A 112,364-nucleotide genomic window follows, 5' to 3' on the forward strand; every position below is an offset into this window, starting at 1 on the left:
CATGCTCTACCTGTCCCTGGCTGTGATCTGCAGTGTGCTGGTTTCGGTGTTGTTGAAGGTGGCCGGACGCCGCCAGCTGGATGTCGCGCAGATGGTCACCTGGAACTACCTGGTGGCGGCAACGCTCACGGCCGTGGTGCTGCAACCACCGTTGGACGCGCTGCGCGCGCCGCATGCGCCGTGGCTGTCGCTGCTGGCGCTGGCGGTGGTGCTGCCGTCGATCTTCCTGGTGCTGGGCCGCGCGGTGGCGGTGGCCGGCATCGTCCGCAGTGATGTGGCGCAGCGGCTGTCGCTGCTGCTGTCGCTGGCCGCGGCATTCCTGTTCTTCGGCCAGACCGCTACGCCGTGGAAGCTGGCCGGCCTGGCGCTGGGCCTGGTCGCCATGGTGGCGATCAGCCTGCGCCCGCGCGGCCCGGCACTGGCGCCCTCGCCCGGCGGCTGGGGCTGGCTGCTGGGCGTATGGGGCGGGTTTGCCGTGGTCGACGTGCTGTTGAAGCAGGTGGCGCTGTCCGGTACGCCATCGATGGCGGCGGTGCTGGCCAGCTTCAGCGTGGCCTTCGTGCTGATGCTGGCGCTGCAGCTGTGGCGGCATTTCAGTGGCCGCAGCCGGCTGGCCTGGCGCAACCTCGGCGCGGGTGCACTGCTGGGCCTGCTCAATGGCGGCAACATTCTTTTCTATGTGCACGCGCACCAGGCGATGCCGGACAGCCCGGCCACCGTGTTTGCCGGCATGAACATCGGCGTGGTGGTGCTGGGTGCGCTGGTGGGTGTATTCGCCTTCGGCGAGGCCACCACGAGGTGGAACCGCGCCGGCCTGGCGCTGGCGGTGCTGGCGATCGGGTTGATCGCCTGGGGGTGAGGTATCGGTGGTGCCGGGCCATCCCCGGCAAATCGTTTCCGCAACTCCGGAGAGGTGTCACTTTCTTTGCGCGCACCACGTTGCAGGAGCAGCGTGGAACGGCGTAGCCGGCCCGTAGGGTGGCGCACATGGATGTGCGCCATCAAGAAAGTAACCAAAGAAACGCTCCGCCAATCGCCAGCCGGTGCTGTGCACCGGTACCCTGCGCTTCTCGGTGAACCAGGGGGCGGCGCCGAACTCGCTGCGCTCAGACATCGGCGCCTCTTCTCCCCTGATTCACCTGCGATGCTCGGCTCGCTTGAAGGCGGACTGGTAGATCAAAAGCAACGGCAGCATGCGTGCCGATCAAGGTCCCTACCAGAGCAGCTCCCCGGCGAACCTTAGTTGTCGAAGCCCAGCAGCAGCGGGTCGTGGTCGGAGCTGCGCCACGGGCCCTGCACGTTGCGGCCCTGGTAGCCGCTGGCGTCCTGCTCGTCGGCATTGCTGTGCCATTCGGCGGCACCGCGCAGGCGCTTGGCCATGCCCGGGCTCAGCAGCGCGTGGTCAAGACGGCCGCTGTAGCCGTTGTAGACGTAGCTGTAGGGGTGCTCGACCTTGGCCACCTTGAACGCGTCCTGCCAGCCCAGGTCATGCAGGGTGCGGATGGGATCTTCCATCGCGTAGGCATTGAAGTCGCCCAGCAGCACGATGTCCTTCACCTTCAGGCGCGCGGCTTCGCCATTCACCCACTGGTTGAGCTGGCGCGCCGATTCCACACGGGTGGCGTTCCAGCAGCCCTGGCCATCGTTCTGGTCGGCATCGGCACCGCTGGCATCGCGGCAGCCCTTCGACTTGAAGTGGTTGGCCACCACCATGAACGGCGCGCCCTTGCCCTGGAAGGCCTGCGCCAGCGGCGCGCGGCTGTGTTCGGCAAACGGGCCGTCGGTCCGGGTCAGCGGCTTGCCCAGCGGCTTGAACGACCCACGCTTGTAGATGATGCCGACCCGGATCGGATTGGTGCCCGGGCCTTCGCCCGAATCCACCGCCACCCATTCGTCGTTCGGGTCGGTGCGCGGCAGTGCATTGAGCGCGGCCAGAAGTTCGGCGATGGCCGAATGCGGACCGTAGCCGTCGTTTTCCAGTTCCATCAGCGCGGCGATGTCGGTATCCAGGGCGCTGATGGTGGCCACCAGCTTGGCCACCTGCGCCTTGTGCTCGTCCAGCGTGCGCGCGCCACGCAGGGTCGGGAAGCCACCGCCCTGGCCATCACCATTGAAGAAGTTCTCCAGGTTGAACGCGGCGATCTGCAGGCTGCCCGGCACCTTCGGCACCGGCGGGCGCTGCAGTTCCGGCAGCTGCAACGCGCCGTCCACCTGCAGGCGGGCACGGCCCTGTGCGTCCACGCGCACGGTGCCTTCCACGTTGCGCAGCTGCATGCCGGTGCGCAGCACCGGATTGCCCGGCAGATAAGCCACGCTGCCGGGGTCGCGGGCATCGCTGCCGTCGTCCAGCAGCAGGCGGCGGCGCTGGTTGTCGGCCATCACCTGCTCACTGCCCGCGGTGCCCGGCGCGGCCACTTCGGTCGGCTGCCAGAGGCGGCCGTCGAAGGCCACCGTCAGCTCGCCGAAGCGTTCCAGGCCGTCGGTACCGGCCAGGGTCAGCGGCGCGGCGATGCGCACGCGCTGGCCATCCAGCGCGCGCCAGTCCGAGGGCGCGGCGGTCAGCATCACGGTGGCGCTGCCGCGCGCGGCCGGCGTTACCGGGGCCGGTGCGGCCTGCGGCTGGGCCTGGGCGAAGGCGCTGGCCGGCAACAGCAGGGACAGGGCAAGGGCAAGGGAGCGGCGGCGCATCGACGGGCGATTCCAGGGAAGAGGGGGCACAGACTAACCCCGAAATGCGAAACCCCGCTTGCGCAGCGGGGTTTTGGCCGTGGTGGGCAAAACCGGGGTAGTGCCGGCCGCTGGCCGGCAACCTCATGATCTTCCTACGATGCGTGGTTGCCGGCCAGCGGCCGGCACTACCGTCTACTTCAGGTTGCCCAGCATCCAGTCCACGGTGGCGTGGATCTGCTCCTCGGTCAGTGCCGGGTTGCCGCCCTTGGGCGGCATGATGCCGCCGTCGGGGCCGGTGTAGCCCTCGATGGCGTGCTTGTAGAGGGTGTCCTTGCCCTGTGCCAGGCGCTTGTCCCAGTGCGCGTGATCCAGCGTCGGGGCCTGGCCGACACCGGTGGTGTGGCAGGCCGTGCACAGGTTGTCGAAGATCACCTTGCCGTCCTTGGTGCCGCCGTAGGCCACCTGCGAGGCGGCCTTGGCCAGTGCGGCGGCCTTGGCCGCGGCCTGCGCAGCGGCGCCGGTACTGCCGGCATAGACCGCGCCGGTGGGCGAGATGCGCTGTTCGGTGCGCTTGGCTGCCGTGGGCGACACCTCGGGCGGAATCCGGGTGTGGATGTAGGCGGCAAGGAGGATCAGGCCGAGGGTGATGGCCATCAACAGCGCGATCACCATGGAGAAGCGTTTCAGGAACTCCAGATCGTAATTCCGCACTCTTCGTTACCCCTGGCTGATAGTCGTTGGACCACGGCTGAGCGACTGCGTGATGGGCCGAGTATAGAACGCGCTCCGCGTGCGACAACAGGCGTCACTGCTGGTGCGACGCAACATGCGGGGGCCGGGGTCAGATCGCTTTTGCCATGCAAATGGGATCTGACCCCGGCAACAGCAGCCGGCCAGCGGCCGGCTCTACCGGCTTGCGGGGGCGCCGATCGCGCGCAGGCAGAAGCTGCAGATCGCGTCCACCAGTGCGTCCTCGTCGCGATGCGCTTCGCGGCTGGGCGCGGTCGGGCCGACCATCGCTTCGGTGAATGCACCGACCAGGCAGGCGGCGGCCACATGTGCGTCCTGCGCCGGCAGCTCACCGGCCGCCACGCCTTCTTCCACCAGCCGCAGGAACACATCGCCGAACGCGCGCCGGCCGCGCATGCGCTCGGCTTCCACATCCGGGTCGACCGGTTCGACGATGAAGGCATGCGCCAGCCCCGGCCCGGCCAGGGCGCGACGGACGAAGGCAGTGATCGCCAGCCGCAACCGCTCGCTGGCGGCCTCCGGTCCCTGCGCGATGCGCTCCATGATCGCCACCTCATGGGCCACCGCGGCGTTGAGCACTTCCACGAACAGCTCGGCCTTGGACGGGAAATGGCGGTAGATCAGCCCGGTGGATACCCCCGCCTGGGTCGCCACGGCGGTCACCGGGGCGTTGCGCCAGCCGCCGGTGGCGACCAGCGCGCGGGTCGCCAGCAGGATCCGTTCACGGGCGCCCGCCAGGCGTTCTTCCATCAATGCAGAGCGTTTGTAGGCCATGTTCTGATTCTAGTTTCAATTTTTGAATTCGTATTCACTTCTTACCCGAACCCCGCTACGCTGGGGCCATCGCCCGTGTGGGTGGCGGTCCTGTACACCGCCATCCACTCCCCCGCCGGGTGCGTCCATTTCCCGCCATCCCGCCGTGGAGCCACCACAATGCACGTGCCATCCCTGAACTTCGATCTTGGCGAAGACATCGACCTGCTGCGCCAGAGCGTGGCCCATTTTGCCGCCGCCGAGATCGCCCCGCTCGCCGCCGAGGCCGATGCGACCAACCAGTTCCCGCTGGCACTGTGGCCGAAGCTGGGCGAACAGGGCCTGCTCGGCCTGACCGTGGAAGAAGCATACGGCGGCACCGGCATGGGTTACCTGGCCCACGTGGTGGCGATGGAAGAGATCTCGCGCGCCTCCGGCGGCATCGCCCTGTCCTACGGTGCGCACTCCAACCTGTGCGTGAACCAGCTGCGCAAGAACGGCAGCGAGGAACAGAAGCAGCGCTTCCTCCCGGACCTGTGCAGCGGCGCCAAGGTGGGTGCGCTGGCGATGAGCGAACCGGGCGCCGGTTCGGACGTGGTGTCGATGAAGCTGCGCGCGGACAAGCGCGGCGACCGCTACGTGCTCAACGGCAACAAGATGTGGATCACCAACGGCCCGGACGCCGATGTGCTGGTGGTCTACGCCAAGACCGACATGGAGGCCGGCGCCAAGGGCATCACCGCCTTCCTGGTCGAGAAGGGCATGAAGGGTTTTTCCACCGCACAGAAGCTGGACAAGCTGGGCATGCGCTCCTCGCCCACCTGTGAACTGGTGTTCCAGGACTGCGAGATTCCCGAAGAGAACGTGCTCGGTGCGGTGGGCGGCGGCGTGCGCGTGCTGATGTCCGGCCTGGACTACGAGCGCGTGGTGCTGTCCGGTGGCCCGCTGGGCCTGATGGCCGCGGCAATGGACGTGGTGATGCCCTATGTGCACGAGCGCCACCAGTTCGGCGAACCGATCGGCAGCTTCCAGCTGATCCAGGCCAAGATAGCCGACATGTACGTGGGCCTGGGCGCCTGCCGCGCCTATGTCTATGCCGTGGCGCGCGCCTGCGACCAGGGCCGTACCACCCGCCAGGATGCGGCCGGTGCGATCCTGTACGCCGCCGAGAAGGCGACCTGGCTGACCGGCCAAGCGATCCAGATCCTCGGTGGCAACGGCTACATCAACGAGTACCCGACCGGCCGCTTGTGGCGCGACGCCAAGCTGTATGAAATCGGCGCCGGCACCTCGGAGATCCGCCGCATGCTGATCGGCCGCGAACTGTTCCAGCGCACCCTGTAAGGCCACCGCGATGACCGTACTGAACAGCCAGCTGCAACCGGGCAGCGATTCGTTTGAAGGCAACCGCGCAGCGATGCAGGCGGTGGTCGACGACCTGCACGCCACCCTGGCCCGCACCGCCCTGGGCGGCAGCGAGGCGGCGCGCGCCAAGCACACCGCACGCGGCAAGCTGTTGGTGCGTGACCGCATCGACGCCTTGCTCGACCCGGGCAGCGCCTTCCTGGAAATCGCGCCGCTGGCCGCCCATGGCATGTACGACGATGCCGTGCCTGCGGCGGGCGTGGTGGCCGGCATCGGCCGGGTGAGCGGCGTGGAGTGCGTGATCGTGGCCAACGACGCCACGGTCAAGGGCGGCACCTATTACCCGATGACGGTGAAGAAGCACCTGCGCGCGCAGGAGATCGCCGAGCAGAACCACCTGCCGTGCATCTACCTGGTCGACTCCGGTGGCGCCTTCCTGCCGCTGCAGGACGAGGTCTTCCCCGACCGCGACCATTTCGGCCGCATCTTCTACAACCAGGCCAACCTGTCGGCGCAGGGCATTCCGCAGATCGCCTGCGTGATGGGCAGCTGCACCGCCGGTGGTGCCTACGTGCCCGCGATGAGCGATGAAACGGTGATCGTGCGCGAACAGGGCACGATCTTCCTCGGCGGCCCGCCGCTGGTGAAGGCGGCCACCGGTGAAGTGGTGACGGCCGAGGAACTGGGCGGCGCCGATGTGCACACGCGCATTTCCGGCGTGGCCGACCACATGGCCGACAACGACCTGCAGGCGCTGGCCCGGGTGCGCGCGATCATCGCGCAGTTGAACTGGCGCAAGCCGGAACCGGCGATGGCGGTGCAGGCGCCCGAAGAGCCGCTGCTGCCGGCGCATGAACTGTATGGCGTGATCCCCGCCGACACGCGCAAGCCCTACGACGTGCGCGAAGTGATCGCGCGGCTGGTCGATGGCTCGCGTTTTGATGAGTTCAAGCCGCGCTACGGCGCAACGCTGGTCACCGGCTTCGCGCATCTGAACGGTTACCCGATCGGCATCATCGCCAACAACGGCATCCTGTTTTCCGAGTCGGCGCTGAAGGGCGCGCACTTCATCGAACTGTGCACCCAGCGCAATATCCCGCTGGTGTTCCTGCAGAACATCACCGGCTTCATGGTCGGCCGCAAGTACGAACAGGGCGGCATCGCCAAGGACGGGGCCAAGCTGGTGATGGCGGTGGCCTGCGCCAAGGTGCCCAAGTTCACCGTAGTGATCGGCGGCTCGTTCGGTGCCGGCAACTACGGCATGTGCGGCCGCGCCTATTCGCCGAACTTCCTGTGGATGTGGCCCAACGCGCGCATCGGCGTGATGGGTGGCGAACAGGCGGCCAGCGTGCTGGCCACGGTCAAGCGCGATGGCATCGAAGCCAAGGGTGGGCAATGGCCGGCCGTGGAGGAAGATGCGTTCAAGGCGCCGATCCGCGAGCAGTTCGAACACCAGGGCCATCCCTACTACGCCAGTGCCCGCCTGTGGGACGACGGCGTGATCGATCCGGCCGACACCCGCCGGGTGCTGGCGCTGGCGCTGTCGGCCAGCCTCAACGCCGCCCCGCAGCAGACGCGCTTCGGCGTGTTCCGCATGTAACCCATGCCATGACCGAGCACGCTCCCATGAAGCCCGTTGCCATGTTCACCAAGATCCTGATCGCCAACCGCGGCGAAATCGCCTGCCGCGTGATCGCCACCTGCCGTCGCCTCGGCATCGCCACCGTGGCGGTGTATTCCGATGCCGACCGCAACGCGCGCCACGTGCGGCTGGCCGACGAAGCCATCCACATCGGCCCGGCCGCCGCACGCGAGAGCTACCTGCGCGGCGATGCCCTGCTCGACGCCGCACGCGCGACCGGCGCACAGGCCATTCACCCCGGCTACGGTTTCCTGTCCGAAAACGCGGACTTCGCCGATGCCTGTGCCGTCGCCGGCATCACCTTCATCGGCCCGCCGGCCAGCGCCATCCGCGCGATGGGCGACAAGAGCGCCGCCAAGGCACTGATGGCCCAGGCTGGCGTACCACTGACCCCGGGCTACCACGGCGACCAGCAGGCGCCGGACTTCCTGCGTGCACAGGCCGATGCCATCGGCTACCCGGTGCTGATCAAGGCCAGCGCCGGTGGCGGTGGCAAGGGCATGCGCAAGGTCGAGCGCAGCGAGGACTTCGTCGATGCACTGGCCAGCTGCCAGCGCGAGGCGGCCTCGGCGTTCGGCAACGATCACGTACTGGTGGAGAAGTACGTCGAGCGCCCGCGCCACATCGAGATCCAGGTGTTCGGCGATTCCCACGGTGATGCGGTGTACCTGTTCGAGCGCGACTGCTCGGTGCAGCGCCGCCACCAGAAGGTGCTGGAAGAGGCCCCCGCACCGGGCATGAGCGCCGAGCGTCGTGCGGCGATGGGCAAGGCCGCCGTCGATGCCGCGCGCGCGGTGGGCTATGAGGGTGCGGGCACGGTGGAGTTCATCGCCGGCCCGGAGGGCGATTTCTACTTCATGGAAATGAACACCCGGCTGCAGGTCGAGCACCCGGTGACCGAGTACATCACCGGTACCGACCTGGTGGAATGGCAGCTGCGCGTGGCCGCCGGACAGCCGCTGCCGCTGCGCCAGGAACAGTTGGCGATTCACGGTCATGCAATCGAGGCGCGTCTGTACGCCGAAGATGCCGACCGCGGCTTCCTGCCCTCCACCGGCACCCTGCGCCGTCTGCGCCTGCCGACGCCGTCGGCCAACGTGCGCGTGGATACCGGCGTGGAGGAAGGCGACAGCATCACCCCGTACTACGATCCGATGATCGCCAAGCTGATCGTCTGGGACGTGGACCGCGATGCCGCGCTGCGCCGCATGAGCCAGGCCCTGGCCGACTGCCAGGTGGTGGGCGTGACCACCAATGCCGGCTTCCTGCGCCGGCTGGTGAACACCGATTCGTTCACCCACGCCAAGCTGGATACCGCGCTGATCGAACGCGAGCAGGCGGCGCTGAGCGTGCTGGGCGACAGCGACGACGCACTCTGGCTGCTGGCGGCGGTGGCGGCGGTGGCCAGCACCGCGGTCGCCAGCACCGACGCACGCGATCCGCATTCGCCGTGGCAGGCACAGGACGGCTGGCGCCTGGGTGCCCGTGCGCCACGCGTGCTGCCAGTGCAGCAGGGCGAGCGCCGGCACAGCCTGAAGGTGTGGGCGCAGGCTGACGGCTGGCGCGTGCAGTGCGATGACGCCGCGCCGGTACTGGCCATCGGCACGGCCGACGCGCACGCACTGACCGTGCAGCTGGGCGGGCGCCGCTGGACACTGCAGCTGCTGCGCGACGGTGACCAGCTGTACCTGTTCGGTGCCGATGGCCAGCATCGTTTCACCCTGCACGATCCGGTGGGTGAATCGGACCATGCCGTGGCCGACGCTGGCAGCCTGCTGGCACCGATGCCCGGCAGGATCGTGGCCACGCTGGTCGCGGCCGGCACCGAGGTCAAGCGCGGTACGCCGCTGGTGGTGCTGGAGGCGATGAAGATGGAGCACACCCTGCAGGCACCGGCCGACGGCACGGTGAAGGGCTACCGCGCCAAGGCCGGCGACCAGGTCGGTGATGGTGCGGTGCTGGTGGACTTCGAGGCCGCCTGAGGGTGGCGTGGCCGGGCCCTGTGGCCCGGCGACAGCGCAGGCCGCTGACCGTCAGCCCGGCAGCGGCCACACGTGGCCACCCGGATCCAGTTCCGCAGTGGTCTTTTCGGCCTTGCGCCAGCCCAGCCCGCAGATGGCCAGTGCGCCTTCGGCCATCGGCCGCAGCCCGAACGCGCGCCCGGCCTCGGCTTCGTTGATGGCGGCGGTGACGAAGGCGCCCAGACCCTGTGCGGTCGCGGCCGCATACAGCGCCTGCGAGACATGCCCGGCATCGAGCGTGACCGCGCGATAGGCCTTGGCGTGGTTGCGGTACTTCCAGTAGTTGCGTTCGAACCGGCACACCAGCACCAGCAGCACCGGCGCATCGGCGAACCAGTGCTGGCCGGCCAGCAGCCGCAGGCCCAATGCTGCCGGATCGTCCACCGGGCCGGGCAGCCGCCCCAGCTCATGCGCCAGCGCGTGGTAGTGGTACAGGCCCGGCGCCAGCCCCTCCACGTTGCGCACCAGCAGATAGGCTTCCAGCGGATGCAGGCTGCCGGCCGAGGGCACGTTCTTCTTCAGGAAGCGCACCCCCGGATCGGTTTCCACCTGTGCCTGGGCCATCAGCACCTGTTGCAGCACCCGCGCCAGCAACGGCAGCGGCAACGCGCGGGCACGATCGAAGTTGCGGCAGGTGGCCCGTGCCTGCAACAGCGGCTGCAGCGGGTCATCCTGACAATGCGGCAGCGGCACCGCGTCGGGCAACCGCGGCGGCGCTTCCGGCGGCGGGTTGCCGAAGCTGCGCACCAGATCGCGGGCTGTCACCAGCTGGTGCTGCTCCATGTCCTGCACGCTGTCCACGCCATCCCAGCACGACTGCTGGTAATGCAGCGCCGACAGCGGCCACCAGTGGCTGTCGCGCAGCTGCTGCTCGGCCGCGAACACCTCGGCGTGGGCCGGGTCATCGCTGACCAGCAGCCCCTGCTGCAGCAGCGCCAGCACGCGGCTGCGTGCCTCCGGCGCCTGCGGCAACGACTGCCAGCGTTCGGCACTGCAGGCCAGCAACCAGGCACAACTGGCCGCATCGATCACCTGCACGGTCGGCAGATGCGCGGCGTGTACCTGCAGCACCGGTTGCAGCTGCACGCCCGTACCACCGGCCAGCAGCGCATCCAGGTTGAAGGCGGGGCGTTCCACCGGCTCGACGAACAGCGTCCGGCAACGACGGAATCTCATCGCGATGGCATCCCACGGTTGTGCAGGGCGCCGATCATAGCGTGGCACGCGCGCACGCCCATCAACTTCGCGGCGTTGCCGCCGATATTTCCATTTTCCCAACCTTGCGGTCGTATCCCATGTCTGCTTCGCCCCTCTCCGCCGACGTTGTCCGGCAGCTGCTGGACCGGCTGTCCAGCGATGATGCCTTCCGTGCCGAATTTGCCAGGGATCCGGGCCAGGCGCTGCTCGCACTCGGCGCCGATGAGGAAACCGTGCGCGCCTGCCATACACCGCTGGCCTCGTTGGGCGGCAAGGCGGAGTTCGCCAAGGCCGCTGCACGCATGCACCAGCTGCTGGACGTGCGCGCCGCGTTCACCGTGCCGTTCCTGTTCGAAGATGGCCTGCCGGGCCTGGATCAGTAAACCGGCCTCAGGGCGCGGCTGACGCGCCCTTGCCCGCCAGCGGGGCGGGCCGGATCGCCGTCAACCGCTGCACGTCCATCGCGTTCAGTGGAAGCAGCGCGTAGTCGCCAACATCCTCGGCAAATGCCAGGCCTACGTGGCGTTGCAGCCACTGTGCGTGGCGCAGGGCGGCGGCGTGGTCGCCGCTGGCCGTGGCCAGGTCCATCTGCAGCACCCGCCACTGGAACAGGCTCGCAGCAGGTTGCTGGGCCAGCAGCGACTGGGCCTGCGCCAGCCGGCCCTGGTCGAGCGCGATGCGCGCCTGCAACAGGTTCCACAGCTCGCGCAGGCGCGGGTCTGCATCGCGTTCGGGCAGCGCCTGCAACGCCTCCCGTCGCTGCGCCACCACCGCGCCCTGACCGGCGCGCACGGCGTGGTAGGCCGCGGCAAGCGCGATGAATGCGTTGCGTCGTGCCGGCGCCGGCTGCGAACGATCAACCGCCTGCAATGTCCGGTCGAGCACCTGCTGGTAGGCCTGCGACGCGGCGGGCACCGGCTGCTGGCCACGCCAGGCCAGCGCCTGCAGCGCCAGGATGTCGCACAGGCCGGAGCCGGTCGTGCACTGCGCGGCCGCCTGCTGCATGTCATTGGCCGCTTCGCTGCGGTGATCCTGCATGCCCAGCACCGCCGCACGCAGCATGCGCGCTCCCAGCCCGGAGGACCGCATTGCCGCAAAGCCGGCATTGGCCGCATCGAAATCACCCGACAGGGCCAGCAGCAGCGGTTCCATCGCATCCCCGTTCCAACCCGGATGCAGACGTGCGCCACGCAGGGCGGCTTCGGCGGCGGCCATCTCGCCACGCGCCAGCTGCACCCGCGCCACGAACACCAGCACCAGTGCACGGCGCGAATGCTGCCGGGCCAGCAACGGCTGCGCCGCGGCCAGGGCGCCGTCGTAGTCACCCTGGGTGTAGAGGATCTTGGCGTAGTTCATCCAACCGGCCGGATCATCCGGGTACAGCTCGGTCAGCATCCGCCAGCGGTCGGCGATGCGTGCCGGCGGAGCTCCCTGGAAATCGGCGGCCCACGCGTCCAGGTAGAGCTGGTCACGCGCGGTCAGGTGCGCACGCTGGCTGACCGCTTTCTGGTACAGCGCGGCGGCCTGCTCCAGGTTGCCCTTGGCGTGCTGGATGTTCATCTGCCCGACATAGGCAAAGGCGAACCCGGGGTCGAGCCGGGTGGCCTGTTCGAAGAACATCAGCGCGTCGTCATAGCGCGCTGCCGCCGTGGCGTCCACGCCCTTGGCATAGGCATGCAGCGCATCGAGGTTGGCGGTGGCCACGGTCGGCAGCGGCCGCTGGTCGCGGCCGACATCGCGCAGGGCCTCGCCCAGGTCCGTGCGCAGCGCCGCGACCACGTGGTCGGTGGAGGCCAGGATCGAATCCAGCCCGCGACCGTCGGCAAAGCGGGTGTAGACGGTCTGCCCGCTGCGCGGATCGACCACTTCGACACTGACCCGCACCTTGCCGTTGAGCTCCAGCACGCTGGGCACCAGCACCGCACGCACGCCATCGCGCAGCGCCACTTCGATGGCCAGGCTGCGGTCCAGACGTGCCTGCGGCGGCCGCTGCATCAGCTGCAGGGTGTCGCGCACCTTCAGTTCGCTGAGGATGTTGACGAACCGAGACTGCCCCAGGCTGATGTACAGCGCCTGCTCCAGGCTGCTGTCCAGCTGCGGGTACGCGGTGGCGTTGTGCACGGCCGAGACGATCACCCAGTCACGCTCGGCAAAGGCGATGGCCGGTGCCGGCCGCAGCAGCGTCCACAGCAGCACGCCCAGCGCCAACGCCAGCGCAGCCTCGGTCACCAGGGCGGCCGGGCGCCGCCACAGCGGCAGATCACGCCAGGCCTTTTCGCCCGAACGCGGTCTGCGCAGCGGCGCACTGCCCCGCAGGCCGATCTCGAAGACTTCCTGGCGCTCGCTGATACCCTTGAACCGCCAGCAGCCATGGTCCTTCCAGCGCAGCTCATCGGCCGCCCACGGCAGTTCGCCGCTGGCCCGGCGCGCCATCTTTTCCGCGCTGGCCGACAGCAGGACCTGCCCCGGCCACGCCAGCTGCATCAGCCGCGCGGCCATCGGCTTGGCCAGACCCTCCACTTCCACCGGCTTGGCGCCGTGGGCCATGGCCTCGGCACTGTTGTTCCACAGCAGCACATCGCCCACGTGCAGCCCGGCGCGCGCGCGCAGCACGATGCCGCGTTCGCGGCCCAGCGCATCCACCGCGCTCTGGTAGGACAGCGCGAAGCCGACCCCATCGATGGTGCGCTCGAACAGCATGAACAGGCCGTCGGAGCGATCGATCAGCTGGCCGTTCCAGCGCTGCTGCAGGCCAAGCACCAGCCGGTCGTGCTGCTGGAACAGCTCAGCGGCGCTGATGTCGCCGATGCGCTCGACCAGCTGCAGCGAGTCGCACAGGTCGGTGAACAACAGGGTCCGCACCTGCGGGCTCTGCACCGGAAGGGAATCCTGGATGCCGTCCATTGCCACCTCTGCCGCTCATGATCCGTTGTCGGGGCCATCGCCCCAGCGCAGGCAATTGCCGCCATCGCGCTTGGCCTGGTACAGCGCGCGGTCGGCGCTGGCGTACCACTCGCTCCAATCCGCCTCGGCCACCAGCAGGCTGGCACCGATGCTGACCAGGCTCACGTGGGGCGTGCCATGGCTGCGTTCGAGCAGGCCGTGCACCGCGCTGAGAATGAACTCGGCGGCGTGCTGCACGATCTCGTGGTTGCCACGGCGCAGGATCAGGCAGAACTCATCGCCGCCGAGCCGGCAGGCCAGGTCCTGCTCACCGGCCATCGAACGCAGGATGTTGCCCATGCTCTGCAGCACGCGGTCGCCGGCCTGGTGGCCGTGGCGGTCGTTGATCTGCTTGAAGCGGTCGCAGTCGATCAGCAGCAGCGCCTGCGGCGGGCCATCGACGTGGGCGCGGCACTCCTGCAGGTACAGGGTCAGGCCGCGGCGGTTGTGCAGCCCGGTCAGCTCATCAGTGCGCACCAGCTCGCGGGTGTGGGTGAGCTGGTGGGTGGTGATGTACAGGTTGTCCAGCGCGGTTTCCAGGTCGTGGTTGCGCCGCCGCAGCTGGCTGATCAGGGCCTGTTCGTTGGTCAGAACGCGCATGATCGTGCGGCGCAGGAAGTAGGCCACCAGGCCGGGATCGGATTCGACCAGCCGATGGAAATCGCGCGGGCCCAGCTCCAGCACTTCGCAGTCATCGAGCGCGCGCGCACTGGCGCTGCGCAGGTGATCGCCGACCAGCAGGCCCAGCTCACCGAAGAACTCGTGCTGGCCAAGCGTCTTGATCACCAGGTCCTCGCCGAAGTCCAGTTCGATCTGGCCCTGGAGGATCACATACATGCGCTCGCCACGGTGTCCACGCTGGAACAACCACTGTCCGGCATGAAGCTTGCATGGGCGGGCGAATCTGGCGAACAATGCAACCTCGGCATCGGACAGCAGCGCATGCACGATCTCGGCCATCGCCACGCGGGCGATACCTGTCGTCACATCACTGTTCTCGGCCGCACCCCTGCCGGTCATTCCCTGCACCCGCCGCCAGCGTCCCCTGGTGAGCCGCGGAGCATAGCACCGCTTTAAAGTGTGCGCCCTATCTCATTTTGAGCCTTTGGCCGCACGTTCGTGATGTGAAGATCCGGCGTGGCCCGTTCTGGTCACGCCTGTCCGCGCAAAACCCCTGCTGGATCAAGCCGATGGCGGATTTCACAGGGTTTCGGCCAAGTTGCGATCCCGCGGGTGCGCCGGATTGACGCGGTGCGCCGCGCGCGCCGTTGCCTGGATACAACAACGCCGGCAGGTCCCCCGACCGGCCGGCGTTGTCTGGCCCTTCCCTGGCCACCCTGATCAGACCCGGTAGTGCCGGCCGTTGGCCGGCATTACCCGCTCAGGCGGCGCGTTCGCTGCGCCCGCCGTGGAACTGCTCTTCTTCGGTCGAACCGGTCAATGCGGTGGTCGACGACTGCCCCTGCTGGATCGCCTGGGTGACCGCATCGAAGTAGCCGGTGCCCACTTCGCGCTGGTGCTTGACCGCGGTGAAGCCACGCTCGGCCGCTTCGAACTCGGCTTCCTGCAGTTCCACGAACGCGCTCATCTGGCGGCGCGCATAGCCGTGGGCCAGGTTGAACATGCCGTAGTTCAGCGCGTGGAAACCGGCCAGGGTGATGAACTGGAACTTGTAACCGTAGCTGCCCAGCTCGCGCTGGAACCTGGCGATGGTGGCGTCGTCCAGGTTCTTCTTCCAGTTGAAGCTGGGCGAGCAGTTGTAGGCCAGCAGCTTGCCCGGGAACTTCGCATGGATCGCCTCGGCGAACTTGCGCGCGAATTCCAGGTCCGGCTTGCCGGTCTCGCACCACACCAGGTCGGCGTAGGGCGCATAGGCCAGGCCACGGCTGATCGCCTGGTCCAGGCCATTGCGGGTCTTGTAGAAGCCTTCCACGGTGCGCTCGCCGGTGGCGAAGGGCTTGTCGTTGCCGTCGATGTCGCTGGTCAGCAGATCGGCCGCCTCGGCATCGGTACGCGCCACCAGCAGGGTCGGCACGCCCAGCACGTCGGCAGCCAGGCGCGCGGCGTTGAGCTTCTCGATCGCCTCACGGGTCGGCACCAGCACCTTGCCGCCCATGTGGCCGCACTTCTTCACCGAGGCCAGCTGGTCTTCAAAGTGCACGCCGGCGGCACCGGCCTCGATCATCGCCTTCATCAGTTCGAACGCATTGAGCACGCCGCCGAAACCGGCTTCGGCATCGGCCACGATCGGCTGCAGGAAGTCGATGTCATCCTTGCCTTCAGCGTGATGCAGCTGATCGGCGCGCAGCAGCGTGTTGTTGATGCGCTTGACCACCGCCGGCACCGAATCGGCCGGGTACAGCGACTGGTCCGGGTACATCTGCCCGGCCAGGTTGGCATCGGCCGCCACCTGCCAGCCGGACAGGTAGATCGCCTTCAGCCCGGCCTTGACCTGCTGCATGGCCTGGTTGCCGGTCAGCGCACCCAGCGCGTTGACGAACTCGCGCTCATGCAGCGACGCCCACAGCTTCTCTGCACCCATCCGGGCCAGCGAGTGTTCGATGTGAACGGTGCCGCGCAGGCGTACCACATCGGCGGCGCTGTAGTTGCGCTGGATGCCTTCCCAGCGCGGGTTGGTATCCCAGTCGTGCTGGATCTGTTCGGCAGTGGGCAGCTTGCTCATGTCTTTCTCCAGTTCGGTTCGTGCGTGCAGCGGGGAGGGAAACGGCGGTGGACGCGGGCGGCAGTCAGTCGATGCGCGCGTAGGCCGGCAGGGTCAGGAAATCGGTCAGTTCGTTGCTGCGGCTCAGTTCGCCCAGCAGGGCGATGGCCTCGCCGATGCGGGCGCCACCGGGCAACGCGGCGGTATCACCCAGCCGCGCCGGCAGCTGCGCCAGCGTGGCGTCGAGCAGGGCCAGGTCGATCGCAGTGCCATCGTCGAGCTGCTGGCCCGGCGTGTGCAGCCACTGCCAGAGCTGGCTGCGGCTGATCTCGGCGGTGGCCGCGTCCTCCATCAGGTGATGGATCGGCACGCAGCCGTTGCCGTCCAGCCAGGCGGCCAGGTAGCGCACGCAGACTTCCACATTGCCCTCGAAACCGGCGCGGGTGATGCTGCCTGGCGGTCGTGCGATCAGCTCATCGCGGCCGACGCGCACGTCCTGGCGCAGCACGTTGTGCTGGTTCGCGGTAGGCATGTGCTCGTCGAAGATCGCCATCGCCACCGGAATCAGCGCCGGGTGCGCGACCCAGGTGCCGTCATGGCCGGCGGTGACTTCGCGCAGCTTGTCGGCGCGCACGCGGGCCATCGCCTGTTCGTTGGCGGCCGCATCGTTGTTGATCGGGATCTGCGCGGCCATGCCGCCCATCGCATGCGCACCACGGCGGTGACAGGTCTGGATCAGCAGCTCCGAATAGGCCTTCAGGAACGGCTGGGTCATGGTCACCTGGCCGCGCTCGGGCAGCACGCGGTCGGCGTGGCGGCGGAAGGTCTTCAGGTAGGAGAAGATGTAATCCCAACGCCCGCAGTTCAGGCCGACGATGCGATCACGCAGCGCGTGCAGGATCTCGTCCATCTCGAACACCGCCGGCAGCGTTTCGATCAGCGCCGTCACCTTGATCTGGCCATGCGGCAGGCCGAGCATGCCTTCGATGTGCGACAGCGCGGTCTCCCACAGCGCGGCCTCTTCCATGCTCTGCAGCTTGGGCAGGTAGAAGTACGGGCCACGGTCCTTGGCCTGCAGCGTGCGCGCGTTGTGGAAGGCGAACACGGCCGCATCGAACAGGCCGCCGGCCAGCGGCTGGCCATCGATGGCCACATGCTTCTCGTCCAGGTGCCAGCCACGCGGGCGCACGATCAGCACCGCCTGCTCGTCGTAGGGGCGCAGGCGGTAGTGCTTGCCCGGCTTGCCATTGGCAGCCGGCGCAGTGAATTCCAGATCACCGCGCACCGCCGCCGCCAGCGACTGCTGCCCGGCCAGCAGGTTGCGCCAGGTCGGCGAGGTCGAATCCTCGAAGTCGGCCATGAACACCTTTGCGCCGGAGTTCAGCGCGTTGATGACCATCTTCGGGTCGGTCGGGCCGGTGATCTCGACGCGACGGTCCTGCAGCGCAGCCGGCAGCGGCGCGACGGTCCAGTCGCCGCTGCGGATGGCGGCGGTATCTTCGCGGAAATCCGGCAGGCCGCCCTGGTCGAAGAACGCCTGGCGTTCGCGCCGGGCCTGCAGCCGTGCCTGCCGGCCCGGTTCCACCGCGCGGTGCAGCGACACCAGCAAGGCCAGCAGCGGCGCCGGCAGCACGGTGTCCTGGCCGGCCACGCGGGTCGCCAGGGCGATCCCGGGGGTGGCCTTGCTGGCAGGGGTGGGAACAGCGGAAGCGACGGCGGACATGGGGCGACTCCAGCGGTGGGGGAACGTCTCCACGGTGCCGCCGGGGCCGAGTATTTGGCAAAACAGTTTTTGCAATGCTCTACATAAATTGTGCTAATACTTATGACGCCATGACCACGCGCTCCTCGCCAAGTCCTCGTTTTTCCTACAAATCCGACCGGCTGAAGCCGCTGCGCGCGTTCTGCCAGACGGTGCGTCTGGGCTCGGTCTCACGGGCTGCTGAGGCGCTGTTCGTCAGCCAGCCCGCCATCAGCCTGCAGTTGCAGGCGCTGGAACGGGAGTTGGGCGTGCCGCTGTTCGAACGCAGCGGGCGGCGCCTGGTGCCCAGCCGCGAGGGCCAGCTGCTGTACGAGATGGCGCAGCCGCTGGTGGAGAACCTGGATGGTCTGGAGGCACGCTTCCGCGACAAGGTGCGCGGCCTGGACGCGGGCGAGCTGAACATCGCCGCCAACAGTTCCACCATCCTGTACCTGCTGCCGAAGATCGTCGAACGCTTCCGCCTGCATCACCCGGACGTGCGCCTGACCCTGCACAACGCCATCAGCGCCGACGGCACCGACCTGCTGCGCGAGGACGCCGCCGACCTGGCCATTGGTTCGATGACCGATGTGCCGGCCGATCTCAGCTATGCCCCGGCCTACCGTTTCGAGCAGGTGCTGATCGCCCCGCACGATCATCCGCTGGCCAGCGGGGGGGAGCTGGAGCTGGCTGACATCGCGCGCTATCCGCTGGTGCTGCCACCGAAGCGGCAGATCACCTACCGCCTGGTCGACCAGGTCTTCCAGCGCCACCGCATCGCCTACACCGTGGCGCTGGAAGTGGGTGGCTGGGAAGTGATCAAGCAGTACGTGGCGATGGGCATGGGCATCTCCATCGTGCCGGCGTTGTGCCTGAACGAGGCCGACCGCGAGCGGCTGGCAGCGCGCTCGATGAAGCGCTGGTTCCCCGAGCGCAGCTATGGCGTGATCGTGCGACGCGGCAAGGCGTTGTCGGCGCAGGCGCGGGCGTTCATCGAGCTGATCCAGCCAGAGCTGTTCAGCCCGCGCGATTACGACCAGAGCGGGCATTCGGAGCGGTGAGTGGGTTCGGCAGGGCTACGCCCTGCACCTGCCGAAGCAGAAGCAACAGCAAAAGCCGGTTGTCCGTGAGATGGCGGGGTGGATCCGGTTGCGGGGGACGCCGTGAATCCGTCCATGGAGGCTCGGTCGCGCCATCCATGGCGCTCACGCCCCCGCAACCGGACCCACCCCGCCTTCGACAGATCTCCGTGGCCTGTCGGAACGGCATGGACTGCTGTTGGTAGGTGTCGACCTTGGTCGACACGGTAGATCCACGCCATGCGTGGATGACGTACGAATGATCTGGCCCCATTTGTGGCTGGCGATGCATAGACTGCACCCATGTCCATCGAACTCCGCCACCTGCGCTACTTCCTCGCCGTTGCCGATACGCTGCACTTCGGCCAGGCAGCCGAGCGGCTGGGCATGTCGCAGCCGCCGCTCAGCCAGCAGATCCGCCAGCTGGAAGAACTGATCGGTGCGCGCCTGTTCGTGCGCAGCCATCGCCGCGTGCAGCTGACCGCCGCCGGCGAGCTGCTGCAGGAACGTGCGCGCGCGATCGTGCAGCAGGTGGAAGCGGCGGTGGACGAGGTGCAGCGCGCGCAGCGCGGCGAGCAGGGCGAGCTGCAAATCGGGCTGACCCGGGCCACGCCGCTGTCGCCACAGATTCCACGCTCGATCCTGCATTACCGCCAGCAATACCCACAGGTGCGACTGCAGCTGAGCGAGATGAACACGCTGCAGCAGATCGATGCGCTGCTCGACGGCTCACTGGACGTCGGCATCATCCGCAAGCGTGCGCTGCCCCCGGAACTGGTGGCGCACAGCCTGTTCGTCGATCCGCTGGCGTTGATCGTGCATGCCGACCACCCTGCCCTGCATCGGCTCTCGAAACAGGGCACGCTGTCGCTACGCGACTTCGCGCAGGAGCCGTTCGTGGCCTTCCGCCGCAGTGCCGGCGCCGGCATCCACGACCACATGATCACGCTGTGCACGGCCGCAGGATTCACCCCGCGCATCGTGCAGGAAGCGGGCGAAGCCTCGACCCTGATCAGCCTGGCCGCCGCCGGGCTGGGTGCGGCCATCCTGCCCTCCTCGTGCGATCACATCCGCGTGGAAGGCGCGCGCTTCGTAGCGCTGGCCGATGCCGGTGCGCATTCGGAAGTGCAGCTGGCCTGGCATCGCGAACGGGTGACGCCGTTGATCCGCAATTTCGCCGGATTGTTGCGCGGGGCGTTTGCCGAGGGCTGAGGTACAACCCACCCGGTAGTGGCCAACCTTGGTTGGCCCACGGCCACAGCGCCGACCAAGGTCGGCATCTAGCAGAACAGGATCAGGCCGTGACCGGCTGCGGCGCGCGCTGCTGCAACGCCCAGACGATGCCGCCACCGATCAGGGTCAGCACGGCGGCAAACGCGCACACCCCGCGCCAGTCCCAGGCCGCATAGGCCAAGCCACCCACGCCGCCCAGTACGCTCGACCCCAGGTAATAGGCGAACAGGTACAGCGCCGAGGCTTCCGCACGCATCGCACCGGCGCGCGCGCCCACCCAGCTGCTGGCCACCGAGTGGCCGCCGAAGAATCCGAACGTGACCAGTGCGATGCCCAGGGCCATCGTGCTCAGCCACGGCATCGCCAACAGCACGATGCCGGCGCCGATAAGCGCGAACGAGATCGAAAGGATGCGGCCACGTCCATAGCGCGTGGCCTGCTGGCCCATCCACGCCGAACTGAAGGTGCCCACCAGGTAGACGCTGAAGATCAACCCGACCACGGTCTGGCTGAGGTGGTACGGCGGCGCCAGCAGGTGGTAACCGAGGTAGTTGTAGAGCGTGACGAACACGCCCATCAACACGAACGAGGTGGCGAACAGCCACGGCAGGCCGGGATCGGCAAACAACGTGCGCCAACGCGAAGGCAGGTGGCGCAGGCCACCGCGCCGGGCCTGGAAATGACGCGACGGCGGCAGTTGCAGCCATAGCAGCACGGTGCTGGCAATGGCGATGATCGAGACCACACCGATGCCCCAGCGCCAGCCCCAGTGGTCGGCGATGATGCCGGCCAGCAGGCGCCCGCTCATGCCGCCGATGGCGTTGCCGCCGATGTACAGGCCCATCGCCAGGCCCAGCGCGCGGCTGTCCATTTCCTCGACCAGATAGGTCATCGCCACCGCCGGCACGCCGCTCAGCGCCAGCCCCAGCAGGGTGCGCAGTACCAGCAGCGTGGTCCAGTCATCCACCAGCGCAGTGCACAGCGACAGCACGGCCGAGGCCAGCAAGGCGGCGATCATCAACGGGCGGCGGCCGACCGCGTCGGACAGCAGGCCGGCCAGCAGCATCGCCACCGCGAGCGTGCCGGTGGTCAGCGACAGCGACATCGCGCTGCCGGCGGCGGACACCCCGAAGTGGCGGCTGAACTCGGGCAGCAGCGGCTGCACCGTGTACAGCAGGCCGAAGGTGGAAAAGCCGGCCAGGAACAGCGCCAGCGCAGTGCGGCGAAAGGCCGGCGTGCCCTGCTGGATGCGGGTGTCGGTGCCGGTTTCGAGAATGGAAGGACGGCCTTGAACGGCCGCCGCGGTTTCGCCAGTCATGGGATCGATGGGCCGGTGGGGGCGGCCGGGTGGAGAGGAACGGGGCCCAGACTAGGCCCGTCCATCCAGTCGATCCATAACCTGTTGGATCATGATTGATACATGAAAAGTATCGATTCAGCTTACAAGCGCTGCCACTCGAAACCGTCGCCACGGCGGTAGTACACCGCCACCGCGCGGCCATAGACCTTGTCGGCGTCGACAAACCCGAAGAAGCGGCCATCGAAGCTGTTGCCGCGGTGGTCACCCAGCACCAGCAGCTTGCCGGCCGGCACCACCAGATCGGCGATGTCCGGGCCGCCGCCCATGTCCAGGTCGAGGCGGGCGCGACGCTGGCCGAAGGCTTCCACGTCCTGCAGGTCGGCCATCTGCAACGGCTGGCCATTGATGCTCAGGTGGCCCTCGCGCATCTGCACATGGTCACCGGCCACCGCGGCAATGCGCTTGATCAGGCGGGTGCCGTCGGCCGGCGAGTCGAACACCGCCACTTCGCCGCGTTGCGGGGTGCCGGTGGCCAGCAGTGCCTTGCCGGTGAACGGCAGGCGCAGACCATAGGCGCGCATGTCCACCACCACCCGGTCGCCGGGCTGCAGGGTCGGCTGCATCGAACCGCTCGGCACCACGTAGTGGTTGGCCAGGGTATCGCGCGCGGCGGCGAGCAGGCCGAGCATCACCAGCAGCGGCAGCGCCTCCTTCTTCAGCCAGGCCAGCGCGCGTTCGGAAAAGGGAGGGCGGGCAACAGCATCCATGTCAGGCTCCGGGTGGGTGGTCGCTGCATCAGACCACATCCGGGCCGAAGAGGTTCCCGCGCCGCGATCCTGTGGAGCCGAGCCCACACTCGGCTTGCTCTTTGTGGCGTCGAGGTTGCCCGACTGGGGCGCAGAACAGCCGAGCATGGGCTCGGCTCTACAACAGGGGTTACGCAGGATTTACGCGTGGGGCCGGCTCCGGGCATCGCACCTTTACGGCTGCCGCGCGCATCGTGTGCCCACCGCGCCGCAGGGCGCATTCCGCAAGGTGTTGTATGACCCTCCTGGTGATCCGCCACGCATCTTCGTCGGCGCCGCGCCCGCAATTGCCGGCGCAGCTGGCCGGCCATCGCGTGCTGTGCAGCGACTGCGCCAGCCTGTCCGAAGTACGCCAGTGCCTGTGCCAGCCGCAGGCGCGCTCGGCCGACTGGGTGCTGCTGGACGTCGGCGTGGCCGACGAAGCGCAATGGCAGGCCGAGGGCGGTGCGTTGCAGGCGGCGCTGGAACATCTGCCGGCGCAGTACATCGAGCTGCAGTCGCCCAGCGAGCTTGGCCTGGATGCGCGCCTGCACCTGCAGCATGGCCCGGCCGCGGTGGTGATCGACCAGCGCAGCCAGCAGGCCGGCTATCCGCTGTCGCTGGCCATCGTCGGTCGCCGCCTGGCGCAGGAGGGCTGAGCCATGTCGATTTTCATCATCCGTGGCCCGGAAGCCGCCGGCGCGCTGATCCGCACGGCCATGCCGCTGCCGGCACCGGTACTGAAATCGCTGGTGCATCGTGCGATCGACGCCGGCACCAGCGTGGCGATCCGCGCCTGCGGCTCGGAACAGGAACTGCTGGATGCGCTGCGCGTGGCCGACCACAGCCGCGGCGAAGTGACCCTGCTCGATCCGGGTGCGTGTGCCAACAGCCTGCGCCTGCAGCGCCTGCTGCCCTACCTGCACAACGCCTACGTGGAAGTACATGACGACGGTGCAGTGGCCGAGCCGTGCCTGCCGGCCGGTGTCGGCCAGCGCCTGGGCATTGCGGCCGGGTATGGTGCGCAGAGCTATGTGCTGGCGCTGGATATCGCACTGGACCACCTGGGGTTGGCCGAGCAGGCCAATCGCGTGCACGTGGGGACGTAATGCTGTTTGGAGAGCCGAGCCCATGCTCGGCTGATGTTTCCCGGAAGAGCAGCCGAGCATCGGCTCGGCTCTACAGAAGGAAAAACGGCGGGGTTGCCCCCGCCGTTTTCTGTTTCTTACTTCAGGCCGCGGAACTTCAGCAGCGGTTCCACCGACGGGTCCTTGCCGCGGAAATCGCGGTACAGGGTCGACAGCTCCACGCTGTTGCCGCGCGAGAGGATCTTGTCGCGGAATTCCTGGCCGTTGGCGGCGGTCAGGCCACCGTGTTCGGTGAACCACTGGTAGGCGTCATGGTCAAGCACTTCGGCCCAGAAGTACGCGTAGTAACCGGCCGAGTAACCGCCACCCCAGATGTGGTCGAAGTAGGTGGTGCGGTAGCGCGGCGGCACCTGCGGCAGGTCGACCTTGAACTTCTTCAGCGCGCTGGCTTCAAAGGCGCCGACATCCTGCAGCGGCGCGTCGGCCTTCTGCGTGTGCCAGGCCAGGTCCAGCAGTGCGGCCGACAGGTACTCGGTGGTCGCATAGCCCTGGTTGAAGCTGCGTGCCTTGAGGATCTTGTCGACCAGTTCCTGCGGCATCGCCTCGCCGGTCTTGTAGTGCTTGGCGTAGTTGGCGAACACCTTCGGATCCAGCGCCCAGTGCTCGTTGAACTGCGAGGGGAACTCGACGAAGTCGCGCGAGGTGGCGGTGCCGGCGATCGACGGGTACTTCACGTTGGAGAACATGCCGTGCAGTGCATGGCCGAACTCATGGAACATCGTGGTGACGTCGTCGAAGCTGATCAGCGCGGGCTGGCCGGCGGCCGGCTTGGTGAAGTTGCAGACGTTGTAGACCACCGGCTTGGCACCGGTCAGGCCGTCCTGTTCGACGAACACGTCCATCCAGGCGCCACCGGACTTGCTGTCACGCTTGAAGTAGTCGGTGTAGAACAGCGCCAGCGAGGTGCCGTCCTTGTCGAACACTTCGTACACCTTCATGTCCGGGTTGTAGGTCGGAATGTCGGTGCGCGGCTTGAAGGTGATGCCGTACAGCTGGGTGGCGGCGTAGAAGACGCCGTTCTGCAGCACGTTGTCCAGTTCGAAGTACGGCTTGATCTGCGATTCGTCCAGATCGTACTTGGCCTTGCGCACCTGTTCGGCGTAGAAGTCCCAGTCCGAGGCGGCAACCTGGAAGCCGCCCTTCTGCGCGTCGATCACCTTCTGGATCTCGCCGGCTTCGGTGCGGGCCTTGGCGGTGGCCGCCGGCACGGTGTCGGTCAGCAGCTTCAGCGCGGCGGCCGGGGTCTTGGCCATCTGGTCGCCCAGCTGGTAGTCGGCGAAGGTGTCAAAGCCCAGCAGCTTGGCCTTCTGCGCACGCAGCTGGGCCAGGCGCTGCACGGTCTGCCGGGTGTCGTTGGCATCGCCGCGCTCGGCGCGGGTTTCCGAAGCCTTCAGCACGGCAGCGCGCTGGTCGCGGTCGCTCAGCGAACCGAGCACCGGCTGCTGGGTGGTGTTCTGCAGCGGCAGCAGGAACTTGCCGTCCAGCTTGCGGTCCTTGGCGGCAGCGGCCGCGTTGTTGATCGCGTCTTCGTCCAGGCCGGCCAGCTTGGCCTTGTCATCGACAACCACGGCCGCAGCGGCGGTGGCCGCCACCAGGCGGGTGTGGAACTGGGTGGAGAGGGTGGTCTCTTCCACGTTGAGCTTGCGCAGCGAGGCCTTGTCGGCGTCGGACAGCTGCGCGCCCGCGCGCACCAGGCCATCGTAGTAATGCTCGACCAGGCGCTTCTGCACCGGGTCCAGTTCCAGCGTGTCGCGCTGGTCGTAGATCGACTTCACGCGCGCGAACAGCTTCGGGTCCAGATTGATCTCGTCCTGGTGCGCGGCCAGCTTCGGCGCCACTTCTTCCTGGATCTTCTGGCGCGCATCGTTGGTATCGGCCTGGACCAGGCCGAAGAAGATGCGCGACACGCGGTTCAGGGTCTCGCCGCTGCGCTCCATCGCCACGATGGTGTTGTCGAAGGTGGCCGGCTCGCTGCTGTCGGCGATCTTGCGCACGTCGGCCAGGTGCTGGCGCATGCCTTCTTCGAACGCCGGCAGGTAGTCGCTGTCCTTGATCTTGTCGAACTGCGGCGCCTGGAACGGCAGCGTGCTGGCGCTCAGCAGCGGATTGGTGGACGCTTCGGCCGGCTGCTGGGCCGGGGTCTTCTGTGCATCGGACACGGGGGTGGACTCCTTGCCGGAACAGGCCGCCAGCGCCAGGCTGATGGCGGCGGCCAGGACTACGGTACGCGACATGTGGAACGCTCCTTGGGCAGACGGTACGGGATACCAGCCCTCCACCCTACTCCTGTCGCGCACGCCCGGCATGTGCCGGACGTGGCGTCTAGGCGGCAGCCCGCAGGCGGCTCAGACCGTGCCGCGGGTCTTGCCCATCCACGGCCGGTAGAACTCGCGGATGGCGGCCATGTCGGCGGCATCATCGCCGCTGGGGGTGAACAGCGGGCCGATGCCGATGGTCTTTTCCGGGTAGTGGAAATAGGCGGCCAGGATCGGCACGTCGGCCATCCGGGCGATCTTCAGGAAGCCGGCCTTCCAGTCCTTCACCGCCTTGCGGGTGCCCTCGGGGGTGATGGCGAACCACATCTTCTCGTTGTTGCGCAGCAGGTCCACCGCCTGGCCCACCGTGCCCTGCGGCGAGCTGCGGTCCAGCGGGATCACGCCCAGCTTGTGCAGCAGCGGGCCCAGCGGCCACCAGAACAGCGAGGCCTTGCCGAGCACCTTCACCTTCATGCCCAGCGCGATCTTGGCGGCCATGCCCCACAGGCCGTCCCAGTTGGACGAATGCGGCGCGATGATGAACACCAGCCGGGGAATGTCAGGCAGGGTGCCGGTCACCTTCCAGCCGCCCATGCGCAGGGTGCAGCGCGCCAGCCAGCGCAGGAAGGCGTTGGGTTTGACCTGCGGCATCTGCGGCGGCACGGCCGGCAGCAACGAAGTCGGCTTGTTCAAGCAATCACTCCCAGTCACGTGATGAGCGCCCGCGCTTGATCTGCGCGCGCCCGCGTTTGGCGTCCAGACGACGCAGTTTCGACCCGAGGGTCGGCTTGGTGGCCTTGCGCGGTTTGGGCACGCTCAGCCCGGCCTGGATGAAGGCCGCCAGCCGCTCGCGCGCATCCTCGCGATTGCGATCCTGGGTCCGGAAACGTTGCGCATCGATGACCAGCACGCCTTCGCCGGTCACCCGCCGGTCACGTCGCGCCAGCAGGCGCTCGCGCAACGGGTCGGGCAACGAGGGCGAGTTGGCCACATCGAAACGCAGTTCCACCGCGGTGGACACCTTGTTGACGTTCTGGCCACCGGCGCCACTGGCGCGCACGAACCGCTCGACGATCTCGCCGTCGGGGATTTCAAGCTGCGCGTTGATGGTGACCGGTCCACTGCCCATCCGCGCATTGTAGCGGCAGCCACGCACCGGAGTGCGACATCGCGCACCGTATGCCGCCGATCAGGCACCGAACACGCCGCCTTCGCCTTGGCTGCTGGTATGCTGGCCGTCCCATGTACCGCAGGAAGCTTCGCATGACCCGCTTCGCACCCGCCCTGCCGTCCCTGCTGCGCCGTGCCGCCCTGTTGCTGGCGCTGGCCGTGGCCAGCACCCCGGCCCTGGCCGCGCCGCCGACCGACGGCGACATCAACCGCCTGCTGTCGGCCTCGCGCGCGCAGAGCATGATCGACACCATGCTGCCGCAGATCGAGGCGATGCAGCAGCAGCAGTTCCAGCAGGTGGCCGCTCAGCGCCAGCTCAACGCACAGCAGCAGGAACAGCTCAAGCGGATCCAGGCCCGCACCAGCCAGACCCTGCGCCAGGCCCTGTCGTGGCAGCAGCTGCGGCCGATGTACGTGGACCTGTACAAGAAGACCTTCAGCAAGGAAGACGTGTTGGCGATGGCCGAGTTCTACGAGAGTTCGGCCGGCCAGAGCCTGCTGGACAAGACCCCGGCGCTGATGCAGAACGTGATGGTGGCCATCCAGGCACGCATGCAGCCACTGTTTGCGGACCTGCAGAAGGACCTGGACGCGATCGTCAACGAGCCGGAAAAGAAATGACCTCGGCGGGGTCGGATCCCTTTCCCTGCGGGAAAGGACTCTGACCCCTCGGCCGCGTGGGCGTCAAACGGCGTCCACCTGCCAGCCGAACAGGTCCAGCGCCTTCTGGAACTCACGGTCCAGCGGCGCACGCACATCCACGCTGCCGCCCTCTGGATGGGGAAAACGCAGGCGCTCGGCGTGCAGCAGCATGCGATGCACACCCTGCATGCGGAAGATGCGGTTGTGGCGGCCATCGCCGTGGCTGGTGTCGCCGATCATGTGGTGCGAGAGGTGCTTGAGGTGCCGCCGGATCTGCCGGAAGCGTCCGGTCTGCGGCTGGCAGCGCAGCAGCGCATAACGCGAACTGCTGAATTCGCCGATCGGCACCGACAGCTCGCCGGTGGCCAGGCGCTGGAAGTCGGTGATCGCCGGCTTCTTCACCGGCTTGCCCGGCCCACCGTCCAGATCGTGATCGACCTGCCAGGACAGCTCGGCCGGCCAGCCACGGCACACGGTCAGGTAGTCCTTCAGCACGTCGCCGCCCATCAGCGCCTTGCCCAGCGTGCTGGCGGTGTCTCGGTCGAAGGCCAGCAGCAGGCAGCCACTGGTGGCCCGATCCAGGCGATGCACGAGGAAGATCGGGCGGCCCAGCTGCTCGCGCAGACGGTCGGCCAGGAAGTCGTCTTCGCCACGGGCCAGCTTGCTGTCGTGAACCATCAGCCCGGCCGGCTTGTTGACCACGGCCAGGCGTTCATCCAGGTGCAGCAGCTGCAGGGGCGCGGTTTCGGGGGCGGTTTCGGTATCGGCACTCACCGCGGGATTATACGGGGGGCCGTCCCGGTAGCGTCGAGCTTGCTCGACGGGCACCTTGCGAAAAGCAGTCAAGCAAGCGCGACTCTACGACGGTTCGGGATCAGGCGTTGCGCACGGCCAGCAGTTCGCCGTTGCCCACCGGCACCAGGCTGGTGCTGAAGTCCGCGTCCGCGGCCAGCAGCGCCCGCAGCGGTTCCATCTGTGCTGCATGCGAGGTGGCATTGTCCACCACCAGCAGCCCACCCGGCCGCAGCACACGGCGCAGCTGCGGCCACCAGCCGGCGTACTGTTCGCGGTCCGAATCGAGGAACAGCAGATCGATGCTGGCTTCGGCCGCCTGCGCCAGCCAGCAACCGGCATCGCCGTGGACCAGGGTGATGCGCTGCTCCAGGCCGCTGCGTGCGAATGTGGCACGCGCCATCGCCGCCTTGTCCTCGGCGAACTCCAGCGTGGTCACATGGCCATCGACGGCAGCGGCGGCCTCGGCCAGCCACAACGTGGAATAGCCGTTGGAGGTGCCGATCTCCAGTATCCGCCGTGCGTTGCCGAAGCGCACCAGCACCGACAGGAATTCACCGGTATCGGGCGTGATGTTGAGCATGCGCCGACCGCGCTCGGTCTCACGCGCGTCGTTGTCGGCGCCAAAGCGCGCCAGCTCATCCTTGAGCGCCTGCAGCATGGCGTCTACTTCCACCAGGCGCGCGCCAGCGCCACCGCGCCGATCGCACCGGACAGCCAGCTCCACATCGGCAGGTCGCCCCAGTACCAGCCCGGCGGCTGCAGCACGTACATCAGCGCGGCGATGGCCAGCAGGCCGACCCCGGTGATCGCGCCGACCGCACGCTTCTGCAGCCGCTGCACGCTGGCATCGAGCGCGACCAGATCGCGCGAGCGCATTGCCAGTTCATGTCGGCCCTCCACCTGCTGGGTCAGCCAGGCATGCACCAGGCGCGGCATGTCCGGCGCATGGGTCATGATTTCCGGCAGCCGCTTGCCGATCTCGCGCACCACCCGGCGCGGGCTGTAGCGCTCGCGCAGGATCCTGGCCAGCACCGGCTTGGCCACCGCCCAGATGTCGATCTGCGGGTCCAGCTGGCGGCCGACACCTTCGATGTTCAGCAGGGTTTTCTGCAGCAGGATCAGCTGCGGCTGCAACGTCAGCTGGTAGCGCTGGGCCACGCGGAACAGCTTCATCAGCACTTCGGCCAGCGATATCTGCGACAGCGGGCGGGTGAAGTACGGCTCGCACACCGAACGCACCGCCGCTTCCAGATCATCGATGCGCACGTGGTCGGGCATCCAGCGTGCCTGCACATGCAGCTCGGCGATGCGGCGGTAATCGCGGTTGAAGATGGCCATGAAATTCTCGGCCAGGTAGTACTGATCTTCCTGCGAAAGCTGGCCCATGATGCCGAAGTCCAGCGCGATGAAACGCGGGTTGGCACGGCGCGCTGGATCGGTATCGACCCAGATGTTGCCGGCGTGCGCATCGGCATGGAAGAAGTTGTCGCGGAACACCTGGGTGTAGAACACCCGCACGCCCTTGGCGGCGAGCGCCTTGCGGTCGATGCCGGCCTTGTCCAGCGCGGCGATGTCATCGGACGGAATGCCCCACACGCGCTCCAGGGTCAGCGCGCGCTCGGCGGTGTGGCTCCAGATCACTTCCGGCACGTACAGGTCGTCGGAGTTTTCCCAGAAGCGGCGCAGCACGCTGGCATTGGCGCCTTCGCGCTGCAGGTCCAGCTCGGCGGCCAGGGTGTTTTCCACTTCGGCCACCACTTCGCGCGGGCGGATCTTGTCGGCACGCGGGTGGGTGCGCTCGACCAGGGCGGCCAGCGAATTGAGCAGGGCGATGTCGGCGTCGATCTGCTTCTCGATGCCCGGGCGCAGCACCTTGACCACCACCTGGCGGCCATCGGCCAGGGTGGCGGCATGCACCTGCGCGATCGAGGCCGAGGCCAGCGGTTCGGTGTCGAAGCTGGCGAAGGCCTCGCTGACCGGCAGGCCCAGCGCTTCTTCCACGATGCGGCGCGCGGTATCGCCGTCGAACGGCTTGACCCGGTCCTGCAGCAGGGTCAGTTCGTTGGCTACGTCCGGTGGCACCAGATCGCGACGGGTGGACAGGATCTGGCCGAACTTGACGAAGATCGGGCCCAGGTCCTGCAGCGCCAGACGCAGGCGTGCGCCACGCGACTGCGCGGCGATGTCGGCCGAGGCGCGCGGCACGAACGGCTTGGCCAGGCGCAGCCAGCGCTCGGCCGGGGTGCCCTGCAGCAGATCGTCGAGGCGGTAACGCAGGATCACCCGGCCGATACGGCTGGCCCGCAACAGTGCCTTCATGCGGCACCCCGCAGGCGCTGCACGCGCGCGCCGAGGCGCTCGACATCATCGCGCAGCACATCCACGTCATCGTGGAAGGCCTCCAGTTCGGCGCGCGGCACCACGTCGCGCGATTCCTCGGTGATGAATTCGGCGGCACTGTGGGCCAGATCGATCGCCCCCTGGCGCGCGTGCTGCAGGGCGCTGCGCAGAGTGTTGGCCACCTGTACGCCCAGCACCTCGCCGAACACGCTCACGAACGGCTGCTGCCAGTCCGGATCAAACCCCTTGGCCAGCTGCTGCAGGCGCCGCGCCAGCTCGGCGTCGCCGGCCACGCGTACGCGGCCCTTGCCATGGCTGTCGGCGCGCCGTGCGTTGGCCAGCAGCGGCAGCTGCGCCAGCACGCCGGCCAGGCTGCTTCGCACGGCCAGATCGGCTTCCTGCGCGTCCACTGGGCCCACCCGCAGCTGATCGCCCTCGACGCTGATGCGCATCGCCAGCGAGGGCGCCTCCAGAGTCAGGTCGATATGCCGGCCATCGAGACCGGTCAGCGCAAGACGGGTATCCGGATCCAGCGCCAGCGCGCGGTTCAGGGCGATCTGCAGCGCACGGCCGGCGGCCGGCTTGAGGGACTTGAGCAGGGAAAGAGCCATGTGCGCATTCTACCTGCGTGGGTGAGGGGCTTGGGCCGGACTGCCCCCCGGCACCCGCAGAGGCAACGGCAACAGCCGAATCAACAGCGGGCATTCCGTGGGTTGGCGGGATGGGTCCGGGTGCGGGAGACGCCGTAAACCCGTCCGTGGGGGCTTGGCCGCGGCATCCATGCCGCGGACACTCCCGCAACCGGACCCACCCCGCCTGCGACAGATTCCTGCCGTCTGGGGGTTGGATCCCGTTGCGCAACAGGCTCAGACCCGAATGTTGCTGGGATCCCGTCTTGGTAGATGCCGTCCTTGGTCGGCACTGGATTTCCCCGGGGCCAACCAAGGTTGGCCGCTGCCCGAGCCGGCGGCCCGGTGATTCATCTGTGCCTCACCTGAGTGGCAATGGAAGGTTCATGCTGTACGGCCACGCAACGCACAGGACATCGCATTCCCCATGGCACGGACCCGGGTCGGCATCATCTTCGGGGGCACCTCCTCCGAGCACGAAGTTTCACTGCAGTCGGCGAGGAACATCCTCGACGCGCTCGACCGCGAGCGCTTCGAGCCGGTGCTGATCGGCATCGACAAGCAGGGCCAGTGGCACCTGAGCCAGCCAGACACCTTCCTGCTCAATGCCGAAGATCCGGCACGCATTGCGCTGCGTCCTTCCGGCACCACGCTGGCGCTGCGGCCGGGGGCCGGGCAAGCGCCGCTGCAACCAGTGCAGGCGTCCACCGCGCTCGGCCAGATCGATGTGGTGCTGCCGATCGTGCACGGGCCGCTGGGCGAGGACGGTGCGTTGCAGGGGCTGCTGCGCATGGCCGGCCTGCCCTTCGTCGGGTCATCGGTACTGGGCTCGGCGGCGGCCATGGACAAGGACGTGGCCAAGCGCCTGCTGCGCGATGCCGGCCTGGCGGTGGCGCCCTGGGTATGCCTGCGCCGCCATCAGGCCGCGCAGGTGGACGTGGCGGCACTGATCGCGCAGCTGGGGCTGCCGCTGTTCGTGAAGCCAGCCAACCAGGGCTCGTCGGTAGGCGTGAGCAAGGTGAAGGACGCGCACGACTTTGCTGCCGCACTGGAACTGGCGCTGCGCCATGACCACAAGGTGCTGGTGGAATCGGCCGTGGTCGGCCGAGAGATCGAGTGCGCCGTGCTGGGCAACGCGCAGCCACAGGCCAGCGTGTGCGGTGAAGTGGTGCTGCACGATGAGTTCTATGCCTACGACACCAAGTACATCAACGCCGACGGTGCCGAGGTGGTGGTCCCGGCCGATATCGATGCCGATACCCAGGCGCGCATCCAGCAGATCGCGCTGCAGGCTTACCAGACGCTGGAGTGTGCGGGCATGGCGCGGGTGGATGTCTTCCTCACCGCCGAGGGCAAGATCGTCATCAACGAGATCAATACCCTGCCCGGCTTCACCCGCATCAGCATGTATCCAAAACTGTGGGGCGCCAGTGGACTGGGCTACACCGCGCTGATCACGCGGTTGATCGAGCTGGCACTGGAGCGCCATGCGGCTGACAAGGCGCTGGTGTAACCCGCAAAACCCGCTTCTGTAGAGTCGAGCTTGCTCGACTGCTTTTGGGGTAGTCGAGCATCGCTCGACTCTACAGGCGCGTCAGTCGAGCATGGCTCGACTCTATCCGCGCTTGCGGAACATCGAGATCACAGCAAGGATCAGGAACACAACGAACAGGATCCAGGCGATGTTGCTGGCCGCACCGGCGATGCCGGAGAAACCGAGCACGGCAGCAATGATGGCGATGACAAAGAAAATGACGGCGTAATGCAGCATGGCGCTCCTCGCAGATGTCCGGGCCGTTGGATGGCGTGGGTCCATCCTCCCGGTCTGGCGGTGTGCAACCAGTGACGGCGATCTATGCGGCAGATGAAGCCTTCAGCCTGCGCAGCCCTTCTTCGATGCTGACCTGCGGCACATAGCCGAAATCGCGGCGCGCCGGTTCCATGCTGTACCAGTGCGGCGTGCACAGCTGCTCGGCCAGGAAGCGGGTCAGCGGCGGTTCGCCACGCAGGCGCAGCAGCGGCCACAGCCGCTCGCAGATCGCGCCGATGCGGTAAGCGGTCTTGAAGCTGATCGCCTTGTCCACGGTCGGCGCACCCACGGCCGCCAGCAGCTTGTTGACCAGTTCGCGCATCGGCAGCGGTTCGCCGTTGGAGATGAAGTACGCCTTGCCGGCGCAGGCCGCGCCGGGGGCCAGCGCCTCGAAAGCGAGGAAGTGCGCCAGCGCGGCATTGTCGATGTAGGTGGTATCGACCTTGTTGCTGCCATCGCCGACCAGGCGCAGGCGGCCCTGCCGCGCGCGCTCGGCCAGGCGCGGCACCAACTGCTGGTCACCCGGGCCCCAGATCAGGCGCGGGCGCAACGCCACTGTGGCCAGCGTGGCGTCGTTGGCGGCCAGCACACGCTGTTCGGCAATCGCCTTGGTGGCCGCATACGGCGCCTGGAAATCCTCGCCGTAGGGCACTTCGTCGGCACCCAGCCCTTCCACCGGGTGGGTGGCGCGGTGGGTCACGCTGGGCGTGGAGGTGTACACCAGCTTGCCGATGCCATGCGCGCGACAGGCCGCGATCACGTTGTCGGTGCCGACCACGTTGGCCTGGTGGTAGCTGTCATAGCTGCCCCACGCGCCGGCCTTGGCACCGTTGTGGAATACCGCATCGACGCCGGCCACCGCATGCAGTACCGCCTGTGCATCGGCCAGATCTCCGCGGATCTGGCCTACGCCCAGCGCCTGCAGCGGCGGGTAATGGCTGCGGTTGAACGCCAGCACCTGGTGGCCGCGCTCGACCAGCCCGCGGCACAGCGCCTGGCCCAGGAAACCGCCACCGCCGGTGACCAGGATCTTCATGCGCGCTTCTCCAGTTGGGCGCTGGCCCAGACGGCGAGCTTCTCGCGGCCGATCTTGGCGTTGTGACGGATATCGACGGGGAATGATGGATGCACCAGGAAGTGCTGCAGGCCGGCCTCGGGCAGGCGGGCGGCGGCATGCGCGCGCAGCGCGTCCTGCAGCGCCGGGCTGTCGGACTGGCCACGTTGCAGTTCCACGCACAGCACCGGCCGCTGCGCTCCGGCAGCCCCCACCCCCACCAGCGCGGTGCGCGCCACCCCGGCCACGGTGTTGAACACCGGCTCGACCTGTTCGGTGTACAGCGGCCCCGCGGCGGTTTCCACCCGATGGGTCTTGCGGCCACAGAACCAGAGGCGGCCCTGCGCATCGAAGTAGCCCACATCGCCCATGCGATGGACGATGCGGGTGCTGCCATCGGCCAGGGTTTCGGCAATCTTTGCCGCCGCCGTGGCCTGCGGGCGGTTGAAGTAGCTGTCGGTGGCCGTCGGCCCGGCCACGGTGATCTCACCCACCGCGCCCACGCCCAGCACGCGCGCCTGCGACCAGTCGGCCAGCGGCGCATCGTCGATGGCGATGATGCGCACCTCGTTCGGTGCCACCACGCTGCCTACGCAGGTGCCGGCACCGCCCTCGGTGGCCGCACGCGTGCGTTCCAGTTCGCGGCCTTCGACCACCGCCACCGGCAGGCATTCGGTGGCGCCGTAAGGCGTCCAGAACTGCGCATCGGCCGGCAGCAGGCTGCGGATGGTGGCCACCACGTCCGGCGGCACCGGCGCCCCGGCCGAGGTCACCCGGGTCACGCCCGGCAGCGGCCGGCCGTGCCGGGCCAGCACGCGCATCAGTGCAGGCGAGCCGAACAGCTGGGTCACGCCGAAACGCTGGATGGCATCGTGCAGGCGCGCCGGGTCGGCCTGTGCCGGCCGGGTCGGGTCCATGTCCGGAATCACCGAGGTCAGCCCCAGCGCCGGATCGAACAGCGCGAACGGCGGGAAGGTCGGCAGGTCCACCCCGCCCGCTTCCATGCCGAAGGCACTGCCCAGCAGCTGGATCTGGCCCACGAAGTGGCGATGGCGGTAGACCACGCCCTTGGGCACGCCGGTGGAGCCGCTGGTGAACAGGATCGCGGCCATGTCCTCGCCATCGGTATCGGCCAGCATGGCGCCGCTGCGGGCACCGGCGCGCTCCAGCGCGGCCAGGGTGGTGCCACCCCAGCCCAGTCGGCGCCCGACCGTGACCAGGCGGGTGGCCGAGGGCGCCCAGCGCAGCGCCAGCCGCGCCACATGGGCCAGCGCAATGCCGATGAAGGCCTCCGGCTGCGCCTCGTCCAGGCACTGCTTCAGCGCGCGCCGGTCAATGCCCGGATCGACCAGTACCGGCACCGCCCCCAGCTTGAACAGCGCGAACATCAGCAGGAAGAACTCCGGCGAGGGCCGCACCATCACCACCGTGCGCACGCCACGGCCGATCCCGTAACCGGCCAGGCCGGCGGCCATGGCGTCGCTGCGCGCGTCCAGCTGGCGGTAATCCAGGGTCACATCGTAGGCGGCCATGCCGTTGCCGGCGCCGCGGCGGCCGGGGCAGCGGATGGCGATCTGGTCGGGGCGTTCACGCGCCAGTTCAGGCAGGCGCGCGGCAATGTTGCAGGGTCGGTTCATCCGTTCATTGTCGCCGCTTACGGAATTTCTTGCGCGGCGGCCCGCTTCGTGGAAAATCCGCTGCCTCGTTCCCGATTCCGACTGCCGCCCGAGGCGGCTTGCCCATGCAACATCCCTGCATGACCTGCGGCGCCTGCTGCACCCAATACCGCGTGGCCTTCCACTGGATGGAATCGGACGAGGTCACCCCCGGCGGCGTGCCGCACCAGATGACCGAGGTGCTGGACCCGCACCGCCTGTGCATGCGCGGCACCCATTCCAAACCGGTGCGCTGCGTGGCGCTGGATGCGCAGATCGGCGTGTATTCGCGCTGCACCATCCACCCCAACCGGCCCAGCGTGTGCCGCGAGGTGGACGCCTCATGGGAGTACGGCAAGGCCAGCCCGCAGTGCGACAAGGCGCGCATCGCCTATGGGCTGGATCCGCTGACCCTGGCCGACTGGCGCTGGCGCGACGAGGCGGGCAACGACGACGGTCATCCGGACGACAACGGCAACAGCCCGTCCTCGCCACCGCAGGCGCCGATAGCGGCCTAGTGGTAGTGCCGGCCGCTGGCCGGCAACCTTATGAACCCGGCCGCTGCGCCGACCAACGGTCGGCACGCCCCCTCAGATCGGGTTCTTGTCCAGGAACGCGCGGATTTCCGGCACCAGCACTTCGTGCTTGTCTTCCAGCACGTAATGGCCGGCGTCGTCGAAGGCATGCACCTGGGCCTGCGGCAGCGCGGCCTGGAAGCCCTTCAGGAAATGATGGTCGAAAACGAAGTCGCGCAGGCCCCAGCCGAGGAAGGCCGGGCGGTCGGCGAACGACGGCAGCGCCTTGCCGGCGCGTTCCAGCAGCGACCACGCCTTGTCGGCCGGCGACAGCGGAATATCCTGCATGAAGCGGATGGTACTGATGCGGTTGGCATAGCTGTTGTACGGCGACACGTAGGCGCGACGCACGTCGGCCGGCATCTTCCGCTCCACGCCCAGCCACGAGGCGCCGGAGGAGAACGCGTTGAAGGTGCGGATGATCCACTCACCGATCTTCCAGTGGCGGCCCAGCGCGATCTGCCACGGCATCTTCTTCGCCGCCGGCATCGGGAAGGCGGCCGTGTTGAGCACCACCAGGCGCTTGACCTGCGCGTGGTGCGACAGCGCCCAGCCGAAGCCGATCATGCCGCCCCAGTCGTGCACGGCCAGGGTCACCGGGCCGGTGATACCCAGGTGCTTGAGCAGTGCATCCAGGTCATCCACGCGCGACTGCAGGGTGTATTCGTAGCGGCGGTCGTCGGGCTTGTCCGACAGGCCCATGCCGATATGGTCCGGCACGATGCAGCGGTACCTGTCCGACAGGCCGGCCACCAGCGTGCGCCAGTAATAGCTCCACGACGGGTTGCCGTGCACCATCACCACCACCTCGCCGTCGCGCGGGCCTTCGTCGAGATAGCTCATCGACAGGCCGGGACGAACCTCGAAACGCTGCGGGTGGGCGGGGTAACCGGGAAGATCGCGCATGCGGAGCACCTAAGGAGAGTCGCGGCGCACTGTAGAGCCGAGCCATGCCCGGCTGCTTTCTCGTCCGCTGCTGAAGAGCCGCGCTGCGCGCGTGAGCCGAGCAGGGCTCGGCTCTACAGGAGATCGTGCAGCAGGCTGTTTACCAGACCACTTCAGCCATCGAGCAGTTCAGGCCCGAGCCGATGCCCAGAAGCGCGATGCGATCGCCCTTCTTCAGCTTGCCCAGCTGCTTGAGCTTGCTCAGCACGATCGGCACCGAGGCCGGACCGATGTTGCCGTGCTCGCCGAAGATGGTCATCACCTTCTTCGGGTCGATGCCGAAGTTCTTGATGAACGCGGCGGTGTGCGGCTGGCTGACCTGGTGGATGACGAACTGGTCCAGTTCCTCCACCGCCCAGCCGAGTGCGATCTTGGCGGCAGCGAAGGTCTTCTGTGCCAGCTTGATGCCTTCAATCAGCAGCAGGCGGGTGTCGGTGACCATGCGGTCCAGGTTGCCCAGGCACAGCTGGTTCCACTCGGTGGCCGAGCGGGTCACGCCACCCTTGTAGCGCGGCGCGTCGGGCACCAGCTCCGAGCGCGCCATCACCATGGCCGCGGCACCCGAACCGGTGGTCAGCGCCGCCAGCTCATTGCGGAAATCATCGGCGGACACGTCCGGGGCGGTCATCCGCTCCAGGGTCTTCTCGTACACCAGGTTGGCGGTCTCGCCGTCCACCACCAGCGCATAGTCGATATCACCGCGCTCGATCATGCGCGCGGCGATATCCATGCCGTTGATGAAGGCCAGGCAGGCATTGGCGACGTCGAAGGTCATGCACTCGTCGCTGACGCCGAGGTTGCCGGACACGATCGACGCCGTCGACGGCTCCAGGTAGTCACGGCTGACCGAGGTATTGACCAGCAGGCCAACCTGGGTCGCTTCGATGCCGGCATCTTCCAGCGCCTTGCGGCCGGCCATGGTGGCCGCGTCCGAGGCCAGCACGCCGTTGTCCCACAGGCGGCGCGCGTGCACGCCGGCGATATCGCCAAGCACGTCGGTGCGGATGCCCAGGCGATCCAGCGTCGGCTGCAGGCGTTCGTTGATTTCCTTGGTCGTCAGCGTATGCGGCGCGTCGACGTGTGCCAGGCCGGCGATCGAGACATTCTTGAAGAGCATCGAGGTTAGCGCCAAGGCTCAGGCAAAGGGGGCGCTATTCTATAACCCCCGGGCTTTCACCGCATCTTTACGAATTCAGCCTTGCCCGTATGGTGAAGCGTTCAGCGCGGCGGGCACTGGAACGCGGCAAAGCGCTGGCTGCCGTCGGCAGGGGCGGCAGCGGCCTGCACGGCGTTGGCACCGGCACTGGGGGCCTCGTTGCGGGCCAGGGTTTCCAGCTCTTCCTGAACGCGCAGCGGGTTGCGGTTGTAGAAGCCGACCTTGCTCTTCACCGACACCACCACCTCGCCCTTGGCGATGCAGCCAGCCGGAACCGGCCCTGCCGGCAGCACGCGGGTCGCCTTGCCGGCCGGTTCGATCGGCACCCAGGTACAGGCGGTGACGGTAAGCAGCAGGGAGGAGAGCAGCAGAATGCGCATGGGCAGATCCTGGAAGGGGTTGAGGGGATTCTGCCTGAACAGCCTGAATCGGGGGTAGCCGGGTTGCCGGCCAGCGGCCGGCACTACCGGGGGGGAGGCCTGCCCGCCTTGGCGGGCAGGCACATCCCTTATTTCTTGACCGGGTTGCCTTCGGCATCGATCACGGTCACTTCGCCCAGGTTCAGCGCGCGCACCGCCGCTTCGGTCTGCTTCAGGTCACCCACCACCACCCAGGTCAGCGCCTGCGGCTTGATCTCGGCGGCGGCCTGCTGCACCTGTGCCGGGGTCATCGCCTCGATCTCGGCCTTGCGACGCAGCACATAGTCGTCCGGGCGCTTGAACTGCACGATCGAACCGATGGTCGCCGCCACCGCGCTGGCGGTCTCGTAGGCGCCGGGCAGGCTCAGGGTCTGGATGTTGCGGATGCGGTTGACCTCGTCGGCAGTGGCCGGCTTGCTGCCGTCGGCGAACGCGGCGATCTCCTTGCGCATTTCCGCCATCGCCGGGCCGGTCTTGTCGATCTGCACCGGCGCGCTGGCCATCCACGGGCGCTGGCCCACCGAGCTGGTCGCGCTGCTGCGCGCGCCGTAGGACCAGTGCTTGTCCTCGCGCAGGTTCATGTTCAGGCGCGAGGTGAAGTCACCACCGATCACCCCGTTGGCGATGTCGAAGCGGGTCGAACTGGCGGCGCTGGACGGCGGCACCACCTGGCCGGCGAACAGATTGGCCTGCACCGCACCCGGCTGGTCGATCAGGAACACGCGCGGGCCCTTGGGCAGCGCGACATCGGTGGCCGCCTTCACCTGCGGCGCATCGCCGGCGGCCTTCCAGTCACCCAGCTGCTTGTCCAGCAACGGCACGATCTCGGCCAGGGTGGTGTCACCGACCACGATCAGGGTGCCGTTCTGCGGGCGCAGCCAGTCGTGGTGGAAGTCGACCAGATCCTCGCGGGTCAGGCCGCTGATGGCGGCTTCATCACCGCTGCCGGTGAACGGAATGGCGTACGGATGGCCCTTGCCGTACAGCAGCGGCGGCAGCACGCGCATCGCCACCGCACCCGGGTTGACCTTCTCCTGCTGGATGCCGGCGATCCAGGTGGCGCGCACGCGGTCGATCTCGCCCTGTTCGAAGCGCGGCTCGCGCAGCAGGTCGCGGTACAGCGCCAGCGACGGCGCCAGGTTCTCCTTCAGGGCCGACAGATCCACGCTCATCGAATCCAGCCCGGCCGAGGCATCGAGGCTGGCACCCAGCGCGTCGGCGGCGTCGGCGAAGGCCAGCGACCCCAGCTTGCCGGCGCCTTCGGTCATCAGGCTCATGGTGAAGTTGGCGGTGCCCGGCTTGCGACCCTGGTCGGCGCTGAAGCCACCCGGGAACTGGTAGCTGAACTGCACCACCGGAATCTCATGGCGCTCGGCCAGGATCACCTGGGTGCCGTTCTTCAGCGTGGCGCGCTGCAGCGCCGGGAACTTCAGCTGCGGGAACTCGCGGGTCTGCGGCACGCCCGCCTTGCGGTCGACCTGGTCGGGCAGGGTGCTGTACTTGGGGTCCACCGCCGGCACGGTGAACGGCTTCGGCGCCTGGCTCGGTTCTTCCTTCAGCGCCACGCGCTCACCCGGTGCGATCACCAGGGTGTGGCTGCCCTTGTCCAGCCACTGCGCACCGAGACGAGTGAGATCGGCGGCGGTGGTCTTCTCGATGTTGGCCAGCGAGGTGCGGAAGCAGCCCGGATCACCGGTGAACACCGCGCACTCGGCCAGCGCGTCGGCCTTGCCGCCGAAGCCACCGATGCGTTCGATGCCGCGGATGAAGCCGGCGCGGGCGCCGGTCTTGGCGCGCTCCAGTTCGGCGGCGGTCGGGCCCTGCTTGATCAGCCGGTCCAGTTCCTCATCGATGATCTTCTCGACCTTGGCCGGGTCCTGGCCCTGCTTGACCGTGGCCACGATCAGGAAGTTGGAGCCCAGCTGCGACGACGACAGGCCCGAACCGATGCTGTCCACCAGCTTGTCCTGGTGCTGCAGGCGCTGGCTCAGGCGCGAGGATTTGGCACCGCCCAGCACCTGTGCGAACAGCTGCAGCTGGTCGATGTCAGTCGTGCCGACCTGCGGCACGTTCCAGGCGCGGTAGATGCGTGCCTGCGGCACCTTGTCGGTCATCGTCTCGCGCGTGTCGGCGCTGCGCTTGGCCACGTTCACCGCCGGCTGCGCCATGCTCGGGCCGGCCGGGATGCTGCCGAAGTAGCGGGCGACCTTTTCCTTGGCGGTGGCCAGGTCGATGTCGCCGGCCAGCACCAGCACCGCGTTGTTCGGGCCGTACCAGGTGCGGAACCAGGTCTTCACGTCATCCAGCGACGCGGCGTTGAGATCGTTCATCGAGCCGATCACGCCGTGGTGGTACGGATGGCCCACCGGGTACAGCGCCTTGGTGAGCTGGTCCCAGGCCTGGCCATACGGCTGGTTCTCGCCCTGGCGCTTCTCGTTCTGCACCACGCCACGCTGCTCATCCAGCGCGGCCTGGTCGATCGCACCGACCAGATGGCCCATGCGGTCCGATTCCATCCACAGCGCCATGTCCAGCGCGGTGGTCGGCACGTTCTCGAAGTAGTTGGTGCGGTCGGTGTTGGTGGTGCCGTTCTGGTTGGTGGCACCGACCTGCTTGAACGGTTCGAAGAATTCGCCGCTGTGGTTTTCGCTGCCCTGGAACATCAGGTGCTCGAACAGGTGCGCAAAGCCGGTGCGGCCGGCCGGTTCGTCCTTGCTGCCGACGTGGTACCAGATGTTGACCGCCACGATCGGCGCCTTGCGATCGGTATGCACGATCACGCGCAGACCGTTGGGCAGGGTGAACTGCTCATACGGAATGTCGACCCTGGCCGGTGCCGCCGGCTTGGCGGCCAGCGCGGAGGTGGGCGCAAGCGTGCCCAGGGCGGTGCTGAGGGCGACAGCCAGCAGTGCAGCGCGCGGGCGAACGGCGAAAGACATATCCAGATCCTTGGTCACATAGGTGAACCCCGATCCTAGCCTGCGCGCGCAACGGCAGGAATCGGTCGGCAGTCACTGGGGGTGTTTGCCCCTCTGCGCCATCCGCGCGCCCTGTGCGGCCGGGCAGCGGCGGTCACATGCACCCGCGGGCGGCGTCCGGACAGTGTCCGCCGCCCGTCGAATGGACAGGTGTCCGCCCAGCGGACACTTTCCAGGCCGACAAAACTCCTTGTAAATCAAAGATTAAAAGTTGGCACGGGGATTGCTTGGTAACTCCTGCGCCACGAAGGGCTTCAGACGAAAGCTGACTGAAGACTGAACAAATGCAGGAAATCTAAAATTTTCCTTGCAAGCCCAGAGTCGGTGTACTACCTTACTACAACACCACTGCTCACCAACACTAAACAGGCCCCGTCATGAACGCCAAGACCATTGCCATCGCCATCGCCCTGATCGCCGGCACCGCGGTTGTTTCGTCGGTGCAGGCCTCCGAATCCATCAAGACCCTGGACACCGTGCAGGTCCGCCCGGCCGCCGACCAGCTGGCCCAGCAGGCTTGGGAACGCGCCAGCGGCATCCCGACCCTGGCCACCGTGGAAGTGCGTCCGAGCGCCGACCAGCTGGCCGAGCGCAACGGCTACGTCGCCGCCCCGGTTGCCGCCGCGATGCCGATCACCACCCTGGCCTCGGTGGAAGTGCGCCCCAGCCTGGAACAGCGCGTCGCCCTGGCCGCCGAACTGGAAGCCCAGCGCTATGCCGCCACTCTGGCTGCCGCCGCCACCAACGTCGCCCACTCGGTGATCGTCAACCTGCCGGCCCTGCAGGTGCGCCCGAGCGCCGCCGACCTGCAGGCCCTGGCCACCGAAACCGCCCAGGTCCTGCTGCGCCCGTAAGCGGTGCCGCCCTGCCTCGCGCAGGGCGTGCGCCGTATGGGCTGCGGCCGCCGCAGGTACACTGCGCCGATGAATGCCGCGCCCCAGTTCCACGTGATCCTGTTCCAACCGGAAATCCCGCCCAACACGGGCAATGTGATCCGGCTCTGCGCCAACACCGGCGCGCAGCTGCACCTGGTCGAGCCGCTCGGCTTCGCACTGGAAGACAAGCAGCTCAAGCGCGCCGGGCTGGACTACCACGAGTATTCGCGCCTGCAGGTGCACCCCGACCTGGATACCGCGCTGGCGCGGATCGCCCCGAAGCGGTTGTTCGCCCTGAGCACGCGTGCCAGCGTGCGCTACGACAGCGTGGCGTTCGAAGATGGCGATGCATTCCTGTTCGGCCCGGAAAGCCGTGGCCTGCCGCAGGATGTGCTCGATGCCCTGCCCGATGGCCGTCGCCTGCGCCTGCCGATGCGGCCGGACAACCGCAGCCTCAATCTGTCCAACACCGTGGCCGTGGTGATGTACGAGGCGTGGCGGCAGCATGGGTTTGCCGGCGGCGCGTGAAAGAAGGCAGCCGAGCATGGGCTCGGCTCTACACGTACGCTCCTGTAGAGCCGAGCCCGCGCTCGGCTCCCCCGTATCTCGTCCGGAAACCGGATAGCGTCAGAACGCGCTGATCCCGGTCAGCTCACGCCCGATCACCAGCTGATGCACGGTTTCGGTGCCTTCATAGGTGATCACCGATTCCAGGTTCAGCGCGTGGCGGATCGCCACGTGCTCGGTGGTGATGCCGGCCCCACCCAGCAGATCGCGACACTCGCGGGCGATGTCGATGGCCATGCGGCAGTTGTTCCACTTGGCCAGGCTGACCTGCTGCGGCTGCAGCTGGCCGGCTTCCTTCAGCCGGCCCAGCTGCAACGCCAGCAGCTGCGCGGTGGTGATGCGGCGGGCCATCTCGGCCAGTTTGATCTGCGCACTCTGGGTGGCCGCCAGCGGGCGACCGAACAGCACGCGTTCCTTGGCATAGCCCAGCGCTTCATCCAGGCAGGCAATGGCCGCGCCGATCGGGCCCCAGCTGATGCCGTAACGGGCCTGGGTCAGGCAGCCCAGCGGCCCCTTCAGGCCCTTCACATTCGGCAGGCGATGGCTGTCGGGCACACGCACGTCATCGAAGAACAAGGCGCCGGTCAACGAGGCGCGCAGGCTCATCTTGTGCTTGATTTCCTGCGTGGTGAAACCGGCCATGCCCTTTTCCAGCACGAAGCCCTGGATGCCGTCCTCGGTCTGTGCCCAGACAATGGCCAGGTCGGCCACCGGGCCGCTGGTGATCCACATCTTGCTGCCGCTGATGCGCCAGTCGCTGCCATCGCGCACCGCGCGGGTCTTCATGCTGGCCGGATCGGAACCGCCGTGCGCCTCGGTCAGGCCGAAACAGCCGATCAGCTCGCCGCGTGCCATCGCCGGCAGCCACTGCTGGCGCTGTTCCTCGCTGCCGTAAGCGTAGATCGGGTACATGCACAGCGAGCTCTGCACTGAGACGAAACTGCGCAGGCCGGAGTCGCCGCGCTCCAGCTCCTGGCAGATCAGGCCGTAGCTGACCGCACCCAGGTCGCCGCCACCGTACTGCGCCGGCAGGGTTGCGCCGAGCAGGCCCAGCGCAGCGATCTCCGGCACCAGTTCAGCGGGGAAACGGGCCTGGTCGAAGGCATCGCCGATGATCGGCAGCACGCGTTCGTTGGTGAAGCGGGCCACACTCTCCTGCACCGCGCGCTCTTCCTCGTTGAGCAGGGAACGGACATCGAACAGATCGTACGGATGCAAAGCCATGGCACTCACACGCAGTCAGGATCCGGCCATTGTCGGTCATCCGCACGCTTCGCGTCTGGTAGGTGTGGACCCTTGGTCCAAACGGATGCGGGTCCGCGCGGTGAAACAATGTGCCAACCCAGGTTGGCACCTAACCGGCCACGCGCATTACGCTGCACTGCAGCAATCAGGACGTGAACATCGGCGATCTAGCTGGATCCGGCGCGTCCCGGTACCCTGACACATTCAAACAACCGTTTCGCCCGTGGCCGCACGCGCGATTCCCAGGCACCGCCGGTGGCCCCGATGCCGGCCCTACCCACGAGTCATGCAATCGATGAGCGCTGAAGCCAACGCCCTGCCCCCGCGTGAAGTAATGGAATTTGACGTGGTGATCGTCGGCGCCGGTCCTGCCGGCCTGGCCACCGCGATCCGCCTGCGCCAGCGCGCGATCGAGGCCGGCCGCGAACTGTCGGTGTGCGTGCTGGAAAAGGGTTCCGAGCCGGGCGCGCACGTGCTGTCCGGTGCGGTGATGGACCCGCGCGCGTTGACCGAACTGTTCCCGGACTGGGCCGAGCGTGGCGCACCGCTGAAGCAGAAGGTCACCCGCGACGAATTCCTGTTCCTCAGCGAGACCGGTTCGCGCAGCACGCCCAACGCGCTGCTGCCGGAGTGCTTCCACAACGAAGGCAACTACATCATCAGCCTGGGTGAAGTGACGCGCTGGCTGGCGCAGCAGGCCGAGGCGCTGGAAGTGGCGATCTTCCCGGGCTTTGCCGCCGCCGAAGTGCTGTATGGCGACAACGGTGAAGTGATCGGCGTGGCCACCGGCGACATGGGCATCGAGAAGGACGGCAGCATCGGCCCGGCCTTCGAGCGCGGCATGGCGCTGCAGGCCAAGTACACGATCTTCGCCGAAGGCGCGCGCGGCCACCTCGGCCGCCAGCTGATCGCCCGCTACAAGCTGGACGAAGGCAAGGACCCGCAGGCCTACGGCATCGGCATCAAGGAACTGTGGCAGATCGACCCGGCCAAGCATGAGCCGGGCCTGGTGGTGCACGCCGCTGGCTGGCCGCTGGACAGCGACACCTACGGCGGCGCGTTCCTGTACCACGCCGACGGCGGCAAGGTCGCCATCGGCTACGTGGTCGGCCTGGACTACAGGAACCCGTGGCTGAGCCCGTTCGAGGAATTCCAGCGCTTCAAGACCCATCCGGACATCCGCAAGCACCTGGAAGGCGGTACCCGCATCGGCTACGGCGCGCGCGCGATCACCGCTGGCGGCCTGCTGTCGCTGCCGAAGACGGTGTTCCCCGGTGGCGCACTGGTCGGCTGCGAGGCCGGCTACCTCAACGCCAGCCGCATCAAGGGCAGCCATGCGGCGATCAAGACCGGGATGCTGTGCGCCGACGCCGCGTTTGATGCGCTCGCCGCCGACCGCCAGCACGATGAGCTGGGCGCCTACCCGAAGGCCTTCGAAGCCAGCTGGCTGTTCACCGAACTGCAGCAGGCCAAGAACTTCAAGCAGTGGTTCAAGAAGGGCCAGACCGTGGCTACGCTGATGACCGGCGTGGAGCAGTGGCTGCTGCCCAAGCTGGGTGTGCGCAACCCGCCGTGGACCCTGCACCGCACCCAGCCGGACCATGCCTGCCTGGAGCCGGCGGCCCAGCACACCCGCATCACCTACCCGAAGCCGGACGGTGTGCTGACCTTCGACCGTCTCAGCTCGGTGTTCCTCAGCAGCACCAACCACGACGAGAACCAGCCCAGCCACCTGACCCTGAAGGATCCGAGCATTCCGGTGAAGGTGAACCTGGCCGAGTACGCCGGCCCGGAAGCCCGCTACTGCCCGGCCGGTGTATACGAGTTCGTCGGCGAAGCCGACAACGCGCGCCTGCAGATCAACGCCCAGAACTGCGTGCACTGCAAGACCTGCGACATCAAGGACCCGACCCAGAACATCGTCTGGGTGACCCCGCAGGGCGGCGGCGGCCCGAACTACTCGGGCATGTGACCGTCATGGGCTGCGACCGCGTGTCGCAGCCCAGCCGTTCGGGCAGACCGCTATGCTGCCCGCCCATGCGCGAGCTCCCTGCCCTGATCGTGATGGCCCTGGCCCTGGCCGGGACCGCCTGCCAGCGTCCACCGGCCGTGCCGGCCACGCCGCAGCAGGCGCGCCAGCAGGCCATGCAGCGCGCGTTCGAACTGTGTGCCGGCTGCCATACCGTCCAGCCCGGCGGCATCCATCGCTTCGGCCCCAACCTGCACGGGGTGATCGGCCGTCGCGCCGGCAGCCTGCCCGACTACGGCTATTCGGACGGCATGCGCCGCGCTGACCTCACCTGGACCGCGCAGACCCTGGATGCCTTCCTGCAATCGCCCACCCATGTGGTACCCGGCACCCGCATGTACAACGCCTTTCCCAGCGCCGAACGCCGCGCGCTGGTGATTGCCTATCTGCAGCAGCTGCCCGCTCAGTGAGCCAGGCGTTGCAGCTGTTGCCGCAGCCGTGCCACGAAGGCCTCGACCGCCGCGAACAGCTCCGTCGGATCGGATCCACCGGCGGCGTGCAGGCGTTCGACCAGCACGCCGGCTTCGCTGGCCAGCGCCGCCGCACCCACCGCGCCCAGGCCACCGGCCTGGCGATGCAGGTGCAACGCCGCCGTTGCGGGGTCGCCGCTCTGCACCGCATGCAGCACGGCGCCCAGATCACTTTCGCTGGCCTGCAGCAGGCTGTCGCGCAGCTGCTCGGCCACCGCGCGTGAGCCGAACTGCCGCTCCAGCGCCGCCAGGTCGGGCATCACCGCGCTGTCGTCGGCACACTCCTGCAGCGGCGCAGCGAACGCGTGTGGCTGGGCCCGTCGCTGTCCCTGGGCCTGTGGCAACCAGCGCAGCAACGCCGCGCGCAGCGCTGCCAGCGTCAACGGCTTGGCCAGCACCGCGTCCATGCCCGCCTCACGGCAGCGCCGCGCATCGTCGTCGAGCACGCTGGCGGTCAAGGCCAGCACCGTCAGCCGTGGCTGGCCATTGCGGCCCTCACGTTCGCGCAGCAGCCGGGTGAAGCCGAATCCGTCGAGGACCGGCATCCGGCAATCGGTGATCACCAGATCGAACGACTCGGTCAGCAACCGGTCCAGGGCCTGCTGGCCGTCACCCTCCAGCACGTAGGGTACGCCCAGCTGCTGCAGGCGCCAGGCCATCATTGCCTGGTTGGTAGGGTGGTCCTCGATCACCAGTACCCGTGCCTGGCGCAGCGCGGCCGGCAGCAGCGCGGCCTGGTCCTGCTCGGCCACCAGCGCGGCGGCATCCTCGCTGCCGGCTTCCACCAGCGATACCCGCACTTCAGCGCGCGTGCCTTCACCCAGGGCGCTTTGCAGGGTCAGTTCGCCCTCCATCATCTGCACCAGGCGCTGGCAGATACTCAGGCCCAGGCCGGTACCCCCATGGTCGCGCTGGATATAGACACCGACCTGGGTGAACGGCTCGAACAGGTGCTGCAGCTGCTCCGGTGCAATGCCCATGCCGGTATCGGTCACGCTCAGGCACAGCGGTTGCACGCCTTCGTCCGAGGTCGGCCCCAGCACATCCAGCTGCAGGCGTACTTCGCCCTGCGTGGTGAACTTGATGGCGTTGCTGAGCAGGTTGAACACGATCTGGCGCAACCGCACACCGTCCACTTCGTGCGCCGCCGCCAGCTGCGGATCGATCTGCACCTGCAGCGCCAGGCCACGTGCACTGGCCTGCGCGGAAAGCAACCGGCACACGCTCTCCAGCAGCGGCCGCAGCGGTTGCGGCACCGGCTCCAGGCGCAGCGCTCCGGCTTCCAGCCGTGAGTAGTCGAGAATGTCGTCGAGGATCTGCCGCAGCATCTGCGCAGAATCATCGATCACCCCCAGGATGCGCTGCTGTTCGGCATCCAATGGCGAATGCGCCAGCACCTCCAGCATGCCCAGCACGCCACTCATGGGCGTGCGGATCTCGTGGCTCATGGTGGCCAGGAAGCGCGATTTGGTCTCGGCGGCCTGCTCGGCCTCGGCCTTGGCCGCCGCCAGCGCATCGGCCTGCAGGCGTGCCTCGCTCACGTCCACCCAGTATCCGCTCCAGGTCACCGCGCCTTCCTCTGTGGCATAGGGATGGGCGTGGCTGCGCACCCAGCGCGGTGGATCGTCGTCGCCGCACAGGCGGAACTCGAGCGTCAGCGGCGCGAACTGGCGCGCGGCCTGCTCGATCGCACGCACGATGTCGTCGCGGTCGTCCTCCTCGATACAGGCCAGCAACGCCCGCGCGTCCTGCTCGGCTTGCTGCCGGGAGATGCCGAACAGCGCCTGCAGATCGCCTGCGATGAACGGGAACGACAGAATGCCATCGGCACTTCGGCGCGCCTGGTAGACGACCGCCGGCAGGTTGTCGGTGACCTCGGCCAGGCGTTGTTCCAGCTGGCGCCGCCCGGCCACCTCGCGGCGCAGGCGCCAGTAGCCGATCCCATGCACCAGCAACGCGGTCAGCAGCACCAGCAGCACGGGTATGCCCCAGCTCAACAGTTGGCTCCAGTCGACGCCGCTGCGGTATTCCACGGCCAGCCAGGTGCTGCGCAGTGCCTCCCGGCTGCCGGGGGTCATCTGCAGCAGCAGGCGGTCGAAGGTGGTGGCCAGCGCCGCATGGCGGCGTTCGACCGCCAGCACCAGCTGGTCATTGAACCCTGCGGGCGCGGCCACCTGTAGCCGCCCCGGGAAGCGATCACGCAGCAGGTGGTCCACCAGCGCCAGGTTGCCGATATAGGCGTCGGCCTCGCCATCGAGCAGGCGCTGCAGGGCCTGTTCGGCACTGCGCGCGGCGATGATCCGGGCCTGCGGCGCCTGCTGCAGCACATAGCCGCGCACGCGCTCCGGGTCAGACAGCAGCACCCGCTTGCCCTGCAGATCGGCCAGGCCCAGCACGACCCCGCCATCGCTGCGGGTCACGATCACGTTCGGCACGCTGATGAAGGGTTGGCTGAACACCCACTCCGGCCCCAGGTAGCGCGAGTCCGAAGGGATGCCCATCACCGCCTGCAGCTCGCCACGACGAGCCTTTTCACGCACTTCGTACCAGTCGTGGCTGCTTTCGGTCTTCAGGTTGGCCCCGGCCTGCATCAACCGCCGCAGGTACTCGCCCGCCAGGCCACTGGGCTGGCCATCCTCGCCGGTGAACGACAGCGGCGCCGCGTTCGGCGCGAAGCCGATCTTCAGCGGTTGCTGCAGCACCCGCTTCTCGGCCTGGCTCAATGCCAGCTGGGCCGACGCCGACCACTTCGGCGGCATCAACCAGCGCTGTTCCAGTGCATCGCGCTGGGCCTGGCTGGTCGCGGCCAGGGCCAGATCCAGTGCTTCGGCCAGGGGTTGCTTGCTGTTGGGCACCCCGAAATGCAGCCGCTCGGGGGGCAGATCGCTGGGTCGCAGCAGCACCACGCCGTGCAGGCGCTGGCTGGCGATCAACTCGGTAGCGACAAAAGCATTGCCGATATAGACATCGGCTTTGTCGTCTCTGACCATCTGCAAGGCCGTCAGCGTGTTGATTGCGACAAGCTGGCGGGCACGAGGGAAGCGTGCCCGCACCTGCGGGGCGGTCAGGAAATCCTGCTCGATCACCACCCGCAGCCCGTCCAGGTCCGGCGTCTCGGAGGCACGCAGGTCACCGGGGCGGCCGACCACCGCCAGCGGCGCTTCGCCGTAGGCGGCGGTATAGACCATGCAACGGGTGCGGTCGGCGCTGAGGCCGACATTCATCACCACGTCGATCTCGCCACGGCAGGCCGCATCCAGCACGGAAGGCCAGTCCGGATAGCGTCGGCTTTCAACCTTCACGCCAAGCTGACCGGCGAGCACCGCCAGGTACTCCGGCCCCAGGCCGACCTGCTGGCCCTCGCGCAGGGATTCGAAGGGCGGCCAACCGCTGTCATAATGCCCCACGACGAGGGTCGGATGCGCCGCCAGGTACTGGCGCTGCACCGGGCTCAGTGGCAGCAGACCAGACGCCCCCTGTGCCAACGCACCGGGCACCACCAGCATGGCCAGCAGCAGGAGCAGCCCACGAACAGCCCACCTACCCATCTGCGTCGATCTCCCAGAATCCTGCCAGGATCCGCGAAGGTCGCGGTCCGGCGTGCACGACGGCCATACTAGAGCATGAGCTTGCGCATCATCATCGCAGACGACCACCCGGTGGTCCGTATCGGTACCCGCGCCGTCATCGAGTCGAGCGGGGTCGGCCGCGTGGTCGGCGAGGCTGACAGCGCGCAGGCGCTGATGGCCATGCTGGGCAGCCAACCTTGCGACCTGCTGGTCACCGACTACTCCATGCCGGGCAGCCCGCAGGCCGATGGCTTTGCCATGATCGGAATGATCCGTCGCCGTCATCCGGATCTGCCGGTGCTCATGCTCAGCGTCTCCAGCAATCTGGCGATCCTGCGCATGGTGCTCGACAGCGGCGTACTCGGCCTGGTCGACAAGAGCTCGTCGATGGACGAACTGCCGCAGGCCATCCAGGCCGTCTACCGCGGGCAGACCTACATCAGCCGCAGCCTGCGCGAGCGGGTTGAGACCGCCGGCAGCTGGCGCATGCGCGAAGGCGATGGCAAGCCGCTGTCACCACGCGAGGTGGAAGTGCTGCGGCTGCTGGGCACCGGCATGACCGTCAAGGAAATCTCGTTGCAGCTGCACAAAAGCGTGAGCACCATCAGCCGTCAGAAGGGCGATGCCATGTTGAAGCTGGGGCTGAAGGGGGATGCCGAGTTGTTCGACTACCTGCGCGACGGAAAAATCTGAACACCGGCCATCGGGCGCAGGAACTTTCAGGCCGCCTTCATGGCGCCTGACGCTAGATGAATGCGCACGCCGCTCGGTCGGCCAGGCAATGTTCCGGCAATGTGGGAACGTCAGCGTGGTCTCCACGGCAGCCGGGGCGCCCCGCCCTCCCTGCCCCGCGTGGCATGCACCTCACAGGAGAACCGAACATGCTCAGTACTTCCGCACTCAGCTTCCGTGGTCTGGCGATGGCCCTGGCATTGATTGCCGGCGTGGCCGTGGTCAGCGATGCCAGCGCGATGTCGAGGAAGGACAAGCGCACCCTGGTCGGTGCCGTGGTCGGTGGCGTGGCCGGCAACCTGCTGTCCAATGGCGACCCGGCCGCAACCGTCGGCGGTGCCGTGGCCGGCGGCGCGATCGGCAACCTGACCACTTCTGACCGCCACGACCGGCGTTACTACGACAACCGCTACGACCGCCGCTACGACCGTGGCTATTACCGTAGCGGCTACTACGACCGGGGTGACGACCGTCGCTGGCAGCGCGAGCGCTACTACGACAACCGCTACTATCACGACCGGGGCCGTCACCGCGGCTGGTAAGCACGCCCTGCGCTACGGCGGCTGATCGCCTGACGACGGGCGGGTCCATGACCCGCCCGTTTGCGTTGCCGGCGGGCATCGCGTTGAATGCGCAGCCTTGGATGTGACTTCCCCCATGGGCTGCGGCATGACTTCTTCTTCCCACCGCGTGCAGGGCCTCAACAACGACGAGGTTGCCGCCGACTGGCCACCGATCAACGCCGCTGACATCGCATGGCTGAGCGCCCGTTACCCGCAGCTGGGCGAACGCAGCGTGCCGCGCTGGCACAGCCCACGCCCACTGTCGGCCGCCGCCATCGTTGACGGACCGCTTGGCCCGGTGTTCATCAAGCGCCACCACCACAGCGTGCGCAGCGCGTCCTGCCTGGAAGAAGAGCACCGCTTCATCGCCCATCTCGCCGCCGGTGGCGTGCCGGTGGTGCAGGTGCTGGCCTCGGCCGATGGCCAGACGGCCGTCGAGCACGGTCAATGGACGTATGAACTGCACGCCGTGGGTGTCGGCGAGGACCTGTACCGCGATGCGGTGTCGTGGTCGCTGCTGACCGACGTCGCACAGGCCCGTGAAGCCGGTCGCGCGCTCGCGCAGCTGCACCGCGCTGCGGCCAGCTACTACGCACCCCAGCGCAGCACCCATCTGCTGGTCGCACGTGACGATCTGATCCGCGCCGACGATCCGATCGCAGCGATCAAGGCCGACCTGCCTGCACGCCCGGGGCTGGCCCGCTATCTCGCGCGCATCCCGTGGGAAGCGCAGCTGCGCCGCGATGTATTGCCCTGGCATGCGGGCCTGGCCGAACGCCTGCGCGACGAACCCGCGTTGTGGGCGCACAACGACTGGCATGTCTCCAACCTGCTGTGGCGCGACGGCCAGGTCAGCACCGTGCTGGATTTCGGCCTGGCCTCACCCACCAGCGCACTGTTCGACCTTGCCACCGCCATCGAGCGCAACGCCGTGGCGTGGCTGGAACTGGAACGCGGCAGGGAGGCGGTGCGCATCGATATCGCACTGGCATTGCTCGAGGGCTATCGGCAGGTGCTGCCGCTGTCGGCCATGCGCGTGCAGCTGCTGGCTGACCTGCTGCCGATGGTCCATTTCGACTTCGCACTGTCCGAAGTGGAGTATTTCGAAGGCGTCACCGGCTCCACCGCGAATGCCGACGTGGCCTGGCAGCCCTTCATGCTGGGGCATCCGGCGTGGTTCCACAGCGCGCCTGGGCAGGCACTGCTGGAGGCGCTGCACGCCGCCGCGTGACCCGGTTGACGGACCGCCGGGGACGCATCATTGGGGTCAGAGCCCTTCCCTGCGGAAAGGGATCCGACCCCGGGCGGCGCTCGCAAATCCATACCATTTGTAGTGAAATGGTCATCTGAAGCGGGGGTGCCTGGATCTGCCAGGCTGAGAGAGTCCCTTGGAACCTGATCCGGTTTGCACCGGCGTAGGGAGCTTTGAGCCGCAGCCACACCCCCGTTCCGGGCCGGTGCACCTGCGCGCCGTCGCTTCGTCTCCCTTGTTGTCCGAAGACGAATCGAATGAACCGCTGCCTGCGCCCCACCCTGCTCGCCCTCGCCCTCTGTGCCGCGCTGCCGCTGCATGCCAGCCAGGCCGATGCCTCCCCCGGTGCGGCTGCCACCGGCGCCGAACGCTCGCCGACCGAACTGGCGGCGGTGCGCGTGCAGGCCGGCAAGCCGAAAACCGATACCTCGCGTGTCAACGCCTTCGGGGGCGGCAGCTGGAAAGACACGCCGGCCTCGGTGAACGTGCTCGAACGCGATTACCTCGACCGTCGCCAGGTGCGCACGCTGTCCGAGCTGGCCAGCAACGATGCCTCGCTGGGCGATGCGTATGCGCCGGTGGGCTACTACCAGAACATCGCCATCCGCGGCTTCGCGCTGGACGCGGCCACCGGCTACCGCTTCAACGGCCTGTCCATCGCCGGCGAGCAGCGCCTGGCACTGGAGAACGTGCAGTCGGTGGAGATCCTCAAGGGCGAAGCCGGGCTTGCTGCCGGTGTGATGGCGCCGGGCGGCATCATCAACTACATCGGCAAGCGTCCGGCCGAAGTGCGCACCGCCACGCTCGGCACCGATTCGGAAGGCTCGCGCTACGTCGCCGTCGATGTCGGCCACTGGATCACCCAGCGCTTCGGCCTGCGCCTGAACGCCGCCTGGGATTCCAGCAACTCCTATGTCGAGCACGCCGATGGCCGCCGCAACTTCTACTCGCTGGCCGCCGACTGGCTGATCGGCGAACGCGGCAAGCTGGAAGTGGATGCCAACTACCAGACCAGTTCGCAGCGCTCGGTCTCGGGCTACCAGCTGCTGGGCGCACGCGAACTGCCGCGTGGCGTCGACCGCGAGCACCTGCTGGGCTACCAGCCGTGGCAGCGGCCGGTGGATATCGCCAGCACCAACATCACCGCCCTGCACACCTACGATTTCAATGACGCCTGGCAGTCGCGCGTCTCGGTTGGCCACAGCCGCTCGGTGATCGATGACAACGTCGCCTTCGCCTACGGCTGCTACTACGCCGTGCAATGCGCCGATGGCAGCGTGCCAGGCAACTACTTCGCACCCAACGGCGACTACGACATCTACGACTACCGCAGCCCGGACGACACCCGACGCAACCAGCAGGCGCGCGCCGAACTGCGCGGCCGCTTCGACACCGGCAGTGTCGGCCACCAGCTGACTATTGGCGCCGACTACTTCCGCCGCACCGTGGACAAGCGCCCCAGCGTCAACGAGTACGTCGGTACCAGCAACATCCACGAAGCGCCGGTGCCGGTGTTTGAACCGTCGCCGAAGATGCCGGGCCCCTCCGCACGGCGCCTGGACAGCCGCCAGACCGCCTTCTTCGCGCTGGACCGGATGAGCCTCGGCGATGACTGGCAGTGGCTGGCCGGCGGCCGCTTCGTGCGCCTGGACGAGCGTGCGTATGACAAGCGCGGAAACCCGCAGCGCCACAGCCGCCTGTCGCGCTTCCTGCCGCAGACCGCGCTGGTGTGGAAGGCCACTGACCAGCTCAACGCCTACGCCAGCTACGTGCGCGGCATTTCGCTGGGCCAGGAAGCGCCGTTCTGGACCAGCAACGCCGATACCTTCCTGCCGTCGGTGCAGTCGCGGCAGCTGGAAGTGGGCGTGAAGTACGTGCCGGTCGAAGCACTGACCCTGGGGGCGGCGCTGTTCCGCATTTCGCAGCCCTACCAGTACGCCCAGCCCGACAACAGCGACGTCGGCTACACCTTCGTCGAGCAAGGCACCCAGACCCACACCGGCCTGGAGCTGACCGCCAATGGCCAGCTGACCGACGCACTGCAGATCGTGGCCAGTGCCAGCGTGCTGCAGGCGCGTGCACGCGATACCGACACACCGGCCTATGAAGGCCATCAGCTGGTGAATGTGCCGAAGGTGCGCGCCAGCGTGCATGTGGCCTACGCGCTGCCGTTCGCGCAGGGCCTGGATGTCACCGGCGGCTGGCGCTACGCCGGTGCCAACGTCGCGCGTGCCGATGGCGGCGTGCGCGCACCGGACTATTCGGTGTTCGATGCCGGCCTGCGCTTCCAGCATCACCTGCACGAACGCGCGGTGACCTGGAACCTGTCAGTGGACAACGTGTTCAACCGCTTCTACTGGCGCGATACCGGCAGCAGCGGCGGTGACTACTACCTGTTCCCCGGCGCACCGCGGCAGGCGCGCCTGTCGGTGACCTTCGCGCTGTGAGCGGCGCCGCGCTCGAGTGGACCGCCGCGCTGTGCAGCGTGCTGGGCGTCTGGCTGATGGCCCGGCGCCGGCTGTCGGCGTGGCCGGTCGGCCTGCTGTCGGTGACGCTGTACGGGCTGGTGTTCGCCGAAGCCAAGCTGTACTCGGACACGCTGTTGCAGGTGATTTTCGGCGGCTTCCTGGTCTATGGCTGGATCAACTGGCGCCAGCATGCGGCCGACGAAGGCAGCATCCGCATCGTGCCACTGGCGCGCGGCAAACTGCTGCGCGACCTGGCCATCGGCGTGAGTGGCGGCCTGGCGCTGGGGGCGGTCATGCACAGCTTCACCGACGCCGCGCTGCCCTGGCTGGACGCCCTGCTGACCGGGCTGAGCCTGGTCGGGCAGTGGTGGCAGGCGCGCCGGCACGCCGCCTGCTGGTGGGTGTGGATCGCGGTGGACGTGGTGTATGTGGGTGCCTATCTGTTCAAGTCACTGCACGTGACCGCCGCGCTGTACGTGTTCTTCCTTGGCCTGGCCGTGTTCGGCCTGCGCGCGTGGCAGGCGGCGGCACGCGCACCGCAGGCAGCAACCCGGTAGATCCACGCCGTGCGTGGATGGGGTTTACCGGTAGTTGCCAACCTTGGTTGGCGTGCGTGCCGACCAAGGTCGGCATCTACCCAGCACATCCACGCGTGGCGTGGATCTACCGGGTAAGCACCAAGCCCAGGCGCAGCGGCTGGCGCATGTCCGCCGGTGGCGCCGGCAACGGGCTGGCCTGCAGCGTCGCGCGCAGATCGGCATCCACCTGGGCATCACCCAGGCTGTCGAATGCCAGCTTCGAAATGCGCCCATCGGCGGTGATCCACAGGCTTACCGGCAGCGGTGCCGGCATGTCCGGGTGCGCCTGCAGCCACGCCAGCACACGCTGCGCCTGCGGGTCCTGTTCCTGCTGCAGGCGCTGCTGCAGCTGCCCACCTACGGCAGCGGCATAGGCCATCCAGTGCGCAGGTGCCTCCTGCGCGGACACGCTGCCGCTGCCCAGTGCCAGCGCACCGAACAAAGCAGCCAGCGGCCGCCACCAGCGGCGTGCGCCGTTCCTGTGTCCTGCTGCAGCCATCGCCGGCCTCCTCCACTCGCATCCAGCGCGTCATGGTCGGCGCGGTAGATGACAGGCAGATGGCGGCAAGCTCGACGCTACGGCGACAAACAGGGCGATCACTCGCCCAGGTCGGCCAGCACCTTGCGCGCCGGCGCGAAGAAGGTTCCGCCGGTCACGGCAGTGGAGAAGTCGAGGATGCGGTCGTGCAGCGGTGCCGGATGGCCGATGAACATCCGCTCCAGCATCGTCTCGATCACCCACAGGCGGCGCGTATAGCCGATGAAGTAGGTGCCGTACTCACCGCGGCCCGGATTGGCGAACGGCATGTTGTCGCGCAGGATCTCGTGCTCGCCGTCGGCGTCTTCGATGGTGCACAGCGTCTTGTGCGACTTCTGCGCATCGGCCGGCGCGTCGTCCAGCTCGATGTTGTCGTGCTTGGTGCGGCCGATGATCGCTTCCTGTGCCTCGGTCTTCTGTGCGCGCCAGGCATCGAGGTTGTGCAGGTACTTCTGCACCACCACGTAGCTGCCGCCGGCATGGTCCGGATCCTCATCGCCGACGATCGTCGCCTCCGGCAGCGACAGCCCTTCCGGATTGGCGGTGCCATCGACGAAGTCGAGCAGGTCACGGCCATCGAAGTAGCGGAAACCGGCCACGTCATCCACCGCCTCCACCGCATCGCCGAAGGCCATCAGCAGGTTGCGCTCGAACGCCACGACCAGGTCCATGGTGCGCGCCCGGATGTGGTACAGCAGGTCGCCCGGGGTGGACACCGCGGTGTGGGTGGCGCCCTTGATCTCCCGGAACGGGTGCAGTTCGCGCGGCGGCGTGGTGCCCACCAGCGGCTGCCACACGCGATGACCAATGGCCACGTTGCAGGTGAAGGTGCGCTCGATCTCGCGGATGGCGGTGTTCTTGATCAGGTCATCGGTGCTGGCCAGCACCTCGCGCGCCTTCGCGATCGAGGCATCGTCATCCTTCACCTTCAGCACCAGGAACGCGGCCGAGTGGGTCAGCGGCGCAGTGATCTGCTGCGGCTCGTTGTCGAGCGTGTGGTTGAGGGCGGTGATCGGTGCGGGCTGGGAGTTCACGGCAGTTCCTGCTGGCTTGAGGCGGGCGCATCGCGTGGCGATGTGCGGGCGATCATAGCCGAACCACCTGCGCGCGGCCGGAGCGGTTCTCGTTCCGCTGCCAGCAGCGCCGCACTACGCCCGGGTCAACTGGAACTGCTGCGGGCCTGTCCAGGCGATGCGCAGGTACGCGCCTTCCAGCAGGTCGCGTTCGCGCAGCCAGGCGAACACCTCGGCCGGGCACCACTCGCGTCCCGCCGAGAAGGCCACACCCAGATCACGCAACGCGACGAACATGCGGGCCTTGGCAGCATCGTCTGCGACACAGGCATGCAGGATCGGCGGCACGCCCTGAAAACCAAGCGCACCCAGCGCCGGCTGCGCGGTGGCATCCACGAGCACCACCTGCACGGTGTTGCCATCGGCCTGCTGCACGTAAGCGCAAAGGGAGGTCTGCATGCGGAATCCGCTGTCCGGTGGGCTCACGGTATGCCCGCGCATGACCGATGCCTCAGGGGTCCCGGAGAAAGTGAAGCCCGGCGCAAGGCCGGGCTTCGGTTGGCGTATGGGAGAGAGAGAGAGTCACACGCCAGCACAACACGCACTAACGACAGGCGTTTGTTACCAGGTGAAGCGCGGGCCCACGAACCACTCGCGGTCGCCGGCCTTGGCCAGCTTCACTTCGCCACTCAGGCCCCAGTTCTGGTTGAACTTGGCGGTGGCGCCGACACGGCCGTAGAACTCGCCGTCCGGGTTGATGCCGTGCTTCTTGCTGAAATCTTCGTAGCCGGCCAGCACATAGCCTTCCACGTACGGGTTGAACGCGGTGCGCACGCCCACTTCAGTGGAGTAGCCGTTGAAGTCCAAGCCACGCTTTTCGTCGTACTTCTGGTACGCAACACGGGCCACCAGGTCGGTGTTGGGTGCGATGCCGTAGTTGTAGCCGACACCCAGGCGCCACTGGTCGACGTCATTCTTGAACTTGTCGGTCTCCTGGGCGCTGTAGTCGCCGAAGACGTGGAAGTTCGGGTGCACCGCCACCGAACCCTTCACCTTCCAGCCGTCGGCGTCGCCGCCCTTGGCATCGGTGTTCACGTAGCCGCCTTCAACGTAGTTGTACGACAGGCCGTCGGTTGCCGATGCAGCGAACGGCAGAGCAGCCAGAAGACCCAGGGCGAGCAGCGAATTCTTGTTCATCGGGACACACCTTTAATTATTTTGGTTTCGCCGACCGCCTCCCGGGAGGGGGAGAGAGAGGAGGCGGTCGACAGGTGTGAATTATCCGTTAGGGGGTCTAATCGACCCTGAATATTGAACTGACTGGTATATAAATAAGGCTGGCGTTCAGGGAACTCTGTGCGGCGTAGTAGCCATGCCCCCATAGTTCGTGTCGATTGCACAAACTATGGGAGCAATCACCTACACAGACTATGGGGACAAATGCGAGCCTGGATCAGGGTCCGCGAACACTGGTCCCCGGCTCGCCACACTGGGCGAGGCTGACTAGCGACGTCTAACAGTCCCGTACCCAGCGTACGAGATCGCCGATCGGATGGGTCGAGTGCCCTGACCTTCTGGGCCTCAAGGTGAGGCAAAGACCGGTTCTAAAAGGGGCTACCTTGGCGTCCGCGAGATCCAGATCTACGCGTACCTCTTGATCGCTCGAATGCCCTTCCTCTTCTTCTTGTTATCGTCGTAGAACTGGCTGAGGACCCCCATGTCCTTCAGGACGCCAAGGACCGGTCGAACAAACGGATCGTCGGGAAGTAGTGGCCTACCGGCGCCGCTCGCTGCAAGCTCACTGTAGACACCTTGCAGGCTATGGAGAATTGGTAGCAGCCTCTCAAGCTCAATCGTGGCCAGGTGCGGCCCCAGAAGTTCGAAGACCACCGCCGGAGAGACTCTCGGTACGCGCGCATATCGTTCGATGGCATTCAGAGGAATGCTCAAACCAGCCTCGATTGCCCCCTTCAGCAGTTGCTGAATTCCCGCATCGTTTGCAGAGGGTGCATAGGCCTCGATCTGCTCTACAACCTTACTCTTCAGCTTTTTGCGAACCTGAGCGCTTTGCAGAAAATCAGCCAGATCGTTCCCGATGACCTTGGGCGACATGAACTCCCCAAAGCCTCGCGAACGTTGGATGTAATGTGCTCGGGTTGCCCAGTCCATACCCTCCAAGGCGAGGTAGGCCTCCTTTGTGTCTTCGATCAGCTTCGCCCTCAGGGCAAGCCCGAACAGCCCACCACTCTCAACCACGAGATCGCTTACCGGCAGTGGTGCCTCCAGGCCCAGCATGGTCGCCAGTTCCACGCGCCGCTCCGCAGTAAGGACGTCATTCGCGGCCAGTATCACCTTGGCAACTCTCTGCCTGTCCTCAAGTTCCACCTCCTCAACCCCAGCAATTGATGAGGTCTTCAGCAGAGTGACGGCCAAGGACGCGTCGATAGCCTCAAACTCATCCAAGTATGCAATCAGGTTGAACAGCGATACCTTGAATCTCATGTTCTGCGCCAGTAGCGGCCAAAGGTGCGAGGTCACATCACCGAGATCTTCAATGATGCAGTCAGGAGAAGCACGTGAGATGAGGACACCGATTGTCTCTAGGTCCGCGTCTGCGGACTCTGCCACTTGCGACAAGATCTGCAGATAGTTGGAGCTGACATCGATGCTGAAGTCCGAAGGCGAGATTGCATCGAGGTACTGACGCAGATGGCCGATCATGTGATCGTAGGCAAAATCGCTCATTGAACGAATGGCGTCTAGGGCAACAGACCCACCATCCATGATGGAGGCCATGTTCTCACGCGTGATCTCATAGAGGCCCCGAGTAAGCAGGTTGCTCCGCAGCGCTGGCGCCAGGCTGCCTAGATGAGATGCGCTGAGTTCGCAGCGCAGGAAAATAGAGCCTATTCCCTTCGCGGAGCGGTCATCCAGCTCCTCGCTAGCAAGCGAAGGGATAGCCGCATAGTTCGCCCTAAAGTAAGCGATGAACGCAGCATCAAGTGAGTATCTAAACCTACCGCTCATGCTCTCCAGTGCTACGCCAATAAGCTGCAACCGGGCGCTTTCCTCGACGTCAACCTCACTGGAGAGGTAGATCAGAATCCCATCATAGATGGGAGTTAGAAGCCTGATAACTGCATCCTTCTTGGAACTTCCAGCCAGTATCGCCTGGAGATAGCGCCGTTGGTCGCCCCCCATCTTCGTGAGCGAAGCTATCTGAAGTGAGAGGATGTCTGTGTGCCCCGGGTTGCGTTCTCCGGCGTTCAGCAGACGCTCCAAGACGCTGACGTTGTAGAGGCCCGCCTCTCCAAAGTCCGCCACGGCGCACTCACCGATAACCTCATCTGCCTCATCTGGCTCGAGATGGAAGTGCTCATCCATCGTGTTGCGCTGTACATGATGAATAAGGAAGTTCATCGCTGCGGCGCCAACACGATCGCCAGGAAAGACGGAGGTGTAAAGGTTGAAGTTTCGATTGATATACCCGGCGCGGACAAGATGATAGGCCAAGCCAGTCTTCAACACTTTCTGTGCCAGGGCATCCAATGACATCGAGTGATCCGAATGCGGGGCAACCCAATCCTCTCGACTAAGGAGCTGGGACATGTCCGCCGCACGGAGTTCGACTAGATCTGAATGGATCTGAGTACGCCGCGCGACCTCAGCATCAGCGTCCAGTTGACTCCATTGCTCTGGTTTCCAGCGATCACCGAGCAATCGCACAATGTCACTCTTCTTCAGCGACAGTATCTGAGTGCGGTTGTAGTGATCGGTTCTGACGCTAAACGTGATGACACTCTCCATAGAGGCGTCCTGAAAACTCTGCCAGAAGTCAACGCCCTTGTACGCCGCAATTGAGTACGAGACTCCCGAGAGCTCGAATGGCCCCTCGGTGACGTGATGGGAGGCAGCGCGCATCAGCATCTGACCGATGCCTAGCAATGCCTCACCCAGTTCTTCGCTTCGCGCCTGCAGCCCGTTTGCCAATGACTCCCGTCGGTGAGTGGCTGATAGCTCCTTTTCCAAGCGATCAATGTTGAAGGCCACGATCTTGCGACCATGGTTGTAGAGAAGGTCAAGCTTGCTCTCGCCAAGACGAATGGCTTCGAAATCGCTTAGATGTGTGCTCTTGTACAACATCAGAGCGAACAGCTCAGTCTCCGATAGCTTCAGGCGGCTAGCCGGCCTCAGGATCTGATGCCGGAAGACCAGAAACTCGTTGCGCACATTCTTTAGTAGACGCATTTCGGGTACGTGCCTGCTGGCAAGGTCAATCAACCTCGGTTCAATGCTGTGCTCGATCTCCTTCAGCAAACGCGTCGTGAGATCTCGCGCATTCTGATGCGTGATGAAGGGGACAACCGGAATCACTAGGTCAAAGAACTTAGTCCGGTTGGCTCGAACTGTCTCGGCGAGTGCGGTGTCATCAGCTGCCAGTAGATCACTCTCAAGGCGCCGACCCTGCTGCTGCAGGCCAAGTTGATCGAAGATACTGTCCTTGATCGCATAGATGAACTTGATCTCACTTTCGATCTGTGGCGAAACGTTCAGAAGAGTGTTAAGAGATCTGAGCGTTTCAAATATGTGCGCATCATTGAATCTGTCGATATCCTCGAACACAACAATGTTCCGCTTGGACACCTCAAAGAAATAGACGATTTCATCCAGGTACTGGTCGAAGTACGATACCGACCGATCATCCAACGTGACCGTCGCCGCCCCCGCAGAGAGCTCCTTGATCCGAAGCCGGCCGTGGAAAAGCTTCCTCAGAGTCAGCGCTGTACCCATGAAGATCGGGGCCAGCACCAAGTAGATGCCATTGCCCATTACCGTCCCGAAAGGAAGAACCTTAGCGATCTGATCCGCCCAGCCGATTAGTAGGAATGCTACAACCGCGATCAGTGCAAAGATCAATGCGATCAGCAGCTCTCGGGACCAGTTGAAGCGCTCGATACGCTGGAAGCGGGAGCCCGGCGTGTTTCTTGGCTCTTCACGGTAGAGGAGCTGCTTGACGATCTCCTGCTGGATCCGATTGGTCGGCGTTATCGCCTGTGGGGGTAGCGTCCCTTGATCTGCAACAGTCTCGAACGGAGCTAACGTTGAGAGAGAGAGTTCGAGCACTTTCCCCTCATTGCGACGCACTAGCTCTTTAAGAATGCTACTTTTGCCAACACCATAAGTCCCTGATAGGGCGATGTTACGGATCTGGGGGGCGGCCAGGGCATCCGTGAGCGCGTCTACGTAGGGCGTGTGATCCGACTTTGAGAACTCTGGCGTCAGCGGCGTTAGCTTGGGCATTCCATCGCTGCTTGACGTGCCATCCGTTACTTCCTCGTCGTGAGAAGCAGTGCCGAACGGGGGGCTGGCGGCAGCGCTTGATCGAGTGGTATCGAAGTGGGATTGCTTCATGGACATCCTGTCGGAGCAGATGTGTATGGGTGAGGTATCGCTTGGCGATAGGGCTGCAGCGCCATCACGTCAGCCAATGCATGCTACCAACATGGGGGCGCCTTTTCAGGCGCGCTGGGACGGCTTCATTGAGTCCCTGATCATGACGGCAAACGAGCTAAATCATTGAACTCCAAGCGCCCCTCGGCGGGCGGCTTGCCGTCCCCAGTTGGATTCCAGAAGGCGCAGAGCGTGCTCAAGGATCCAGGAGAGCTTCAAATCGTTGGCTTCGATCCGGCTAACGCCGGAATTCGCCCGTCCCTCATCTCTCACCTCTGCGGTACCACGGTGGACTGAAGGTCAGTCGTGGATAGACAATGCTTGTGGGGCGCAAGAGGCCAGCTTCTGGCCGGACGCTGGCCTCCCAGCCTTAGTACCAGTGTCAGCAGGTTTGCACGCCGCTCTCAACCTGAGCGAACGCACGCAGCGACCCTTCTAAGTGCTGCGTACCGGGCTGACTCGTTTGGCATGAGGCTGTGCGTTAAGTTGCCGGGACCGCGTGCTTGGATCGCATACTTCAAACAGCTCGTTATGCCACGCCATTGCCGTCAGATCCATGCCCTTAGGTGGCGGGAGCCCGCCTATGTGGAGTTCGTTATCCCAGATGATTCCTATCTCCCTCGCGGGACCTTTTCGGTATATGGCTGCCAACTGAGGTGCGCCGCCGGTTTGTGGATCTTTCCCGCTTCTCAGCGCGTCGCAAAATGATGAGAAAACACTGCGGCTAGTTCGACCTGATACATACTGCCGCACCCATTTCCCAAGCTCGCCAAGCGCTACGCCCTTCCCAGATCCATATGCGCAGACAATACCTGAATGCGCATTTGGTATCGGATGGTTACGGATGCTCCACAGTCCCTTTTCGTACTCATATGCAGTAACGGAAAACTGCAGCTCCATGCCTTCGCCAAACCGGCGAGCAAGAACAAATGTTGTGCCCTCTAGCGATCCGAGCGGAAAGTCGTCAGACAGCTCGTACAGGCGATCTTCAAGATGAGCGTCATTGAGCGCGTCATCACCTAACCCGACTAATAGGTTCTGCCCGAAGATAACGTCGCCCGCGAACGCCAGGATTGCTGCATCGCCCGATCGAACCGAAAGCTTTCTCCCGCTGTCCCATTTGGCTATTGACGACCAGGAAAATCGACTGTCGGTTGCAACATAGAGTGACGATGGAGCCCTTGAATCAAGGCCACACCAGCATATCAGGGTGGTCACGTAGCCTACCTGTGTCAATTAAGATAGAGTTGTCAGGCAACTCCCCGGCCCTCCACCATCTTAGCAATGTTCGTCTGAGGGGGGCAGCTCGAGGAGCAGCCTCTGGGCACATCGACAGATGTGCCCAGAGGAAGGCGGGGTTCGCCAGTATATTGCGAATTCGGCCTGCACTGCCGGCCGCATAGTTCCCGATGGCGTGGATCCTTGCGCCCCGCCTGACGCTCGCTGCTCTGCGCTCTTAGCTCAACGTCTGCTCCTGGCCGGAAGCGGACGCCTTGCCCGGCGGCTTCCGGAAGGCATCTGTCTTAGGGAAGCGCTGTCTCCAGCAGTCCACCGGAGAGATAGATGCTCGACACTGCCTCGGAATCTCTGGACGCCACGGCTGACTTCGCGCTCTATGCGTTCTCGCTCTTGGCGGAGAAAAGCTCTGTAGCCCAAGCTATGAATGCTTGGACGATGGGCGATCCATAACGGTGGTGCGGGTACAGGATCGAAACCGGCACCGAGGGCGGACGCCACCGCTTGAGCACCTCAACCAGGCTGCCATCCTGCAACTGCTTCTCGACCAGTACGCTTTGCAACTGTGCCAGGCCGTATCCCTTCATGCACAGCTTGATGTACAGCTCGGTCTCATTGACGGCAACCGAGCCCTCCACAGGTACCAATTGTCTCTTCCCATCAACTGAGAAAAGCAGGCTGCCACCGCCCCTCGAACCAGAGGAAAAATGGTGGACTGCGCGGTGCCCGGCGAGGTCTTCAAGTGATCGCGGGACGCCATACACCTCCAGATAGCTTGGCGCGGCGCAGGTGATCCAGCGGAAGTTCCCCAGCGGCCGGGCTACGAGGCTGGAGTCTTCCAGCGGCCCGGTCCGGATCACGCAGTCCACACCCTCCTGGACGAGGTCGACCGGCCGGTCGCCCACGCCGATCATCAGATGGACCCCGGGATACTGGCGGCGAAAGCTGTCCAGGTTTGGGAGGAGTATCGAGTGCGCGAGGCCGCCTGGCATATCTATCCTCAACCGCCCCCGCAGGTCCTGTGGCGACGACCTCAGGCCGGTTTCCGCCTGTTCGATCTGGTTGAGGATCTCGCGGCACTGCAGGTAGTAGCGCTCGCCTTCCGAAGTGGGGCTGACGCTGCGCGTGGTCCGATTGAGCAGGCGGACGCGCAGGTGCTTCTCCAAGCCCTTGATCAAGCCCGTGACGGTGGAGGGGGGGATGGAGAGGGCCTCGGCGGCACGCACAAAGCTCTTCGCTTCCACCACCCGCACGTACGCCTGCATCGCCAGAATCCGGTCCATTTCGCTTCCACCCTACGCTTGACGGTTAGCTCTATTCCAATTATGCGCGTTTTACGAATAATAAAAACGAAGAGCATGGCTTTTTCGCAGGGTCAGCGGGGCATAGAGTTCACCCCAGTCCTGAAATCGAGCTTGCCCAATGAGCACCCTCCCGCGAGACATTCTTCAGCAACCGACAACCGAAGCGGCCGAAAGGACGCTCATCCGCGGCGCAACCATCATCAGCATGGACCAGGCTGTGGGCAACCTCGTGAAGGGCGACATCCTTGTCACGGGGCGCACCATCACTGCCGTTGGCGAGAACCTGAGCGCCGAGGACGCGCTCGTCATTGATGCCAAGGACACGATCGCCATCCCGGGCATGGTGGACTCTCACCGTCACGCCTGGGAGGGTCAGCTGCGTCGGATCAACTCAAACGCCGAGACGCTGGAGCACTACTCCAACGCCACGCATTTCTCGTTCGCCAAGCATTACCGGCCGCAGGACATGTATGTCGGCACCTTGCTGTCGGCGCTAGGCGCAATTGATGCAGGCATCACTACGGTCATCGACAACTCCCACAACAGCCGCACAGCCGCGCACTCCGATGCGTCGGTTGAAGCCCTGCTTGATGCCGGTATCCGTGCGCTGCACGCATCAGGCGCTCCCGTGTCCGGCACTTGGGACCGCGCGCACTGGCCGGGAAACCTTGCCCGCTTGCAGGAAAAGTACTTCAAGGACCCGGCCAACGACCTGGTCACACTGGCGACCATGGCCAACATCGAGCCGGAGCTCTGGGCCGAAGCGCGCCGCCTGGGCATCCCGATCGTCACTGAGTTCTTCGGTGAACAGATGGGCGCCCAGCTGCCTCAGTTGCATGCGCAAGGGCTGCTGGGTCCGGATAACATCTTCAACCACTGCACCTGCCTGAAGGACGAGGGTTGGGAGATCCTTCGCGATGCCGGTGTGCACATCAATGTCTGCCCGCGCTCCGACGCCCACTATGGCATCGAAGATGGCATGTTCGCCTGGGATGCGGCGATCCGGCACGGCCTGCGCCCCGGCTTCAGCGTCGACAACGAGACGTCCTACAGCGGCGACATGTTCATGGAAATGCGCGTGGCCTATTACCTGGAGCGCGTGCTGCGCGTCAATGCACGCCCCCCACGTAGCGCCGGCACCCCGCAGGATCCGCTCAATTCCCACCGCCTGCTTGAGGCCGCCACGCTTGATGGCGCGGCCTGCGCAGGGCTGCAGGACAGGATTGGCAGCCTGACGCCGGGCAAGCAGGCCGACATCGTGCTGTTCCGCACCGGCGACATCAACCTGTATCCGTCCAACAATGCATTCGGAACGGTCGTGCATGCAGCGGAGCGCAGCAACATCGACACAGTGATGGTCGGCGGCCGGGTGCTGAAGCGGGGCGGCGAAATGTGCGGTCTGGACATGGACAAGTTGCGCGCTGCGGTGGACGAATCCTGCGCGCACCTGTTCTCGGCAGCCGGCTACACGCCGGACGTGTTCGGCACTTCCTTCCCGGTTCTATCCAATCACTGAGAGTGAACATGAACAGCTTCGGTGCCTGGGCCTTTCCGTTGGCAATGGTTGCGGGAATGGCCGTCACATTGCAGACCACGTTCAATGGTCAGTTGGCAAAGGGCCTGGGCGGTGATCCTGTTGCAGCCGCCATCTTCTCCTTCATGGTCGGGTTGTTGTCGCTCACCCTCGTCGGTCTTGTCCGGGGCAACACCCTCGGTCTGCTTGCAGGCATCCCGGCGCAGCCGGCCTGGGTGTTGCTGGGGGGCGTGATGGGCGCATTCGCTTTGCTCAGCAACGTCATCCTGGTGCCGCGTATCGGCATGGCCGCCTTGGTGGGGCTGGTCATCGCCGGGCAGCTGCTGTCTTCATTGGCTATCGACCACTTCGCATTGATGGGCTCTGCCCATCGTCCCGTCTCCCTCATCAAGCTTGCAGGCGCGCTGGTCATGTTGGCCGGACTTGCAATCTCGCTGTTTGGAGATCGCTGGTCGCGGCTGTTGGTCTGAGGTATCTACCGCACGCGGATCCACCAATGGCTGGCATGGCTATCAGCACTCACTCGTGGCAGCTGCGCGTAATCAGGTGCTCTGTGATCATCGCGTCGTGGACCTTGGCGGGCTGCGCGCCTCAGGTGACCGTGCAGGAGTATGGCGCGCCTGAGTACACCCGCATGCAGGACGCTGAGCGAACTGCGGTGACGAGGGGCCTGTCGCTGGTTGCAGATGCCGTTCCGAAACGGTAGTGGCGTTGAATGCGTATCCGCCGCGCAACGCTGGAAAGGATGAAAGGGCCACCAACATGAACAACGTCCAGGGTTGCCAGCTGACGTTTCTCACTCAGCAGACACGAAGGTTCAACGGCGAGCGTCTTACCGACTGGCTGCTTTCACAGATTCACGCGGTCACGCCAGGAAAGCTGGACCTGCTCTGCATCAAAATTCCAGTCAAGTTCGGAACGCTTCAGAAGTGGACCACTCGGTCCTAGCTTTCAAGCCCCCTGCACACGAGGGCCGATCCCTCAGTTCCATCGGTATTACACCCTAAGGAAAATGATATGCAAAAGTTGAAAGACAAAGTCGCTGTTGTCACCGGGGCCTCGAAGGGTATTGGCGCAGCTATCGCCAAACAACTGGCTGCGGCAGGTGCCAAAGTGGTTGTCAACTATGTGAGCAGCCGCGATGGCGCAGAGAAGGTGGTGAATGAAATTGTCGACGCGGGAGGTCAAGCAATTGCACTTCCGGCAAACGTTGCATTGGAGTTTGAGGTCGATGCCCTGTTTGATGAAGTGAAGGCGAAGTTCGGCTGCGTTGACATACTTGTAAACAATGCCGGCGTGTATAGCTTCTCTGCTCTTGAAGAAGTCACTGCTGACTCCTATCGGCGGATGTATGACATCAATGTACTGGGCGTCCTGCAGGCGACGCGATCAGCCCTCCCACTGTTCCCTGAGGCGGGAGGGGCAATCATCAACATCAGCTCCACCGCGAGCGTCACATCCCCGGCTATGGCCTCCGTCTACGCCAGTTCAAAAAGCGCGGTAGATGGCATTACCAGATCCTTGGCCAAGGAGCTGGGCAGCAGGAACATCCGCGTGAACGCCATCAACCCCAGTCTCATCATGACCGAAGGTGTTGATGCGTTGGGCGATCCGGACCTTGAGAAGCAATTGATCGCCATGACGCCTCTGGGACGTGCGGGGCAGCCCGACGATGTTGCTTTGCCGGCAGTCTTTCTGGCCTCGGAGGACGCCAGGTTCATCACGGGCGTAACGCTCCTTGTGTCCGGCGGCGCGGGGACGTAGTCCCTGCCTGCTAAGATCGGCTCATCCGGCTTTCCTTGGCAGCACAAAATAACCAACTGCTCTGATCGTCACTGCCGGTCAGAGCATTCCTCCTAGGTGAGCCCATGTGAATATCAGAGCATTCGTTGTCTGCTGCTTCCAGCAGGTGGATGATGAGCAGGCATGCGGATTTGAGAGATTCTTCAACGGTAGCCGGAAGTCTGCTTCTGGCCGGAAGCGGACATTGCCGATGCACCAGTCACCCAATTCAGTTTTAATCTTCCCTCCAGGGCTCGCGGCTTGCTCAGGAGTGGTAGCAAGGGCATAGTTGTTTCGCCACGTCGGAAACTTGGGACTTCGTAGTGACCACTCCATCGGAACAGAATCGGCTTTGGTCTGCGGCAACGCAATCGGCAATGGAGGCGAAGTTGGGCCGGAAGCTCACCAGCATGGAAAGCGACAAGATCTGGAATACAGGATCATTTCATGGGCTTGAGATGATCGATATGGCGATTCATTACTCGCAGTCTATTGATGCTCTTGAAGCGTACCTCGCTGCGTTGCCGGAATGCGATCCTTTGCCCGAGCGTTATACAAGACGCTTTTGATCGGCAGACTCCTGCCCGTGATCTGGACTCAGCTCCTGCCGGAACTGCAGAGGAGGTATTTCGAACCCCTACTCCTGTTCTGCCTCGGAATCAGCATATGAAAGACGACTACAAGGACCTGATGAGAAAGGCCGGTGCGGCCTAACAGTTCATTCAAGCCGCAGCCGCTTCTCGGCTCGGCATAATTCAGCCGTTGAGCCTTTGGAGCCCATATGTCCCTAGCGAATGGTGTTCAGCAGTACGTGAAGGCATACGACAAGGCGGTAGAGATGTTCAATGTCTACCCTGACGCCGAAGCGCCAGAGCTTCTTGCACTCCAAAAGAGTCTCAGCGATGAGTGCCTGAAGCTCCTAGACGTGACGGGGCTGGACTGGAATCAATGCGGAAATCTCGGCAGGCATTTGAAGTTCCTTAAGTACTACCTGGACCAGAATGACAAAGATGCGTGCCAAGGCGACATCCGGGACATCGTGTTCTGGGACCTGCCAACCGCACTTCGGAACCTCGCGGAGGTCATTGACGAGTATCAGCACTATGATCAGAAGCTAAAAGATGGCGTGGTTCCTCTGATCAATGGCGCGCATTATGACTCGGCAATGCGCAAGATATTCGTCATTCTCACGGACAGACTCCGTCGCGCATTCGGCGTCGCAGAGGAAATTGACGGCGACGAGCTTGTCAATCTCGTATTTGGCAGGGGTGGGAAAATTCCAGTGGCGCTTGACGAGCCGAAAAAGCAGGCAATGCGAAACTTGATCAGCGGATTCTACGGCGTCTACCGCAACCGGATAGCTCACAACGATGTTGAACCCGGCCTGGCTCAGACCAGAGCCATTTTGGAAATGGCTAACACGATCATTCTAGACATTGAGGCTATCGCTACCGCGTCGGTAAAGCTGGCGTAGGAATCTATCAAGTCGAGCCCCCTCGTGGGTCGGGGTAACTCAAACGTCGACGGTCGCTTTTGGCCGAAAGCGGCCTCCAAATTACCCTAAGGAGGCCGCGGTTCGTTTAGATACTTTCCGCCTCAGGCCTCAGTCTGCTCCGCCAGCTCCAACGCGTCTTCAACCTCAATTCCCAAGTACCTCACTGTGCTCTCAAGTTTGGTGTGGCCCAGGAGGATTTGAACAGCGCGCAGGTTCTTGGTACGCCGGTATATCAATGATGCCTTGGTCCGTCGCATGCTGTGGGTACCGTAGCTGTTACGGTCGAGTCCAATAGCCGTAACCCATGAGCCCACAATGCGTGCGTACTGCCGGGTGGAAAGGTGACCATCCCTCAGTCCTGGGAACAAATAGGATGCCGAACCTAGCTGAGCTCGTCGGACCCATTCGGCGAGCGCGGCTCTCGTTAACTCCGTCAGCTCAAATTGAACTGGTCTTCCCGTCTTGCGCTGCAGAACGATCGCCCTCTTGGCGATGGCCGAACCATGCGATACGTCTCGAAGCCGTAGGCTGACCAGATCGCAGCCTCTTAGCTTCGAGTCGATTCCCAAGTTGAACAGCGCCAGATCACGAGTGCGGCCTGCAACTTGTAGGCGCACTCTGATCGACCAAATGTCGCTAAGCCTGAGCGGTGCCTTTTGACCGACCAACTTTCCTTTGTTCCACGGCGTGAAATGAGATGACATAGGATGCTCCAGTGATGGAGCATCCAGCGTGCCTTCTCCTTGCGGCATCAGCTCAAGCTGGCCGGGATCAAAAAGCGGACATCGCTACCGCAGCGACCAGGAGGATCTCTCGGGATTGGGGGGATGGCAGTTTCGGAGCCGAAGTGCGCCAGATGCGTGCAGCATTACGCACCCGATCACTACCCAGCCCCTGACGGACTTCCATGGCTTCTTTGCCAGGATGCGTTGCAGAGCCTTCACCTCCCCGACGTTGGCATCAGCTCCCGCACCTGCATCCACGCAATGAACTGACCGAACCAGAGATCGCTGGTCACGCCCTTCGGGTGAAGGTCAAAGCCGTGCCCTCCACGTTCGTACAGATGCAGCTCCGCTGGTACGCCAGAACCCCGCCATGCGCTGTAGAGCAGAATGGGATCGTTGGGCTGATAGTCGTCGTCAGCAGCGCCGGCAATGAATGCCGGTGACGCATCTGCAGGCACGGGTGTGCGCAGACCGCCGTAGATGAGCCCTACGAAGTCCGGACGTGTCGCCTTGGGGCCGATGGCAAGATCTGCAGCCAGGTAAGCGCCGCTCGAGAAACCGATCATGCCCACCCGGTCTGGAATGACGCCCCACTCACCAGCACGCTGCCGCACGATGGTCATGGCGCGCGCGCCGTCCTCGACGGCTTTTGGCTCTCCGGCAAACGGCGGCATCTCAACGGGCGAGCCCGTCCGGGCGCGTGACATCACCTGCTCCATCTCTTCCATGTGCACCGCGGGAATGCGCATCGGTCCATCGCCGCTGCGCACTGTGCGGTGTTTCAGCACAAAGGCAGTGATGCCACGCTCGGCCAGAGCGCGGGCCACATCCGTGCCGCCGCGAACATAGCCAAGGGCAACAAAGCCTCCCCCGGGAACAACGATGACCGCTGTTCCATTCTGCTTGCCGGGCGCGGGCCGGTACATCTCCAGGGTTGGCTCACTCACGTCGTAGATCAGTGTCTCGCCGGTATCCAACGTGTCGTGCAGCTCCTGCACACCCAGCGGCTGCGTCGCGCCAGCCGGATACAGCGAAATGACCACGCCACCGGTTGACGCTGCTGGTGATGCGATAGCAGAAGAAGCACAGACAACGGCCGACAGCAAGGCGGCGACAGCGGGCCACCGCTTAATGGGGCTTTCCATCAGAGGTCCATTCTGAGCGTGACGAATGCCGAGCGGGGCTGGTTGGGTGCTACGACGGCGTAGCCCATGTACGAGTATGGATCCCACGCCTTACGGCCGGTGAGATTGACCAGCGAGAGACCGAGCGTGAACCGTCCGAAGTCGTAGGACGCCTGGGCGTCGAACACGGCGTAGCCGGGAGCCGCAAGGGTGTTGGGAAGCGTCAGCTCTCTGGCGCTGACGGCGGTGACCCCCGCGCCGAAGGCCAGTCCCTTTGCCGGTCCCTCGAGCAGTCGATAGCGCGCCGCAAGGCGCCCGCTGTTGTCCGGAACGCGGGCCACGCGATCTCCAGGGGAGGCGCCTTCATCCCGCGTCCTGGTGTGCGCGTAGTTGGCCAGCAGGGAGAAGGCCGGCGTGGGCTCCCATACCATGTCCATTTCCACCCCGCGTGCCCGTTGGCGGCCACTTTGGATGTAGTAACCCACGTTGTCCGGGTCCGATACCGCCACATCCTCGCGCTTCTGCCGTAATACCGCGACGGTGCCGGAAAGTCCACGCCCAGGCAGTGACAGCTTCAAGCCCCCTTCCATGTTGGTGGACGTTTCAGGCTCCGGCGCTGCAAGACCGATGAAGCCGAATGGTGCACGGAAGGCGGTCGCGTAGCCCGCAAACAGGGCGATGCCGGGAGCGAGATCGTACGTTGCCCCGAAGTGGGGAGACACATGGCTGAAGGTCTTGTCGTTGGCCACACCGATATTGCTGTTTTCGACGAACTTCAGCGATGTCCAGCGCAGGGCGCCGGTCAGATGCAGTCGGCCATAGGTGGCCTGGTCCTGGATGTAGCCGGCAATGGTCGTGAAGCGATCATCGGTATAGGAGTTGACCGGCAACTGCGCCGTATAGCGAAGCATGTAACGAGGATCTGCGAGGTTGATCACGCCGGAAGGACTATCACTGATGAACAGGCCCATGCCGCTGTAGAAGCTTGTCCAGTCGTAGTTGATGCCGCCCAGCAGGGTGTGCTCGCCGCCCAGGATGTCTGCCTTGACCGAGAGGTTGGCATCCAGCGTGGCTTCCTTGGTGCGGTTTACCATCGTGATCGGGAAGACGTCGTACTCGGGTGCAACCGTGTCCGTGGGCGCCAGGCCGGGGAAGACGAAGCTGCCACTCTCATCGACCTTGCCGCGGAAGTAGCGCGCTGTCACAGTCAGATCCACGCGGTCAGAGAATGCGTGGCGCAGGGTGGCGGTGCCCATCCTGCTGTCGTTGCTGGTCAACGGCTGGCCCTCAGGCGAGCCGGGGAAGGCGTTCCGGTCCAGCATGCCGGCCAGAGCCGCATCAGCGGGCAGGCCGGAATACTCCAGAGCGCGACGCCGGTTGAACTGGCCTTGCAGCAGCAACTCGGTGGCGTCGCTCAGCTGCATGAGCAGGCTGGGTTGCAACGACCAGCGTTCGCCATGAACCTCATCGATCCAGCTATCGTTCTTCTGGTACTCCGCACTGATCCGCGCTGCGACAGTAGAAGACAGCGGAACGTTGATATCCGCGTAGGGGTTCCAGGTGGAGAAGCTGCCCCCGCGCAATGCGACGTAGCCGCTGGACGCCGATGGGTCCGGGCGTTCGCTTTCAATGTTGATGACGCCGCCGAGCGGCGTGCCGAGACCACCGCCATAGAGCGTCGCACTGGGCCCCTTCAGCACGCTGATGCTGGAAATACCCACCATGCCGGTGGGGTCGTAGGCCTGCTGGTTGCCTGCAAACAGCGGAAAGCCGTCCAGATAGACCTCGGCGGGGAACCCACGCACGATAGGCGGAATGAACAGGTTCTCGTCCGAGCGCGTGGGCGTAACGCCGGAAACGTTGACCAGTGCATCACCCAGTGTGCGCCGGTCCTGCTCGCGCAGCAGGGTGCTGGTGATGACCTGCACCGACTGGGGAACTTCGGTGATGGGCGTATCGGTGCGGGTGGCGGCGGACGTGGTCGAGGCGGCGTAGGTGCCGCGCGTGGCGGTCACCTCCACCGGCTTCAACGTCCAGCTGGGCGCTTCATTGGACGCACGCGACGCGGGAGGCACCGCATCTTCTACGGCGAAGGCCGACGGCGCCGCGCAGGCCAGTGCCATGACGATGGCGGTGCTGATGAGGGTTCCAGGGGTCATGTCAGCTTTAGAGTTTTAGCTGTGGTGCAAAAAGGGGGGCTCAGCGCTTGCTGGAGGCTGCGTCATAGCGGGCATTGACCTGCTGCCAGTTGACCAGCGGCCACCACGCTTTGATGTAATCGGCACGCTTGTTCTGGTAGTGCAGGTAGTAGGCGTGCTCCCAGACGTCCAGCGCCAGAACGGGGATGCCACGCTCCGCCACCGCATCCATCAGTGGGTTGTCCTGGTTGGCGGTGGTGGTGATGGCCAGCGAGCCATCGACCTTGACGATCAACCATGCCCAGCCGGAGCCGAAGAGTTTCGTAGCCGCTTCCGAGAACTTCGTGCGGAACGCTTCTTCGGAGCCGAAGGTCTCAACCAGTTTGCTACGCAGTGCCGGCGACGGCGTGCCGCCCTGGCCAGCAGGTGCCATCAGCGTCCAGAACAGGCTGTGGTTGTAGTGGCCGCCGGCGTTGTTGCGTACCGCCGTGTCGTACGTCGAAATGTTCCGCTGGATATCCTCCAGCGATGCGCTCGCCAGTGTGGGGAAATCCTTGACCTTGGCGTTGAGGTTATCCACGTAGGCCTTGTGATGTCGGCCGTGATGGATCTCCATCGTCTGCGCATCGATAGCCGGTTCCAGTGCGTTGGTGGCATAAGGCAGGGCCGGCAGCGCAAACGGCGTCTTTGCAGCATCGGCTGCGGAAGCGATGCCGGAGAGCGCAAGCAGCGCGGTGGCAAGCAGATATTTCAGGGAGTAAAAGTTCATGCGGTCATGTCTCCGTTGAGGGGAACAAACGATGCCCGGCTGGGCGTTGAACAACGAATCAGGAGGCGGGCTGCGTACGCCAGCCGCGGGTGGCCAGGAAATCAAGCAACCCCACCAGCAACAACGAGGCACCCACCAGCGGGAAGATCAGGCCGCCGATGCACAACAGTGCAAAGACGCCGGCAACGCTGCGGCCCTCTCGTGGGAGCGGCGGAACGCCCAGGCCGCCGAGCGGGCGGCGCTTCCACCACATCACCGCGCCGCTGGCGCACAGCAGCACGATGGCCAAACAGGCGATCAGCAGGAACAAGCGGTTGGCCGTGCCGTATTCCTGCCCGAGATGCACATTGATGCCCCATTCCAGGCCGCGCCCGAGCAGGCCGTAGTCGGCGTAGGTCATATCCAGCAGTACGTTGCCGCTGTACTGGTCCAGGTGCACGACACGCTGCTGGTCCAGCGCTTCGGGATATACCGAGGCGGTGTACACCCCCATCGGTCGACGCGGAAGGCTGATGCTGTAGCCGCGTGCCAATCCCAAGCGTTCAAATGCGTGGATGGCGGCATCGATGCCGATGGCAACCGGTTGCGGCGACAGTTCGCCAGAAGCACTCCCGCCATGCCCCGCATGTCCCTCATGGCCGTCGTTGCCAGGCTTCGCCGTGTGGCGGGCGTGCGACGCATCGGAGACGGGCAGTTGGGCCTGCTGCATCGACCAAGTGGGGGTCGTGGTGTCGGTAAGGCGCTGCTGCGACATGGGCACGTCCACGCGCACGCCGGCGGGGTAACCGTAGTCCTGGCCATTGGCCCAGGCGTTGACCTGCTTGCCCCACACCACCGACCACGGCATGCCGGTGACCGCCAGAAACAGCAGTACCAGGCCCACCCACACGCCTGTCACCGCATGCAGGTCCCGCCAGAACAGCCGTTGGCCCGGCTGCCCGCGTACGGTGGTTACACCACCGCGTTGTCCACGGGGCCACCACAGATAGACACCCGTGGCGACCAGCAGAATGGCCCAGCCCGCAGCGATCTCGATCAGTGCGCTGGCATAGCTTCCCAGCAGATCCAGGCTGTGCAGGCGCCGGACCACGCCCGAGAACGTGCCCTTCTCTGGCAGATGACCCAGCACGTGCGATGTGCCGGGGTCCACGTAGTAGACCTGTCGGCGTCCATCCTTTTCTATGACGCCAATCTCCACACTGCCATCGGCACGTTCCGGTGTGGTGTAGCGGAAGATATCGCCCCCGGTCAGGGCCTGCACGGCGGCTATATCTGCACTGGGCGCTGCCTTTTGCGCATCAGCGGGCTCGACCACCTTCAGTTCTGCGTGGACCCAACGATCAATGGGCTTCTGGTAGAGGTAGACGGCGCCGGTCAATGCCAGCCAGGCGATGAAGGGCAGGACAAACAGTCCGGCATAGAAATGCCACCGCCACACTGCACGGTAAAAGCGCATCCGGTCCGCGGCGGCAGGGGGAGCGATAGCGTGCACCTCAGAGCTCCCGCGTCCAGGTCAGGTAGAGCGCACGGCCGTCGCCGGGCGAATAGCCCGAGGATCCGCTGTCATACCAGGCGTACAGATAGGCCCGATCGGTGGCATTCTTCAGCTGCAGCGAAAGCTGGTTGCGCAGGCTCAGCCTGTATGTGGCGCTCAGGTTGAGCAGCGCGTAGCCGCCAAAGCGGCCCAACGTATTGGTGCGCTCCACGTAGTAGTCACCCTGGCCATTACCCCAGGCACTGAAGGTCCAGTCCGGCGTTGGGCTGAATTCCAGGCCAGCGCTGGCCAGCCAGTTCGGCACATTTTCGATCTGCCGGCCGCGGGTGGCCGGTGCGCTTGGATCAGGGACTTCGATGGTGGCCTTCTGCCGGGAATAGGACGCCCACGCCCGCCACCGTGCATCCGGTTGCCAGTTGGCCTGCAGATCCCAGCCCCGGCGGCGGGTCTTGCCTACGTTGCCAACCTCATTGCTGCCGGTGGTCCCGTTCACGCCGAGGATCGTGGCCACCTCGTCAGATGCGGTCTGCTCCCACACTGCAGCGCGGGTCTGCAGGCCTGCCGTTGGTGACCATTTCAATCCCGCTTCCCAGCCTTCATTGATGGAAGGCGACAGATTGCCCGCCTGCGTGCGATAGGCGCCGTTACCGCTACCGATCTGGAAAGTTCGCCCCCAGTTCCCGTAGGCCACCAGCGACTCGCTGATGTCATAGGAAGCGCTGAACTTGGGCTGCTTGATCAGCCCATAGTCGTACACCGGCGCCGACGTACCCGAGGAGACATTGGTGAAGTCACCGTAGATGCGATCCACACGGTACGCCGGTACCAGCTTGAGCCGGTCGATCGGGCGGATCACCGCCTGCACGTACGCACCGCGGGTATCCAGATCGAAGTCCCAGTCGCGCAGGGTGGCCTGGCGTTGACGCTGCACGGTGCGGTAGCGCTGGGCGATGTTGTCCTGCCATTGGCCATCAACGCCGGCATCCACCACCAGCTCTGCCAGTGCGGTGTCCGGCCGCCAGGTGGCATTGAGGATCAGGCCACGCTGGGTTTCATCGTTGAACCGCTCCTGCTGCGCACCACCTTGGGTAAAGGTGACCCAACGCTGGTTGCGGTAGTCGTTCTGGTAGGCCTTGGCCGCCCAGGTCCAGGCGGCGCCGATGCGACCATCGAAGTGAAACGCGGTCTGGCGGGTCTCGCGTTCGCTGCGGTCGTCCTTGGCGTAAGCGGGAGACTGCTTCGGATCGGCCTGCAGTCCAGAGTAGCTGAGGTAGCCTGCTTCCAGTGCCGCGTTCTTGTAGTAGCGCATGGTCAAGCCTCCGCGCCAGGTACCGTCGGGATCTGTGTAGAACCACTTGCCGGCAAAGCTGCGTTGCGTGGCGTCGGCATGGTCACGTTCACCGGCCGATTGCCGCCAGCCGATGAAGTAATTCTGCGACCACGCCCCATGCTCGAAACCTTTGGCCAGTTGCAGGTCCTGCGTGCCGAAACTGCCCGCAGTCACGCTCAGCTGGCCGTCATTGCCGCCTTGACGGGTAACCACGTTGACATCGCCAGCAATGGCGTTGAGGCCGTAGCGCGCGTCGTTGGTGCCGCGCACGATTTCCATGGCGGTGATATTCAGCGGCCAGACCGCATCGAGGTAGGGCATGCCCCCGGCGTTGTCGTTGCTGGGAATGCCGTCGATCAGCAGCTTCACGGCATTGATGCGGCCCTCGCCGTTGAAGCCACGGAACGAGAATCGCCCTGCGTCGGTGCCCATCTTGAACTGGGTCACCTGCACGCCGGGCGCGTTCATCAGCAGCTCCCAACTGTGCTCGACGCGCTGCGACTGCAGCAGATCGCAGCCAATCACGTCGACGGAACTGAAAACGGTGCGTGCATTGCGGTCCCAGGATCCGTCGTTGGTTACCTGCACGGTGCCCAAGGTCAGTGCAGTGCCATCCTGCGCGGATGCATCGGTCGGCAACAGGGAAAGGCAGCCCAGCGCGGTGGCCAGGCTGAGCGAAAGCGTGGTGCGAGTGAGGTTCTGGTTCATGGTCACAGCAGACGGCACCACCCGGCATAGGCCAGGTAGTGCGGAGATCGGGAAACGCCGTTGCGCCCGCGCAGTCAGGCGCAGGCGTTGAGTGGCATCGGCAGGGTGTCCGCGCGGCGGGCGCGGGCGATCAAGCGTGCAGGGGAGGGCCGCGGGCGCCGAGGTGCCCGGCGGAAATGCTGGAACCCCAGCTGAGCGTCCACGCGCGGGCAAAGTGTGGTGGGCGCCAGCCGATCAGCGCGAGCAACAGGGCTACCAGCAGGCTCACCATGCGCGCTGCGATCAGGCAGTAGTCGCAGTCCACGCCCATGTCGTGCCCGGCATGCGGGTCATTGCGGGGCTTGCCGGCGGGATCCTGCAGCGGACGCACCTCGGCGTGCGCGGCCATTGCATGGTGGTCGTGGTCGGCGGACATCATCATGTCCGTCGCGTCGCCAGCACCGTGGTGGTGATGCTCGCCACCCTCATGCTGCTGCATTGCAGCAGGCTGGTGCTCAATAGCGTGTATTGCTTCGCTGTGGCCTGCTGCCGTGCCGTGCGCGAGCCACCGGCTTACCAATGGGGCAAGCACGATGAGCAGCATGGCGACGAGCGCCATCAGGCTGAGGCAGCGGTGGAAGGCACGGAAGCGCACCCACGCATTGTAGGGCAAGGCCGGGCGGCTGCCCGGCGGCCAGACGCCGGTGCGACATGCGGTCGCACCCGGTGTGTCTGAATGGGAGGCATGGACCCAGAGCATGCGCGGCTGTCGTGTCTTGGTGCGTCGGTTCAACTGCGGGGCCGGCGTACACCCGGTCAGCTCACCTTCCACAGCATGTATGCGGCAGTAATGAAGATCAGTACTGCAAATACCGTGTTCAGAGCTCCACGAGAGCTGGCAAGCTTGGTCGAAGTTGCTGCTCCTGCAGTACCGCCAGCCATTCCGGCGACGACAAACACGGCCGCGAGCTTCCAGTTGATCAGACCCGCATGTGCGTAGTTCAGTGCGGTGGTCATGCCAAATGCGGCGACGGCGACGAGCGAGCTTCCGACTGCGGCGATCATCGGCATGCCCGTCGCGGCCACCAGTGCGGGCACGATCAGGAAACCTCCGCCAATGCCAAAGAAGCCGGAAAGCCCGCCGGCGGTGGCGCCCAGCCCAATCAGTGCGGGCGCGTTGCGTCTGCCGAGCCGAGCGTCCGCGAATCCAAGCGTGTTGCGCCTGCGAAGCATGGCGATGCCGACAATGACCATGACCACAGCAAACAGAGCCAGCAGTCTCTTGCCGTCGAACGCCTTGCCCAAGCTGGAACCCACGTAGGCGCCCGCGATCCCCGCCAAGGCGAAGACCGAGGCACAGGGCCAGCGAACATTCCCTTTACGGGCATGCATCACCAGATTCGACACCGCATTGACCGCCACTGCCAGGGCGCTGGTGCCGATAGCCACATGCGGATCTTCCACCCCGACCACGTAGAGCATCAGTGGTACCGCAAGGATGGATCCGCCCCCACCAACCACGCCAAGGACGAAGCCGACCAGGACGCCAGACAGGCCGCCCAGCACCCACTGCAGCATAGATAGCGTTTCCATATGTCAGTCGGCGGACGCCGGACCTTGCTGCAGCCGTGTTGCGATGGAGGAAAGGTCGTAGCCTGCGTCCGAAGCAACAGACAGGACGTCAGCAAATGCCGCTCCATTGTGAACGACTTCCGACAGCGCCCACAGCATCGCAGCACGGGTGCCGGTTCTGCAGTACGCGACAACAGGGCGTGGCAGCGCGTCGATCAACTTGGCAAAGGTATGCACCTGATCATCGGTAATGACACCAGGCACTACCGGAAGATAGGCAAACTGCATGCCCGCCTGGTCGCAGGCAGCCTGCAGCGCATGGTGACTGGGCTGCTCCGGCTGTTCGTCGTCGGGCCGGTTGCAGATCACGCTCGCAAAGGCCTGCTCCTTCAGGGCTTCAATGTCCTTTGGCAGAAGCTGACCGGACACCTTGAGGCTGGCAGAGAGTGGCTTGAGGTTCATGGTTGTCCCGTAGTTGCGGTGGGGCGATGAATGAGGCCATGCAGGAGCACGCCAGCGATCATTGCCGTGGCAAAGATGATCGCGAAGGGCTGGCCGGTTCCCAGCAACGCGATGGCCGGGCCGGGACACACTCCGGCCAGTCCCCAACCCAGGCCGAATATCGCCGCACCGATGACCAGGCGCCGATCGATGATGCGAAGGGTGGGAATGTGCAGCGATGCGGCAAGCAGTGGTGTTCCTCGGGCGCGTATCCACAGGTAGGCTGCGCCGGAAGGAATCAGTGCGCCCAGCATGACCAGCGCCAGGGAGGGGTCCCAGGCGTCGCTCACATCCAGGAAAGCAAGCACGCGGGCTGGGTTGGCCATATCGGATACGACCAGGCCCAATCCGAAGAGTGCGCCGCACAGGAACGCGGCAAGACGGATCATGCCGGGCCTCCGGTCGCAATCTGTACCAGGGTTGCCGTGGCCATGCCCACGAGCATGAACACGCAGGTCGCCACCACCGAACGCGGCGATGCCCGGCCTAGTCCGCAGACACCGTGCCCACTGGTACAGCCAGCGCCAAGGCGAGTTCCGTAACCCACCAGCAGTCCGGCAATCACCAATACCACTGCTCCGTTTGCGGAGAGCGCCGGCAGGGGTATGGGCCTGGCCACCATTGCCAAGCCTGACGCCAGGGCAAGTCCCGCCAGGAACAGGGCAGCACTGCTGCGTCCGCCGTCACCCGGCATGCCCAGTGTCCTGGCAAGCAGACCCGAGATGCCAGCAACGCGCCCGAGAAGGAGTAGATAGGCTCCGGCCGCTGTTCCGATCATGGCACCGCCAGCGAGCGGCCAATACCAGGCCAGATGAGAGAGCGTCATAGGAGGTCCACCGGCAGCTTGAGGTAGCGCACGCCGTTTTCTTCGGGTTCGGGCAGATGGCCGGCGCACATGTTGACCTGCACTGACGGCAGGATCAGCCGTGGCATCGGAAGCGTGGCATCACGAGCCTCCCGCAGTTCCACGAACATGGCTTCACTCACGCCCTCGTGCACATGCATGTTTGTTGTCCTTTCGGCACCGATGGTTGTTTCCCATGCGAAATGGTCCCGGCCGGTGGCTTTGTAGTCATGGCACAGGAATACGCGGGCGGCGTCGGGCAGGGACAGCAGGCGCTGGATCGAGCGATACAACTGGCGCGCCGAGCCACCTGGAAAGTCGCATCGGGCGGTGCCGTAGTCCGGCATGAACAGCGTGTCTCCAGGAAATACGGCGTCGCCGATCACGTACGCCAGACAAGCGGGGGTATGGCCTGGCACGTGCAGCGACATCGCCTGCAGATTACCGATGCGGAAGGAGGCACCGTCGGCGAACAGGCGATCGAACTGGCTGCCATCCCGCTTGAATGCAGTGCCGGCGTTGAAGACCTTGCCGAAGGTTTCCTGGACTGCGGTGATGTGTTCGCCAATAGCCAGCGCGCCTCCCACCTGCTCCTGCAGCCATGGAGCCGCGGACAGGTGGTCGGCATGCGCGTGGGTTTCCAGCAACCATTGCACCTGCAGGCGCTCGGCACGTACGTAGTCCACCAACGCCGATGCGGAGGACGTGGACGTGCGGCCTGCGGCCATGTCGAAGTCCAGGACACTGTCGATGATGGCGCACGCTGAAGACGTTGGATCGCGTACGACGTGGCTGGCAGTGAACGTAGCAGGATCGAAGAACGTCTTCACGGAAGGCGAGGGAAACAGGCCGGCACGCGCATCGCTGACCAAGCGCACAGCCTGATCCAGGGGGGCGTCTACCGCTACGGATGGAATCATGACTGGCTCCAGGAGGCTTCGTGGCCTAAGAATTACATAGTTACGTAATCTGTGCAACTATTGAAACATGCTAGATTGCACGGCTTACCCATGGTGTTCGCATCACATCAGCCGCCCAAGTTGCCATTGCCTGTGACCAGCCCCCCATTCAGCCCGTCTGACCTAGCCACGATGAAGGAGCGCGTGCCCGAAGTGGCCGAATTGCTGCGTTTCATGGCCACCCCCTCGCGCCTGTTGCTGCTATGCCAGCTCGCGCAAGGTGAAATGACGGTGGGCGGACTGGAGGAAGCCACCGGCATTCGACAGCCGGCGCTCTCCCAGCAACTGGCCGAACTCCGTCAACGAAAGCTTGTCGCGACCCGACGGGAATCGCGGTCGATCATCTACCGCATGGCAGACCCGCGCGTTGCAGCACTGCTGGGCGCGATGCATGGGATCTTCTGTGCGGACGATACATCAACTTGAAGTGGCTCAAAGGCGTCCTGGAAGGGGCGGGCTGGACTCACTGACCCAGGGGAATTTAGGCCATTGGCGTAGTCTGCCCAAAACCAATTGGCCACAGCAGGCTCGAGGTCTGCTGCGGCCTAGGGATGTTTATCAGGGATGGGGTGGCTGTCCGCTTCTGGCCGCAGGACGCCATGCGATCCATAACGGACACTTGCAAGAGCGCATGCTCCGTATTGTGCTGTGCTGGGTCCGATCATACGCTGGATTGTTAGACGGACTCAGTCGACCTAAGATCGAGCTGTATCAAGGGGAAGGCGCGCGGCTCGGCGCTTTGTGGAGGTGCCATTTAACTGGACCCACAGGTCCGTCTATTAGGTAGTTGCAACCCGCGATGGATAACTTCGTCACATTGAAGACAAGCAAGTTCGTGAAACTTGTTTTTGAGGACGCGCTAGGCTCGATGAACGAAGAGCCAGGGGAGTTATCTCCATCAAACGCCACGATTGATGAGTATCAGTTCTACCGCCAGAGAGTTGGCTTTCATCTCGCACACGCTTTGACGTGGCTTGATCAATTAGACTTCGCTGTTGAGCTCCTTGCCAACTATGACTATTCAAAGAAGATTTCCGCATCTCGCGCAGATCATCTGATCTACAACATTGAGAACTATCTGATTCGCGCCAACTCTGCGTATGACAGAGCACTTCAACTTGTCAATTCAGTATTCCACCTCTGCGTTCACGAGGAGCACGTAACGCACTCCATTATCATCACTAACACCAAAGTTCAGCACCGTCCCGCCGTCGTTGCAAAGCTAAAAGCTTTGCGTAAAACCCTAGATTCGTACGCTCAAGACCGACATACCATCATCCATAAACACTCACTTCTTGACGAAAAGATGCGTCGCATAGAACTTTTCTATCAAGACGCAATTTTTGAGGTCATGGATTCGGACAGAAAAGCAGGAATCAAGGCTTTTCGTGCCAACTACCTGCGAGAGTTCGTTGTTTCCAAGAAGCAAGAATTCAATGGTATGAATGCCAAGCTGGCCGTTTCGGTACACAATCTACTTGAAACACTTGCAGTGGAATACGATTTTCAAAAGACCCAGTTCAAGGCCCGCGGGTTCTAACAGTTCATTCAAGTTGAAGCCGCTTCGCGGCGCGATTTACCTCTGACGTTGAGTGTCCGCTTCTGGCCGGAAGCGGACATCGACGAGGCAGGGATTAGGGCGCGCTGTCGGCGGGAGCAGAGTGGTACGTCAATCCCGAAACCTATAGCCGACCACTAGGTGGGAGGGAGAGCGTCGGTGGCCCTATTGCCTCTGTGCACAGTCGCCTTGAGCCGTGCACATCGGGAGCACGTGTGGTCTGCCTATGAGCCACGCGGCATCTAGATGGCCTGAAACCGGCCGCTTTCCCGCGTCGGCGCGGAAGTGAGCTCCGACGACCACGCGAGTGGGCGAGGTGTACGCCTCCGCCACATCTCGCATGGCAGCGGCGGCGATCGGGCTACTTGCGGCATCAAGCCGTGTTCGTTGCTCCGCCGAAAGCTCGATGGATAGGGCGCCCAAGTTGTCGGCCAACTGCGCCGCCGTGCGGAGACATAAGATGCAAACCGCGCCACGCATGCTGGCCCAAGCGATGGCGACTTGGCCGGCGCTGGCGCCCAGTTCGCTGGCGATCGCCAGCATCGTGTCCAGAATCTGCGTACGGTGTGGGCTGTCTTCCGCTTGGAAGACCTTGCCGCCCGCAAGACCAATCTCGCGGTTGCAGTGCTGCTGGTGTCGCTCGCTTTCTGTTCTCTGCACTTCAGTCCGCACCAGCCGCCCCTGGTCATGCTCAGCACGTTCCTGTTCTCGCTGTTCAAATGCGCCTGGACGCTGCGTACCGGCAATATCTGGGGCGTGATGGGCTGGCACGCGGGGTGGAACTGGCTGCTCGCGACTGGCTTCGAACCGCCCGTCATCGGAACCTAGAGACTACCCTGATCACTGCTACGACTATCAGCGCCCAGTACAGTGGAGGCAGATCGAGCCAATCCCGCAGAGGTCTCCATTGGGATGCGGAACTGTCTAGCAACACGCTTCACTAGATCGGATTCCTCAATGCCCTCCTCAATCATCTTCACAGCAGCACGGAAGGCTAAGTTGATCCGACCGGGTGAGATCACCAGGAAGAGCGAGCGCTGAATTCGGAGCTGCACTGCATACCTGGAGTAGTGACCCGGCATACGGCATTTGTAGGCCTTCCTGATTCGGGCGCAGCATAAGATAACTTGCATTGCAGGCAGCACACAGTCGACGTCGTCAGTCAGCGCTTCGACGATTCGTGCAAGTCTGGCGCAGTCATTGGCTGCTTTGCCGTGAAGCGCGGGAAGTTCGAAGTGGTACTGGACGCCTGGAAGCAGTGCCGACGCGGACTCCTCCGGTCTTAGAAGCATGTCTAGCACCGACACACACTGCTTTGCTGATGCCCTCAGAAGATCTCCAAGATCCACCCGGCTTGTATCAGGCCGAAGGCCAAGAGTTGGGACGCTCGCATCTCTCCAACGAACGTACCGCACAAAGTCGTCACGGGCCTTCTTCGGCGCAATGTACGAGAGCGCTTTCGCCTCGTTCACTGAATCAACGGCAGTCAGAAATCTGATGAGACTAGCCTTCCTAAGTGGCAGCCTAGGGTGATTCGAGGTCCACTCAATAAGCTCCTCAATGCAGTGATTTGTCCAGGCCTCCGCGCGACTAGGACGGTCATAGCGGGCTTGGACTTCCAGCGATCCATTGCACTTTGGGCAAAGGAATGAGCCGCTGTTTCTGATACTTGCGAAGTCACAATGTGGGCAGCATCGCTCAATTCGAGCACCGTGAACTGAACAGTGAGAGTAGGAAGTGAACCGCCAGATCAGTCGCGAGAAGTTCGGAAGCCCTTCTTCGGCTGCCTGGCACAGGCAGATTGGACACCACGCTGCGACTCTGTGAAGCGCTTCAGATCGCCCAGAAATGATCTCTCCAATGCCATACAGAGTGGTGCCAACGAGCCGCTGACCAGTCAAGCGCTCAAGTGTGCGGGCTCTTCTAAGCGAAACTGGACCAGGGCCAGAGAGCCGAGCGCAGTCAGTGTATCTAACAGCCTGAGAGCTACTCTCAGAGTCGATCATGGAGATGAAGCGTGTCCATGGAATCCCACACAACTTTGATAGCCGCAAGCAGTAGCTAGTGAGTGATTCGGTTCCCGATGTGCCCACCGCCAGGGGCTTCATTGGTGGGAGCACCGTCCATCTCGGCAGAGCTGGATCCGTGGCTCTCTCGCTACGAGACATCGGCTGCGACCCTCATGAATTCGGAGAGCATATGGGAACGCTTGGCATTCGCGAGGAGATTGAAGTTATCGATGTCTGCCCAGAACAAGCTGTGATTCTTCGATGTTCCAGAGGCGGCGCGCAGATGATCTTCGTTCAGAGTACTGCTACCAGCGCGACTACGTTCCTCATTGGCGCGACGGAGGTATCGCAGGGTTGGACCAAAGACACCACCGCCGTTCAGGGCAATCAGTTCCAGGTTGTCCTGAAGGAGTGACACGCCCGCCAGGGGAAGGCTGCTGCCGATTGCTTTGATCAACGCGGCGTAATCCGCCAGCTCTGAACTAGCGCCCAAGTTGTACGGCCGCATGTAGAGGATGTCTGATCGATTGAATATTTCTTGCGCATGCTCATACAGTGGTGCCGCCTCATGGGTTCCGAACATGATCGCCGTGCAACCTATCTCCTCGATTAGAGCCATGATCCCCAACATGTAGTTTCGAGCACTCTGGGTCTTCTGAACTCTGCAGATATTTGCGACTTCATCGATGATGATGTACCTGAGCCCTCGAGTCTTTGCCATCCTTTCAAAGGACAATCGCAGCTCCCTTTCTGGGTTGCGTAGTCGAATCTCCTGCCAGAACTTCGAGGCAGCGCGAAGTTCCGCAGCTTCATGAAATCGATCAGGGCTACCGGTGTGGGCATCAACCCTGAGCCATCCGAACTCGGGCTCGGTGATCTCCTGGTGCAGTCGCAGCGCGAAGTCCTTCGGATTGAACTTGTCTCCTTGGTTGAGAACCGCCCGTACGGAGATGAGCGGGATGCTGCCGATGCGCCAGTGAGCTGGCTTTCCTGCAAGCGCTGGAAGCAATTGCCGACGCAGCTCGCTCTTGCCTGACCAGGATGGAGCGATCACCCAGATGAAGTCGCCTGGTTGAGCCCTAGCTACTGAACGCATCAAGTCACTTTGCGTGCTCATGAAACGTGCGTGCGGAATGAACGGATACTCAATCTTCCGCAGGTCGCTTCTGCCCCTTGCTTTAGCGGTCATCAGCGCCCTCTCTTGCGAGCAAATCAGGGATCTTGCTGAAGTCTACGTTGAGGGTCATGGCCTGCTTTATGGACTCAGTACATCTCTTCTTTGAACGGACGTTGGGTTCGTTCTTCGCTGAGATCGAGCCACGGGTGCGCTGCGCTTCGTTCGCCGCGCTCGTTCGCTCATAGGCATTCCTTTGCGCCTTCTCCTTTCGAATTTTGACTTCCGGCCTAGTCAGCTGGTCCCACATCGTCTCGAAGTACCTTTCTTCGGACGAGTAGTGACCGATCTCTGAGAGCAGAGAACACCATGCTTTGTACCGACGACGATCTGTCTGAATCCAAATGAAGGTAGTGTCCTCAGGATCTCTACGTGCTTCCAAGATGGTTTCGTACTGGAGGTTCGCAGAGAGATCGGCGTTCGTATAGTTCCTCTGGCAGAAGCGGAGTCCGCGCGTCGCCTCGTACTTCCTAGAGTCCAGCTTCACCGAAGTTCGAAACCTGAAATCATCGTCGAAAGCAACAGGAATTCCCGAGGTTGGCGCCACTTCGAGAAGGTGCTCCATTCGCTCCTTCGCGCTGAAGGAGCTGCGGATGGGATTGTCTGGAAGGTTGGTGTAAAGGAGTTCGTCAATTTCAGCCTCTGTGGTAGAGAACTCCATTCGTGCTGTCGAGCGACTCTTCATCCTTCCATCTACAGACCGCCCAGCCTGATCCGGCTTAGTGCTGCCATCCATCCTGTGACTTACCATCGCATTGATCTGACCTTGAATGGTCTCCACTTCCGAGTTGAAGCGACCTCCTCCGGTCGGCACAGTCAGGATAGATATTCCGTAGGCGAGCGCGATCTCGCTCAATCCCGCCTTCAAGTCTGATCCTCGGTCCGTAACAATCGAGTGCGGAGCGCAGCCGTACTTGCGGACATAGTTTCTGATCAGAATCATGGGCCCATCGCGCCGAGCGGGGCCAAACACAAACGCGTGGGCCATGACGGAGCCAGACGCCTCGTCGCGACCTGTGTAGAGAAGAGGACAGTCCTTATCCAGGCCCTCCGTTCCCTGTATGAATGACCTGTGGTCCACCTTAGTCGCATCCAGGTGTAGAACCGAGTGCACGGCGAGTGCCGTACCTGCCCTGAAGCGGGGATCGGATCGAGGTCTGTTGGCTTGGTAGAGGCGCTTGCCGCCCACTGAGAGGTCTCGGGTAGCCTTGGATGTGTTCTTGACGCGACTCTCCAGCGCTCTTCTACCCGGTGTTTGCACCCCGGCCTTTTCGCATCTCTTTGCCAGCTCTCTGTGCAAATCGGCAATTGACTTGGCCAGGCCCTTCAACCAGAACGTCTGTATGACAACGGTAACTAGCTCCGTTTGCTCCACAGTTAGTCGGCTCTGCCTATTGCCGCATCTGGCGAAGTTCGTGACTGTCTCGTTCAGAGGATTTCGCCCCTCCGCTCGGGCCTTTTTCACCCTTTTTGCCACATCACGTAGCCAACGTGGTACCTGTTCGCCGTTCTTTTCGATGCGATCAAGCCGTGCGAGCAGCGTAGTCCCCCGTGCGACATCAGACGCGCTCGCGAGCGATACCGGGCCAGTCGCGTCCAGGAATAGACTTGAGACGCCTCCGGCTACCTCAGCAGCAATTTCGTCCGCCTGCTCTTCACTGAGGGTGAGGAGGAAGTGGTGTGTGTCTGTGATGGGCACATACTCAACTGGACCGTATACGAGCCTATCCGCCATCAGCCCCGCTGCAACTCCTGCATTGAACCAGGCAATGCGCTCCATCAAGAAGGCGATGCTCTTTGGCCCAGTGAGCAGTTGCTTCTGCACGTCATTGAACCCTTCACGACGGATGAGGCTAAGTTCCTCGTCCCAGTGATGAACCATGAACTGGAGATTTCGATGATGCGTGCCGTTGACCCTTGGTGATGTCCATACCCTGTAGGTCACGCCATGTGCTTCTGCCCAAGCCTCGTAGGCTAGGTTTCGATACAGGCCATCTTCCACAATCCATTCGTTGGGCTTTGCCTGAACGAGCTTTTCCAGCTTGGAGGCCGGCTTGCATTCCACCACCTCCACTGATTGACGACGGATGACGAGGAAGTCCGCGTGGGCATTTGACACATGTCGGCCTCTTCGGACGCCACGGCATGTGACTTGACAGATGTAGGCGACGACGTCCGGATCCAGCTCAAGCTGAAATGCGAAGGTCTGTTCAACGGTGTGACTCTCTAGGTAGCGCACGTCTCGACACTTCTTCGAGTAGTGCGCCACGATCACATTATCGAGCGCATAGGCGCCGACTTTGCGGCCGGCGCCCTCGAAGAACAGTTCAAGGATGAAGGCCCTATCTTCATCATTGAGGTCAAGAGTCCTAAGCCTGTTTCTGAGCTCGTCTGGTGTCACTGTCGTCTCCCTGACGGAAGCGAGAGGACATGACCTCACCCTCCCGAAGTAACGGGTACTTGAAAGAAATACGGGTCAGGGGTAGATTCGGCTCTGCGGATCTGAACGCTAGCTGCGCACAACGCCCCGACCTGCCAGTCGGGGTTTGTTGTTTCTACCCATCGCAGTTGATGTTGCTCAGTCCATAGATTGATCTCCTATGCGTCTGCAACGATTGCAAGTCAGTCAGAAATTGGGCTTCTCTCTTGCTGCATCAAACAGCCAGCGGGCGAGCGCATGTGATCTAACAACATGTCCCCGCCGGCCTGGAAGATTCACCGCCTCAACGCCCAAGCGCCCTTGGACTGCAGCTCGCCTTGCTGCGTCAAGGCTGCGGAATCCCAAGAGCTGCCACAGGTCAGCGACGCGCACATAGAGTCCGAACTCGTCCACGACCTTGTTGAGCAGCTCATCCTCAGAGGATGCTTGGATAGCGGCCTTTTGCAGGAAAAGTGCGTTCATTCCGCGAACATACGCAAATCAACGCTCGTTGCAAGCGTCGGTCATTTCGCGCGCGTTGATGACTCATAAATGGTTACGAGCCTTGTATCTTCAAAGACTTGATGCAGCCTTCTGCGCTAGTTTGTGAAGAGGAGTAAAGTTAGTTTAGATCGCTTGCTCCTTGAACTGCGCAAGCGAGCAGGTGCGCTAACGGTAGGGCCAGTCCGACTTCTTAGCCAGGTGGCTTGGATACGTCCTCTATGTGCGGCTTAGATATCGCCGACGTGGCCGCAGAGTTGGCAATTGAGCAACTTGGGCAGCCGCTCTGGGGGCCGACTGTGCACAAGCCCCCAGTCCCCAGAAAAGTTCCATTGATACGCCTATGGCCTTTAAGCCAGACCGAGAGGATCACTCAGACCTTTCGATTGGGAGACCGATAAGGCCTTCGACGCGCAGCAAGCCAGCAGGCCCACCCGGTAAAAGATACGGCAAAAGAGGCTATAAACAAGCCGACGATCAGGATATCTCGATCAGTTGCGTTCATGCCCATGCCACCGTTTTCTGGAAAATTTTTGACTGGCTGATGATATCGAAACGGCATGACCTCCGATCAACCGCGATCACATCATTGTCAGTGTATGCCCTGGACTCTGCTCTTTGTAAGAGCCCACCCAGTCGGTCATCGCGACTGCAGCGTGTACTTCGCAATGAACCCCCTGCTGTTCCCGCTGTTAAGCGCCGATAGATAGCCAAATCTGTTGTGCTCATAGTTTGTGCATCTTCCGTCGATTGCACAGACTATGGGAAAATCCCCCGTGAAATCATAATCTTGCGACTTGCTACAACAGACTATGGGCCAGATTGCCCCATAGTCTGTGTGTAAACACCCCGGAACGTACTCAACTATGGGACAAATGGGCGTCTAAACTATGGGGACATGGCTAGTAGCTAGCCACTCCAACCCGACACCGCCGCGCTATCGTGGCGGTCTCTGCATGGGGTTGGGGATCCTGATGAAGCCGTCATCCGTTGCATCGCACGTTGTGCCGCGCCGCCTCTTCGGAGTGCTGCAGGTATTGCTGCCCTGGGTCCTGCTTGCTGCTGTGCTGCCCGCGCAGGCCGCCGCTCGCACGCCTGCTGCCGACCACGTGGTCATCCAGACCGAGGATGTCGCGCGCTTCTTCCAGGTGCTTGATGCCAACCAGGGACGGCCAAGCGCGCAGGAACTGCAGCGCCACTACCTGGATCCCGGCAGCAAGGCATTGCACGGTTTCACCGATAGCCGCATCGGTTCGATGGAACGGCTGGCGCGCGCGATCCAGGACAAGCCGGCGCTGTTCGAAAAGGCACGCCGCTGCGCGACCGCCCTACCCGCCATCCGTACCCGCGTTGCCGCCGCGCTCGGCCGGCTGGGCACGCTGCTGCCGGAGGCACGCTTCCCACCGGTGACGGTGCTGGTAGGCCGGGGCAACAGCGGCGGTGTCACCACGCCCGACGGTGTGGTGATCGGCCTGGAAGCGCTGTGCAACGCCGACTGGATGCAGGCCGATGTGAGCGACCGCTTCGTGCACCTGATCGCCCATGAGTATGTGCACATCCAGCAGCCCGGCGCGGGCGCGGAGGTTGCGCAGCCGACCCTGCTCTATCAGACGCTGCTGGAAGGAGGCGCCGAGTACGTGGCCGAGCTGATCTCCGGGCAACCGGCCAACGCGCATCTGCGCCGCTGGACCCAGGGCCGCGAGTGCGCGCTGGAACGCCAGTTCGCCCAGGACAGCGCCGGCACCGACCTGTCGCAATGGCTCTACAACGGACCCGGCGATGAAACGCGTCGCGGCGATCTTGGCTACTGGATCGGTTACCGCATTGCCGCTGACTACGTTGCACACGCGCCCGACCAACGCAGCGCGATTGCAACGCTGCTGAACGTGCGGCCGGACAGTGCACCGGCGCTGCTGGCTGCAAGTGAATGGCGCCCGGCGTGTGGGCCTGTGGGAAACAGGTAGAAATGACGCCGCCTTCAGGCTGATGAATTGGACGATTCGAGCAACTGCAAGGCCATCGCCTGTGTGCGCATCAGCTCGCCTGATCTCACTCGTTAAGCTTTGCTGACGAACATATTTCACAGCCCTTCCACGTCTTCCAATTTCAGCTGAAAGCGCTTGTCAGCGTGGGGAACAAACGCCGCTATATTCCAGCTTCCCCAGACGAAGGAGGGAGTGCAATGAACCTGAACCCGCAACACATGAAGACGGCCCGCGCACTTGCTGTAGCGCTCATCGCAACCGTCAGCCTTGGCGCCTGTGCGTCCTACAAGAACGAGTTTGCCACCATCAACTCGCGCCTCGACCAGCTCGATGTAAAGGTGCAGGGCGCCGCACAGAGCGCTGAATCGGCCAACCAGTCCGCACAGCAGGCCAACCAGCGTCTGGACCAAATTGAAGGCCGTGTGCAGCAGCTTGAACGGGCACCGGCCGGCCGCAAGCCGCGCGGTTAAGCGCTCCCTCACCGTTTGAATTGATCGACATCTGTACCGGGAACCAGTGGCCTTCGCCGGCCACTGGCCTCCTTCCACCGAAGATTGCATTGCAAGGAGCCGTCCCATTCGTACTTCCTCCTCCCCTGCACGCCGCGCCCTGCACACCGCACTGGCCCTGGCGCTGGCCGTCGCGTGCAGTGGCGTAGCCAACGCAAAGGACGCAAAGGACGCGAAGGACGACGCACCCGCACAAACGGTATCGGCTGCCGATGAACTGCCGCCGGATCAGCACGTTTCCGAGACGGTGATTGAACTGGCCGGCTGGGTCGTTGCCAGCAAGGACAACCAGGGGTATCCGTTCGCCGTGATGGACAAGGCCGCAGCACAGGTACTGGTGTTCGGCGGTGACGGCAAACTGCGCGGCGCCGCCCCGGCGTTGTTTGGTTCGGCCATCGGCGATCATTCCGCACCGGGCGTGGCCAAGCTCGCACTCAGTGCGATTCCCGGCCGCGACCGCACCACACCTGCTGGCCGCTTCATCGGCGGCTACGGCCCCTCCGACGATGCCGGGCGCGTGCTGTGGGTGGACTACGATTCAGCCGTCTCGCTGCATCCGCTGCCGCCGGGCACGCCAAAAGAAAAGCGCGCCGAACGACTGGCCTCGCCCTCGCCCGACGACAACCGCGTCACCCACGGCTGCATCAATGTTTCGGCCGCGTTCTACGAGCAGATCGTGGCGTCCACGTTCCAGAAGGGCGGCGTGTTCTACATCCTGCCGGACAAGGATTCGATCGCGAAGACTTTTCCGGAGTTCGCGCAGAGCCGGGGAGAGGGACAGGGTGAAGATGGCAAGGACGAGCGCAGCGCAGGCAAGTAGCGTGACGCAGGATGCACGCGTAGAACTCGAGCTCACCTTCCTCACACCGGAACAGGGCGGGCGCGCTCAACCGGCCTCGGCCAACGGCTATCGGCCGCACCTGCGCGTGCCACCCGATGACACGCTGCTTGGCGTTGCGTTCGTGGGCGCCGACACTGTTTTCCCGGTTGGGCGTCCACTGACTGCCGTGGCCACACTGGTTTACGCGCCTGCCGTTTCATATGCGGCGCTGCAGCCGGGGGCCCCAGTTGAGATATGCGAGGGTGCACGCGTGGTCGGTCATGGGCGCGTCGTCCGGCCTCTGACCTGACCCTTCGAGCGTGTGAGGTCATGTCGTCATTGGCCTCTGGGCGTGGCGGCAGACCCCCGTCAATCACGAACCCTGTCGCATATTCCCCGAACGGCGGAGGCCATTACGCCGCCTCGGCCTGCGGCCACTTAACAGCATGCAAGAATGCCGAAAGCGTCTTCGGTCAGACGCTGTTTGCAACTGTTCTCATTGGCGTTGCGCGGCGACAGCGGTACAGATGGCGGGCCACCGGAAAGGGTGGCCGGGCCTCGAAAACCCGTGCGCTTGTTTGACAACGCTTGTCCGCCGGCGCCACTCCTCGTGGCGCCGGCGGGCAATCCGTCTGCCGGTCATGGCGGGCGGAGCGTGGAGGCCCTGTGCCTGCCGGTTTCAACAAGCGCCCGGTTTTCGAGCCACGTCTCCGCCCGCCACCTTTGTGTGGCGGCTACCGTCTGTCCTGCACGGAGCCTTGCCATGAGCACACCGGAATTCCCCCGTACGCACGCGCACCACGCGCCCGCCAACGCAGACGCGCCAGCGGAACCCCCACGCAAACGCGACCCGCTCGGCTTCCTCGCCACCCTCGACCGCATCGGCAAGGGGGCCGCCGCCGATGGCCAGCCCTGGCCTGAGCGGCACCCGATGCCCGGCCGCCGCATGGCGCTGGGTGACGCAGACTGCGCCGTGGCAGGCCAGCGCGTCACCCTGGAACTGCTGCTGGCCGCCGAACGCGTTCGCCAGAACGGCGCAGACAGCGAGTACGTGGGCGACCGCGTGCTGGAAGGATTGGCGATGGCATCGCTGGCGTTGAACGCGCAGATCGGCACGCGGATGCGCCCGGACGAGTGATACGGGCACGATTGCCTGCAGTCCCGCCGGGCATGGCCCGGCGCTACCGCGAGCCCCGCATTACTCGCAGGCATCGCCTTCGTTCTTCAGCAACGCTTCGTCCAGCGGCCGTTCGCGTTCAATCAGCGCGCGCTGTTCGGCATTGGGCTCACCCAGCCACCACACCTTGCAGCGCGCAGTGAGGCGCCCGACCATCTTCGTCTGCGTGGGCGAGTACAGCATCGCCAACGCCGTGCCAGGGCAGTCGTGGGCCTGGCAGGCGGTGTAGAACCACCAGGGTTCGCCCTGCAGCACCTTCAGCGCGCCCGGCCCACTGGGCCCGCTCAACAGGCGTTCGCGCAGCGGCGGGATGTCCTTGTCGGCGGATTCGGCGTCCTGCGTACCCTCCATCAACGCATCGAACGCGACCAGCACCTTTGGGTCCTTGCGGCCGCAGTCGTCCACCGTGTTGCCGCCGACCAGGGTGAAGAAATGGGTCGCCAGCGGGTTGTCCTTGCAGGTCGGTTCGCCGCCGGCGCCGGGGTCGTCCGGCTCGCCTTCGTGGTCCCACACCGAAGGGTCCACGCCCTGTTCGATGGACGCTTCGTTCCCGGCCACGCTGGCGGTGGCCGCCGGTGTTTCAACGGGTGCGGCGGGTGCCTCCACGGGCGTCGTTTCGGCGGCTTTTTCGGGTGCCTGCCCGCAGGCTGCCAGCAGTGCGATCGTCGACGACAGCGCAATCCTTCGAATCTTCATTCCCTGTCCTGTTCCGTCCATTCGATGCCCGGCGCAGACGCACGTTGCGCAGCCGCCGCAGACACGATTGTACGGATACAGGCCAGGTGCGGCGGCGACCCCCCGGTCGCCGCCGCTGCATCGATCACGGCGGCAGCGTCTTCTGCACGCTGATCTGGATGCCCTGGTTGTCGCGGCTGCTGCTGTCGAGCTGGTTCTGGTACTCGGCGCGCAGCGTCCAGCCCTTCAGCGTCTGCAGGCCGATGCCAGCGCCCAGCAGCGTGTGGTTGCGCGACTGGCGATCGAGCGTGGCGCGGTACACCGGCCCGGACATCAGGTCCACATAGCGCATGAAGGCCTGGCTGGAGCCCTGCATGTCGTGGCCGAACTCGGCGCGCAGCTGCGGCGTCCACATGCCGTAGTCGCGCTTCACCAGCCACTGCGCCAGCACGCCGGCCGTGGCAGTGCTGGTGTTGACCGTCTGCCGCTGGTAGTCGAGTGCGTACACCTCGTCACCATGCTCGCGATAGCCATCCAGCGTGGCGCGTGCCAGATCCAGGCGGCCATACGGGGTCAGCAGCAGGGCATCGCTGCGATGCTGGTAGCCGGTGGAGAACGAAGCAAACCACTGCGTACCATCGCGACTGCCGTAGGCGGTGTTGCCGTTGTCGGTGATGAAGCGGCGCGCGTCGAACTTCAGCCACTGGTAGCCGAGCAGGCCATCCACGTAGAACCCGCCTTCGGGATGGAGGCTGGCGTAGGTGGCTACGCTGTAGCCATCCACGGTGCTGCGGCTGCCATTGCGGCCGATATCCGAGGCATCGTGGCCATAGCCCAGGCCGGCGCCCAGGCTCAGCGATGGACCGATCTGGCGGTCGGCACCCACGCTGATGCCGGAGGTGGTGAAGTCGATACCGTTGCTGCCGGCACCCGGCTTGAGCGTGCCGAAGTTGACCGCACCGCCGGTCCAGAACGCGAAGCCATCGACCGTGCCGGCAGCAGGCGCGACACCGCCCTGCAACGCCGGTTCGTCGATCATCGACAGCGCTTCGCCGCTGGCGCCGATGCCCTTGCGCAGCAGATCGTCCTGCTGCGTGCGGCGCTGGCTGCTGGCCGAACTGAAAGTGATGCCGTTGCTGAAGCCGGCCGCAGCACCGCCTGCGCGCAGGCTTTCCAGGCGGCGCTGGAAGTTGTTGATCTGGCCGATGGCCATGCGCCGCGCACCTTCGGCCTGGGCTTCCAGCACGCCCAGCACTTCGGCATCACGCGAGGGATCGCTGCGCGGCTTGACCATCACATCAACCGTGCCCGGCGCCGAGGTGGCGAACGCGTTGCTGAGCGTATAGGTGATGCGCACCGCGCCACCGAAGGTCGCCGCCGAGGTGAACGCCAGCGTATAGCCGGCACCGCTGGCGGTGATGGTGGCGCTGCCGGCATCTGCCGGCGACACCGAGACCACGGCCGCGGCGGTGAACGGGCCACCGCGCGCGCCGGAGGTGAGATCCACAGTGACCACGCGCCCGGCAATGGCGGTGGCGGTGAGCGCCGGGGCCACCGGCCGTGGGTTGACCGTCACGCTGATCCGCGCCGGCGCCGAGGTGCCGAACGGGTTGCTGAGCGTGTACTCGAAGTCCACCACGCCGGAGGCATCGGCATCGGCGCTGTAGACGATGCTGGCGCCCTGCACCACCGCCGTGCCGGACGACGGCGCGCGGCTGATGGTGACCGCAGTGAACGGACCATTGATCGCCCCGGCCTCGGCCTGCACGGTCACCGACTGCCCGGCCAGCACCGTCGCACTCTGTGCTGCTGCCACCGGCACCGCCAGCGGCGTCACGCTGACGCTGACCGTGGCCGCCGCCGAGGTGCCACCCGGGCCGGTGGCGGTGTAGGTGAAGCTGTCGTTGCCGAAGAAGTTGCTGGCCGGCGTGTACGCCACGTTGAGCCCGTTGACCGTCGCCGTGCCGTGCGACGGCGCCTGCGCGATGGCAATGCTGGTGATCGGGCCGGTGTCGTTGGCGGTGACGTCGATGCTGGTCGCGGCATTGGCCGGCGTGGTGGCCGCATCGTTCACCACCACCGGTACCGGCTGGTTGATGCCCACGGTGAACGGCTGGCTGCCGCTGAAGCCGAAGCTGTCTGTGGCGGTGAGGGTGAAGCTGTAGCTGCCGGCAGCGGTAGGCGTACCGCTGATCGCACCGGCGCTGCTGAGCGCGATGCCTGGCGGCAATGCGCCGGCGCTGAGGCTGTAGGTGAAGCTGCCGCTGCCGCCGCCCGCGCTGACAGTCTGGCTGTAGGCCACCGCCACCTGCCCGCCCGGCAAGGTGGTCTGCACGAATACGATGGCCGGCGCGTTCACGGTGACGGTGTAGGCCTGGCTGCCGTTGAAGCCGAAGCCATCAGTGGCGCGCACGGTAAAGCTGTAGCTGCCGGTGGTGGTCGGCGTACCGCTGATCAGGCCGGCACTGCTCAGGGCAATGCCCGGCGGCAAGGCGCCGGCAATCAGGCTGTAGGTATAGCCACCATTGCCGCCGCTGGCGCTGAGCGGCTGGCTGTAGGCGATGCTGCCGGTGGCGGCGGGCAACGTCGCCGGCGCGATGGTGATCGTCGGCGCAGCCACGCTGAAGGTGTAGGCCTGGCTGCCGGTGAAGCCGACGCTGTCGGTAGCGGTGACGGTGAAGTTGAAGCTGCCGGTGGTGGTGGGGGTGCCGCTGAGGGTGCCGGCGCTGCTCAACGCGATGCCCGGCGGCAATGCGCCCGCCGACAGACTGTAGGTATAGCTGCCAACACCGCCGCTGGCGGCAAGTGCCTGGCTGTAGGCCACGCCGCCGAAGCCGCCCGGCAGCGTGGCCGGCGCCAGCGTGATGGTCGGTGCGTTGACCACCAGGGAATAGGCCCGGCTGCCGGTGAAGCCGTTGCCGTCGGTCGCTTGCACAGTGATGTTGAAGGTGCCGGCCGCTGTGGGCGTGCCCGACAGCGCGCCCGCGCTGCTCAGTGTCATACCGGCCGGCAGCGCGCCGCTGACCAGGCTGAAGCTGTAGGTGCCGTTGCCACCGCTGGCCGTAATGGTCTGCGAATAGGTCACGCCCCCGGTCGCCGCCGGCAGCGTGGTCGGATCGACCACGACGGTCGGTGCCGACACCGCCAGCGTATAGGGCCTGGTCACCGAGAAGGGGGCGCCGGTGCCGGTGGTGCTGTCGGTCGCGCTCACACTGAAGCTGAAGGTGCCGGCCTGCGTGGGCGTGCCGCTGAGCACGCCGGACGACGGCGAGAACGACAGGCCATTGGGCAGGGTGCCGGTGAGCTGGTAGCTGTAGCCCGGGTTGCCACCACTGGCAACGAAGGTCGTGGTGTAAGCCGTACCCGCAGCGGTGCCTGCCAATGAACTCGGCGTCAGCGACAGCACCGGGGCGCTGACCGTGCCTCCATAGTTGCGGCTGCCGGTGAAGCCCCCGCCATCGGTGGCGGTCACGGTGAAGTTGTACGGACCGACCTGGGTTGGTGTGCCGCTCAGTTCACCCGTTGCAGCGTCGAGGCTGAGACCGACCGGCACCTGCCCCGCCGTGACGGCGTAGGTGAAGGTGGTTGGCTGGCCAGAGCTGGCGGTGATGATCTGGCTGTAGGCAACGCCCGCCGCCGGCTGCGGCAGCGTGCCCGGTGAGATCGTGATGGTGGGCGCGGCGATGGACAGGACGTAGTTCTGGGTTCGCCGGAAGGGCGCGCCGGTACCGGTGGTGCTGTCGGTGACGCGCACCGAGAAGGTGAAAAGACCGGACACCGTCGGCGAGCCGGACAGCGTACCGGTGGGCGACAGGGTCACGCCGTTGGGCAACGCACCGGCGCTGATGTCGAAGGTGTACGGCGCGGTGCCATTGCCCGCGCTGAAGGGCACATTCAACGGTGCGCCGGCCGTGCCGGAGAGGGTGCCCGCCGGCGGCGTCAACGTCAGCGACGGCGCAGTCACGTTGAGGGTGTAGGGCTGGCTGCCGGTGTAGGGGCCGCTGCCGCCACTGCTGTCGGTGGCGGTGATCGTCAGCGGGAAACTGCCCGCAGCCGTCGGCGTACCGCTGACCACGCCGGCAGTGGACAGGGTCACACCCGGCGGCAACGCACCTGCGGTAACCGCATAGGTGTAGGTGCCGCTACCGCCGGCGGCGGTCAGGTTCTGGGTGTAGGCGACGCCGGCACTCGCCGTTGGCAGCGTGGGCGGGGTGATCGTAATCGTCGGTGCATTCACGGTCAGCAGCAGCGCGCCACTGGTGGCGCTGACCGGTCCGCTGCCACCACTGCTGTCGGTCACGGTGACCGAGAAGTTGAAGCTGCCGCCCGCGCTCGGCGTGCCGGACAGAGTGCCGTTGCTGGCCAGGGTCATGCCCAGCGGCAGACTGCCCGATGCAATCGCGTAGGTGTACGGCGCGACGCCTCCGCTGACGCTGGCCAGCGACTGGCTGTAGGCCACGCCGACCGTCGCCGCCGGCGGGTTGGCCGGTGCATAGGTGAGCGTTGCGGCGGCGATGGTCAGCGTCAGCGGGCCGCTGGTGGCGTTGAACGGCCCGGTGCCGGTGCTGCTGTCGGTGGCGCGCACGGTGAAGTTGAAGGTGCCGTTGGCGCTGGCCGTGCCGGACAGCGTGCCGTTGCTGGCCAGGGTGATGCCCGGCGGCAGGCTGCCGCTGGTGATGGTGTAGGTGTACGGCGCGGTACCGCCGCTGGCGCCGGCCAGCGACTGGCTGTAGGCCACCCCGACGGTGCCGGCTGCCGGGCTGGACGGTGCGTAGCTGATGGCGGCCGGCGACACGGTGATGGTGACGGTGGCCGGCGCCGAGGTGCCGCCGGCATTGGTGGCGGTGTAGGTGAAGCTGTCCGGACCGGAATAGCTGGCAGTGGGTGTGTAGGTGATGGTGGTGCCGCTGGCGGTGGCCGTGCCGTGCGTGGCCTGGGTGCCGACCGCGACCGAGGTGGCGGTGCCGCCGGTGATGTTCAGCGTGATCGGGTTGTTGCTGCTGCCATGGGCCACGGTGGCGCTGGCTGCGCCGGCCACCGGCGGAATGACGTTCTGCACGTTGATCGACAGGTTGGCCGCCGCGAAGAACGGCGTCGGCGTGCTGCTGTCGGTGATGCGCACGGTGAAGTTCTTCAGGCCCAATGCCGTCGGCGTGCCGCTGATGGTGCCGTTGCTGGCCAGCACCAGGCCGGCGGGCAGGGTGGTGCCACCATCCAGGATGTAACTGTAGGGCGCGGTGCCGCCGGCACCGGTCAACGTGAACGAGTACGGCGTACCGATCACCGCAGGGCCAGGCGCGTTGGTCACGCTGATGGTCGGTGCGGCGATGGTGACCGAGTAGCTGGCCGTGCCGGTGAGCGGCGTGCCCGCCGTGCTGTCGGTGGCGGTGACCGAGAATGCGAAGGTGCCCTGCGTGGTGGGCGTGCCGGACAGCACGCCACCACTGCTCAACGTCAATCCAGGCGGCAGTGCACCGGATGTGACGGCATAGCTGTAAGGCAGGGTGCCGCCACTGGAACTGAGCGTGACACCGGCATAGGGCGTGCCCACCGTTCCGCCGGGCACGGTGGCCGGCGAAATCGTGATCGGCGATGCGGCGGCCTGGATGTACACGGTAACCAGCACATTGTGCGAGCCGGTACCGTCGTCGAAGGCAAAGGTGTCGGTGGTCGATCCGTTGCCGCTGTGGGCATAGGAGATCTTCGAGGCGGCATGGCTGGTGACGGTGGCCGTACCATTGCCGGCCGGGGTGGTCACGTTGCCGATGCCGAAGCCTGCAACGCCCTGGCAGCTGGAGGCATCAATGACGATCGTACTGCCGGCCGCCATCGGTGAACCGGCGCTGGCATTGGGCGGCGTGAAGGTTGCGCACGCCGCGCGTGCGATATCGGGCAGGGCGAGGGTAGCGCCCAGCAGCAGGATGGCTCCGAGGTGGCCCCAGAAACGACGGCCGAGCCCAAGGCGCATCGCGTCGCGATGCATCGACTCTGCGTGCCACATGTTGTGCCCCCTGCTTGTCCGCCTTCCCGACGGACGCTGCGCCGTGTGGCGCGAGTGAGAAAACCGCCGTGGCCCCCGGACGGGCGCCGCGGTTCCTGACCTCCCCACCCTGCAGACTCCCTGGCCCTGCCTGGCGGTCCTGCCCCCCCTTGAATCCCTGCATCCCTTGGGCTGGCAGCGCGATATTCTTGCTCATGGATACCGGGACTTGTCAACACCCAGGATAATGCGCCAGAGTTATGTCGCCGGCCGGGGGCTGAGTGCCGGCGCCTATCCCAGGGGGAATATCGTATGTCGGAACCCTTTCTCGGGCAGATAATGCCCGTGGCGTTCAACTTCGCGCCCAGGTCTTTCGCTTTCTGCAATGGCCAGGTGCTGCCCATCGCGCAGAACCAGGCGCTCTTTTCGCTGCTGGGTGTTACCTACGGCGGCAACGGCACAACCAACTTCCAGCTGCCCGATCTGCGCAGCCGTACGCCCCGCGGATCCACCAGCGGTACCAACACCGGTGAACGCCAGGGCGTGGAGAACGTAACCCTGCTGGCAACGCAGATTCCCCAGCACACGCACATTTTCGGCGGCACCACCGCCGACGGTACAACACGCATTCCGCAGGGCAATGTGCTGCTCGGCAAAACCGGGACGCAGAATGTCTACGGCGCGTCCGGCGGCGCCCAGATACCGCTGAACGTGCTTGACAACAGCGGCCAGACGCAGCCGCATGCAAACCTGCAGCCGTATCTGGTCATCAATTTCTGCATCGCACTCAACGGAATCTACCCCTCGCGCAACTGACCGGAGTTTCTGCCATGTCTCAACCCTTTGTTGGCGAAGTCCGTCTGTTTCCCTATAACTTCGCGCCGGTGGGGTGGTTCGACTGTGATGGCCGGCTGCTGCCCATTTCAGAGTACGAAGTGTTGTTCACCCTGATCGGCACCACCTACGGCGGCGATGGTGTTTCCACCTTCGGCCTGCCCAATCTGTGTGGACGCGTGCCGGTGCACCAGGGCACTGGCAGTGGTCTGGGCACCTACGTGCTGGGCCAGGCGGCCGGCAGCGAATCGGTCACCCTGACCACCGCCCAGCTGCCCGCACACACTCATGCGTTCAACGCGGTGAATTCGGCGGCCAGTTCGCCATCACCCGGACCGGCGTTGCAGCTCGGTGCGGTCAGCGGCGACACGCTGTATACCGACAGCATCACCGGCCTGGGCAGTGGCAACCTGGCGCCCGCCTCGGTGAGCGCGGTCGGTGGCAGCCAGCCACACGACAACACCATGCCCTCGCTGGTCGCCCGCTACTGCATTGCATGGGCCGGCGTCTTCCCGTCGCAAGGCTGACGATCATCGAACGCCTACCAGGACCCACATCATGAGCGATCCCTTCCTCGGCGAAATCCAGATCTACGGCTTCAACTTCGCCCCTTACAACTGGGCGATGTGCCAGGGCCAACTGATGCCGATCCAGCAGAACACCGCGTTGTTCTCGCTGCTGGGAACCACCTTTGGCGGCAACGGCACCAACAACTACCAGCTGCCGAATTACACCAACAACATCGCATGTGGCCAGGGCACGGGGCCCGGCCTGAGCCCGCGCGTGATGGGCGAAACCTTCGGCAGCGACAGCGTCACGCTGCTGATCAACGAGATGCCCAACCACACCCACGGCGCACGCATCTACAACCAGCCCGATACCGCGCACCGCAGTGGCATTCCGGCCAGCGGCAATGCATTGATCACACCGGAGTCGAGCCCGATCCTGGCCGCGACACCGACGGTCACCAGCACCTTCCCGCTGACCACGGTGGGCGCTGCGGGAGGCGGCCTGCCGCACGAGAACCGCCAGCCCTATCTCACCTTGAACTTCTGCATCAGCCTGTCCGGCGTCTTCCCGCAACGGCCGTGACTGCGAACGTAACGCTGGCCTTTCCCCCGCTGCGGGCAGCTTGGCTGCCGGTGGCGGGGGACGGCCTTCCTGCTGGCCTCAGTGTGCGCGAAGCGCAGGACAGCGACCTGCCCTTTCTGCAGCGGCTCTATGCCGAATCACGCGCCGCCGAGCTGGCCAACGTGCCGTGGCCGGATGCGTTGCGGCAGGCGTTCCTGGACAACCAGTTCGCGCTGCAGCACCTGCACTACACACGGCATTACCAGCCGGCGCACTATCTGCTGGTCGAGCAGGCCGGCGAACCGATCGGGCGCCTCTACCTGCACTGCGACGAGCACGAGGCGACCCTGATCGACATCGCCCTGCTGAAGTCTGCGCGCGGCCGTGGCATCGGCTCGGCCCTGGTGCGCTGGGTGCAGCGCGCTGCACACGGTGTGCAGCTGCACAGTGTGGTGCTGCATGTGGCCTGGGAGAATCTGGCCGCGCGCCGGCTCTACGAGCGCCTCGCGTTCCACAACGAAGGCGATACCGGCAGCCACCTACGGATGCGCTGGGTGGCCACCGCCGTCAGTTGAACAGCGCCTGGTAGATGAAACCGGTGCGGTCACGTGCGATCGGCACCAGGAAGATACCGAACTCGCCCAGGCCGTGATGGCGCATGGTGTAGGTGCGCTGCGGGAACAGCACCGCCGATTCATTGCGGAACAGCAGCGAGAACGGCGCGCGCATCTGGCCGGTCAAGCGCTGATCGGGCAGCGGTGCGGCCTCGACGAGCACGAACGGTACGCCGGTGTTTTCGATGTCGGCACTGAAGGTTTCGTTGAGATGACCTGCGAACTGGTCCAGCTGGAAAAAGTGCATGCGTCCCCTCCCCCGGTTGTCAGCGAGCATGCCCAAGCCGTCGCACGCTTTCAATGGGGGCGGCGCGAAGGCCACGCGGGCGTGGATGGGACATACTCGCGCTTCCCTTGCCCGGCACATCAAAGGACCGAGCCCATGCGTATCTGCCTGCTGTTGTTCGCCCTGTGCGGCCCCCTGCTGGCAACCGCAAGCCCGGCCGCCACCCGGCTGCCTGATGCCGCCCTGCCCGCGCCGCTGGAACGCGTGCTGCGCGATTACGAGCAGGCCTGGCGCGCGGGTGATGCCAAGGCACTGGCTGCGCTGTTTGCCGAGGATGGTTTTGTACTGCAGAGCAACCAGCCACCGGTGCGCGGGCGCAGTGCCATCGAGGCGGCGTATGCCGGCCAGGGCGGCAGCCCGTTGCGGTTGCGTGCGCTGGCCTACGCCGTGGAAGACAACACCGGTTACATCATCGGTGCCTACAACTACGGCAACAACACGGGCGATACCGGCAAGTTCACGCTCACGCTGAAGCGCGTAGGTAAAGGGCCGTGGTTGATCTTCTCGGACATGGACAACGGCAACGCACCGCCGAGCGCGCGCTGATGGATTCCGCCGGGCATGGCCCGGCGCTACCGAAAAAACCCCGGCATGTGGCCGGGGTTTTCGATTTACTTGAACAGCGTGTCCGGATATTCCGGTTTCTGTTCCCGCGCCAGCAATGCGCGCAGACCTTCTTCCGGTGTCTGCTCGCCGTGCAGCACGGCACGCACGCGGTCGGAGATCGGCAGATCGATGCCATGCCGGCGTGCCTGTCGCATCACTTCGTCGGCGGTCTGCACCGACTCGACCACCTGGCCGATTTCGCGCACGGCATCCTGCAGCGTCTGGCCACGGCCCAGGGCCAGGCCCAGGCGGCGGTTGCGCGACAGATCGCCGGTGCAGGTCAGCACCAGATCGCCGAGACCGGCCAGGCCCATCAGCGTTTCCGGCTTGGCGCCGATCGCAGCGGCCAGGCGCAGCATCTCGTTGAGGCCACGGGTGATCAGGCCGGCACGGGCGTTGAGGCCCAGCTGCATGCCATCGGCCACGCCGGTGGCCACCGCCAGCACGTTCTTCATCGCACCGCCCAGCTCGGCACCGACCATGTCGTCGCCGGTATAGGCGCGGAACGCCGGGCCGTGCATCGCCTCGGCCACCGTCTGCGCGAACTCGGGCACGTCGCCGTGCACGGTGATCGCGGTCGGCAGGCCCTGGGTCACTTCCTTGGCGAACGATGGGCCGGTGACCACAGCCAGCGGCACGTCCTCACCCAGCACTTCGCGCGCCACTTCATGCAGGAAGCGGCCCGAACCGGGTTCGAAGCCCTTGGTCGCCCAGGCCACGCCGGCACCGGCCGGACGCAGCGGCGCCAGCGCGCGCACGGTTTCACCGAAGGCGTGCGAGGGCGTCACCACCAGGATCCAGGCCGCGCCCTGCACCGCCGACGCCAGGTCGGTGGTGGCACGCAGGCTGTCCGGCAACGGGATGCCCGGCAGGTAGCGCGGGTTCTCGTGGCGCTGGTCGATGGCTTCGACCACGGCGGCATCGCGCCCCCACAGCACGGTCGGGTGACCGTGCCGTGCGAGCAGGCTGGCCAGCGCGGTTCCCCAGGAACCGGCGCCCAGCACGGCGATCTTGTCAGCGGTAGTGCTCATCCGTGACGTCGCAGCAGGGATCAGGCGTTGCCGGCCGGCTCGGAGTCAGCCAGCGACGGTGCGTCGCCCTGCTCCTGGCGCTGGCGCAGGGTTTCTGCGTACAGGCCTTCGAAGTTGATCGGCTGCAGGAAGAACGGCGGGAAGCCACCGGCCTGGATCAGGTCGCTGATCAGCTGGCGCACGTACGGGAACAGGATGTTCGGGCACTGGGTGCCGAGCAGCACGTCGATCGACTGCGGGTCCAGGCCGACCAGACCGAACACGCCGGCCTGCTTCACTTCGGCCACGTAGGCGGTGCGCTCACCGGCCTGGCAGGTCAGGGTCACGGCCAGCACCACTTCGAAGGCGTTCTCACCCAGGCGCTGCACCTGCTGGTTCAGGTTCAGCTGCAGCTCCGGCTGCACCTGGTCATTGAAGATGGTCGGTGCGTTCGGCGACTCGAAGGAGACGTCCTTGACGTAGATCTTCTCGACGGTGAAAGCGGGGCCGGTGGCGGCATCGACCGGCGCAGCGGCGCCGTTGGTGATCTCTTCGGACATTTCCAGTAACTCCAATGAATGCAATGAAAACGAGGATCGAACTACTGCGATGGGGGCGGTATCAGGCCCATACAAGGCCAGATCCGCCACCTGCGACGATCAGTTGCGGCCCTTGACCAGCGGCAGCTCGGCCTGCTGCCAGGCGGGGATGCCGCCGTCGAGCACATAGACCTTCTCAAAGCCGGCCTTCTTCAGCGCCTTTGCGGCGGTTTCCGAGGCGTTGCCGCTGCGGCACACCAGCACCACCGGCGACTGCTTGGCATTGGCCACCAGCTTGTTGTCCGGGCCGAAGGCACTGGCCTGGGCGTTGCGGCTGCCGGCAATGTGGCCCTTTTCGAAGTCACCGCTGGCCGACAGGTCGACCACCACCGTGCCGCCGGCGTTCATCAGCTGGGTCAGTTCGGCGGGCTTGATGCCCTTGAAGCCCCGGAACAGGCGGCGGATTTCGGTGACGATGATGGCCACGGTCAGGCCGACCAGGGCCGCGGACAGCATCGGGTTTCGGCCTGCAAAGGCCAGCAACTCTTCGTAATTCACTCAGGTCACGGGTCGATTAAGCGGGCGCCGATTGTCGCACAAGCCGGACGCGGCCCGTCACTGCCCCTTCCACAGGTCCGGCAGGCCGGCGGTCTGCCACCAGCGCTTGGCCTCCGGGTCCCAGCGCCAGCGCTCGACCACCACCACGGTGCGCTCGGCCTGGGTGTTCTGGTTGATCACCCCGATTTCGACCCGGCGCTCGACCACGCCGCCATCCAGCGAGGCACTGCTGCGCTCGCGGTAGGACGACACGCGCAGCTGCGCATAGCGGTTGAGCTCGAACTCGGTCGGCGGCCGCTCCTTGCGCAGCTTCGGGTCCAGGTAGCCGATGGCATCGTCCATGCTGCCCCAGCGGATGGTCGCGCCATAGGCGATCTGGGTCTCTTCCAGCAGCTTGCGCTGCTTGCGGCTGAGGTCATCGGCCGAGGCCACGGCGCTGGCCAGCAGCAGGGAACACAACAGGAACTGGATGAGGCGGCGCATCGGTGGTTTCCGCAGGGCGTCAGCCTGCCATCCTAACCTTTGGCGAAGGCAACGAAGCGACCGCTGAACTCGGCAGCGGCCCGTCCGTCGGCACCGGGCTGGGTGGCGATGATGCTGATGCGGGCCTTGCGGCGCTGGCGGAAGGTGTTCAGGAAGGCGTCCCAGCCAGTGGCTTCGGCCGCTTCGGCATGCGCATGCAGGTCTTCGTACACCGGCGCCAGGTAGCGCAGGTTGCTGTCGGCCACGTAGACCTCGGCGTCATGGCCGGCCAGGCGCAGGCGCAGGCTGACCAGGGCCCAGCCGGACAGGGTGAGCACCGAGGCCAGGCTGCCGCCGAAGGCGTTGCCCTTGTCGTTGACGTTGGCGGCCAGCGGCGCGGTGATGCGCAGCACGCCATCGGCGTAGCCGTCCAGGCGGATCTGCATGGCACGCACCGCCGGCATGCAGTCCAGCACGTCCTGCAGGGAAGCCAACGAGGAAGTCAGGGCATCAACGGACATCGGAGCAGCGACCACGACAACGAAGGGCCCGCATAATGCAGGCAATGGCCGACCATACGATACCCACTGGCGCCGCCGGTTCCGATGCGGGCTGGACCTTCATTTCACTGCGCCCGCAAGGGCAGCATGCGGCGCTGCGCCGCGCTGTTGCTGGGCTGGGCGGGCAGCTGCTGGCGCTGTCGCCCTGGCGGCTGCAGCGCCTGCATGGCACGCCCGTGCTGCGCCAGCTGCAACGCGCGCTGAACTGCGATCGGGTGGTGTTCACCAGTCCGGCCGCGGTAGCCGCCGCCGCCTCGCTGCTGCCCCTGGCCGATGCCCAGCGCAGCCCGTGGCTGACCGTGGGCGAGGGCACGGCGCGCGCGCTGCAGGCGCAGGGCGTGGCCGAGGTGCATGCACCGCAGCGGATGGACAGCGAAGGCCTGCTGGCGCTGCCGGTGCTGGCCGAGGTGCAGGGCCTGCGCATCGGCCTGGTCACCGCGCCCGGCGGACGTGGCCTGATTGCCGCCCGCTTGCAGGCCGCCGGTGCCACCATCGAGCGCGCCGATGTCTACCAGCGGCGCCTGCTGAGCCTGTCGCCGCGCGCGCGGACGCGATTGGCGCATTCAGCCGCACCGTGGGTGCTGGCGGTAAGCAGTGGTGACGCGCTGGATCACGTCTGGCAGCAGCTTTCGCCGGCGTTGCGCCAGCGCCTGCAGGCCCACGCCCGCGTGGTGGTGGCCAGCGATCGGCTGGGCGAGCAGGCGCGCGGCCTTGGCCTGCAACATGTCGTGCGCAGCGCCGGGCCCACCGCTGAACAGTTGGTGGCGGCTGCACACGCCACGCTCACCGGCCCGGCAGCGACCTGAACAGGGACGGGCGTCACGCTTGCCGCTGTCGTCGGCAGCGGTGATGCTGTGCACAACGCGGCCTGCCGGAACCGACTGGCAACACAGCCGACAAGGAAGCCCGATGAACGACACACCGCCCGTTACCCCACCCCGTCGACCCCTGCGCTGGCTGCTGCCGCTGGCCGGCGTGGTTGTGCTTGGCGCGGGCGGCTATGCCGGCTGGTACCTCTGGCAGACGCAACAGGACGCCCAGCACGCGCAGGCACAGACCACCGCCGTGCAGCTGCAGGGCCTGGAGGCCACGCTGGATGCGCTGCGCCGCGACCAGCGCGCCACCAGCCAGCGCCTGCAGGATGCGGCGGCCACCAACCGGGTGCTGCGCGACGAGATGCTGGGGCTGTCGCAGCGCAGCGCGTTGCTGGAAGAAAACCTGGCCAAGCTGGCCGACAGTGCCAACCAGGGCCGGCAAGCGGTGCAGCGCGATGAGGCCGAGCTGCTGCTGACCCAGGCCGCGCAGCGCCTGAACTACGCCGACGATGTGGAGGGCGCGCGCCGCCTGTACGCGCAGGCCGCCACCGTGCTGGCCGATCTGCCCGACAGCGAGGGCCTGAACCTGCGCCAGGCACTGGTGCAGGAGCGCGACGCGCTGGATGCACTCGGTGCCGGCCCGCGGGTGCAGTCGCTGCAGCGCCTGGATGCGTTGGCCAAGGCGTTGCAGGGCCTGCCTTCACAGATCAGCGGCGATGCCGCGCCGCGCGCGGGCAAGCTGTGGTGGCAGGCCACGCTGGCGCCGTTCGTGGACATCACCCCGAGCCGCCAGAACGGCCCGTTGACGGCGGCCGAGCGACGCAATGCCGATGATGCGCTGCAGCTGGAACTGACCCTGGCGCGTGCGGCGATCGAACGCGGCGACCGCAGTGGCCGCGATACCGCATTGCAGCGCGTGGACCACTGGGCACAACGGCGCTGGCCGGATTCACCGGCCCTGCGCGCGCAACGTGCTGAACTGAAGGCCTTGCGCGAGCTGCCGTTGCAGGCCAGCAACACCGTTCTTGGCAGCACCCTGCAGCAACTGCGCACCCAGACCGACCGGAGGTAATCCCGCATGAAACCCCTGCAATCCCTGGTCGTGCTGTTGCTGGCCGTGGCCATCGGCGTGGTGGCCGCGCAATGGCTCGGCACCGATGATCTGAACCGCTACGGCGAAGTGACCCTGCGCTATGGCGGCTATGACTACCACAGCAACCTGCCCAAGGTGGCGCTTCTGAGCGTGATCGGCGTGCTGGTGCTGTGGCTGCTGTGGAGCCTTATCGCGGCGCCGTTCCGCGCCTGGGGCCGCTACCGCCGCAAGCAGGGCCGGGTGCGCCTGATCGATGGCCTGCAGGCCTATGAGCATGGCCAGTGGCAGCGTGCGGAAAAGCTGCTGGACGGTGCCGCCAAGGACCCGGAAGTGAGTGCAGTGGCATTGGCCAATGCGGTGCGCAGTGCGCAGGCGCGTGCCGACGGTGCCGCGGGCGACGCATTGCTGCAGCGCCTGGGCGAAAGCGATGCCACGCTGCAGGCGCTGCTGCGTGCCGAACAGCTGCTGGCGCGCGATCTGCCGGTGGATGCGATCAACGCCCTGGACGTGGCGGCCATACAGCCGCTGCCGCCGCGTGGGCTGTGGCTGCGCACCGAAGCGCTGGCCCGTGCCGGCCGTGCCCACGAGGCCTATGGGCAACTGGGCGCACTGCGCCAGAGCAAGGTGCTGCCGGCCGACGCCAACGGCGAGCTGGAAGCGCGCCTGGCTGCACAGGCCCTGCTGGAAGCGGCCGACGTCAACGCGCTGGCCGCACAGTGGGAGGCCACACCGAAGGCACTGCGGCCGACGGTGGACGTGGTGGGCGCCTATGCCAGCCGCGCGGTGGCCCTGAACTGGGATGAGCCGGCGCTGCTGGCGCTGGAACACGCGCTGGATCAGCGCTGGGACGACGAACTGGTGGCGTTGTACGGACGCCTGCCGGCCGAGCGCCTGGCCACCCGCCAGGCCAATCTGGCGCGCTGGCGCAACGTGCACGACGGCTCGGCGGCGCTGCGCCTGGCCCAGGGCCGGGTGGCGCTGGCCCAGCAGCAATGGGATGCTGCCGATGCGTTTCTGCACGAGGCGATCGCCGCCGGCGCCGGTGCACCGGCATGGGAAGCGCTGGGCGAGCTGTTCGCACAGCGTGGCGAGCATGCGCTGGCCGCGCAGTGCCTGGCCAATGCGCTGCGCCTGCAGCGTGGCGAGGACAGTGTGGAACTGGTGCGCGGCACCGAAGCGCCGGCACGTGCGACGGTGGAAGAGCAACCGCTTGCCGCGCAGCCGCCGGTGTATGACGCCAACGAAGAGCGCGATGAATTCGGCAACCCGCGGTTGCCGTAAGCATGGCTGGGGAGTGCCGACCAACGGTCGGCACCCACCGGAGAAAAAAAACGCCGCCCGATGGGCGGCGTTTTTTGTTGTTCGATGGATGCGATCAGCGTTCGACGATCGCCACCACGCCCATGCCGCCGGCGGTGCAGATCGACACCAGCGCGCGACCACCGCCGCGTTCGGCCAGCTGCTTGGCCGCCGTGGCGATCACGCGTGCGCCGGTGGCGGCGAACGGGTGGCCGGTGGCCAGCGACGAGCCCAGCAGGTTGATCTTGTCCGGGTCGATGCGGCCCAGCGGTGCGTCCAGGCCCAGGCGGTTGCGGCAGTAATCCTCGCTCTCCCACGCACGCAGGGTGCACAGCACCTGCGCGGCGAAGGCTTCGTGGATCTCGTAGATGTCGAAGTCCTGCAGGGTCAGGCCATTGCGCTTGAGCATCTCCGGTACGGCCACGGTCGGCGCCATCAGCAGGCCTTCGCCATGCACGAAGTCCACCGCCGACACGTGCGCGTCGCGCAGGTAGGCCTGCGGTTCGTGGCCGTGCGCGCGCGCCCATTCCTCGCTGGCCAGCAGCACCGCGGCGGCACCGTCGGTGAGCGGGGTGGAATTGGCAGCGGTCAGCGTGCCGCGGCCGGAGACCTTGTCGAACGCCGGCTTCAGCGTGGCCAGCTTTTCCAGCGAGGTATCCGGGCGCAGGATGTTGTCACGCTCGACGCCGCGGAACGGCGCGATCAGGTCGTTGAAGAAGCCACGCTCATAGGCGGCGGCCAGCTTCTTGTGCGAAGAGACGGCCCACTCGTCCTGCGAATCGCGCGAGATGTTCCATTCCTTGGCCATGTCCTCGCAGTGGTCGCCCATGCTCTTGCCGGTGCGCGGCTCGGCCACGCCGGGGAACTCGGGCTTGAGCTCGGAGAACTTGAAGCCGGAGGTGAGTGCGCGGATCTTGTCGCCGGTGCTCTTGGCGCGGTTGGCCGCGAGCAGGCGCGCGCGCAGCTTCTTGCCGTACACGATCGGCACGTCGGAGGTGGTATCCGAACCGCCACCGATGCCCGATTCGATCTGGCCCAGCGCGATCTTGTTGGCCACGGTGATGATGCTGTCCAGCGAGGTACCGCAGGCGCGCTGCAGGGTGATGCCCGGGGTCAAAGGCGACAGGCCCGAAGACAGCGTGGCCTCGCGGCCCAGGTTCCAGTCGCTGGAGTGCTTGATCACCGCACCCATCGCCACTTCACCGAGCTGCTGGCCATGCAGGCCGAACCGTTCGACCAGCGCGCCCAGCGTA

101 protein-coding genes and 1 riboswitch (1 of these 102 cut by a window edge) are annotated in these 112,364 nt (G+C 65.4%); of the genes, 42 read left to right on the forward strand and 59 right to left on the reverse strand.

What is annotated here, in order from left to right:
• Position 1: 1 nt before the first annotated feature.
• Positions 2-859 (forward strand): EamA family transporter, encoded by an 858-nt coding sequence (locus AC5YGJ_RS12215; protein WP_496186681.1) that lies wholly within the window; start codon positions 2-4, stop codon positions 857-859.
• A gap of 380 nt (positions 860-1,239) precedes the next feature.
• Here AC5YGJ_RS12215 and AC5YGJ_RS12220 read toward each other — a convergent pair whose 3' ends face one another.
• The 3 genes from AC5YGJ_RS12220 to AC5YGJ_RS12230 form a co-directional block, all read right to left on the reverse strand.
• Entirely contained in the window at positions 1,240-2,688 is a 1,449-nt protein-coding gene (locus AC5YGJ_RS12220; protein WP_496186682.1) for an ExeM/NucH family extracellular endonuclease, read from the reverse strand.
• Positions 2,689-2,862: 174 nt separating this feature from the next.
• Positions 2,863-3,381, reverse strand: coding sequence for a c-type cytochrome (locus AC5YGJ_RS12225; RefSeq protein WP_057497004.1), 519 nt, complete (start codon positions 3,379-3,381; stop codon positions 2,863-2,865).
• 195 nt (positions 3,382-3,576) lie between these two features.
• Complete coding sequence (locus AC5YGJ_RS12230) at positions 3,577-4,194, reverse strand: TetR/AcrR family transcriptional regulator (RefSeq protein WP_249842240.1); 618 nt, start codon at positions 4,192-4,194, stop codon at positions 3,577-3,579.
• A gap of 159 nt (positions 4,195-4,353) precedes the next feature.
• Between AC5YGJ_RS12230 and AC5YGJ_RS12235 the strand changes: the two genes are divergently transcribed.
• Genes AC5YGJ_RS12235 through AC5YGJ_RS12245 form a run of 3 tightly spaced genes read left to right on the forward strand, consistent with a single transcriptional unit; the run spans position 4,354 to position 9,162 of the window.
• Complete coding sequence (locus tag AC5YGJ_RS12235) at positions 4,354-5,517, forward strand: isovaleryl-CoA dehydrogenase (protein ID WP_107231462.1); 1,164 nt, start codon at positions 4,354-4,356, stop codon at positions 5,515-5,517.
• Positions 5,518-5,527: 10 nt separating this feature from the next.
• Complete coding sequence (locus tag AC5YGJ_RS12240) at positions 5,528-7,138, forward strand: carboxyl transferase domain-containing protein (RefSeq protein ID WP_249842241.1); 1,611 nt, start codon at positions 5,528-5,530, stop codon at positions 7,136-7,138.
• A gap of 8 nt (positions 7,139-7,146) precedes the next feature.
• Complete coding sequence (locus tag AC5YGJ_RS12245) at positions 7,147-9,162, forward strand: acetyl/propionyl/methylcrotonyl-CoA carboxylase subunit alpha (RefSeq protein WP_496186683.1); 2,016 nt, start codon at positions 7,147-7,149, stop codon at positions 9,160-9,162.
• Positions 9,163-9,213: 51 nt separating this feature from the next.
• On the opposite strand, the gene AC5YGJ_RS12250 is transcribed toward AC5YGJ_RS12245, so the two are convergent.
• Positions 9,214-10,377, reverse strand: coding sequence for a putative peptide maturation dehydrogenase (locus AC5YGJ_RS12250; RefSeq protein WP_496186684.1), 1,164 nt, complete (start codon positions 10,375-10,377; stop codon positions 9,214-9,216).
• Positions 10,378-10,496: 119 nt separating this feature from the next.
• On the opposite strand from AC5YGJ_RS12250, the gene AC5YGJ_RS12255 reads away from it, so the two are divergent.
• Positions 10,497-10,781, forward strand: a complete 285-nt coding sequence (locus AC5YGJ_RS12255; RefSeq protein WP_107231458.1) for an NHLP-related RiPP peptide — start codon at positions 10,497-10,499, stop codon at positions 10,779-10,781.
• A 7-nt stretch (positions 10,782-10,788) separates the two neighbouring features.
• On the opposite strand, the gene AC5YGJ_RS12260 is transcribed toward AC5YGJ_RS12255, so the two are convergent.
• From AC5YGJ_RS12260 to aceB, 4 genes are all read right to left on the reverse strand, one after another.
• Complete coding sequence (locus AC5YGJ_RS12260) at positions 10,789-13,302, reverse strand: putative peptide modification system cyclase (protein WP_496186685.1); 2,514 nt, start codon at positions 13,300-13,302, stop codon at positions 10,789-10,791.
• A 15-nt stretch (positions 13,303-13,317) separates the two neighbouring features.
• Positions 13,318-14,361, reverse strand: a complete 1,044-nt coding sequence (locus AC5YGJ_RS12265) for a GGDEF domain-containing protein (protein ID WP_249842245.1) — start codon at positions 14,359-14,361, stop codon at positions 13,318-13,320.
• A gap of 361 nt (positions 14,362-14,722) precedes the next feature.
• The gene (gene aceA, locus AC5YGJ_RS12270; RefSeq protein WP_249842246.1) at positions 14,723-16,024 is read right to left on the reverse strand and encodes an isocitrate lyase; all 1,302 of its coding nucleotides are present in this window, start codon (positions 16,022-16,024) and stop codon (positions 14,723-14,725) included.
• A 64-nt stretch (positions 16,025-16,088) separates the two neighbouring features.
• Positions 16,089-17,726, reverse strand: a complete 1,638-nt coding sequence (aceB, locus tag AC5YGJ_RS12275) for a malate synthase A (RefSeq protein WP_496186686.1) — start codon at positions 17,724-17,726, stop codon at positions 16,089-16,091.
• A gap of 110 nt (positions 17,727-17,836) precedes the next feature.
• Between aceB and AC5YGJ_RS12280 the strand changes: the two genes are divergently transcribed.
• Positions 17,837-18,805: a LysR family transcriptional regulator gene (locus tag AC5YGJ_RS12280; protein ID WP_249842248.1), complete on the forward strand. Its 969-nt coding sequence runs from the start codon at positions 17,837-17,839 to the stop codon at positions 18,803-18,805.
• Between the two features lie 321 nt (positions 18,806-19,126).
• On the forward strand, positions 19,127-20,035 hold the full coding sequence (locus AC5YGJ_RS12285) for a LysR family transcriptional regulator (RefSeq protein WP_496186687.1): 909 nt from the start codon (positions 19,127-19,129) through the stop codon (positions 20,033-20,035).
• An 82-nt stretch (positions 20,036-20,117) separates the two neighbouring features.
• On the opposite strand, the gene AC5YGJ_RS12290 is transcribed toward AC5YGJ_RS12285, so the two are convergent.
• Entirely contained in the window at positions 20,118-21,374 is a 1,257-nt protein-coding gene (locus AC5YGJ_RS12290) for an MFS transporter (protein WP_309336423.1), read from the reverse strand.
• A gap of 122 nt (positions 21,375-21,496) precedes the next feature.
• Positions 21,497-22,123 (reverse strand): signal peptidase I, encoded by a 627-nt coding sequence (gene lepB / locus AC5YGJ_RS12295; RefSeq protein ID WP_249842251.1) that lies wholly within the window; start codon positions 22,121-22,123, stop codon positions 21,497-21,499.
• A 275-nt stretch (positions 22,124-22,398) separates the two neighbouring features.
• Between lepB and AC5YGJ_RS12300 the strand changes: the two genes are divergently transcribed.
• Positions 22,399-22,800, forward strand: coding sequence for a hypothetical protein (locus tag AC5YGJ_RS12300; protein WP_496186688.1), 402 nt, complete (start codon positions 22,399-22,401; stop codon positions 22,798-22,800).
• A gap of 3 nt (positions 22,801-22,803) precedes the next feature.
• Entirely contained in the window at positions 22,804-23,250 is a 447-nt protein-coding gene (locus tag AC5YGJ_RS12305) for a 3-dehydroquinate dehydratase (protein WP_004153636.1), read from the forward strand.
• Between the two features lie 116 nt (positions 23,251-23,366).
• Here the strand turns inward: AC5YGJ_RS12305 and dcp are convergent, their stop codons facing one another.
• From dcp to arfB, 3 genes are all read right to left on the reverse strand, one after another.
• Positions 23,367-25,523: a peptidyl-dipeptidase Dcp gene (dcp, locus tag AC5YGJ_RS12310; RefSeq protein ID WP_249842253.1), complete on the reverse strand. Its 2,157-nt coding sequence runs from the start codon at positions 25,521-25,523 to the stop codon at positions 23,367-23,369.
• A gap of 111 nt (positions 25,524-25,634) precedes the next feature.
• A complete protein-coding gene (locus tag AC5YGJ_RS12315; RefSeq protein WP_224329368.1) occupies positions 25,635-26,195 on the reverse strand; it encodes a lysophospholipid acyltransferase family protein in 561 nt (186 codons plus the stop codon).
• Positions 26,196-26,241: 46 nt separating this feature from the next.
• On the reverse strand, positions 26,242-26,673 hold the full coding sequence (gene arfB / locus AC5YGJ_RS12320) for an alternative ribosome rescue aminoacyl-tRNA hydrolase ArfB (protein ID WP_107231447.1): 432 nt from the start codon (positions 26,671-26,673) through the stop codon (positions 26,242-26,244).
• Positions 26,674-26,807: 134 nt separating this feature from the next.
• Here arfB and AC5YGJ_RS12325 point away from each other — a divergent pair, with 134 nt between their 5' ends.
• A complete protein-coding gene (locus tag AC5YGJ_RS12325) occupies positions 26,808-27,335 on the forward strand; it encodes a DUF2059 domain-containing protein (RefSeq protein WP_475289809.1) in 528 nt (175 codons plus the stop codon).
• Between the two features lie 63 nt (positions 27,336-27,398).
• Here the strand turns inward: AC5YGJ_RS12325 and AC5YGJ_RS12330 are convergent, their stop codons facing one another.
• The 4 genes from AC5YGJ_RS12330 to AC5YGJ_RS12345 form a co-directional block, all read right to left on the reverse strand.
• A complete protein-coding gene (locus AC5YGJ_RS12330; RefSeq protein WP_249842255.1) occupies positions 27,399-28,130 on the reverse strand; it encodes a pseudouridine synthase in 732 nt (243 codons plus the stop codon).
• Between the two features lie 100 nt (positions 28,131-28,230).
• Complete coding sequence (locus AC5YGJ_RS12335) at positions 28,231-28,809, reverse strand: O-methyltransferase (RefSeq protein ID WP_496186745.1); 579 nt, start codon at positions 28,807-28,809, stop codon at positions 28,231-28,233.
• Positions 28,810-28,814: 5 nt separating this feature from the next.
• Positions 28,815-30,470, reverse strand: coding sequence for a ubiquinone biosynthesis regulatory protein kinase UbiB (gene ubiB, locus AC5YGJ_RS12340; protein WP_309336405.1), 1,656 nt, complete (start codon positions 30,468-30,470; stop codon positions 28,815-28,817).
• Entirely contained in the window at positions 30,467-31,102 is a 636-nt protein-coding gene (locus tag AC5YGJ_RS12345) for a ubiquinone biosynthesis accessory factor UbiJ (RefSeq protein ID WP_249842257.1), read from the reverse strand. Before AC5YGJ_RS12345 ends, ubiB begins: the two co-directional genes overlap by 4 nt.
• A 445-nt stretch (positions 31,103-31,547) precedes the next feature.
• On the opposite strand from AC5YGJ_RS12345, the gene ddlA reads away from it, so the two are divergent.
• Positions 31,548-32,633, forward strand: coding sequence for a D-alanine--D-alanine ligase (gene ddlA, locus AC5YGJ_RS12350; protein WP_496186689.1), 1,086 nt, complete (start codon positions 31,548-31,550; stop codon positions 32,631-32,633).
• 102 nt (positions 32,634-32,735) lie between these two features.
• Here the strand turns inward: ddlA and AC5YGJ_RS12355 are convergent, their stop codons facing one another.
• The 3 genes from AC5YGJ_RS12355 to oleC form a co-directional block, all read right to left on the reverse strand.
• Positions 32,736-32,891: a DUF1328 domain-containing protein gene (locus AC5YGJ_RS12355; RefSeq protein ID WP_107231440.1), complete on the reverse strand. Its 156-nt coding sequence runs from the start codon at positions 32,889-32,891 to the stop codon at positions 32,736-32,738.
• Positions 32,892-32,973: 82 nt separating this feature from the next.
• Positions 32,974-33,966, reverse strand: a complete 993-nt coding sequence (oleD, locus tag AC5YGJ_RS12360; protein ID WP_249842259.1) for a 2-alkyl-3-oxoalkanoate reductase — start codon at positions 33,964-33,966, stop codon at positions 32,974-32,976.
• Entirely contained in the window at positions 33,963-35,621 is a 1,659-nt protein-coding gene (gene oleC / locus AC5YGJ_RS12365) for an olefin beta-lactone synthetase (protein ID WP_496186690.1), read from the reverse strand. The genes oleD and oleC overlap by 4 nt, the downstream gene beginning before the upstream one ends.
• Before the next feature lie 104 nt (positions 35,622-35,725).
• Between oleC and AC5YGJ_RS12370 the strand changes: the two genes are divergently transcribed.
• On the forward strand, positions 35,726-36,157 hold the full coding sequence (locus AC5YGJ_RS12370; protein ID WP_496186691.1) for a YkgJ family cysteine cluster protein: 432 nt from the start codon (positions 35,726-35,728) through the stop codon (positions 36,155-36,157).
• 72 nt (positions 36,158-36,229) lie between these two features.
• On the opposite strand, the gene AC5YGJ_RS12375 is transcribed toward AC5YGJ_RS12370, so the two are convergent.
• The 4 genes from AC5YGJ_RS12375 to AC5YGJ_RS12390 form a co-directional block, all read right to left on the reverse strand.
• The gene (locus tag AC5YGJ_RS12375; RefSeq protein ID WP_496186692.1) at positions 36,230-37,120 is read right to left on the reverse strand and encodes an alpha/beta fold hydrolase; all 891 of its coding nucleotides are present in this window, start codon (positions 37,118-37,120) and stop codon (positions 36,230-36,232) included.
• Between the two features lie 139 nt (positions 37,121-37,259).
• The gene (locus tag AC5YGJ_RS12380) at positions 37,260-38,276 is read right to left on the reverse strand and encodes a 3-oxoacyl-ACP synthase III (RefSeq protein WP_057496978.1); all 1,017 of its coding nucleotides are present in this window, start codon (positions 38,274-38,276) and stop codon (positions 37,260-37,262) included.
• A gap of 101 nt (positions 38,277-38,377) precedes the next feature.
• Positions 38,378-38,695: a DUF4156 domain-containing protein gene (locus AC5YGJ_RS12385; protein ID WP_057496977.1), complete on the reverse strand. Its 318-nt coding sequence runs from the start codon at positions 38,693-38,695 to the stop codon at positions 38,378-38,380.
• A 128-nt stretch (positions 38,696-38,823) separates the two neighbouring features.
• Positions 38,824-41,673, reverse strand: coding sequence for a M16 family metallopeptidase (locus AC5YGJ_RS12390; RefSeq protein WP_496186693.1), 2,850 nt, complete (start codon positions 41,671-41,673; stop codon positions 38,824-38,826).
• Positions 41,674-42,089: 416 nt separating this feature from the next.
• Here AC5YGJ_RS12390 and AC5YGJ_RS12395 point away from each other — a divergent pair, with 416 nt between their 5' ends.
• Positions 42,090-42,566, forward strand: a complete 477-nt coding sequence (locus AC5YGJ_RS12395; RefSeq protein ID WP_249842262.1) for an XAC0231 family protein — start codon at positions 42,090-42,092, stop codon at positions 42,564-42,566.
• 69 nt (positions 42,567-42,635) lie between these two features.
• Positions 42,636-43,115, forward strand: a complete 480-nt coding sequence (locus AC5YGJ_RS12400) for a tRNA (cytidine(34)-2'-O)-methyltransferase (RefSeq protein WP_005407625.1) — start codon at positions 42,636-42,638, stop codon at positions 43,113-43,115.
• Positions 43,116-43,214: 99 nt separating this feature from the next.
• On the opposite strand, the gene AC5YGJ_RS12405 is transcribed toward AC5YGJ_RS12400, so the two are convergent.
• Complete coding sequence (locus AC5YGJ_RS12405) at positions 43,215-44,378, reverse strand: acyl-CoA dehydrogenase family protein (protein WP_496186694.1); 1,164 nt, start codon at positions 44,376-44,378, stop codon at positions 43,215-43,217.
• A 316-nt stretch (positions 44,379-44,694) separates the two neighbouring features.
• On the opposite strand from AC5YGJ_RS12405, the gene AC5YGJ_RS12410 reads away from it, so the two are divergent.
• Both AC5YGJ_RS12410 and AC5YGJ_RS12415 read left to right on the forward strand, forming a co-directional pair.
• Positions 44,695-46,371: an electron transfer flavoprotein-ubiquinone oxidoreductase gene (locus AC5YGJ_RS12410; RefSeq protein WP_496186695.1), complete on the forward strand. Its 1,677-nt coding sequence runs from the start codon at positions 44,695-44,697 to the stop codon at positions 46,369-46,371.
• A gap of 65 nt (positions 46,372-46,436) precedes the next feature.
• On the forward strand, positions 46,437-46,838 hold the full coding sequence (locus tag AC5YGJ_RS12415; RefSeq protein WP_249842265.1) for a c-type cytochrome: 402 nt from the start codon (positions 46,437-46,439) through the stop codon (positions 46,836-46,838).
• On the opposite strand, the gene AC5YGJ_RS12420 is transcribed toward AC5YGJ_RS12415, so the two are convergent.
• Entirely contained in the window at positions 46,832-50,446 is a 3,615-nt protein-coding gene (locus AC5YGJ_RS12420) for an ATP-binding protein (protein WP_496186696.1), read from the reverse strand. The two genes, AC5YGJ_RS12415 and AC5YGJ_RS12420, sit on opposite strands and share 7 nt — an antisense overlap.
• Positions 50,447-50,521: 75 nt before the next feature.
• Here AC5YGJ_RS12420 and AC5YGJ_RS12425 point away from each other — a divergent pair, with 75 nt between their 5' ends.
• The 5 genes from AC5YGJ_RS12425 to pnuC all read left to right on the forward strand — a co-directional run bounded on the left by AC5YGJ_RS12425 (position 50,522) and on the right by pnuC (position 56,039).
• On the forward strand, positions 50,522-51,160 hold the full coding sequence (locus AC5YGJ_RS12425) for a response regulator (RefSeq protein ID WP_496186697.1): 639 nt from the start codon (positions 50,522-50,524) through the stop codon (positions 51,158-51,160).
• Positions 51,161-51,348: 188 nt separating this feature from the next.
• Positions 51,349-51,741: a glycine zipper 2TM domain-containing protein gene (locus tag AC5YGJ_RS12430; RefSeq protein WP_249842268.1), complete on the forward strand. Its 393-nt coding sequence runs from the start codon at positions 51,349-51,351 to the stop codon at positions 51,739-51,741.
• A gap of 127 nt (positions 51,742-51,868) precedes the next feature.
• Complete coding sequence (locus AC5YGJ_RS12435) at positions 51,869-52,993, forward strand: phosphotransferase enzyme family protein (protein ID WP_496186698.1); 1,125 nt, start codon at positions 51,869-51,871, stop codon at positions 52,991-52,993.
• Positions 52,994-53,105: 112 nt separating this feature from the next.
• Positions 53,106-53,201: riboswitch (TPP riboswitch) on the forward strand.
• Positions 53,202-53,271: 70 nt separating this feature from the next.
• Entirely contained in the window at positions 53,272-55,461 is a 2,190-nt protein-coding gene (locus AC5YGJ_RS12440; protein ID WP_496186699.1) for a TonB-dependent siderophore receptor, read from the forward strand.
• Positions 55,458-56,039: a nicotinamide riboside transporter PnuC gene (pnuC, locus tag AC5YGJ_RS12445; protein ID WP_309336366.1), complete on the forward strand. Its 582-nt coding sequence runs from the start codon at positions 55,458-55,460 to the stop codon at positions 56,037-56,039. The genes AC5YGJ_RS12440 and pnuC overlap by 4 nt, the downstream gene beginning before the upstream one ends.
• A 106-nt stretch (positions 56,040-56,145) precedes the next feature.
• On the opposite strand, the gene AC5YGJ_RS12450 is transcribed toward pnuC, so the two are convergent.
• From AC5YGJ_RS12450 to AC5YGJ_RS12470, 5 genes are all read right to left on the reverse strand, one after another.
• Positions 56,146-56,559, reverse strand: a complete 414-nt coding sequence (locus tag AC5YGJ_RS12450; protein WP_279920564.1) for an energy transducer TonB — start codon at positions 56,557-56,559, stop codon at positions 56,146-56,148.
• Between the two features lie 98 nt (positions 56,560-56,657).
• Positions 56,658-57,632, reverse strand: coding sequence for a Dyp-type peroxidase (locus AC5YGJ_RS12455; RefSeq protein ID WP_496186700.1), 975 nt, complete (start codon positions 57,630-57,632; stop codon positions 56,658-56,660).
• Positions 57,633-57,746: 114 nt separating this feature from the next.
• Positions 57,747-58,070 carry a hypothetical protein gene (locus AC5YGJ_RS12460; RefSeq protein WP_496186701.1) on the reverse strand — a complete coding sequence of 108 codons (324 nt, stop codon included), beginning with the start codon at positions 58,068-58,070 and terminating at the stop codon, positions 57,747-57,749.
• 162 nt (positions 58,071-58,232) lie between these two features.
• On the reverse strand, positions 58,233-58,808 hold the full coding sequence (locus tag AC5YGJ_RS12465; protein WP_057496450.1) for an OmpO family porin: 576 nt from the start codon (positions 58,806-58,808) through the stop codon (positions 58,233-58,235).
• Positions 58,809-59,252: 444 nt separating this feature from the next.
• Positions 59,253-63,023, reverse strand: coding sequence for a YobI family P-loop NTPase (locus AC5YGJ_RS12470; protein WP_496186702.1), 3,771 nt, complete (start codon positions 63,021-63,023; stop codon positions 59,253-59,255).
• Here AC5YGJ_RS12470 and AC5YGJ_RS12475 point away from each other — a divergent pair.
• A complete protein-coding gene (locus tag AC5YGJ_RS12475) occupies positions 63,022-63,192 on the forward strand; it encodes a hypothetical protein (RefSeq protein WP_496186703.1) in 171 nt (56 codons plus the stop codon). The genes AC5YGJ_RS12470 and AC5YGJ_RS12475 overlap by 2 nt on opposite strands.
• Positions 63,193-63,497: 305 nt before the next feature.
• Here the strand turns inward: AC5YGJ_RS12475 and AC5YGJ_RS12480 are convergent, their stop codons facing one another.
• Together AC5YGJ_RS12480 and AC5YGJ_RS12485 are read right to left on the reverse strand one after the other, a co-directional pair.
• Positions 63,498-64,280, reverse strand: a complete 783-nt coding sequence (locus AC5YGJ_RS12480; protein WP_496186704.1) for a hypothetical protein — start codon at positions 64,278-64,280, stop codon at positions 63,498-63,500.
• 395 nt (positions 64,281-64,675) lie between these two features.
• Positions 64,676-65,581, reverse strand: coding sequence for a LysR family transcriptional regulator (locus AC5YGJ_RS12485; RefSeq protein ID WP_496186705.1), 906 nt, complete (start codon positions 65,579-65,581; stop codon positions 64,676-64,678).
• A 139-nt stretch (positions 65,582-65,720) separates the two neighbouring features.
• On the opposite strand from AC5YGJ_RS12485, the gene AC5YGJ_RS12490 reads away from it, so the two are divergent.
• The 5 genes from AC5YGJ_RS12490 (at position 65,721) to AC5YGJ_RS12510 (ending at position 70,392) form a co-directional block, all read left to right on the forward strand.
• Positions 65,721-67,118 (forward strand): amidohydrolase family protein, encoded by a 1,398-nt coding sequence (locus tag AC5YGJ_RS12490; protein ID WP_496186706.1) that lies wholly within the window; start codon positions 65,721-65,723, stop codon positions 67,116-67,118.
• A gap of 8 nt (positions 67,119-67,126) precedes the next feature.
• Positions 67,127-67,606, forward strand: a complete 480-nt coding sequence (locus AC5YGJ_RS12495; protein WP_115875139.1) for a DMT family transporter — start codon at positions 67,127-67,129, stop codon at positions 67,604-67,606.
• Positions 67,607-68,153: 547 nt separating this feature from the next.
• On the forward strand, positions 68,154-68,900 hold the full coding sequence (locus tag AC5YGJ_RS12500; RefSeq protein WP_496186707.1) for an SDR family NAD(P)-dependent oxidoreductase: 747 nt from the start codon (positions 68,154-68,156) through the stop codon (positions 68,898-68,900).
• Positions 68,901-69,328: 428 nt separating this feature from the next.
• On the forward strand, positions 69,329-69,487 hold the full coding sequence (locus AC5YGJ_RS12505; RefSeq protein WP_208081717.1) for a hypothetical protein: 159 nt from the start codon (positions 69,329-69,331) through the stop codon (positions 69,485-69,487).
• A 212-nt stretch (positions 69,488-69,699) separates the two neighbouring features.
• Positions 69,700-70,392, forward strand: coding sequence for a TIGR02391 family protein (locus AC5YGJ_RS12510; RefSeq protein WP_495221348.1), 693 nt, complete (start codon positions 69,700-69,702; stop codon positions 70,390-70,392).
• A gap of 122 nt (positions 70,393-70,514) precedes the next feature.
• Here the strand turns inward: AC5YGJ_RS12510 and AC5YGJ_RS12515 are convergent, their stop codons facing one another.
• From AC5YGJ_RS12515 to AC5YGJ_RS12570, 12 genes are all read right to left on the reverse strand, one after another.
• Positions 70,515-71,117 carry a tyrosine-type recombinase/integrase gene (locus AC5YGJ_RS12515; RefSeq protein WP_496186708.1) on the reverse strand — a complete coding sequence of 201 codons (603 nt, stop codon included), beginning with the start codon at positions 71,115-71,117 and terminating at the stop codon, positions 70,515-70,517.
• A 236-nt stretch (positions 71,118-71,353) separates the two neighbouring features.
• The gene (locus AC5YGJ_RS12520; protein WP_496186709.1) at positions 71,354-72,283 is read right to left on the reverse strand and encodes an alpha/beta hydrolase; all 930 of its coding nucleotides are present in this window, start codon (positions 72,281-72,283) and stop codon (positions 71,354-71,356) included.
• Positions 72,283-74,421 carry a TonB-dependent siderophore receptor gene (locus AC5YGJ_RS12525; protein ID WP_496186710.1) on the reverse strand — a complete coding sequence of 713 codons (2,139 nt, stop codon included), beginning with the start codon at positions 74,419-74,421 and terminating at the stop codon, positions 72,283-72,285. The genes AC5YGJ_RS12520 and AC5YGJ_RS12525 overlap by 1 nt, the downstream gene beginning before the upstream one ends.
• Positions 74,422-74,461: 40 nt before the next feature.
• Complete coding sequence (locus tag AC5YGJ_RS12530) at positions 74,462-75,169, reverse strand: superoxide dismutase (RefSeq protein WP_496186746.1); 708 nt, start codon at positions 75,167-75,169, stop codon at positions 74,462-74,464.
• Between the two features lie 58 nt (positions 75,170-75,227).
• Positions 75,228-76,625, reverse strand: a complete 1,398-nt coding sequence (locus tag AC5YGJ_RS12535; RefSeq protein ID WP_496186711.1) for a PepSY-associated TM helix domain-containing protein — start codon at positions 76,623-76,625, stop codon at positions 75,228-75,230.
• 37 nt (positions 76,626-76,662) lie between these two features.
• Positions 76,663-78,702 carry a TonB-dependent receptor gene (locus AC5YGJ_RS12540; protein ID WP_496186712.1) on the reverse strand — a complete coding sequence of 680 codons (2,040 nt, stop codon included), beginning with the start codon at positions 78,700-78,702 and terminating at the stop codon, positions 76,663-76,665.
• Between the two features lie 130 nt (positions 78,703-78,832).
• Positions 78,833-79,285: a DUF2946 family protein gene (locus tag AC5YGJ_RS12545; protein ID WP_496186747.1), complete on the reverse strand. Its 453-nt coding sequence runs from the start codon at positions 79,283-79,285 to the stop codon at positions 78,833-78,835.
• A 212-nt stretch (positions 79,286-79,497) separates the two neighbouring features.
• Positions 79,498-80,259, reverse strand: coding sequence for a sulfite exporter TauE/SafE family protein (locus AC5YGJ_RS12550; protein WP_496186713.1), 762 nt, complete (start codon positions 80,257-80,259; stop codon positions 79,498-79,500).
• An 18-nt stretch (positions 80,260-80,277) separates the two neighbouring features.
• Positions 80,278-80,715: a protein tyrosine phosphatase family protein gene (locus AC5YGJ_RS12555; protein ID WP_005420843.1), complete on the reverse strand. Its 438-nt coding sequence runs from the start codon at positions 80,713-80,715 to the stop codon at positions 80,278-80,280.
• Complete coding sequence (locus AC5YGJ_RS12560) at positions 80,712-81,143, reverse strand: DUF6691 family protein (protein ID WP_005420840.1); 432 nt, start codon at positions 81,141-81,143, stop codon at positions 80,712-80,714. The genes AC5YGJ_RS12555 and AC5YGJ_RS12560 overlap by 4 nt, the downstream gene beginning before the upstream one ends.
• Positions 81,140-81,580, reverse strand: a complete 441-nt coding sequence (locus tag AC5YGJ_RS12565) for a YeeE/YedE family protein (RefSeq protein ID WP_005420838.1) — start codon at positions 81,578-81,580, stop codon at positions 81,140-81,142. The genes AC5YGJ_RS12560 and AC5YGJ_RS12565 overlap by 4 nt, the downstream gene beginning before the upstream one ends.
• On the reverse strand, positions 81,577-82,518 hold the full coding sequence (locus AC5YGJ_RS12570; protein ID WP_224329421.1) for an MBL fold metallo-hydrolase: 942 nt from the start codon (positions 82,516-82,518) through the stop codon (positions 81,577-81,579). The genes AC5YGJ_RS12565 and AC5YGJ_RS12570 overlap by 4 nt, the downstream gene beginning before the upstream one ends.
• A gap of 171 nt (positions 82,519-82,689) precedes the next feature.
• Between AC5YGJ_RS12570 and AC5YGJ_RS12575 the strand changes: the two genes are divergently transcribed.
• Positions 82,690-82,983, forward strand: coding sequence for an ArsR/SmtB family transcription factor (locus tag AC5YGJ_RS12575; RefSeq protein ID WP_188218411.1), 294 nt, complete (start codon positions 82,690-82,692; stop codon positions 82,981-82,983).
• A gap of 373 nt (positions 82,984-83,356) precedes the next feature.
• Entirely contained in the window at positions 83,357-84,097 is a 741-nt protein-coding gene (locus AC5YGJ_RS12580) for a Cthe_2314 family HEPN domain-containing protein (protein WP_057494350.1), read from the forward strand.
• 183 nt (positions 84,098-84,280) lie between these two features.
• On the opposite strand, the gene AC5YGJ_RS12585 is transcribed toward AC5YGJ_RS12580, so the two are convergent.
• Entirely contained in the window at positions 84,281-84,787 is a 507-nt protein-coding gene (locus tag AC5YGJ_RS12585; RefSeq protein WP_496186714.1) for an aldo/keto reductase, read from the reverse strand.
• Here AC5YGJ_RS12585 and AC5YGJ_RS12590 point away from each other — a divergent pair.
• Positions 84,680-84,943 (forward strand): CPBP family intramembrane glutamic endopeptidase, encoded by a 264-nt coding sequence (locus AC5YGJ_RS12590; protein ID WP_496186715.1) that lies wholly within the window; start codon positions 84,680-84,682, stop codon positions 84,941-84,943. The two genes, AC5YGJ_RS12585 and AC5YGJ_RS12590, sit on opposite strands and share 108 nt — an antisense overlap.
• On the opposite strand, the gene AC5YGJ_RS12595 is transcribed toward AC5YGJ_RS12590, so the two are convergent.
• The 4 genes from AC5YGJ_RS12595 to AC5YGJ_RS12610 form a co-directional block, all read right to left on the reverse strand.
• Positions 84,940-86,283, reverse strand: coding sequence for a TniQ family protein (locus tag AC5YGJ_RS12595; protein WP_496186716.1), 1,344 nt, complete (start codon positions 86,281-86,283; stop codon positions 84,940-84,942). The two genes, AC5YGJ_RS12590 and AC5YGJ_RS12595, sit on opposite strands and share 4 nt — an antisense overlap.
• A complete protein-coding gene (locus AC5YGJ_RS12600; protein WP_496186717.1) occupies positions 86,273-87,313 on the reverse strand; it encodes a TniB family NTP-binding protein in 1,041 nt (346 codons plus the stop codon). The genes AC5YGJ_RS12595 and AC5YGJ_RS12600 overlap by 11 nt, the downstream gene beginning before the upstream one ends.
• A complete protein-coding gene (locus AC5YGJ_RS12605; protein WP_496186718.1) occupies positions 87,303-89,699 on the reverse strand; it encodes a transposase in 2,397 nt (798 codons plus the stop codon). Before AC5YGJ_RS12605 ends, AC5YGJ_RS12600 begins: the two co-directional genes overlap by 11 nt.
• Positions 89,700-89,924: 225 nt before the next feature.
• Positions 89,925-90,200 (reverse strand): hypothetical protein, encoded by a 276-nt coding sequence (locus AC5YGJ_RS12610; RefSeq protein WP_146160145.1) that lies wholly within the window; start codon positions 90,198-90,200, stop codon positions 89,925-89,927.
• A 1,046-nt stretch (positions 90,201-91,246) separates the two neighbouring features.
• Here AC5YGJ_RS12610 and AC5YGJ_RS12615 point away from each other — a divergent pair.
• From AC5YGJ_RS12615 to AC5YGJ_RS12630, 4 genes are all read left to right on the forward strand, one after another.
• Positions 91,247-92,182: a DUF2268 domain-containing putative Zn-dependent protease gene (locus AC5YGJ_RS12615; protein ID WP_496186748.1), complete on the forward strand. Its 936-nt coding sequence runs from the start codon at positions 91,247-91,249 to the stop codon at positions 92,180-92,182.
• Between the two features lie 218 nt (positions 92,183-92,400).
• Positions 92,401-92,673 carry a hypothetical protein gene (locus AC5YGJ_RS12620; RefSeq protein ID WP_010487149.1) on the forward strand — a complete coding sequence of 91 codons (273 nt, stop codon included), beginning with the start codon at positions 92,401-92,403 and terminating at the stop codon, positions 92,671-92,673.
• A gap of 157 nt (positions 92,674-92,830) precedes the next feature.
• Positions 92,831-93,532, forward strand: coding sequence for a hypothetical protein (locus AC5YGJ_RS12625; protein WP_496186749.1), 702 nt, complete (start codon positions 92,831-92,833; stop codon positions 93,530-93,532).
• A 763-nt stretch (positions 93,533-94,295) separates the two neighbouring features.
• Entirely contained in the window at positions 94,296-94,670 is a 375-nt protein-coding gene (locus AC5YGJ_RS12630; protein WP_309336336.1) for a hypothetical protein, read from the forward strand.
• Positions 94,671-94,730: 60 nt separating this feature from the next.
• Here the strand turns inward: AC5YGJ_RS12630 and AC5YGJ_RS12635 are convergent, their stop codons facing one another.
• Both AC5YGJ_RS12635 and AC5YGJ_RS12640 read right to left on the reverse strand, forming a co-directional pair.
• Positions 94,731-95,405, reverse strand: a complete 675-nt coding sequence (locus tag AC5YGJ_RS12635; RefSeq protein WP_496186719.1) for an Ivy family c-type lysozyme inhibitor — start codon at positions 95,403-95,405, stop codon at positions 94,731-94,733.
• 124 nt (positions 95,406-95,529) lie between these two features.
• Positions 95,530-101,385, reverse strand: coding sequence for a putative Ig domain-containing protein (locus AC5YGJ_RS12640; protein ID WP_496186720.1), 5,856 nt, complete (start codon positions 101,383-101,385; stop codon positions 95,530-95,532).
• 291 nt (positions 101,386-101,676) lie between these two features.
• Between AC5YGJ_RS12640 and AC5YGJ_RS12645 the strand changes: the two genes are divergently transcribed.
• From AC5YGJ_RS12645 to AC5YGJ_RS12660, 4 genes are read left to right on the forward strand one after another with little or no spacing between them, the layout of a single operon-like run.
• The gene (locus AC5YGJ_RS12645) at positions 101,677-102,180 is read left to right on the forward strand and encodes a phage tail protein (protein WP_496186721.1); all 504 of its coding nucleotides are present in this window, start codon (positions 101,677-101,679) and stop codon (positions 102,178-102,180) included.
• A 14-nt stretch (positions 102,181-102,194) separates the two neighbouring features.
• The gene (locus AC5YGJ_RS12650; protein WP_309336326.1) at positions 102,195-102,725 is read left to right on the forward strand and encodes a phage tail protein; all 531 of its coding nucleotides are present in this window, start codon (positions 102,195-102,197) and stop codon (positions 102,723-102,725) included.
• Positions 102,726-102,756: 31 nt separating this feature from the next.
• Complete coding sequence (locus AC5YGJ_RS12655) at positions 102,757-103,290, forward strand: phage tail protein (RefSeq protein WP_496186722.1); 534 nt, start codon at positions 102,757-102,759, stop codon at positions 103,288-103,290.
• The gene (locus AC5YGJ_RS12660) at positions 103,287-103,844 is read left to right on the forward strand and encodes a GNAT family N-acetyltransferase (protein ID WP_496186723.1); all 558 of its coding nucleotides are present in this window, start codon (positions 103,287-103,289) and stop codon (positions 103,842-103,844) included. The genes AC5YGJ_RS12655 and AC5YGJ_RS12660 overlap by 4 nt, the downstream gene beginning before the upstream one ends.
• On the opposite strand, the gene AC5YGJ_RS12665 is transcribed toward AC5YGJ_RS12660, so the two are convergent.
• Entirely contained in the window at positions 103,837-104,130 is a 294-nt protein-coding gene (locus AC5YGJ_RS12665; protein WP_057498556.1) for a DUF6916 family protein, read from the reverse strand. The genes AC5YGJ_RS12660 and AC5YGJ_RS12665 overlap by 8 nt on opposite strands.
• A gap of 135 nt (positions 104,131-104,265) precedes the next feature.
• On the opposite strand from AC5YGJ_RS12665, the gene AC5YGJ_RS12670 reads away from it, so the two are divergent.
• Complete coding sequence (locus AC5YGJ_RS12670) at positions 104,266-104,715, forward strand: YybH family protein (protein ID WP_496186724.1); 450 nt, start codon at positions 104,266-104,268, stop codon at positions 104,713-104,715.
• Positions 104,716-104,780: 65 nt separating this feature from the next.
• On the opposite strand, the gene AC5YGJ_RS12675 is transcribed toward AC5YGJ_RS12670, so the two are convergent.
• From AC5YGJ_RS12675 to AC5YGJ_RS12695, 5 genes are all read right to left on the reverse strand, one after another.
• Entirely contained in the window at positions 104,781-105,806 is a 1,026-nt protein-coding gene (locus AC5YGJ_RS12675; protein ID WP_107231405.1) for an NAD(P)H-dependent glycerol-3-phosphate dehydrogenase, read from the reverse strand.
• 20 nt (positions 105,807-105,826) lie between these two features.
• Positions 105,827-106,345 (reverse strand): protein-export chaperone SecB, encoded by a 519-nt coding sequence (secB, locus tag AC5YGJ_RS12680; RefSeq protein WP_005407596.1) that lies wholly within the window; start codon positions 106,343-106,345, stop codon positions 105,827-105,829.
• Positions 106,346-106,444: 99 nt separating this feature from the next.
• Positions 106,445-106,882 carry a rhodanese-like domain-containing protein gene (locus AC5YGJ_RS12685; protein WP_004153552.1) on the reverse strand — a complete coding sequence of 146 codons (438 nt, stop codon included), beginning with the start codon at positions 106,880-106,882 and terminating at the stop codon, positions 106,445-106,447.
• A 57-nt stretch (positions 106,883-106,939) separates the two neighbouring features.
• Positions 106,940-107,365: a hypothetical protein gene (locus AC5YGJ_RS12690; RefSeq protein WP_057498558.1), complete on the reverse strand. Its 426-nt coding sequence runs from the start codon at positions 107,363-107,365 to the stop codon at positions 106,940-106,942.
• A gap of 32 nt (positions 107,366-107,397) precedes the next feature.
• The gene (locus AC5YGJ_RS12695) at positions 107,398-107,865 is read right to left on the reverse strand and encodes a YiiD C-terminal domain-containing protein (RefSeq protein ID WP_249842291.1); all 468 of its coding nucleotides are present in this window, start codon (positions 107,863-107,865) and stop codon (positions 107,398-107,400) included.
• Between the two features lie 35 nt (positions 107,866-107,900).
• On the opposite strand from AC5YGJ_RS12695, the gene AC5YGJ_RS12700 reads away from it, so the two are divergent.
• The 3 genes from AC5YGJ_RS12700 (at position 107,901) to AC5YGJ_RS12710 (ending at position 111,093) form a co-directional block, all read left to right on the forward strand.
• Positions 107,901-108,710 (forward strand): uroporphyrinogen-III synthase, encoded by an 810-nt coding sequence (locus tag AC5YGJ_RS12700; RefSeq protein WP_496186725.1) that lies wholly within the window; start codon positions 107,901-107,903, stop codon positions 108,708-108,710.
• A gap of 103 nt (positions 108,711-108,813) precedes the next feature.
• Positions 108,814-109,791 (forward strand): uroporphyrinogen-III C-methyltransferase, encoded by a 978-nt coding sequence (locus AC5YGJ_RS12705; RefSeq protein WP_496186726.1) that lies wholly within the window; start codon positions 108,814-108,816, stop codon positions 109,789-109,791.
• A 6-nt stretch (positions 109,792-109,797) separates the two neighbouring features.
• Complete coding sequence (locus AC5YGJ_RS12710) at positions 109,798-111,093, forward strand: heme biosynthesis HemY N-terminal domain-containing protein (protein ID WP_496186727.1); 1,296 nt, start codon at positions 109,798-109,800, stop codon at positions 111,091-111,093.
• A gap of 94 nt (positions 111,094-111,187) precedes the next feature.
• On the opposite strand, the gene AC5YGJ_RS12715 is transcribed toward AC5YGJ_RS12710, so the two are convergent.
• A protein-coding gene (locus AC5YGJ_RS12715) for an acetyl-CoA C-acetyltransferase (RefSeq protein WP_152985301.1) crosses the window boundary here: on the reverse strand, positions 111,188-112,364 show its 3' portion. 119 nt of this gene lie beyond the right edge of the window; only the last 1,177 of its 1,296 coding nucleotides appear in the window; its start codon lies beyond the right edge, outside the window; it ends in the stop codon at positions 111,188-111,190.

The organism is Stenotrophomonas sp. CS3K5 (assembly GCF_059515225.1).

What these genes read in the sequence shown, in the direction of transcription:
- AC5YGJ_RS12395 (WP_249842262.1), top strand. Translation starts at nt 42,090, where the DNA reads ATGAACGCCAAGACCATTGCCATCGCCATCGCCCTGATCGCCGGCACC.
- AC5YGJ_RS12410 (WP_496186695.1), top strand. Translation starts at nt 44,695, where the DNA reads ATGAGCGCTGAAGCCAACGCCCTGCCCCCGCGTGAAGTAATGGAATTT.
- AC5YGJ_RS12560 (WP_005420840.1), bottom strand. Translation starts at nt 81,143, where the DNA reads ATGATCCGTCTTGCCGCGTTCCTGTGCGGCGCACTCTTCGGATTGGGC.
- AC5YGJ_RS12450 (WP_279920564.1), bottom strand. Translation starts at nt 56,559, where the DNA reads ATGGCTGCAGCAGGACACAGGAACGGCGCACGCCGCTGGTGGCGGCCG.
- AC5YGJ_RS12645 (WP_496186721.1), top strand. Translation starts at nt 101,677, where the DNA reads ATGTCGGAACCCTTTCTCGGGCAGATAATGCCCGTGGCGTTCAACTTC.
- AC5YGJ_RS12485 (WP_496186705.1), bottom strand. Translation starts at nt 65,581, where the DNA reads ATGGACCGGATTCTGGCGATGCAGGCGTACGTGCGGGTGGTGGAAGCG.
- AC5YGJ_RS12520 (WP_496186709.1), bottom strand. Translation starts at nt 72,283, where the DNA reads ATGGAAAGCCCCATTAAGCGGTGGCCCGCTGTCGCCGCCTTGCTGTCG.
- AC5YGJ_RS12470 (WP_496186702.1), bottom strand. Translation starts at nt 63,023, where the DNA reads ATGAAGCAATCCCACTTCGATACCACTCGATCAAGCGCTGCCGCCAGC.
- AC5YGJ_RS12555 (WP_005420843.1), bottom strand. Translation starts at nt 80,715, where the DNA reads ATGAACCTCAAGCCACTCTCTGCCAGCCTCAAGGTGTCCGGTCAGCTT.
- AC5YGJ_RS12260 (WP_496186685.1), bottom strand. Translation starts at nt 13,302, where the DNA reads ATGGACGGCATCCAGGATTCCCTTCCGGTGCAGAGCCCGCAGGTGCGG.
- AC5YGJ_RS12570 (WP_224329421.1), bottom strand. Translation starts at nt 82,518, where the DNA reads ATGATTCCATCCGTAGCGGTAGACGCCCCCCTGGATCAGGCTGTGCGC.
- secB (WP_005407596.1), bottom strand. Translation starts at nt 106,345, where the DNA reads ATGTCCGAAGAGATCACCAACGGCGCCGCTGCGCCGGTCGATGCCGCC.
- AC5YGJ_RS12215 (WP_496186681.1), top strand. Translation starts at nt 2, where the DNA reads ATGCTCTACCTGTCCCTGGCTGTGATCTGCAGTGTGCTGGTTTCGGTG.
- AC5YGJ_RS12530 (WP_496186746.1), bottom strand. Translation starts at nt 75,169, where the DNA reads ATGAACTTTTACTCCCTGAAATATCTGCTTGCCACCGCGCTGCTTGCG.
- AC5YGJ_RS12495 (WP_115875139.1), top strand. Translation starts at nt 67,127, where the DNA reads ATGAACAGCTTCGGTGCCTGGGCCTTTCCGTTGGCAATGGTTGCGGGA.
- AC5YGJ_RS12420 (WP_496186696.1), bottom strand. Translation starts at nt 50,446, where the DNA reads ATGGGTAGGTGGGCTGTTCGTGGGCTGCTCCTGCTGCTGGCCATGCTG.
- AC5YGJ_RS12635 (WP_496186719.1), bottom strand. Translation starts at nt 95,405, where the DNA reads ATGAAGATTCGAAGGATTGCGCTGTCGTCGACGATCGCACTGCTGGCA.
- AC5YGJ_RS12425 (WP_496186697.1), top strand. Translation starts at nt 50,522, where the DNA reads ATGAGCTTGCGCATCATCATCGCAGACGACCACCCGGTGGTCCGTATC.
- AC5YGJ_RS12230 (WP_249842240.1), bottom strand. Translation starts at nt 4,194, where the DNA reads ATGGCCTACAAACGCTCTGCATTGATGGAAGAACGCCTGGCGGGCGCC.
- AC5YGJ_RS12415 (WP_249842265.1), top strand. Translation starts at nt 46,437, where the DNA reads ATGCGCGAGCTCCCTGCCCTGATCGTGATGGCCCTGGCCCTGGCCGGG.
- ddlA (WP_496186689.1), top strand. Translation starts at nt 31,548, where the DNA reads ATGGCACGGACCCGGGTCGGCATCATCTTCGGGGGCACCTCCTCCGAG.
- AC5YGJ_RS12355 (WP_107231440.1), bottom strand. Translation starts at nt 32,891, where the DNA reads ATGCTGCATTACGCCGTCATTTTCTTTGTCATCGCCATCATTGCTGCC.
- AC5YGJ_RS12380 (WP_057496978.1), bottom strand. Translation starts at nt 38,276, where the DNA reads ATGCTCTTCAAGAATGTCTCGATCGCCGGCCTGGCACACGTCGACGCG.
- AC5YGJ_RS12460 (WP_496186701.1), bottom strand. Translation starts at nt 58,070, where the DNA reads ATGCAGACCTCCCTTTGCGCTTACGTGCAGCAGGCCGATGGCAACACC.
- AC5YGJ_RS12655 (WP_496186722.1), top strand. Translation starts at nt 102,757, where the DNA reads ATGAGCGATCCCTTCCTCGGCGAAATCCAGATCTACGGCTTCAACTTC.
- arfB (WP_107231447.1), bottom strand. Translation starts at nt 26,673, where the DNA reads ATGGGCAGTGGACCGGTCACCATCAACGCGCAGCTTGAAATCCCCGAC.
- AC5YGJ_RS12400 (WP_005407625.1), top strand. Translation starts at nt 42,636, where the DNA reads ATGAATGCCGCGCCCCAGTTCCACGTGATCCTGTTCCAACCGGAAATC.
- AC5YGJ_RS12695 (WP_249842291.1), bottom strand. Translation starts at nt 107,865, where the DNA reads ATGTCCGTTGATGCCCTGACTTCCTCGTTGGCTTCCCTGCAGGACGTG.
- aceB (WP_496186686.1), bottom strand. Translation starts at nt 17,726, where the DNA reads ATGTCCGCCGTCGCTTCCGCTGTTCCCACCCCTGCCAGCAAGGCCACC.
- AC5YGJ_RS12670 (WP_496186724.1), top strand. Translation starts at nt 104,266, where the DNA reads ATGCGTATCTGCCTGCTGTTGTTCGCCCTGTGCGGCCCCCTGCTGGCA.
- AC5YGJ_RS12620 (WP_010487149.1), top strand. Translation starts at nt 92,401, where the DNA reads ATGAACCTGAACCCGCAACACATGAAGACGGCCCGCGCACTTGCTGTA.
- AC5YGJ_RS12255 (WP_107231458.1), top strand. Translation starts at nt 10,497, where the DNA reads ATGTCTGCTTCGCCCCTCTCCGCCGACGTTGTCCGGCAGCTGCTGGAC.
- AC5YGJ_RS12265 (WP_249842245.1), bottom strand. Translation starts at nt 14,361, where the DNA reads ATGACCGGCAGGGGTGCGGCCGAGAACAGTGATGTGACGACAGGTATC.
- AC5YGJ_RS12430 (WP_249842268.1), top strand. Translation starts at nt 51,349, where the DNA reads ATGCTCAGTACTTCCGCACTCAGCTTCCGTGGTCTGGCGATGGCCCTG.
- AC5YGJ_RS12220 (WP_496186682.1), bottom strand. Translation starts at nt 2,688, where the DNA reads ATGCGCCGCCGCTCCCTTGCCCTTGCCCTGTCCCTGCTGTTGCCGGCC.
- AC5YGJ_RS12490 (WP_496186706.1), top strand. Translation starts at nt 65,721, where the DNA reads ATGAGCACCCTCCCGCGAGACATTCTTCAGCAACCGACAACCGAAGCG.
- ubiB (WP_309336405.1), bottom strand. Translation starts at nt 30,470, where the DNA reads ATGAAGGCACTGTTGCGGGCCAGCCGTATCGGCCGGGTGATCCTGCGT.
- AC5YGJ_RS12550 (WP_496186713.1), bottom strand. Translation starts at nt 80,259, where the DNA reads ATGCTGCAGTGGGTGCTGGGCGGCCTGTCTGGCGTCCTGGTCGGCTTC.
- AC5YGJ_RS12595 (WP_496186716.1), bottom strand. Translation starts at nt 86,283, where the DNA reads ATGTCTCGTAGCGAGAGAGCCACGGATCCAGCTCTGCCGAGATGGACG.
- AC5YGJ_RS12525 (WP_496186710.1), bottom strand. Translation starts at nt 74,421, where the DNA reads ATGACCCCTGGAACCCTCATCAGCACCGCCATCGTCATGGCACTGGCC.
- oleD (WP_249842259.1), bottom strand. Translation starts at nt 33,966, where the DNA reads ATGAAGATCCTGGTCACCGGCGGTGGCGGTTTCCTGGGCCAGGCGCTG.
- AC5YGJ_RS12705 (WP_496186726.1), top strand. Translation starts at nt 108,814, where the DNA reads ATGAACGACACACCGCCCGTTACCCCACCCCGTCGACCCCTGCGCTGG.
- AC5YGJ_RS12290 (WP_309336423.1), bottom strand. Translation starts at nt 21,374, where the DNA reads ATGACTGGCGAAACCGCGGCGGCCGTTCAAGGCCGTCCTTCCATTCTC.
- AC5YGJ_RS12515 (WP_496186708.1), bottom strand. Translation starts at nt 71,117, where the DNA reads ATGTCATCTCATTTCACGCCGTGGAACAAAGGAAAGTTGGTCGGTCAA.
- AC5YGJ_RS12370 (WP_496186691.1), top strand. Translation starts at nt 35,726, where the DNA reads ATGCAACATCCCTGCATGACCTGCGGCGCCTGCTGCACCCAATACCGC.
- AC5YGJ_RS12315 (WP_224329368.1), bottom strand. Translation starts at nt 26,195, where the DNA reads ATGCCGCAGGTCAAACCCAACGCCTTCCTGCGCTGGCTGGCGCGCTGC.
- AC5YGJ_RS12465 (WP_057496450.1), bottom strand. Translation starts at nt 58,808, where the DNA reads ATGAACAAGAATTCGCTGCTCGCCCTGGGTCTTCTGGCTGCTCTGCCG.
- AC5YGJ_RS12250 (WP_496186684.1), bottom strand. Translation starts at nt 10,377, where the DNA reads ATGAGATTCCGTCGTTGCCGGACGCTGTTCGTCGAGCCGGTGGAACGC.
- AC5YGJ_RS12565 (WP_005420838.1), bottom strand. Translation starts at nt 81,580, where the DNA reads ATGACGCTCTCTCATCTGGCCTGGTATTGGCCGCTCGCTGGCGGTGCC.
- AC5YGJ_RS12435 (WP_496186698.1), top strand. Translation starts at nt 51,869, where the DNA reads ATGACTTCTTCTTCCCACCGCGTGCAGGGCCTCAACAACGACGAGGTT.
- AC5YGJ_RS12510 (WP_495221348.1), top strand. Translation starts at nt 69,700, where the DNA reads ATGTCCCTAGCGAATGGTGTTCAGCAGTACGTGAAGGCATACGACAAG.
- AC5YGJ_RS12675 (WP_107231405.1), bottom strand. Translation starts at nt 105,806, where the DNA reads ATGAGCACTACCGCTGACAAGATCGCCGTGCTGGGCGCCGGTTCCTGG.
- AC5YGJ_RS12285 (WP_496186687.1), top strand. Translation starts at nt 19,127, where the DNA reads ATGTCCATCGAACTCCGCCACCTGCGCTACTTCCTCGCCGTTGCCGAT.
- AC5YGJ_RS12335 (WP_496186745.1), bottom strand. Translation starts at nt 28,809, where the DNA reads ATGCTGCAGGCGCTCAAGGATGAGCTGGCGCGCTTTGGCGCCGACAAC.
- AC5YGJ_RS12325 (WP_475289809.1), top strand. Translation starts at nt 26,808, where the DNA reads ATGACCCGCTTCGCACCCGCCCTGCCGTCCCTGCTGCGCCGTGCCGCC.
- AC5YGJ_RS12240 (WP_249842241.1), top strand. Translation starts at nt 5,528, where the DNA reads ATGACCGTACTGAACAGCCAGCTGCAACCGGGCAGCGATTCGTTTGAA.
- AC5YGJ_RS12245 (WP_496186683.1), top strand. Translation starts at nt 7,147, where the DNA reads ATGACCGAGCACGCTCCCATGAAGCCCGTTGCCATGTTCACCAAGATC.
- AC5YGJ_RS12500 (WP_496186707.1), top strand. Translation starts at nt 68,154, where the DNA reads ATGCAAAAGTTGAAAGACAAAGTCGCTGTTGTCACCGGGGCCTCGAAG.
- AC5YGJ_RS12575 (WP_188218411.1), top strand. Translation starts at nt 82,690, where the DNA reads ATGAAGGAGCGCGTGCCCGAAGTGGCCGAATTGCTGCGTTTCATGGCC.
- AC5YGJ_RS12390 (WP_496186693.1), bottom strand. Translation starts at nt 41,673, where the DNA reads ATGTCTTTCGCCGTTCGCCCGCGCGCTGCACTGCTGGCTGTCGCCCTC.
- AC5YGJ_RS12535 (WP_496186711.1), bottom strand. Translation starts at nt 76,625, where the DNA reads ATGCGCTTTTACCGTGCAGTGTGGCGGTGGCATTTCTATGCCGGACTG.
- AC5YGJ_RS12545 (WP_496186747.1), bottom strand. Translation starts at nt 79,285, where the DNA reads ATGCTGCTCATCGTGCTTGCCCCATTGGTAAGCCGGTGGCTCGCGCAC.
- AC5YGJ_RS12640 (WP_496186720.1), bottom strand. Translation starts at nt 101,385, where the DNA reads ATGTGGCACGCAGAGTCGATGCATCGCGACGCGATGCGCCTTGGGCTC.
- AC5YGJ_RS12235 (WP_107231462.1), top strand. Translation starts at nt 4,354, where the DNA reads ATGCACGTGCCATCCCTGAACTTCGATCTTGGCGAAGACATCGACCTG.
- AC5YGJ_RS12665 (WP_057498556.1), bottom strand. Translation starts at nt 104,130, where the DNA reads ATGCACTTTTTCCAGCTGGACCAGTTCGCAGGTCATCTCAACGAAACC.
- AC5YGJ_RS12630 (WP_309336336.1), top strand. Translation starts at nt 94,296, where the DNA reads ATGAGCACACCGGAATTCCCCCGTACGCACGCGCACCACGCGCCCGCC.
- AC5YGJ_RS12610 (WP_146160145.1), bottom strand. Translation starts at nt 90,200, where the DNA reads ATGAACGCACTTTTCCTGCAAAAGGCCGCTATCCAAGCATCCTCTGAG.
- AC5YGJ_RS12300 (WP_496186688.1), top strand. Translation starts at nt 22,399, where the DNA reads ATGACCCTCCTGGTGATCCGCCACGCATCTTCGTCGGCGCCGCGCCCG.
- AC5YGJ_RS12540 (WP_496186712.1), bottom strand. Translation starts at nt 78,702, where the DNA reads ATGAACCAGAACCTCACTCGCACCACGCTTTCGCTCAGCCTGGCCACC.
- AC5YGJ_RS12405 (WP_496186694.1), bottom strand. Translation starts at nt 44,378, where the DNA reads ATGGCTTTGCATCCGTACGATCTGTTCGATGTCCGTTCCCTGCTCAAC.
- AC5YGJ_RS12505 (WP_208081717.1), top strand. Translation starts at nt 69,329, where the DNA reads ATGGAAAGCGACAAGATCTGGAATACAGGATCATTTCATGGGCTTGAG.
- AC5YGJ_RS12650 (WP_309336326.1), top strand. Translation starts at nt 102,195, where the DNA reads ATGTCTCAACCCTTTGTTGGCGAAGTCCGTCTGTTTCCCTATAACTTC.
- AC5YGJ_RS12280 (WP_249842248.1), top strand. Translation starts at nt 17,837, where the DNA reads ATGACCACGCGCTCCTCGCCAAGTCCTCGTTTTTCCTACAAATCCGAC.
- AC5YGJ_RS12345 (WP_249842257.1), bottom strand. Translation starts at nt 31,102, where the DNA reads ATGGCTCTTTCCCTGCTCAAGTCCCTCAAGCCGGCCGCCGGCCGTGCG.
- AC5YGJ_RS12710 (WP_496186727.1), top strand. Translation starts at nt 109,798, where the DNA reads ATGAAACCCCTGCAATCCCTGGTCGTGCTGTTGCTGGCCGTGGCCATC.
- AC5YGJ_RS12440 (WP_496186699.1), top strand. Translation starts at nt 53,272, where the DNA reads ATGAACCGCTGCCTGCGCCCCACCCTGCTCGCCCTCGCCCTCTGTGCC.
- AC5YGJ_RS12700 (WP_496186725.1), top strand. Translation starts at nt 107,901, where the DNA reads ATGCAGGCAATGGCCGACCATACGATACCCACTGGCGCCGCCGGTTCC.
- AC5YGJ_RS12600 (WP_496186717.1), bottom strand. Translation starts at nt 87,313, where the DNA reads ATGACCGCTAAAGCAAGGGGCAGAAGCGACCTGCGGAAGATTGAGTAT.
- AC5YGJ_RS12475 (WP_496186703.1), top strand. Translation starts at nt 63,022, where the DNA reads ATGGACATCCTGTCGGAGCAGATGTGTATGGGTGAGGTATCGCTTGGC.
- AC5YGJ_RS12580 (WP_057494350.1), top strand. Translation starts at nt 83,357, where the DNA reads ATGGATAACTTCGTCACATTGAAGACAAGCAAGTTCGTGAAACTTGTT.
- dcp (WP_249842253.1), bottom strand. Translation starts at nt 25,523, where the DNA reads ATGTCGCGTACCGTAGTCCTGGCCGCCGCCATCAGCCTGGCGCTGGCG.
- AC5YGJ_RS12690 (WP_057498558.1), bottom strand. Translation starts at nt 107,365, where the DNA reads ATGCGCCGCCTCATCCAGTTCCTGTTGTGTTCCCTGCTGCTGGCCAGC.
- AC5YGJ_RS12305 (WP_004153636.1), top strand. Translation starts at nt 22,804, where the DNA reads ATGTCGATTTTCATCATCCGTGGCCCGGAAGCCGCCGGCGCGCTGATC.
- AC5YGJ_RS12385 (WP_057496977.1), bottom strand. Translation starts at nt 38,695, where the DNA reads ATGCGCATTCTGCTGCTCTCCTCCCTGCTGCTTACCGTCACCGCCTGT.
- oleC (WP_496186690.1), bottom strand. Translation starts at nt 35,621, where the DNA reads ATGAACCGACCCTGCAACATTGCCGCGCGCCTGCCTGAACTGGCGCGT.
- AC5YGJ_RS12375 (WP_496186692.1), bottom strand. Translation starts at nt 37,120, where the DNA reads ATGCGCGATCTTCCCGGTTACCCCGCCCACCCGCAGCGTTTCGAGGTT.
- lepB (WP_249842251.1), bottom strand. Translation starts at nt 22,123, where the DNA reads ATGGATGCTGTTGCCCGCCCTCCCTTTTCCGAACGCGCGCTGGCCTGG.
- aceA (WP_249842246.1), bottom strand. Translation starts at nt 16,024, where the DNA reads ATGAGCAAGCTGCCCACTGCCGAACAGATCCAGCACGACTGGGATACC.